The organism is Paenibacillus senegalimassiliensis (genome assembly GCF_001486585.1).
GTDB lineage: Bacteria > Bacillota > Bacilli > Paenibacillales > Paenibacillaceae > Fontibacillus > Fontibacillus senegalimassiliensis.
On sequence record NZ_LN909043.1, the window covers coordinates 115,344 to 230,686 of the forward strand.

General features: G+C 49.1%; 112 protein-coding genes, 2 riboswitches and 1 other annotated feature (2 of these 115 cut by a window edge). Of the genes, 81 read left to right on the forward strand and 31 right to left on the reverse strand.

Annotated elements, in window-relative coordinates:
• The 3 genes in view from BN3279_RS04250 to BN3279_RS04260 are tightly spaced (at most 57 nt apart) and all read right to left on the reverse strand, a layout consistent with a single transcriptional unit that may run on beyond the window.
• Window positions 1–283 carry the start of a YitT family protein gene (locus BN3279_RS04250; protein ID WP_059049399.1) on the reverse strand. The gene continues 560 nt to the left of window position 1, outside the view, so 283 of the gene's 843 nt are visible here — the first part of the coding sequence; it begins with the start codon at window positions 281–283; the stop codon falls past the left edge of the window.
• Between the two features lie 57 nt (window positions 284–340).
• The gene (locus tag BN3279_RS04255) at window positions 341–832 is read right to left on the reverse strand and encodes a cation:proton antiporter regulatory subunit (protein ID WP_059049400.1); all 492 of its coding nucleotides are present in this window, start codon (window positions 830–832) and stop codon (window positions 341–343) included.
• Window positions 833–883: 51 nt separating this feature from the next.
• Entirely contained in the window at window positions 884–1,252 is a 369-nt protein-coding gene (locus BN3279_RS04260; protein WP_059049401.1) for a hypothetical protein, read from the reverse strand.
• Window positions 1,253–1,509: 257 nt separating this feature from the next.
• On the opposite strand from BN3279_RS04260, the gene BN3279_RS04265 reads away from it, so the two are divergent.
• The 12 genes from BN3279_RS04265 (at window position 1,510) to BN3279_RS04320 (ending at window position 12,436) form a co-directional block, all read left to right on the forward strand.
• The gene (locus BN3279_RS04265; protein WP_059049402.1) at window positions 1,510–1,806 is read left to right on the forward strand and encodes a hypothetical protein; all 297 of its coding nucleotides are present in this window, start codon (window positions 1,510–1,512) and stop codon (window positions 1,804–1,806) included.
• A 59-nt stretch (window positions 1,807–1,865) separates the two neighbouring features.
• Window positions 1,866–2,540, forward strand: coding sequence for a PspA/IM30 family protein (locus tag BN3279_RS04270; RefSeq protein ID WP_059049403.1), 675 nt, complete (start codon window positions 1,866–1,868; stop codon window positions 2,538–2,540).
• 5 nt (window positions 2,541–2,545) lie between these two features.
• Complete coding sequence (locus BN3279_RS04275; RefSeq protein ID WP_059049404.1) at window positions 2,546–3,034, forward strand: PspC domain-containing protein; 489 nt, start codon at window positions 2,546–2,548, stop codon at window positions 3,032–3,034.
• Between the two features lie 3 nt (window positions 3,035–3,037).
• The gene (locus BN3279_RS04280) at window positions 3,038–3,739 is read left to right on the forward strand and encodes a PspA/IM30 family protein (protein ID WP_059049405.1); all 702 of its coding nucleotides are present in this window, start codon (window positions 3,038–3,040) and stop codon (window positions 3,737–3,739) included.
• A 114-nt stretch (window positions 3,740–3,853) separates the two neighbouring features.
• Window positions 3,854–4,504, forward strand: a complete 651-nt coding sequence (gene liaF / locus BN3279_RS04285) for a cell wall-active antibiotics response protein LiaF (RefSeq protein ID WP_059049406.1) — start codon at window positions 3,854–3,856, stop codon at window positions 4,502–4,504.
• Between the two features lie 20 nt (window positions 4,505–4,524).
• The gene (locus BN3279_RS04290; RefSeq protein WP_059049407.1) at window positions 4,525–5,598 is read left to right on the forward strand and encodes a sensor histidine kinase; all 1,074 of its coding nucleotides are present in this window, start codon (window positions 4,525–4,527) and stop codon (window positions 5,596–5,598) included.
• The gene (locus BN3279_RS04295) at window positions 5,582–6,235 is read left to right on the forward strand and encodes a response regulator (RefSeq protein WP_059049408.1); all 654 of its coding nucleotides are present in this window, start codon (window positions 5,582–5,584) and stop codon (window positions 6,233–6,235) included. Before BN3279_RS04290 ends, BN3279_RS04295 begins: the two co-directional genes overlap by 17 nt.
• A gap of 109 nt (window positions 6,236–6,344) precedes the next feature.
• Entirely contained in the window at window positions 6,345–7,157 is an 813-nt protein-coding gene (locus tag BN3279_RS04300; protein ID WP_059049409.1) for a YwmB family TATA-box binding protein, read from the forward strand.
• A gap of 66 nt (window positions 7,158–7,223) precedes the next feature.
• Complete coding sequence (locus BN3279_RS04305; protein WP_059049410.1) at window positions 7,224–8,000, forward strand: spermidine synthase; 777 nt, start codon at window positions 7,224–7,226, stop codon at window positions 7,998–8,000.
• Window positions 8,001–8,190: 190 nt separating this feature from the next.
• Window positions 8,191–9,741: a glucose-6-phosphate dehydrogenase gene (gene zwf / locus BN3279_RS04310; protein ID WP_059049411.1), complete on the forward strand. Its 1,551-nt coding sequence runs from the start codon at window positions 8,191–8,193 to the stop codon at window positions 9,739–9,741.
• A 517-nt stretch (window positions 9,742–10,258) separates the two neighbouring features.
• On the forward strand, window positions 10,259–10,774 hold the full coding sequence (gene msrA / locus BN3279_RS04315; protein ID WP_059049674.1) for a peptide-methionine (S)-S-oxide reductase MsrA: 516 nt from the start codon (window positions 10,259–10,261) through the stop codon (window positions 10,772–10,774).
• A gap of 78 nt (window positions 10,775–10,852) precedes the next feature.
• On the forward strand, window positions 10,853–12,436 hold the full coding sequence (locus BN3279_RS04320) for a peptide chain release factor 3 (protein WP_059049412.1): 1,584 nt from the start codon (window positions 10,853–10,855) through the stop codon (window positions 12,434–12,436).
• Between the two features lie 90 nt (window positions 12,437–12,526).
• Here the strand turns inward: BN3279_RS04320 and sspI are convergent, their stop codons facing one another.
• Window positions 12,527–12,763: a small acid-soluble spore protein SspI gene (gene sspI / locus BN3279_RS04325; protein WP_059049413.1), complete on the reverse strand. Its 237-nt coding sequence runs from the start codon at window positions 12,761–12,763 to the stop codon at window positions 12,527–12,529.
• A 127-nt stretch (window positions 12,764–12,890) separates the two neighbouring features.
• Between sspI and BN3279_RS04330 the strand changes: the two genes are divergently transcribed.
• The 8 genes from BN3279_RS04330 to BN3279_RS04370 all read left to right on the forward strand — a co-directional run bounded on the left by BN3279_RS04330 (window position 12,891) and on the right by BN3279_RS04370 (window position 22,843).
• Complete coding sequence (locus BN3279_RS04330) at window positions 12,891–13,565, forward strand: potassium channel family protein (protein ID WP_059049414.1); 675 nt, start codon at window positions 12,891–12,893, stop codon at window positions 13,563–13,565.
• Between the two features lie 37 nt (window positions 13,566–13,602).
• The gene (locus BN3279_RS04335) at window positions 13,603–14,394 is read left to right on the forward strand and encodes a TrmH family RNA methyltransferase (protein WP_059049415.1); all 792 of its coding nucleotides are present in this window, start codon (window positions 13,603–13,605) and stop codon (window positions 14,392–14,394) included.
• Between the two features lie 316 nt (window positions 14,395–14,710).
• Entirely contained in the window at window positions 14,711–15,229 is a 519-nt protein-coding gene (locus tag BN3279_RS04340; RefSeq protein WP_148466808.1) for a hypothetical protein, read from the forward strand.
• Between the two features lie 136 nt (window positions 15,230–15,365).
• Entirely contained in the window at window positions 15,366–16,211 is an 846-nt protein-coding gene (locus BN3279_RS04345) for a hypothetical protein (RefSeq protein ID WP_059049417.1), read from the forward strand.
• A gap of 1,465 nt (window positions 16,212–17,676) precedes the next feature.
• Window positions 17,677–18,150 carry a hypothetical protein gene (locus BN3279_RS04360; RefSeq protein WP_059049420.1) on the forward strand — a complete coding sequence of 158 codons (474 nt, stop codon included), beginning with the start codon at window positions 17,677–17,679 and terminating at the stop codon, window positions 18,148–18,150.
• 175 nt (window positions 18,151–18,325) lie between these two features.
• Window positions 18,326–19,261, forward strand: a complete 936-nt coding sequence (locus tag BN3279_RS04365; RefSeq protein WP_059049421.1) for an STM4504/CBY_0614 family protein — start codon at window positions 18,326–18,328, stop codon at window positions 19,259–19,261.
• Window positions 19,262–20,332: 1,071 nt separating this feature from the next.
• Window positions 20,333–20,509, forward strand: coding sequence for a hypothetical protein (locus BN3279_RS23935; protein WP_187377737.1), 177 nt, complete (start codon window positions 20,333–20,335; stop codon window positions 20,507–20,509).
• Between the two features lie 126 nt (window positions 20,510–20,635).
• Complete coding sequence (locus tag BN3279_RS04370; protein WP_059049422.1) at window positions 20,636–22,843, forward strand: ATP-dependent helicase; 2,208 nt, start codon at window positions 20,636–20,638, stop codon at window positions 22,841–22,843.
• Window positions 22,844–22,913: 70 nt separating this feature from the next.
• Here BN3279_RS04370 and BN3279_RS04375 read toward each other — a convergent pair whose 3' ends face one another.
• Complete coding sequence (locus tag BN3279_RS04375; RefSeq protein WP_059049423.1) at window positions 22,914–23,549, reverse strand: nitroreductase family protein; 636 nt, start codon at window positions 23,547–23,549, stop codon at window positions 22,914–22,916.
• 17 nt (window positions 23,550–23,566) lie between these two features.
• A complete protein-coding gene (locus tag BN3279_RS04380) occupies window positions 23,567–24,004 on the reverse strand; it encodes a MarR family winged helix-turn-helix transcriptional regulator (RefSeq protein WP_059049424.1) in 438 nt (145 codons plus the stop codon).
• A gap of 165 nt (window positions 24,005–24,169) precedes the next feature.
• Between BN3279_RS04380 and BN3279_RS04385 the strand changes: the two genes are divergently transcribed.
• The gene (locus BN3279_RS04385; protein ID WP_059049425.1) at window positions 24,170–25,468 is read left to right on the forward strand and encodes a hypothetical protein; all 1,299 of its coding nucleotides are present in this window, start codon (window positions 24,170–24,172) and stop codon (window positions 25,466–25,468) included.
• 7 nt (window positions 25,469–25,475) lie between these two features.
• Here BN3279_RS04385 and BN3279_RS04390 read toward each other — a convergent pair whose 3' ends face one another.
• Window positions 25,476–27,095, reverse strand: a complete 1,620-nt coding sequence (locus tag BN3279_RS04390) for a response regulator (RefSeq protein ID WP_232436769.1) — start codon at window positions 27,093–27,095, stop codon at window positions 25,476–25,478.
• Window positions 27,096–27,129: 34 nt separating this feature from the next.
• Entirely contained in the window at window positions 27,130–28,920 is a 1,791-nt protein-coding gene (locus tag BN3279_RS04395; RefSeq protein WP_232436753.1) for a sensor histidine kinase, read from the reverse strand.
• A 260-nt stretch (window positions 28,921–29,180) separates the two neighbouring features.
• Between BN3279_RS04395 and BN3279_RS04400 the strand changes: the two genes are divergently transcribed.
• The 8 genes from BN3279_RS04400 (at window position 29,181) to yunB (ending at window position 40,053) form a co-directional block, all read left to right on the forward strand.
• Window positions 29,181–30,521 carry an ABC transporter substrate-binding protein gene (locus BN3279_RS04400; RefSeq protein WP_059049428.1) on the forward strand — a complete coding sequence of 447 codons (1,341 nt, stop codon included), beginning with the start codon at window positions 29,181–29,183 and terminating at the stop codon, window positions 30,519–30,521.
• Window positions 30,522–30,597: 76 nt separating this feature from the next.
• Entirely contained in the window at window positions 30,598–31,536 is a 939-nt protein-coding gene (locus tag BN3279_RS04405; RefSeq protein WP_059049429.1) for a carbohydrate ABC transporter permease, read from the forward strand.
• A gap of 12 nt (window positions 31,537–31,548) precedes the next feature.
• Entirely contained in the window at window positions 31,549–32,394 is an 846-nt protein-coding gene (locus tag BN3279_RS04410) for a carbohydrate ABC transporter permease (protein WP_059049430.1), read from the forward strand.
• Window positions 32,395–32,396: 2 nt separating this feature from the next.
• Window positions 32,397–34,232, forward strand: coding sequence for a hypothetical protein (locus BN3279_RS04415; RefSeq protein ID WP_059049431.1), 1,836 nt, complete (start codon window positions 32,397–32,399; stop codon window positions 34,230–34,232).
• 96 nt (window positions 34,233–34,328) lie between these two features.
• Entirely contained in the window at window positions 34,329–35,465 is a 1,137-nt protein-coding gene (locus tag BN3279_RS04420; RefSeq protein ID WP_059049432.1) for a glycoside hydrolase family 88 protein, read from the forward strand.
• Window positions 35,466–35,519: 54 nt separating this feature from the next.
• On the forward strand, window positions 35,520–37,388 hold the full coding sequence (locus BN3279_RS04425; protein WP_059049433.1) for a DUF2264 domain-containing protein: 1,869 nt from the start codon (window positions 35,520–35,522) through the stop codon (window positions 37,386–37,388).
• Window positions 37,389–37,435: 47 nt separating this feature from the next.
• Window positions 37,436–39,082, forward strand: coding sequence for a hypothetical protein (locus BN3279_RS04430; protein ID WP_059049434.1), 1,647 nt, complete (start codon window positions 37,436–37,438; stop codon window positions 39,080–39,082).
• A gap of 98 nt (window positions 39,083–39,180) precedes the next feature.
• Window positions 39,181–40,053 (forward strand): sporulation protein YunB, encoded by an 873-nt coding sequence (gene yunB, locus BN3279_RS04435; protein WP_059049435.1) that lies wholly within the window; start codon window positions 39,181–39,183, stop codon window positions 40,051–40,053.
• Between the two features lie 7 nt (window positions 40,054–40,060).
• Here the strand turns inward: yunB and BN3279_RS04440 are convergent, their stop codons facing one another.
• Window positions 40,061–41,113: a M23 family metallopeptidase gene (locus BN3279_RS04440; RefSeq protein ID WP_232436754.1), complete on the reverse strand. Its 1,053-nt coding sequence runs from the start codon at window positions 41,111–41,113 to the stop codon at window positions 40,061–40,063.
• Between the two features lie 164 nt (window positions 41,114–41,277).
• On the opposite strand from BN3279_RS04440, the gene lipA reads away from it, so the two are divergent.
• Both lipA and BN3279_RS04450 read left to right on the forward strand, forming a co-directional pair.
• Window positions 41,278–42,174 carry a lipoyl synthase gene (gene lipA / locus BN3279_RS04445; RefSeq protein ID WP_059049436.1) on the forward strand — a complete coding sequence of 299 codons (897 nt, stop codon included), beginning with the start codon at window positions 41,278–41,280 and terminating at the stop codon, window positions 42,172–42,174.
• Between the two features lie 51 nt (window positions 42,175–42,225).
• Entirely contained in the window at window positions 42,226–42,582 is a 357-nt protein-coding gene (locus BN3279_RS04450; protein ID WP_059049437.1) for a YutD family protein, read from the forward strand.
• A 33-nt stretch (window positions 42,583–42,615) separates the two neighbouring features.
• Here the strand turns inward: BN3279_RS04450 and BN3279_RS04455 are convergent, their stop codons facing one another.
• From BN3279_RS04455 to ylbJ, 3 genes are all read right to left on the reverse strand, one after another.
• The gene (locus BN3279_RS04455) at window positions 42,616–44,064 is read right to left on the reverse strand and encodes a S41 family peptidase (protein WP_059049438.1); all 1,449 of its coding nucleotides are present in this window, start codon (window positions 44,062–44,064) and stop codon (window positions 42,616–42,618) included.
• A gap of 245 nt (window positions 44,065–44,309) precedes the next feature.
• Complete coding sequence (locus BN3279_RS04460; RefSeq protein ID WP_059049439.1) at window positions 44,310–45,113, reverse strand: NAD kinase; 804 nt, start codon at window positions 45,111–45,113, stop codon at window positions 44,310–44,312.
• Between the two features lie 88 nt (window positions 45,114–45,201).
• On the reverse strand, window positions 45,202–46,434 hold the full coding sequence (ylbJ, locus tag BN3279_RS04465; protein WP_059049440.1) for a sporulation integral membrane protein YlbJ: 1,233 nt from the start codon (window positions 46,432–46,434) through the stop codon (window positions 45,202–45,204).
• Window positions 46,435–46,882: 448 nt separating this feature from the next.
• Between ylbJ and BN3279_RS04470 the strand changes: the two genes are divergently transcribed.
• Both BN3279_RS04470 and BN3279_RS04475 read left to right on the forward strand, forming a co-directional pair.
• Window positions 46,883–47,260, forward strand: coding sequence for a globin domain-containing protein (locus BN3279_RS04470; RefSeq protein WP_059049676.1), 378 nt, complete (start codon window positions 46,883–46,885; stop codon window positions 47,258–47,260).
• A 43-nt stretch (window positions 47,261–47,303) separates the two neighbouring features.
• Window positions 47,304–48,002, forward strand: coding sequence for a DUF2225 domain-containing protein (locus tag BN3279_RS04475; RefSeq protein ID WP_059049441.1), 699 nt, complete (start codon window positions 47,304–47,306; stop codon window positions 48,000–48,002).
• Window positions 48,003–48,061: 59 nt separating this feature from the next.
• Here BN3279_RS04475 and BN3279_RS04480 read toward each other — a convergent pair whose 3' ends face one another.
• Both BN3279_RS04480 and BN3279_RS04485 read right to left on the reverse strand, forming a co-directional pair.
• Window positions 48,062–48,292 carry a hypothetical protein gene (locus BN3279_RS04480; protein WP_059049442.1) on the reverse strand — a complete coding sequence of 77 codons (231 nt, stop codon included), beginning with the start codon at window positions 48,290–48,292 and terminating at the stop codon, window positions 48,062–48,064.
• Window positions 48,289–48,495 (reverse strand): YycC family protein, encoded by a 207-nt coding sequence (locus BN3279_RS04485; protein ID WP_059049677.1) that lies wholly within the window; start codon window positions 48,493–48,495, stop codon window positions 48,289–48,291. Before BN3279_RS04485 ends, BN3279_RS04480 begins: the two co-directional genes overlap by 4 nt.
• 96 nt (window positions 48,496–48,591) lie before the next feature.
• On the opposite strand from BN3279_RS04485, the gene BN3279_RS04490 reads away from it, so the two are divergent.
• Together BN3279_RS04490 and BN3279_RS04495 are read left to right on the forward strand one after the other, a co-directional pair.
• The gene (locus BN3279_RS04490; RefSeq protein WP_059049443.1) at window positions 48,592–50,397 is read left to right on the forward strand and encodes a M3 family oligoendopeptidase; all 1,806 of its coding nucleotides are present in this window, start codon (window positions 48,592–48,594) and stop codon (window positions 50,395–50,397) included.
• 210 nt (window positions 50,398–50,607) lie between these two features.
• Window positions 50,608–51,018: a hypothetical protein gene (locus tag BN3279_RS04495; RefSeq protein ID WP_059049444.1), complete on the forward strand. Its 411-nt coding sequence runs from the start codon at window positions 50,608–50,610 to the stop codon at window positions 51,016–51,018.
• A gap of 102 nt (window positions 51,019–51,120) precedes the next feature.
• On the opposite strand, the gene BN3279_RS04500 is transcribed toward BN3279_RS04495, so the two are convergent.
• Entirely contained in the window at window positions 51,121–51,339 is a 219-nt protein-coding gene (locus BN3279_RS04500) for an alpha/beta-type small acid-soluble spore protein (protein WP_059049445.1), read from the reverse strand.
• A gap of 106 nt (window positions 51,340–51,445) precedes the next feature.
• Complete coding sequence (locus tag BN3279_RS04505; RefSeq protein WP_059049446.1) at window positions 51,446–52,426, reverse strand: aldose 1-epimerase; 981 nt, start codon at window positions 52,424–52,426, stop codon at window positions 51,446–51,448.
• Window positions 52,427–52,852: 426 nt separating this feature from the next.
• Window positions 52,853–53,117: a binding site (T-box leader), on the forward strand.
• 79 nt (window positions 53,118–53,196) lie between these two features.
• Between BN3279_RS04505 and trpS the strand changes: the two genes are divergently transcribed.
• The 3 genes from trpS to BN3279_RS04525 all read left to right on the forward strand — a co-directional run bounded on the left by trpS (window position 53,197) and on the right by BN3279_RS04525 (window position 55,908).
• The gene (gene trpS, locus BN3279_RS04515; protein WP_059049448.1) at window positions 53,197–54,180 is read left to right on the forward strand and encodes a tryptophan--tRNA ligase; all 984 of its coding nucleotides are present in this window, start codon (window positions 53,197–53,199) and stop codon (window positions 54,178–54,180) included.
• A gap of 176 nt (window positions 54,181–54,356) precedes the next feature.
• A complete protein-coding gene (cyoE, locus tag BN3279_RS04520; RefSeq protein WP_059049449.1) occupies window positions 54,357–55,295 on the forward strand; it encodes a heme o synthase in 939 nt (312 codons plus the stop codon).
• Window positions 55,296–55,308: 13 nt separating this feature from the next.
• Entirely contained in the window at window positions 55,309–55,908 is a 600-nt protein-coding gene (locus BN3279_RS04525) for an SCO family protein (protein ID WP_059049450.1), read from the forward strand.
• A gap of 25 nt (window positions 55,909–55,933) precedes the next feature.
• On the opposite strand, the gene BN3279_RS04530 is transcribed toward BN3279_RS04525, so the two are convergent.
• Window positions 55,934–56,278 (reverse strand): toprim domain-containing protein, encoded by a 345-nt coding sequence (locus tag BN3279_RS04530; RefSeq protein WP_059049451.1) that lies wholly within the window; start codon window positions 56,276–56,278, stop codon window positions 55,934–55,936.
• A 184-nt stretch (window positions 56,279–56,462) separates the two neighbouring features.
• On the opposite strand from BN3279_RS04530, the gene BN3279_RS04535 reads away from it, so the two are divergent.
• From BN3279_RS04535 to nrdF, 4 genes are all read left to right on the forward strand, one after another.
• Window positions 56,463–57,278: an undecaprenyl-diphosphate phosphatase gene (locus tag BN3279_RS04535; RefSeq protein ID WP_059049452.1), complete on the forward strand. Its 816-nt coding sequence runs from the start codon at window positions 56,463–56,465 to the stop codon at window positions 57,276–57,278.
• A gap of 331 nt (window positions 57,279–57,609) precedes the next feature.
• Window positions 57,610–57,969: a class Ib ribonucleoside-diphosphate reductase assembly flavoprotein NrdI gene (nrdI, locus tag BN3279_RS04540; RefSeq protein WP_059049453.1), complete on the forward strand. Its 360-nt coding sequence runs from the start codon at window positions 57,610–57,612 to the stop codon at window positions 57,967–57,969.
• Window positions 57,956–60,040, forward strand: a complete 2,085-nt coding sequence (gene nrdE, locus BN3279_RS04545) for a class 1b ribonucleoside-diphosphate reductase subunit alpha (RefSeq protein WP_059049454.1) — start codon at window positions 57,956–57,958, stop codon at window positions 60,038–60,040. Before nrdI ends, nrdE begins: the two co-directional genes overlap by 14 nt.
• A 37-nt stretch (window positions 60,041–60,077) precedes the next feature.
• A complete protein-coding gene (gene nrdF / locus BN3279_RS04550; RefSeq protein WP_059049678.1) occupies window positions 60,078–61,037 on the forward strand; it encodes a class 1b ribonucleoside-diphosphate reductase subunit beta in 960 nt (319 codons plus the stop codon).
• Between the two features lie 72 nt (window positions 61,038–61,109).
• Here nrdF and BN3279_RS04555 read toward each other — a convergent pair whose 3' ends face one another.
• Window positions 61,110–63,194 (reverse strand): serine hydrolase domain-containing protein, encoded by a 2,085-nt coding sequence (locus tag BN3279_RS04555; RefSeq protein ID WP_392396833.1) that lies wholly within the window; start codon window positions 63,192–63,194, stop codon window positions 61,110–61,112.
• A 407-nt stretch (window positions 63,195–63,601) separates the two neighbouring features.
• Window positions 63,602–64,780 carry an MFS transporter gene (locus BN3279_RS04560; RefSeq protein ID WP_059049455.1) on the reverse strand — a complete coding sequence of 393 codons (1,179 nt, stop codon included), beginning with the start codon at window positions 64,778–64,780 and terminating at the stop codon, window positions 63,602–63,604.
• Between the two features lie 184 nt (window positions 64,781–64,964).
• Here BN3279_RS04560 and BN3279_RS04565 point away from each other — a divergent pair, with 184 nt between their 5' ends.
• The 3 genes from BN3279_RS04565 (at window position 64,965) to BN3279_RS04575 (ending at window position 68,752) form a co-directional block, all read left to right on the forward strand.
• Window positions 64,965–65,405, forward strand: coding sequence for a hypothetical protein (locus tag BN3279_RS04565; protein WP_059049680.1), 441 nt, complete (start codon window positions 64,965–64,967; stop codon window positions 65,403–65,405).
• A gap of 27 nt (window positions 65,406–65,432) precedes the next feature.
• The gene (locus BN3279_RS04570) at window positions 65,433–66,581 is read left to right on the forward strand and encodes a transglutaminase domain-containing protein (RefSeq protein WP_059049681.1); all 1,149 of its coding nucleotides are present in this window, start codon (window positions 65,433–65,435) and stop codon (window positions 66,579–66,581) included.
• 140 nt (window positions 66,582–66,721) lie between these two features.
• Complete coding sequence (locus tag BN3279_RS04575) at window positions 66,722–68,752, forward strand: peptidoglycan D,D-transpeptidase FtsI family protein (protein WP_082672935.1); 2,031 nt, start codon at window positions 66,722–66,724, stop codon at window positions 68,750–68,752.
• A 98-nt stretch (window positions 68,753–68,850) separates the two neighbouring features.
• Here the strand turns inward: BN3279_RS04575 and BN3279_RS04580 are convergent, their stop codons facing one another.
• A complete protein-coding gene (locus BN3279_RS04580) occupies window positions 68,851–69,813 on the reverse strand; it encodes an SDR family NAD(P)-dependent oxidoreductase (RefSeq protein WP_198343566.1) in 963 nt (320 codons plus the stop codon).
• Between the two features lie 120 nt (window positions 69,814–69,933).
• Between BN3279_RS04580 and BN3279_RS04585 the strand changes: the two genes are divergently transcribed.
• From BN3279_RS04585 to BN3279_RS04620, 8 genes are all read left to right on the forward strand, one after another.
• Window positions 69,934–70,509, forward strand: a complete 576-nt coding sequence (locus BN3279_RS04585) for a TetR/AcrR family transcriptional regulator (protein ID WP_059049458.1) — start codon at window positions 69,934–69,936, stop codon at window positions 70,507–70,509.
• A gap of 160 nt (window positions 70,510–70,669) precedes the next feature.
• Window positions 70,670–71,644 (forward strand): metal ABC transporter solute-binding protein, Zn/Mn family, encoded by a 975-nt coding sequence (locus BN3279_RS04590; RefSeq protein ID WP_059049459.1) that lies wholly within the window; start codon window positions 70,670–70,672, stop codon window positions 71,642–71,644.
• A gap of 33 nt (window positions 71,645–71,677) precedes the next feature.
• Window positions 71,678–72,436 carry a metal ABC transporter ATP-binding protein gene (locus tag BN3279_RS04595; RefSeq protein WP_059049460.1) on the forward strand — a complete coding sequence of 253 codons (759 nt, stop codon included), beginning with the start codon at window positions 71,678–71,680 and terminating at the stop codon, window positions 72,434–72,436.
• A 4-nt stretch (window positions 72,437–72,440) separates the two neighbouring features.
• Complete coding sequence (locus BN3279_RS04600; protein ID WP_059049461.1) at window positions 72,441–73,391, forward strand: metal ABC transporter permease; 951 nt, start codon at window positions 72,441–72,443, stop codon at window positions 73,389–73,391.
• 1 nt (window position 73,392) lies between these two features.
• Window positions 73,393–74,274, forward strand: coding sequence for a metal ABC transporter permease (locus BN3279_RS04605; RefSeq protein ID WP_059049462.1), 882 nt, complete (start codon window positions 73,393–73,395; stop codon window positions 74,272–74,274).
• A gap of 210 nt (window positions 74,275–74,484) precedes the next feature.
• Window positions 74,485–75,228 (forward strand): Cof-type HAD-IIB family hydrolase, encoded by a 744-nt coding sequence (locus BN3279_RS04610; protein ID WP_082672936.1) that lies wholly within the window; start codon window positions 74,485–74,487, stop codon window positions 75,226–75,228.
• Between the two features lie 9 nt (window positions 75,229–75,237).
• Window positions 75,238–75,723 (forward strand): DUF456 domain-containing protein, encoded by a 486-nt coding sequence (locus BN3279_RS04615; RefSeq protein WP_059049683.1) that lies wholly within the window; start codon window positions 75,238–75,240, stop codon window positions 75,721–75,723.
• A gap of 122 nt (window positions 75,724–75,845) precedes the next feature.
• The gene (locus BN3279_RS04620; protein WP_059049463.1) at window positions 75,846–77,468 is read left to right on the forward strand and encodes a putative polysaccharide biosynthesis protein; all 1,623 of its coding nucleotides are present in this window, start codon (window positions 75,846–75,848) and stop codon (window positions 77,466–77,468) included.
• A gap of 61 nt (window positions 77,469–77,529) precedes the next feature.
• Here BN3279_RS04620 and BN3279_RS04625 read toward each other — a convergent pair whose 3' ends face one another.
• Window positions 77,530–78,081, reverse strand: coding sequence for a TetR/AcrR family transcriptional regulator (locus tag BN3279_RS04625; RefSeq protein WP_059049464.1), 552 nt, complete (start codon window positions 78,079–78,081; stop codon window positions 77,530–77,532).
• A gap of 171 nt (window positions 78,082–78,252) precedes the next feature.
• On the opposite strand from BN3279_RS04625, the gene BN3279_RS04630 reads away from it, so the two are divergent.
• Complete coding sequence (locus tag BN3279_RS04630; protein WP_059049465.1) at window positions 78,253–79,119, forward strand: ketopantoate reductase family protein; 867 nt, start codon at window positions 78,253–78,255, stop codon at window positions 79,117–79,119.
• 45 nt (window positions 79,120–79,164) lie between these two features.
• Here BN3279_RS04630 and BN3279_RS04635 read toward each other — a convergent pair whose 3' ends face one another.
• Window positions 79,165–80,598: a DUF2515 family protein gene (locus BN3279_RS04635; protein ID WP_059049466.1), complete on the reverse strand. Its 1,434-nt coding sequence runs from the start codon at window positions 80,596–80,598 to the stop codon at window positions 79,165–79,167.
• A 141-nt stretch (window positions 80,599–80,739) separates the two neighbouring features.
• Between BN3279_RS04635 and BN3279_RS04640 the strand changes: the two genes are divergently transcribed.
• The 8 genes from BN3279_RS04640 (at window position 80,740) to BN3279_RS04675 (ending at window position 88,795) form a co-directional block, all read left to right on the forward strand.
• A complete protein-coding gene (locus BN3279_RS04640; RefSeq protein ID WP_059049467.1) occupies window positions 80,740–81,105 on the forward strand; it encodes a thioredoxin family protein in 366 nt (121 codons plus the stop codon).
• Between the two features lie 164 nt (window positions 81,106–81,269).
• Window positions 81,270–82,244 carry a COX15/CtaA family protein gene (locus BN3279_RS04645; RefSeq protein WP_059049468.1) on the forward strand — a complete coding sequence of 325 codons (975 nt, stop codon included), beginning with the start codon at window positions 81,270–81,272 and terminating at the stop codon, window positions 82,242–82,244.
• A 160-nt stretch (window positions 82,245–82,404) separates the two neighbouring features.
• Complete coding sequence (locus tag BN3279_RS04650; RefSeq protein ID WP_059049469.1) at window positions 82,405–84,171, forward strand: UbiD family decarboxylase; 1,767 nt, start codon at window positions 82,405–82,407, stop codon at window positions 84,169–84,171.
• A 14-nt stretch (window positions 84,172–84,185) separates the two neighbouring features.
• Window positions 84,186–84,902, forward strand: a complete 717-nt coding sequence (locus BN3279_RS04655; protein WP_059049470.1) for a Cthe_2314 family HEPN domain-containing protein — start codon at window positions 84,186–84,188, stop codon at window positions 84,900–84,902.
• A 101-nt stretch (window positions 84,903–85,003) separates the two neighbouring features.
• A riboswitch (SAM riboswitch) is annotated at window positions 85,004–85,162 on the forward strand.
• 96 nt (window positions 85,163–85,258) lie between these two features.
• Window positions 85,259–86,278, forward strand: a complete 1,020-nt coding sequence (locus BN3279_RS04660) for a methionine ABC transporter ATP-binding protein (RefSeq protein ID WP_059049471.1) — start codon at window positions 85,259–85,261, stop codon at window positions 86,276–86,278.
• The gene (locus BN3279_RS04665; protein WP_059049472.1) at window positions 86,275–86,943 is read left to right on the forward strand and encodes a methionine ABC transporter permease; all 669 of its coding nucleotides are present in this window, start codon (window positions 86,275–86,277) and stop codon (window positions 86,941–86,943) included. The genes BN3279_RS04660 and BN3279_RS04665 overlap by 4 nt, the downstream gene beginning before the upstream one ends.
• A gap of 57 nt (window positions 86,944–87,000) precedes the next feature.
• Window positions 87,001–87,882, forward strand: coding sequence for a MetQ/NlpA family ABC transporter substrate-binding protein (locus BN3279_RS04670; protein WP_059049473.1), 882 nt, complete (start codon window positions 87,001–87,003; stop codon window positions 87,880–87,882).
• A gap of 139 nt (window positions 87,883–88,021) precedes the next feature.
• Window positions 88,022–88,795, forward strand: a complete 774-nt coding sequence (locus BN3279_RS04675; protein WP_059049474.1) for an SDR family oxidoreductase — start codon at window positions 88,022–88,024, stop codon at window positions 88,793–88,795.
• Between the two features lie 138 nt (window positions 88,796–88,933).
• On the opposite strand, the gene BN3279_RS04680 is transcribed toward BN3279_RS04675, so the two are convergent.
• Entirely contained in the window at window positions 88,934–89,179 is a 246-nt protein-coding gene (locus BN3279_RS04680) for a NifU family protein (RefSeq protein ID WP_018754084.1), read from the reverse strand.
• Window positions 89,180–89,255: 76 nt separating this feature from the next.
• Here BN3279_RS04680 and BN3279_RS04685 point away from each other — a divergent pair, with 76 nt between their 5' ends.
• Window positions 89,256–89,489, forward strand: coding sequence for a DUF1450 domain-containing protein (locus BN3279_RS04685; RefSeq protein ID WP_059049475.1), 234 nt, complete (start codon window positions 89,256–89,258; stop codon window positions 89,487–89,489).
• Between the two features lie 12 nt (window positions 89,490–89,501).
• Here the strand turns inward: BN3279_RS04685 and mqnE are convergent, their stop codons facing one another.
• Window positions 89,502–90,608, reverse strand: coding sequence for an aminofutalosine synthase MqnE (mqnE, locus tag BN3279_RS04690; protein WP_059049476.1), 1,107 nt, complete (start codon window positions 90,606–90,608; stop codon window positions 89,502–89,504).
• A 194-nt stretch (window positions 90,609–90,802) separates the two neighbouring features.
• Here mqnE and BN3279_RS04695 point away from each other — a divergent pair, with 194 nt between their 5' ends.
• On the forward strand, window positions 90,803–91,159 hold the full coding sequence (locus tag BN3279_RS04695) for a HesB/IscA family protein (protein WP_059049477.1): 357 nt from the start codon (window positions 90,803–90,805) through the stop codon (window positions 91,157–91,159).
• A gap of 91 nt (window positions 91,160–91,250) precedes the next feature.
• On the opposite strand, the gene BN3279_RS04700 is transcribed toward BN3279_RS04695, so the two are convergent.
• Complete coding sequence (locus BN3279_RS04700) at window positions 91,251–92,453, reverse strand: AI-2E family transporter (protein ID WP_059049478.1); 1,203 nt, start codon at window positions 92,451–92,453, stop codon at window positions 91,251–91,253.
• A gap of 179 nt (window positions 92,454–92,632) precedes the next feature.
• On the reverse strand, window positions 92,633–92,905 hold the full coding sequence (locus tag BN3279_RS04705; protein WP_059049479.1) for a hypothetical protein: 273 nt from the start codon (window positions 92,903–92,905) through the stop codon (window positions 92,633–92,635).
• Between the two features lie 143 nt (window positions 92,906–93,048).
• Between BN3279_RS04705 and BN3279_RS04710 the strand changes: the two genes are divergently transcribed.
• Both BN3279_RS04710 and sda read left to right on the forward strand, forming a co-directional pair.
• Window positions 93,049–93,711, forward strand: a complete 663-nt coding sequence (locus tag BN3279_RS04710; RefSeq protein ID WP_059049480.1) for a YheC/YheD family protein — start codon at window positions 93,049–93,051, stop codon at window positions 93,709–93,711.
• 248 nt (window positions 93,712–93,959) lie between these two features.
• Window positions 93,960–94,103: a sporulation histidine kinase inhibitor Sda gene (gene sda / locus BN3279_RS04715; protein ID WP_082672937.1), complete on the forward strand. Its 144-nt coding sequence runs from the start codon at window positions 93,960–93,962 to the stop codon at window positions 94,101–94,103.
• Between the two features lie 379 nt (window positions 94,104–94,482).
• Here the strand turns inward: sda and BN3279_RS04720 are convergent, their stop codons facing one another.
• Window positions 94,483–95,484 carry an NAD(P)/FAD-dependent oxidoreductase gene (locus tag BN3279_RS04720; protein ID WP_059049481.1) on the reverse strand — a complete coding sequence of 334 codons (1,002 nt, stop codon included), beginning with the start codon at window positions 95,482–95,484 and terminating at the stop codon, window positions 94,483–94,485.
• A 382-nt stretch (window positions 95,485–95,866) separates the two neighbouring features.
• Here BN3279_RS04720 and BN3279_RS04725 point away from each other — a divergent pair, with 382 nt between their 5' ends.
• On the forward strand, window positions 95,867–97,060 hold the full coding sequence (locus BN3279_RS04725; RefSeq protein WP_059049482.1) for an NAD(P)/FAD-dependent oxidoreductase: 1,194 nt from the start codon (window positions 95,867–95,869) through the stop codon (window positions 97,058–97,060).
• Window position 97,061: 1 nt separating this feature from the next.
• Window positions 97,062–97,310 (forward strand): hypothetical protein, encoded by a 249-nt coding sequence (locus BN3279_RS04730; RefSeq protein ID WP_059049483.1) that lies wholly within the window; start codon window positions 97,062–97,064, stop codon window positions 97,308–97,310.
• Between the two features lie 69 nt (window positions 97,311–97,379).
• Here BN3279_RS04730 and hemQ read toward each other — a convergent pair whose 3' ends face one another.
• Window positions 97,380–98,126: a hydrogen peroxide-dependent heme synthase gene (gene hemQ, locus BN3279_RS04735; protein ID WP_059049484.1), complete on the reverse strand. Its 747-nt coding sequence runs from the start codon at window positions 98,124–98,126 to the stop codon at window positions 97,380–97,382.
• A gap of 231 nt (window positions 98,127–98,357) precedes the next feature.
• On the opposite strand from hemQ, the gene BN3279_RS04740 reads away from it, so the two are divergent.
• The 3 genes from BN3279_RS04740 to dnaI all read left to right on the forward strand — a co-directional run bounded on the left by BN3279_RS04740 (window position 98,358) and on the right by dnaI (window position 101,756).
• A complete protein-coding gene (locus BN3279_RS04740) occupies window positions 98,358–98,651 on the forward strand; it encodes a YuiB family protein (RefSeq protein ID WP_059049685.1) in 294 nt (97 codons plus the stop codon).
• Between the two features lie 241 nt (window positions 98,652–98,892).
• A complete protein-coding gene (locus BN3279_RS04745; protein ID WP_059049485.1) occupies window positions 98,893–100,422 on the forward strand; it encodes a DnaD domain protein in 1,530 nt (509 codons plus the stop codon).
• A 380-nt stretch (window positions 100,423–100,802) separates the two neighbouring features.
• The gene (dnaI, locus tag BN3279_RS04750; RefSeq protein ID WP_059049486.1) at window positions 100,803–101,756 is read left to right on the forward strand and encodes a primosomal protein DnaI; all 954 of its coding nucleotides are present in this window, start codon (window positions 100,803–100,805) and stop codon (window positions 101,754–101,756) included.
• 94 nt (window positions 101,757–101,850) lie between these two features.
• Here the strand turns inward: dnaI and BN3279_RS23555 are convergent, their stop codons facing one another.
• Window positions 101,851–102,006 (reverse strand): YqzM family protein, encoded by a 156-nt coding sequence (locus BN3279_RS23555; RefSeq protein ID WP_089153427.1) that lies wholly within the window; start codon window positions 102,004–102,006, stop codon window positions 101,851–101,853.
• A gap of 288 nt (window positions 102,007–102,294) precedes the next feature.
• Between BN3279_RS23555 and trxA the strand changes: the two genes are divergently transcribed.
• Both trxA and uvrC read left to right on the forward strand, forming a co-directional pair.
• Entirely contained in the window at window positions 102,295–102,612 is a 318-nt protein-coding gene (gene trxA / locus BN3279_RS04755; protein WP_059049487.1) for a thioredoxin, read from the forward strand.
• A 103-nt stretch (window positions 102,613–102,715) separates the two neighbouring features.
• Complete coding sequence (gene uvrC, locus BN3279_RS04760) at window positions 102,716–104,626, forward strand: excinuclease ABC subunit UvrC (RefSeq protein WP_059049488.1); 1,911 nt, start codon at window positions 102,716–102,718, stop codon at window positions 104,624–104,626.
• Here uvrC and BN3279_RS04765 read toward each other — a convergent pair.
• Window positions 104,583–106,319 carry a CPBP family intramembrane glutamic endopeptidase gene (locus BN3279_RS04765; RefSeq protein ID WP_059049686.1) on the reverse strand — a complete coding sequence of 579 codons (1,737 nt, stop codon included), beginning with the start codon at window positions 106,317–106,319 and terminating at the stop codon, window positions 104,583–104,585. The genes uvrC and BN3279_RS04765 overlap by 44 nt on opposite strands.
• 476 nt (window positions 106,320–106,795) lie before the next feature.
• A riboswitch (cyclic di-AMP (ydaO/yuaA leader) is annotated at window positions 106,796–106,954 on the forward strand.
• Between the two features lie 111 nt (window positions 106,955–107,065).
• Between BN3279_RS04765 and BN3279_RS04770 the strand changes: the two genes are divergently transcribed.
• Entirely contained in the window at window positions 107,066–108,400 is a 1,335-nt protein-coding gene (locus BN3279_RS04770; RefSeq protein WP_059049687.1) for a TrkH family potassium uptake protein, read from the forward strand.
• Window positions 108,401–108,416: 16 nt separating this feature from the next.
• The gene (locus BN3279_RS04775; RefSeq protein WP_059049489.1) at window positions 108,417–109,085 is read left to right on the forward strand and encodes a potassium channel family protein; all 669 of its coding nucleotides are present in this window, start codon (window positions 108,417–108,419) and stop codon (window positions 109,083–109,085) included.
• Between the two features lie 79 nt (window positions 109,086–109,164).
• Here BN3279_RS04775 and BN3279_RS04780 read toward each other — a convergent pair whose 3' ends face one another.
• Entirely contained in the window at window positions 109,165–110,076 is a 912-nt protein-coding gene (locus tag BN3279_RS04780) for a LysR family transcriptional regulator (protein ID WP_059049490.1), read from the reverse strand.
• Between the two features lie 218 nt (window positions 110,077–110,294).
• Between BN3279_RS04780 and BN3279_RS04785 the strand changes: the two genes are divergently transcribed.
• From BN3279_RS04785 to BN3279_RS04805, 6 genes are all read left to right on the forward strand, one after another.
• Window positions 110,295–110,966, forward strand: a complete 672-nt coding sequence (locus BN3279_RS04785; RefSeq protein ID WP_059049491.1) for a succinate dehydrogenase cytochrome b558 subunit — start codon at window positions 110,295–110,297, stop codon at window positions 110,964–110,966.
• 127 nt (window positions 110,967–111,093) lie between these two features.
• The gene (sdhA, locus tag BN3279_RS04790) at window positions 111,094–112,839 is read left to right on the forward strand and encodes a succinate dehydrogenase flavoprotein subunit (protein WP_059049492.1); all 1,746 of its coding nucleotides are present in this window, start codon (window positions 111,094–111,096) and stop codon (window positions 112,837–112,839) included.
• Between the two features lie 12 nt (window positions 112,840–112,851).
• Window positions 112,852–113,637: a succinate dehydrogenase iron-sulfur subunit gene (sdhB, locus tag BN3279_RS04795; RefSeq protein WP_187377738.1), complete on the forward strand. Its 786-nt coding sequence runs from the start codon at window positions 112,852–112,854 to the stop codon at window positions 113,635–113,637.
• 177 nt (window positions 113,638–113,814) lie between these two features.
• Window positions 113,815–114,183: a RidA family protein gene (locus tag BN3279_RS04800; protein WP_059049493.1), complete on the forward strand. Its 369-nt coding sequence runs from the start codon at window positions 113,815–113,817 to the stop codon at window positions 114,181–114,183.
• Window positions 114,184–114,345: 162 nt separating this feature from the next.
• Window positions 114,346–114,495 carry a 50S ribosomal protein L33 gene (gene rpmG / locus BN3279_RS23340; protein WP_082672940.1) on the forward strand — a complete coding sequence of 50 codons (150 nt, stop codon included), beginning with the start codon at window positions 114,346–114,348 and terminating at the stop codon, window positions 114,493–114,495.
• Between the two features lie 12 nt (window positions 114,496–114,507).
• Window positions 114,508–115,343: the 5' portion of a GTP-binding protein gene (locus BN3279_RS04805; RefSeq protein ID WP_059049494.1), read on the forward strand. The gene runs 364 nt beyond the window's last position; only the first 836 of its 1,200 coding nucleotides appear in the window; it begins with the start codon at window positions 114,508–114,510; its stop codon lies off the right edge, out of view.

The following is a 115,343-nucleotide window of genomic DNA, read 5'->3' on the forward strand; positions in this document are numbered from 1 at the left end:
TGCCGAAGGATAAATGGATATTCTTGCGTCCGAGCAACAGAATGGGCAGGTTCAGCAGGAACAGGAACAACCCTAGTCGCATTTCAGTCTTCAAGGCAAGCAGCGCCGATAATCCTGTCATGCCTCCTACGATAATGCCATGAGGCATTAAGAATAGTTCCACTCCCACCGAGGCAAGCAATGCTCCAACAATCACGCCTAAACTGCGAGTAAGCATGGGAAGGAATAACACAGAACCTCGTGCCCAATCTACTCGAGTGTGGCTTCCATAAGGGTGCTTCAAAAAGGCCCCTCCTTTTTAGGGAACGGCCGGAATGGTTAAGGGCAGGGATAATTCCGGTCAGTCCCCATTCAATAATATTTGTCTGACCTGCAGTTGATGTAGGCGTTCGCCTAACACGACAACTGTAGCGTCAGCCGTCAACATCAATTCTGGTCCAGGATTAATATGCTTGGTATGACTTCTCTCGATCACGGCGATGATGGTGGCTCTGGAACGCTGACGAATCTGTAATTCACCAATGGTTTTGCCGATGGCTTTAAATTTCGGTTCAAGTTTGTACCATTCGATAATCAAGTCGCCCAAAGCAACTTCAATGTTCTCCAGGGCGGTTGGTTTATAGGTAGCACCGCCGATAATCGCCGATACATATTTGGCTTCGTCTTCGTTCAAAGTCACCATAGACAGATTTTCGTCAGGGTTGTCTTGCTCGGAATGGTACAGCTCACGCCGGCCATCATTATGAATAATAATGGTCAGGTTCTCACCGCTCCGGGTGCCCACTACGAATTTTTTACCGATTCCCGGCAAATCTGTTTCTTTGAGATTCATCGTCTTCAGTCCTCCAGTATATTGGTTCCTTATGTTTCTCGTTCATTCAGGTTAAGCATTCATTGAAGCTAAGAACATACTCATAAATTTAATCGGTAAGAGCAATAGCCGTTTTAAGATCAGGCAAAATAAAGGCCAAAAGCGTACCCAGGACGCAACAAGTACAAGGGAGACCAGTACAGGCGCCGCATCGGAAGGATACAGCATTTTCTCAGGCGTTAGCTTGCCTTTACCCTGAGGCGTTGCAGAGTTCAACCGTAGCGGAACTTGGTGAGGGGCAGGTTCACCTGCTTCGTAAGCTTCTCTCTCCGGCGTTTCGGCAGATGTAGAAATCGGAGAGAGGGCGGGCAGGAACAACACCATGAACAACGTCAATGCCACCATTGTCGCCAGCTTGCCGGATCGATAAGCAACTCTCATCGTTATCCCCCTCGAAGTGTAGCTACCTGCCTTAAGGATAGCACACCCCCTGGTTTTTCACAAAGAAATGAGGATGAAATGCTTCATATATATATGCAGGATTAATGCTGCACTTTAAGATGCGGCAAACCTTAGGACTGAGAGGTACCTCGACTTAGGTCTAGGTTGAAAAACCGTCCCCGGTCCGTTTTGGAAACTCCGTAACTTACCTAAAATAAAGACATAAGGTTGATTCAATGAGAGGCGGTGATAAATCAATGAGAACCAATCGACCCAATGTATTCGCTTTTGTACTTATTGCCCTGGGTGCTTTGATATTACTGGGCAAACTGACCCCCTTCCTGGGGAGCCTGTTCGGACTGTTAATCGCGGTCGTAATGATCGGTCTCGGCTATTACGGGATTCGCCGGGGCAACGCCTTCTTCGGCTGGCTTGTCTTGATCCTGGGGGCGATCATGCTGATGTCCAAGCTGGCTTGGCTGATTGTTCCACTGCTGGGTATCGGATTAATTGTATATGGTATTTCCACCCTGCGAGGGAGACGGAGTTACTAAACGTTGTATAGATAATGTTAACTTGAATGAGGACCGAAAGGTTAGAAGGGAAGGTTGTCATGAGTGTATTTCGTCGGGTACGAGACATAACAGTAGCAACATTGAATGAGAAGTTGGAACAGTCCCAGGATCCGGTACGCTTGATTGATCAGTTCCTGATCGAGACGCGGCAGGAGATCACGGAGGCGGAGAAGCTTCATCATCAATATGCCGGGCATGCCAAGCAAATGAAGCAGCAGGTAGATCATGCCAGAGCGATGTGCGATAAGCGCGAAGAGCAAGCTCTGCTGGCCCTTAAGGCAGAAGAGGAACATTTGGCTAAGCTGGCCTTGCAAGAGAAGATGTTATATGAGGAGAAGATCGAGCAATATTCCGAACTTTACACTCAAAGCCTCGAATCCTTGCAGGAGCTGGAAGCCCAGTTAAATGAGCTTAAGACCGAATATCAGGCTGTATATAGCAAACGTCAGTATTATTACGCGAGAATGGAGACGCTTCGTCTGCAGCAACGCATGAACCAACGGATGAATGGTGCTGGTATGCAAGATGTGCCGAAAATGTTCAACCGTCTGGAGGATCGGGTCTCCGATATGGAATGGGAAGCCCGGAGCTTGCGCGAATTGCGTAGATCGGGTCAGGATTTTATGAACCAGGCCGGCTCTGTCATCCAATCCTCGCTGGAGCAAGAGCTTTCTCGCTTGAAGCAAAAGCTGGATAGCAAAAAAGGAGAGTGAGCCGGATGGGAAAGAGACTGTACCGTTCCAGAAGAGACCGCTGGATTAGCGGACTGATGGGCGGACTGGGCGAATACTTCGGCTTTAACTCGGGCATTTTGCGACTACTCTTGGTCATTAGCTTCTTCTTCACCGGTGGGACGACACTGTTCATCTACTTTATCGCCGCACTGGTTGTTTCGAAGGAACCGTACTACCCCCAAGATCCTTATTCAGGAGGATGGGCAGGAGGCGGTTACCAGAACTATGGACCGCAGAACAGAAATTACAATGATGCCCGGTTTAGCGGACAGTCGCCATATGGAAATAACGCAGGAAATTCTTTTGGAACGCCGCCCCCGCAATATAGCTCCGGTGCCCCGAAAACAGGCTTCGGTGCTGGAGAAGCGTCCAATCTGGATTCCATGATGCAAGATATCGAGAAGAAAGCCATGAAGAAAGAACTGGAAGAGCTGCGTAAGAAGCTTTCCAACTACGAGAAGGGAGAAGTGTAAACTATGGGAGTATTTCAAAGAATAAAGGATATTACGAAGGCGTCGGTTAACGATTTGTTGGATAAGGTAGAAGATCCGATTGTGATGTTGAATCAATATTTGCGCGATATGGAGGCGGAAATTCGTGACGCCGAGGTTACGGTAGCCAAGCAAATGGCTAACGAACGCCGGATGAAGCAACGGTTGGATGAAGCTGCACGTATCTCCGGACAGCGGGAAGCACAAGCGGAAGTTGCTCTCCGCAACGGTCAAGAAGAAGTAGCTCGCAAAATGTTGGAGGAAAAAATTCATTACGATCAAAAGCAAACTGAGTTTGCCGAGCTTCATGCAGGTGCAGAAGCTCAAGCTGCTGAACTCAAGCAACAATTGCATGAGATGAAGGATGAGTTCTACAAGCTGCGCAACAAGCGTAATGAACTGGTGAGCCGTGCACAGATGGCTAAAGCCAGAAAGCAAATGTCCCAAATCAGCAGCTTGCATACGATTGAGAGTGGCAACGCTTCGCTGGGATTCCACCGTATGGAAGAGAAGATCATGCAATTGGAAGCGGAGGCCGAAGTATCTGGCATCGTTTACCGTGACAATTCCTCTTCGACATACATCAGTCCGGCGGAGGCCGAGAAGCAATTGAAGGTAGATGCGCAGCTTGAGGCGTTGAAATCTAAATTGGCTCCTTCCTCCCCGCAGAAGGAAGATAAGGAATAACTACACGTCCACAGGGCATTGTGGTATTCTAAATACTGGCGAAGCCATACGGCAGGGTGTCAGTCCCCTGCCGGTATGGCTTTTCCGACTTTTGAGCCTGGAAGGAGGTGCGGCATGGATAAACGGAAAAAGTTCCTGGCCATCGGGTTGATTGGACTTGGCGTACTGTTGATTTTCGGGAATTGGTTGAGCTTCTTTACCATCGTCGCCCTCGCATTTATCGCTTATGGCATCTACAAAATACGGTTAGGTGAATCGGTCAAGCAGGGATACATTTTCCTCGCGATCGGTAGCGGTATGATTCTGTTGGATCATTTTATGCTCGTCGTGGCGGTTCTGATGATTTCATTAGGATTTTATTATGCTAAAATACGCAAAACCCAGCCGCAAGGCAATTATTTGCAGAAGCAGAACATTACGGCCAGCATCCATTGGGATCGTGACCCGTGGACACTAAGAAATACAAGCATGTGGCATATTCTCGGCGAGTTGGATATCGACTTGTCTCTGGCAATAGTCGAAGGCCAGCAGAATGTGTTGATGTTCCAAGGGATCGTCGGTGATGTCGATCTGGTTATTCCTGAGGATTATGGGGTGGAGATTGAGGCCTTCGTCTTGTTCGGGCAGATTGATTTCAGTCAGAAGAAAGATACGGGCATGATGAACCGGCTATATTGGAAGTCGCCCAACTATGAGCTGCGTGACCAAAAAGTGAAAATTATTGTTTCCTATCTTGTAGGCGATGTTGATATACGTTTAACTTAAAGACAGGAGGAGCGTCCCGCATGAAGTTAAAAAAACCAAGCAATATGGTATCCCGCAGCATGCGAGGAGGTTTTCTCCTGTCAGTTGTGATTATGGCAGCTACCTTCTACGTGCTGTATACATATGGTTACTTCCGGCCGCAACCTTCGTGGAGAACGGCGGTTGGGGCAGGGATTACGCTCTTGTCCTTGTTGCTGATTATCGGTACAGCATATGGATTGATTCAGGGCTACCGACCCAAACGCCAGATCGATGGATTAAGAGATGCCCTCTTGCAATGGGAGAAGGGCAATCAGACCGGCGCTGTGCCGAAGCTTGGGGAAGATGAACTCGGGCGACTAGCCGAACAACTGGAGCGGATTGGCAAGCGGTGGGAGGAGCAGGTATCCTCCTTGCAGCGGCTCTCTACACACAATGCTCAGTTGGCGGAGCAGGCCCGTGTCTCGGCGATTGTAGAAGAGCGGCAGCGGCTGGCTCGCGAGTTGCATGATGCGGTATCGCAGCAGCTATTTGCCATCTCGATGACAGCAACGGCCGTGGGTCGTACACTGGATAAGGATTTTGACAAGGCGCAGCGCCAAGTAGAACTAATAGAAGAAATGGCTTCTGTGGCCCAATCTGAGATGCGTGCTCTATTGCTGCATTTGCGACCGGTCTACCTTGAAGGCAAGGAATTGTCCCAAGGCCTGCACGACTTGGTGCGTGAACTCAAGACCAAGGTGCCAATGGATTTGGCATTGGACATTGACGAGGACCTGAGTCTGGGCAAGGGCATCGAGAACCACTTGTTCCGCATCATTCAGGAGGCGATGTCCAACACGCTTCGCCATGCCAAGGCGGATAAGATGGAAATTCGCATTCACCGCCGGGGCGATGCGGTCAAGGTGACGCTGCGAGATAACGGAATCGGGTTTGAGCTTGACGACAAGAAGCAAGCCTCCTATGGCTTGTCCACGATGCAGGAGAGAATACATGAAATCGGCGGCTCCATTCAACTGATTACGGCCCCTGGTAAAGGGACCCGAATCGATATTACGGTACCATTAATCAATGAGGAGATCGGAGGGGAGATCAGTTATGGAGATGGAAGATAAGGATATCAAGGTACTGCTTGTAGATGATCATGAAATGGTGAGGATCGGCTTGGCTGCCGTACTTGGTACGGAGGATGGCATTGAGGTGGTTGGAGAAGCGAGCAGCGGGGAAGAAGGGATTCGGTTAGCGCAGGAGTATCGGCCAGATGTTGTCCTGATGGACTTGGTCATGGACGGAATGGACGGGATTGAAGCTACCCGGCAACTGCTGCAACTGCATCCGGAGTGCAAGGTCATTGTGCTAACCAGTTATCTGGATGATGAGAAGATGTATCCCGTTATTGAAGCCGGTGCCTTCAGCTACTTGCTCAAAACATCCCGTGCGTCCGAAATTGCCGAGGCCATTCGTGCGGCGAGCCGGGGACAATCTGTGCTTGAATCCCAGGTAGCATCCAAAATGATGAATCGATTCCGCCAGCCCAAGAAAGAGGCGCCTGCACATGAGGAATTGACGGAACGCGAAATGGATGTGTTACGGCTATTGGCCCAGGGCAAGTCCAATCAGGATATTGCGGATGACTTGATTATTGGCATCAAGACGGTTAAATTCCATGTGACAAATATTTTGGCGAAGCTGGGCGTGGAAGATCGTACCCAGGCAGCCATTTACGCTTATAAAAATGGTTTGGCGGAGTAATTTGCGTCAATCCTTTTTTTGTCAGGAGAAATGCAGGGATTTGCCCGGGTGGGTGGCGAATCATCTCTTCAAAGAGATTTTATCACCGACACCGGAGGTGCGGATATAAATGCCTAATCGCAAGTTGTGGAAGGGTATTCTATGGTTCATCATTGGCCTGCTGCTACTGGCGGGTTTACAGCGAATCGCTCAGAATGACGAGGCAATGCCAACCGCTGATCAGGTTGCGGAAGCCCAGAAACAACTAACGATACTGCATGAGATGGGGCGTAGTACATCGGAGCAATCTTTCAAAATGACGGTCAAATGGCAAGGAGTCTGGCCAACACTGCTGTCTCCCGAGGAAGCGGCGGGTGCACTCTCAAGCCGGCTGGGCTTGCCTGCTCCGAAGCAAGTGCTAGAGATGGCACATGAAGCATATCAAGCAGCCGATTCTATAGAGGGAGTCCCGGCTCATTTAACTGTGACAGTCCGGGCCAGCGGAGGATACTATATTCTTCTAAGACTGGAGAGTACGGGAGGCAGTGCTGAAGGGTTGAACCGCTTGGAGACTGTGCAAAGCCTGAGCGGAGAGTCTTTGGCCGACGAAGGAGTGGAAGTTCAGTGGAATGCTGCAGTCCAGGGCATAACCTGGCCTGGAGCAAATGGCTCGGAGGAGGGTAGAACCCAAAACCCTGAGCAAACGCTGGATCAATTGGAGAAGAGGATTCAGGAGCAGAAGACGCTTCGTATGAAGCTGAAGCCTGTTGAGGAATTCGCCGAGGAATTGACGGTGAGTCGGACCTATTCCGTAAAGGGGTGGGCCATTACAGCAATGAGCGGTGAACAGCCGGTGAACCTGCAAATGGCGGTGCACCTGAACAGCGGGACGGGCCTGAACGAAATATCCTTCGGTTCGCCGCTGCTCACGGTGGAGTATTAACAGCGTGATGCCCAAACAGGCGTTGCTTGGTTCATCACGCTTTTTAACCTAATAGGGGGAACAGGTTTGAAGAAGATATTACTCCGCGCTCAGAGTCCATATGCGGAAATAACAGTCTATGACACCCATGAGCTTTATGGGGAAGAGGGTCGGTTTCGCGTGCTTGAATTCGCTAGCCAGGCGGTGCAGGGCGCAATGGACTTAAACTGTCCGGAACGGATCATACTAGAATATCCACGTGCGATGCTTCATTTATTCAAGCAACAAGTGATGGAAGGCGGCCAAGTGTTTATGATTGGTCAAGGAATTGGTACGCTATCCTGGCATTTAGGGCCTAATGTGGATGTGAAGATTGCCGAAATTGATGAGCGGGTTGTGAAGATTGGGACGGCTTATTTTGACTATAACGGTCCTGAGGTTATGATCGGCGATGGCAGACTTCTGTTAGAGCGGGAGGCAGCGGGGACATATGATGCTCTCATGGTGGATGCTTTCACCGAGAAGGGAACACCTCGGCATTTGATCTCCAAGGAATTTTTCCAGTTGGCAGTAGACAAGCTTGGCCCGGAAGGGCTGCTTCTGATGAATGCTTTTGGCCGGGGCAGGGGTGACAGGCTGATTGAGGCGATCGTCTCCACATTGAAGACCGTGATGAATTACGTACAGGTATTCTCCTTGCCGGCTGAGCATTCTACGGATATGAGCAACCTGATTATTGCGGCCAGCCATCATCCGATTTGCTATGATCTGCGTGAGATGGCGGGATTTGTAGAGGCCCAAACAGCGGAAGGTTATGTGATCTGGGATGAGGTCGATGCAACCTGGATGTCCGATAATTCCTAATCTACAGGAGAAGGGCCATATTGTGATAGCGCATTTCGAAAAAAGGAACTTCAGTCTGTAATGAATTTAATAGCATCCCTGAAGCGAATATGCTAAAATGGCATCACGTCCCGTGATGCCATGTAAATGCATGTCCTTGATCGGGAATTGAATAAAAATACACTATATTACATAGAAAGAATGAGGAGCCATGGCTGAAAATATAACTCAGGAAGCTGTTCAAACCCCAGGGGCGGTATTTTTCATATTTGGAGCAACCGGCGATTTGGCGCGCCGCAAGCTGTTCCCTGCTATTTATTCATTGTATCGGGAAGGTAAGCTGGCTGAGGATTTTGCCGTAATCGGCGTAGCACGTCGACCACGCTCGGAGGAAGAATTCCGCGAGGATTTGTACCGCTCCATCAATGAATTCTGCCGCTATAAGATTGAGGATACGGACCATTGGAATCGTTTTGCCGGGCACTTCTCTTACAAGTCACTGGACATTAACGATATTGACGGTTATTGCGAATTGCGCGAACTGACAGAATCTGTGGAGGCACGTTTCTCCATTCCAGGAAATCGTTTGTTCTACTTGGCGCTGGCTCCCGAATTGTTCGGTAGTGTATCGTTTAATCTCCAGAAGGGTGGCATGTTAAGCAGCGAGGGCTGGCATCGGCTGGTTATCGAGAAGCCATTTGGCTATGACCTGCAATCGGCCCACAAGCTGAACGAAGAGCTTAGCCAGGTCTTCAAGGAAGAGGAAATTTACCGAATTGACCATTACCTTGGTAAGGAAATGGTGCAAAATATCGAAGTGATTCGCTTCGCTAATGCCTTCTTCGAACCGTTGTGGAACAATAAGCATATTGCCAACATTCAGATTACGCTGAGTGAAACGGTAGGCGTAGAAGAACGCGGTGGCTATTATGACCATGCAGGGGCCTTGAGGGACATGGGGCAAAATCATATGCTGCAAATGCTGACGATGATTGCGATGGAGCCGCCTAGCCGATTGGTTGCGGAGGATATCCGCGATGAGAAGGTGAAGGTACTGCGTTCGCTGCGTTCATACGCATCCGAGGAAGAGGTACAAGCTCATGTCGTGCGTGGTCAGTACGCCGCAGGAGAGAGCAATGGCAAGGAGTTGCCAGGTTATCGCGAGGAAGATAAGGTTGATTCGGGCTCCAATACGGAAACATATTTTGCGGCAAAGGTATTTGTCGATAACTTCCGCTGGGCCGGGGTACCATTCTATATCCGCACGGGCAAGAGACTGCCGGTCAAAACAACCGAAGTGGTTGTAGAGTTCAAGCAGATGCCAACTAACGTGTATTTGGGGCAAAAGCATACGCTGGAGCCAAACTTGCTGGTCATCCGCGTTAACCCGATGGAGGGCATTTACATCAAGATTAATGCCAAGAAGCCGGGCTCGGAATCGAAGATTGAGCCGCTGGCTATGGAATTCTGCCAAAGCTGCCTCATCGGCATCAACTCGCCAGAAGCTTATGAACGGTTGATTCATGATGCGGCGCAGGGCGATTCGACTTACTTCACTCGTTGGGACGAAGTGGCGACGGCCTGGGCGTTTGTGGACCGGATTGCGTCGGCTTGGGCACAGAAGCCGTCTGATATTCTGACTTACCCGGCAGGCTCCTGGGGGCCAACGGCGGCCGACGATCTGCTGGCACAAGATGGCTTCCACTGGTGGCCGGTCAACGGTCAGGAGGAAGACAACGTCATCTGGATTCGCCAAGGGTAACGGTGAGTAGCAGCATGGCCGCATGGCAATGGGCAGCGTGGCCGGGAACACCGAGGCCGTAAGTACCAAGCGGAGGACCAGGGCCCCGATATGTGAATGATCAGGTGCGCACTTATGAACACTAGTGGGAAATCCTCCTGCTAATTTGCGGAAATTTGTTGTTTTTTCATATTTAGCAGGAAAACCTCCCTATAAATCAGTGTTTTTTGTCCATTTCTGGTGATTTGGGCAAAAATATATGGAGGAATTCCTGCTAATTGTTTATGATGGCGAAAGAACCCGGTATTAGTTGGATGATTTCCGGCTAATTTGCGGCTAATCGGCTAATCTAGGTGAACTACACTTAGGCTGACTATTGCTCCGAGGGATACTCGGATTTTTTTGCTTTGTGCAAACTGGCGAGCTTGTCGTTCCCCAAAAGGTAGCTGTTTGACTTAGAACTGTTACCTGCCGAATGCTTTACTTAGATTTGTTGTTTTAGTCAGATATAGAAAGGAAAGTGATATAGATGGGACATATGCAGAAGGCGACTTTTGCGGGCGGATGTTTCTGGTGCATGGTGACGCCTTTTGAGGAATTGCCGGGCATCGGGGGCATCGTATCGGGATATAGCGGGGGTACGAAGGACAACCCTACTTATGAAGATGTGAAGACAGGGACGACGGGGCACTATGAGGTGGTGCAGATTACGTTTGATCCGGAAATTTTTCCATATGAAAAATTACTTGAGCTGTATTGGCCACAGATTGATCCGACGGATGCAGAAGGGCAGTTTCAGGATCGAGGGCCGCAATACAGAACGGCGATCTTCTATCACAATGAACGGCAACGGGAGCTTGCACTGGTATCCAGGCAGGAGTTAGAGAACAGTGGGCGGTTCGACAAGCCGGTGGTTACGGAAATTTTGCCAGCGGTGACCTTTTATGAGGCAGAGGAATACCACCAGGATTATCACAAGAAGAACCCGAAACACTACAAGGAAGACCGGGAGCAGTCAGGACGGGATGAGTTTATCCGCGAAAACTGGAAGTGACGAATTGGCGCTGCGTAGAACAGGTCAAAATATGTTACAATAGAGGCTGTGACTTTGTGAATCGAGAGGAACGTGAGCATGAGTAAAGGATTGGACCAAGTGCTGCAGCAGGAAGTCGACAAACGCCGCACGTTTGCTATCATTTCCCACCCGGATGCCGGGAAAACGACGTTGACCGAGAAGCTGCTGCTGTTCGGTGGCGCGATTCGTCTGGCCGGTTCGGTCAAGGCGCGGAAAGCGAGCAAGCACGCGACCAGTGACTGGATGGAGATTGAGAAGCAACGGGGGATTTCCGTGACTTCTTCCGTCATGCAGTTTGATTATAATGGACATCGGGTAAACATTCTGGATACCCCGGGTCACCAGGATTTCAGTGAGGATACCTACCGTACGCTGACAGCAGCCGATAGTGCCGTCATGCTGATTGACGTGGCCAAGGGCGTGGAAGCACAGACGATCAAGCTGTTTCAGGTGTGTGCCAAGCGTGGTATTCCTATTTTCACCTTCATTAATAAGTTAGACCGGGAAGGGCGTTCTCCCTTTGACCTGATGGAGGAGATTGAGCAGGTGCTGGGCATTCGCTCTGTACCCATGAACTGGCCAATCGGTATGGGCCGCGAGCTGTCGGGCGTCTATGACCGGATGAAGAACCAGGTGGAGTTATTTCAAGGCGATGATCATGACAAGATTCAGGTCCAGAAGGTAGATAACTACCAGGACCCGGTTATTCGTGAGATGGCTGGGGAATATCTCCATGATCAACTTTGTCAGGATTTGGAGTTGCTGGATGTTGCGGGTGATCCGTTTGATCTGGAGAAGGTGAAGCGCGGGGAGTTAACCCCGGTGTTCTTCGGCAGTGCGGTGAACAATTTCGGCGTGCAGACGTTCCTGGACAATTTCTTGGAGCTTGCACCCAAGCCTGAACCACGCCACAGCATTCAAGGTACGGTTGAACCAACGAACGAGAAGTTCACGGGCTATGTGTTCAAAATTCAGGCCAATATGAACCCGGCGCATCGGGATCGGATTGCTTTCCTGCGTATCGTATCAGGCAAGTTCGAGCGGGGGATGTTGGTCAAGCATGTGCGAGCTGGCAAAGATATCAAGCTGGCTCAGCCGCAGCAATTTTTGGCACAGGATCGCGATATCGTTACAGAAGCTTACCCGGGCGATATTATCGGGCTGTTTGACCCGGGCATTTTCCGTATTGGGGATTCGCTCAGCCAAGGCGGGGAAGTGGTGTTTGACGAACTGCCAACCTTCTCCCCGGAGATCTTCGCCAAGGTGACGGTCAAAAATGCGTTGAAGCATAAGCAATATCAAAAAGGGATTGATCAACTGACCGAAGAGGGCACGATTCAGGTGTTCACAACGGTGGGGTTTGAAGATACGCTTCTGGGCGTGGTAGGTCAACTCCAATTCGAGGTATTTGAGTACCGGATGAAGGGCGAGTACGGGGTGGATGTACAGTTGCAGCGGATGCCGTTCCAGTTCGCCCGTTGGATTGTGGCCGAGAAGGTTGATCCTTCCAAGTTCCGCGTCAACTCAACGCTGGTGAAGGACAAGAAAGGCAATTACGTGGCTTTGTTCGAGAATGAATATGCCATGCGGACGGCGATGGAGAAAAATCCGGACGCCAAATTTCTGGAGATGGCACCGTAATATTATCACCGCCTTGCATAAGCAAAAGGCAATAAGCCTCCCTGTAGCCCATTTAAGGTTACGGGGAGGCTTTGCCTTTGCGGGCTTGTTCTATTTCAATGGTTTGAGATCGATACGATCCATTTGTTGCTTCAGGACGGACAGGAGCTCGTTCTGCTTGGAGGCATCGAGATGCTTCCAAATCACCTCAAATACAACCCCAAGCCCCGGGAGCGCGGCCTCTTGTGCATCGATGGATCCTTCGATCATATCGCGCAAGCCTTGCTCATCCTGACCGTGTACCTTATGCATGATCGCTTGACGCAAATCGAGTGTAATGGATGGCACGTAAATTCCCTCCTTGAAATGTGACTTGCCCAATTGTAATGTACCCTTTCTCTCCCCGGAAAATTCAAGTTTCTCAGCGATTGTGATATACTAAACCGGATGAAATTTGCTATCGGGTGGTGAAATCATGGCGCGTGCAGCAAAAAAACAGTTTGCTGTCATCGGCATGGGCCGGTTTGGATTAAGCGTGGCAACCGCGCTTAGCAATATGGGCTTTGATGTACTTGCAATTGATTCGGACGAGCATCGCACGCAGGAGGTCGTCAATTTGGTGACACATGCGGTCTCGGCAGATTCGACGGATGAAGATGCGCTTCGCGCCCTGGGTATTCGTAATTTTGACGTGGTGGTCGTAGCGATCGGCGAGGATATTCAAGCGAGTATTTTGACGACATTAATCTTGAAAGATTTGGGTGGGCCTTTGATCGTTGTGAAGGCGCAAAGCGAGCTGCATGGCAAGGTATTGCAAAAGATTGGAGCGGACAAGGTCGTGTTCCCGGAACGGGATATGGGGCTGCGGGTGGCGCATCATTTGACCTCGCCGAACATTCTGGATTACATTGAATTGTCCGAAGAATACAGCATCGTGGAGATGAGTGTGCCACGGGCAATGGTTGGCAAGAATCTCAAAGAGCTTGATATCCGGGCGCGTTATGGCTGTAATGTCATGGCGATCAAACGTGATACCAAGATGAATATTTCTCCCGCAGCCACGGATCGTCTGACAGAGGAAGACGTGCTGGTTATCGTCGGGGAGAAAAATGATTTAACCAAGCTGGAACTGGCTTATGCCAAGGGCTAAGCCAAAATTCCAAATGAGATAGAAGGATGGGCCGGGTATGGATATATTGTCTCCACAGAACCCTCGCGTCAAGGAATGGGCAGGGCTGCTTGAGAAGAAGAACCGGGACAAGCAGGGAAAATATGTGATCGAGGGCATTCACCTCGTTCAAGAAGCATTGCGGGCGCAGGCGGACATCGAATGCGTCTGCTATGACGTGGAGCGCGGCATTCCGCAGGAGCTGCGCGAGGTGGCCTCGGCGGGGCTGGACATCCAGTGGACTGGTGTCTCGGCCGCCGTGATTGCGAAGTGCAGCGATACGAAGTCGCCGCAGCCGGTGTTCGCGGTCCTGCGCAAAGACCGCAGGACGGCAGAAGCGCTCCTGGGCAAGGAGCGCAGCCTGGTGGTTGTGCTCGACGGCGTGCAGGACCCCGGCAACGTCGGCACAATTATCCGCAGCGCCGATGCGGTCGGTGCGGATGGGGTGATCGTCGGCGCAGGCTGCGCCGACGTGTACGGGCCCAAGGTGCTGCGCGCCACCATGGGCTCGGGGTTCCACTTGCCGGTGGTCCACGGCAACTTGGCGGAATTGCTCCCGCATGCGAAGCAGCGGGGCATCCGGCTGGCGGGCACCAGCCTGCAGGCGGCAGCGAACTGCTACGCCTATGACTTTACACAGCCGGTGTGGCTGCTGTTCGGCAGCGAAGGCAGCGGTCTGAGCCCGGAGGTGCGGGACCTGATGGACGACGGCCTCATTATTCCGATGCGCGGCCAAGCCGAATCGCTGAACGTGGCAATGGCTGCATCGGTATTGCTGTATGAGGCGATGCGGCAGCGGTATTTTAACTAACTAATAATTCCTGATTAATTTCAAATTAACTGTCCCTAAACCACCAAAGACTAGAACCTGGTTACCGCTTTTCGCGACCAGCCCCTCCAGTCTTTTTTTCATCCCTAAAACCATCAAAGCAGGAGTTTCCCAATCATAAACTCAGGCTAATTAAGGATTTTGGGGATTGAAAGCAGTTGGTTCAAGATTTTACTCAAGCATTCCCCAGCCAGTATATATGCCGATTCTTGCTTTTCTCAGGAATTTTTATCCTTTCAAGGACATGAATTATTAGTCGTTTTCGTTCACAATTGAGCCAGTTTCCTTCCATTTTAATGTGAGTAAAAAAGCTATCTCCTTATTTTTATTTCATGCTGATATAATAGCAATAAAAAATCAAGCTGATTCAGCAGAGGGAATAGGAGGAAAGGTAATGGATGGCTTACAAAAGATCCGTGACACAATAACTGGCTATGAGAGATTGCTCAAAATCATTGAGGATAATACAGACAAAGATAATATCTGTAGATTGACGAAAAAAGAAATAACTAAGTTATATGGATTGTCATATACAGGAACATGCAAGAAGTTAGGATTTCTGCTGAGATATGGACTCTTAAAGGTAATCAACGGAGGATTTTTACGAACTGAAAAGAACGTAGTTCAAGATACGCCACTGTCACTGTTGCCGAAGATTTTTGTGTTAATGGCTAACAAACCTGAAGTGTATGACAGTTTCAAGCAACAAGCAGAGCTGTTATCTGTTTCGATGGAGGATGTCCAAACGGCATGGGGATTTTATTCGTACTTCTTCGGATCGAAGTATCCGCACGAAGAACTAATACAATTAAAATAAATCAATTCTTACACTCAGTTGAGTCATAATTGAGGGGATAGAGAGGGTTTCCTACCTTGTGCATAATTTTTTGATGGTAGTCAGAAGACATGCAATAAAGGTGCATCACAAGTGATTTAAATAGGAGGAAAATAACATGGAGAGCAATATACAAACTCATTTTAAAGCAGTTATTTCAGGTGTCAAAGTTTCCACAGACTTCAATTTGACGGATACACCTCATAGCAATTACATTAGCGATGTGATTTGTAAGGTGGGTGATGGGGAAACCGTTAATGTTACTGGTACTATCAGTGGTGAGGATAAGAATGAGAATTATCTAATTGCGGAAGATTTAAAGGAATATCTCCTTAGACTTTTTTCGTTGTTTGGGGTGAGTTGTCGGATTAAAAATTTTGAAATAGATACGCCAACGGATTTTTTGACAGGTCAAATTGAAGTTAATCCCCCTAAACCAATAGTGGATGGTAACATGATAAATGCACAAGCGGCTAAAGTGGTTTCCCAGTATTTTAATCCACAAAGGGCAGCGTTGTATCATAATCTTATTGAATCTAACAATAGCATTGATATGCTTCATCGCTTTCGTTCACTTTTCTCTATTTTTGATAGATTAAGTCCTAAAAATGCATCAGATCATATTAATTATAGTGCTTTAAAAAGTGATTTTGCGATTGAAATTATGAATCGCTACCAAGGAATATATCTCGACAGATACATTGACATTGTAAATGAATTTTGCAATGCCAACTTTGAAGATACGCGAGCTAACAAAAACTATTCATCTTTATTGAGGGATTCAAAAGAACGTCTGGGTAATACTGGTTATATTAATGAAGAAGTTGCCTTCAACCTGTTAAAATGCATTCAAATTATGCGTAACAAGGTTATCCATGGTGACTTTTCTGGACTAAATCGAAAGATCATCTCGGGCGGATATGAATTACTGCTTCCAATGGTACAGAAAATGCTATGTGCGTAATTTTTGTTTGTTATGATTAGAAAAGTGGACTTCGGAGAACATCTCTTGCCTCAGCAAAGCCTTATGTACTTTCAGGATTTAATCGAAGACCGATCTCGCTGCTCACCATTTTGTCTAAATGCCACCACCACTGGTCGATTGGCTCCTCAGAAATCGATAAATCTTAAACCTCAGCAATATGCTCAGACATCTTTTTCGCAGATTAAGCTCGTCAAAAACTTGTTCTAAACCACTTCTCTGATGAAGCATTTCAACCGACTCAAAAGCAATAACATCAAAATTACTGATTACCATCTCATAGATCTCAATATTTTTTAGATGCTCTGACATATCCAGTCCCTCTCGGTATTTGGAAATGATTGTAGTACTAACAGTGCTCTATTGAACTAGACAATACTATACCGTTTACATGGTAACGTGTTCCCAATTTTGGTTGACAACCGTTAAGTTTAGCTGTACTACGATGCTCAAAAAATATCAAACGAGGTGCAATGCGATGTGGATATTATAAAATGTCATAAATCAATAGCTTGTATCTCTGAGGGTTAGTTAAAACAGGCTGCCCTTTTGTTAATGTCGTGATGAATTGCGAGGGGGCTACCGACAAATTTATACTTAATCACCCTGAGGGCGTAGTTACTTGATTCAAAATATGAGGTATAATAGAGACAATTGAATAACCCAAATCGGAAGCACCGATCTTACCTTAAGGGGATCTGTGCTTTTTTATTTGTTTGAAGGGAGTTAAAGGGCAGAGATCAGACTAAACAGATTGTTGATTTTAGGAGGGGATTGAAATATGGAACCAGAGAAACTATTTCTAGCAGTTCGGCTAATGGTCGGAGGAGGTTTATTGTTTTTAAACCGAAGTATCTACCAAATGTATGGTCACGATCTACTAAACAAACCGTTTATGCAAATTGTTTTCTTTCTCATGTTTGTCGCGACGATGCATATGTTTCAAAAATTGTCGATTTTTCAACTTATTTTGGAGCTGTTAATTGATCTTTGTCGCATATTTAGGAGGAGTAGAAGTAGGGACTAAAGTATATATAGCACGGTTCATCGTCAGCGGCGGCAACTTAATTAATCCTGCATAGAAAGCGGCAAAATTATTAAGTCAATCAAGTTGCTAAGTGAATAGTATTCAAATAACATTCATGCCGTCATTGGCGGAGATGATAGGCTAAAGTATAAATGCATTAATGAACATCTTATCTGTTGGACAAATCAGTGTAAGGCTAATATGGAGATCGAATCCGATGGAGTTACTCTCGTTTTTATATTAATACAAAGTAAACCGAATTATATGATCAGATAAAATGAAACTGGTAAAGTAGTAAGGTTTAGGAATAATTATTAATTTCACTCTCTATATAATTATGATCAAGCCTATTACGGAGACTATGATGTAGGGATAACCATCAAATCAGCATTCCTTACAGGAATATAATGGAGGGTTTAGATGGACGGACACATGACAGGTCAAAAGAGTGAACAAGAAACAGGCGGTTCTGATAAATTCGCACTTTTGATTAAGCATTATCGAAAGTTGCACAATTTTTCGCTGAAAGATTTTGAAAATGGCCGCAGTGGATCAGTTAGTGCGGGCTGTATCCATCAACTCGAAAGCGGCGAAAGAGATAGCCCGAGCATTAAAAAATTGTTCATTGGCAAAAGCATTGCGAATCCCAAGTACAGTTTTGGTTACAACTTGCTTTATGGATTAGATGTAGAGAAGAGATCATTTTCTTTTTCGGAGGTGTTGATCCAGAATAGCTATTTTTTAGGGTGTGGGATGCTTAGTTCTAAAGCTAAACAGTCGCTTATGCGCAATGATGAGTGTATTGATCATGCCGAATGGTCGTCGACATCTAAAATGATAAAGATGTATCAGCTATCGGAGATGATTGACGATTTTAAACAAGCGGTAAGGTGAACAGGGAGAATTAAGGGAGCGAGGAATTAGCTCCTTTTTTCGTGCAATTTTTTGTTTAGTCGATGGAGTTTGCATTAAGACTCTATTGTATTGGATGAGTAGTAATAAAATGCGCGAAATAGGAAGATATTGTTTTAGCAGTTTGATATAATCATAATGACGGAGGTGAGCTAATTTGATTTTTGATCTCTTTTCCAAAAGAGGAAAGAAGCTTGATAAAGAGATTTTTATATACGACAATCTCCCCGCAGAATTTCGAATTCAGGTTATACATATTTGGTCCGATTCTATTGGCAGGTGGTACTATGAAACCGACTATATGGGTCAAGTTTACACAAGTCCATCTAATAATATCTGGCTTCAAATTCATAAGCAATTGTGCAAAGAGTACGGAATCTTTTCTCTTAGCAAGCATGGCGATAATCCCTATGCTAAATGCCAACATTTTATCCAAAATACTACTACAGAGCAAGTGTTGGATATTATCGAAATGAGCTTTTTGTGGATCGACAAGGTAGTGCGAACTTGGGATCAATCAGTATTGAAAAAAGCTGAAATAATGCAAAAAGCTGAGGATGCTATTGAGGAGCTTAATGGGCGTTTCCGCGAACATGCCATTGGCTATCAGTATATTGAAGGGCAAATTGTCAGAGTTGATTCGGAGTATATATACGAAGAAGCTGTCCAGCCAGCAATTAGTATGTTGTCTGAAGAAGGCTTTGAGGGGGCATCTCAGGAGTTCATGTCTGCTCATGAACACTTTCGTAAGGGACGACATAAAGAAGCAATTTCAGATGCTCTGAAGGCTTTCGAGAGCGTCATGAAAACGATTTGCAAGCGCAAAGGATGGGAAGTTCGAGAAAGTGCAACAGCGAAACCTCTGATAAATACACTATTTCAAAATGGATTGCTATCGATAAGTCTCCAAACACAATTTAGTTCTTTAAGGGATACACTGGAAAGCGGATTACCCACCATTCGTAACAAAAACAGCGGTCATGGGCAGGGTGAAAGTATAGTCCATTTGCCTCCTCACTTGGTTGCATATGCTTTACATCTCTCGGCTACAAACATTTTGTTCCTAATTGAATCCTACAAGGCTTTAGATTAAAAGCAAAAGAATTCAATACAACAAAAGAAAGGTGGGGGAGCAGTTTGTTCCCTTGCTTTTTATCCTGTAGCAATAGATTTTACATTCAAAAAGCATAGACTTACTCTAAACGGTTTGGAAATGTAATAAAGTGGTTTACTCCAGACCTTTTCCTCTTTTTATATTGAAGAAAGCAGATGATTTTGATCTAAAACAGTTTACAGATCTTGAGTTTTATTACGTTGGTATTTCTGTAAAAGACGATTTTAACAAGCGCATCATGGAAGACTTAAAATATTGACTAATGCTCAGGCAAAAAATATGGTTCTCGGCTTACTGACGGGCTCACAATTTTTTGTTTGATATCGACAAGATAAATATAAACATTCAATACAGAGGATGATTTGAAACAAGATATTAATTACGTAACCGATGCAGAAGCAGTGATTGCTGATGCTGAAAAGCATTTATTAAATTACTCAAAACGGAATACAACGAAGTAACATATCAAAATTTCTCTCAGATCAACGATGGGTTAAATAACGAGGGACTCACAAGATTTGGTTACAGTATACAAGAAAACATAACTTTCTATACTAATAGTATAGAATTTAAATGGAATTTCGACTTGAGAGCTATTAGTGACTTTATTTTAATTGAAGGAAATTAGGCTAAAGTAGTTAAAGTTTCTGATAACCAAAACTGATAGTTAACTATTTAAGCGATTGGTGTTACTCAATATGAATAGCTTTTATATTAACAAATAAAAAAAAATTGCCCACTTCCCAATTAACCGTCCCTAACTAAAATTAACTGTCCTCAAACCACCAAATACTTGAACCTGGTTGCCGTTAACCCCTCCAGTCTTTTTCTCATCACCAAAACCATCAAAGCAGGGATTTCCCAAGCAAATCCCGAATAGGTAATCAAGTATAAACTCAAGCTAATCAAGGGTTTTGGGGATTGAAAGCAGTTGATTCAAGATTTTACTCAAACATTTACCAGGTTATTTCCCAGCCAGTATATATGCCAGTCCTTGCTTTTTTCAGGCATCTATCTATCTTTCAGGGGACATTGAATTACTAGTCGTTTTTGTTTAGAATTGATCCAGTTTCCTTCCAGTTTTCAGGGCTTTTTCTCAGCATTTTTGGGACAGGAATTTTTATCTCAGAATTGGCGGTGAGACTTTGTGGGGTAAGGGATTGGGAGCTGGTGGTTTGGGGACAGTTGTTTTTAGTTTTTTTACGGCATTACAAAGGGCTTATTTAAGTTTTCTCTAAGAAGGTTTTTTTCCAAGGCTACCTACAATGGTAGGGTCACTAAATGGCTCGGATCACTATACGACCGATACTTGGTTTATTAAGAAGCTATAGCGTTCTGGAGCGTGTATAATAGATGAAGGTACAAGATAATTACTTGGAACGAAAGCGGCTCGAGACGGGGCTGGTGCTTAATGAGGCGCAAAGGCAAGCCGTGGAGCATACCGAAGGCCCTTTACTCCTGCTAGCTTCGCCTGGCTCGGGTAAGACGACCACGATCATGATGCGCATTGGCTATCTGATTGAAATGAAGGGCGTTCAGCCTTCAAGGATCAAGGCAGTGACCTTTAGCCGGGCGGCAGCCACGGACATGAAGGAGCGGTTCCAGCGGCTTTTCCCCAGTATACAGCCCGTGGACTTCTCCACCATACATAGCCTTGCCTTTGAGGTGATGAGAGATTATTTCCGCCGCACAGGGACGGCTTATCGTATTATTGAGGGAGAAGTCCCTTCAGAAGGGGCATCAAGGCCGGAGGATGAAGCGGCATGGATGCTCCATAAGAAGATTTTGTTAAGGAACCTGTTCAAATCGTTGACTGGCGAGAATATCACGGATGACCAGATGGACGAATTGACGACCTACATTAGCTATATTAAGAATAAAATGATTCCCCCGGAGAAATGGGCTACGGTTAAAACTACGGTTCCGCAAGCAGAGCGAGTTCTACAGGAATATGAGCGAGTGAAGAGAACAAGCCATTTGGGGCGTTTAATTGATTATGACGATATGCTGGGGATTGGACATGAAGCTCTGGAAGCTGATCCGCAGCTTCTACGTAAATATCAGGACCGCTACGATTATGTATTAACAGACGAAAGTCAGGATACCTCCTTGGTTCAGCATGCCATCCTGGAGAAGCTGGTCCAGCGGCACAGCAACCTTTGCGTGGTAGCCGATGATGACCAGAGCTTGTATAGCTGGCGAGGGGCTGAGCCGGCTTATCTTTTGAATTTTAAACAAGTCTACCCTTCGGCTCTCACTTTGTTTATGGAGCATAACTATCGTTCCTCGAAGGAGATCGTCGAGACGGCCAATCAATTCATTCAGCGCAATCCTAACCGTTATGCCAAGCAGATGTTTACTCATAATCCGCCAGAGCAGCCGATTCAGTTCAAGAGCTTGGTGGATTATAAGGAGCAGGCCAAATATTTGGTGCGACAAATGCAGCAACTGGACAACCTGGGCGAAGCAGCAGTGCTGTACCGCAACAATTCCTCGGCCATTAGTTTAATGAACGAGTTTGATCGGGCGGGGATTCCCTTTTATATGAAGGATGCGGACAATCGTTTCTTCTCCCATTGGGTAGTAGAAGACGTCTTGAACTTTATGCGCATGACCTTCACAGATAGACGAGCAGACATTTTGGAGAAAATTCATTTAAAATTGGGCGGGTACATTAGCAAACAGCAGATGGCGGCGTTGAAGGAAATTCACAATGAGGAATCTGTCTTCGATAATTTAATCACCCATGTGCCGTTGCAGGATTACCAAATCAAGCCGTTGCGAGATGGGAAGGAGACCTTCCAGCAAATGAGGGGCATGCCACCGCTTCAGGCGATCCGTGTTATTCGAACTCGGCTGGGTTATGAGAAGGCTCTGGAGAAGAGCTGCGAACGTATGGGATTCCGCAAGGAACACCTGCTGGGCATTCTCAATACGTTGGAGGATATTGCAGCCGGACTTCAAACCATGGAGGACTTTGCTAACCGGCTTCAGTATTTGAAAGCCTTGGTGAAGACAGCCCGTTCCAGGAGAGGGCAATCTGTAGTCACCTTCTCCACAATGCATAGCTCAAAGGGGCTGGAGTTTGACCGGGTGTATATGGTCGATCTTGTGAATGGCGTGATCCCTTCCAAGGAGGACTCGGCAAGTGCTGAGCTTATGGAAGAGGCAACCCGATTATTCTATGTAGGCATGACCCGAGCCAGGAGTTATCTGGAGCTCATTAGTTATCGGTCACGGGATGGAGAGGAAGCCGGGGAATCGACCTTTGTCACTGCGGTAAAAAATATTGTTCACCCAGATACGCACCAGAGAGAGCAAGGAGATAAGCAGGTTCAACAGGCGACGGTTCTGACGATGTCAGCACCCATGAACCCTAACGCTATTCGCTCCCAGGCACAGCTTGTGGAAGGTAAATGGGTCCAGCACAATACTTATGGCCTTGGCACGATTATACAAGTGAATGAAGAACGCGTGCATATACGGTTTGAATCGGGCGAAAAAGCGTTGTCCACATCTATATGCTTGGATAAAGGGCTCTTGGAGCCGCCTTCTTCATAACAATAAAAACCCAGCCAACTTCAACCGTTGGCTGGGTTTCGTATTACTTATATCGATACGCAAATCTGTGTTATTTCCACTGGGCAACAGCTTCAATTGGCAGTCTAACGGAGTTGTAGCCTGCATCAGCGGCTTTACCGATGGATAACAGCATGACAGGGAGGTAACGCTCTTTATCCAAGCCAAGACTCTCAGCAATGTTCTGTTTGTCGTATCCCCCGATCGGGTTCGTATCATACCCATGGGCGCGGGCTACCAGCATAAGCTGCATGGATACCAGACCGCCGTCAATCAGAACCATATGTTTGTTCACGTCAGAGCTTATACTTGCATAGTAGCTTTTCAGCGCAGGAAGCTGTCTTTCAAACACTTCTTGCGGCATATAGCCAAGCTCCACCGCCTTACCGTAAATAGTTTCGGCATTGTCAATGCTCTTCAAGTCGCCGAAGACAGCAATGACTGCGGACGAGGTCGCAACTTGCTGTTGGTTAAAGCTGACTAATGGAGCCAAAGCAGCTTTGGCTTCCGGACTTTCGATAACAACGAAACGCCAAGGTTGCATATTACCGGACGAAGGAGCGGTAGTGGCTTCCTTCAATATCTCTGTCATTTCCTCTTTGCTGATTTTCACTTCCGTATCGTAAGAACGTATAGAACGGCGTCCGGTCATAATTTCATAAAAATCGTTGTTTTTGATATGGCTCATGGTTTCTCTCTCCTTTTTCATTTAGGTTGCAAGCGGTCCAAATTATGAGATAAACGGGTTAGCAGTTCAGATATGTGCTGCAGATCGTCAGGCTGGAAGTCTTGGAACAGTCGCTGAATAAACTGTGACTTCTCCTGGCAATAAGCTTCCATCTGCTCTCTACCCTTAGGAGTTAATGCGACTAAGGTTACTCGGTTATCCGCAGGATTTGTCCTGCGAGTTACTGCCCCGGAGGTCTCTAGTTGCTTTAAATGTCGGGTAATGGCTGCCCCATCAATGTCCAACACTTTCTGTAGCGCAGCTTGGCTTAGTTCCTCACCTTGAAATAAAGCATCAAGCATTAGCAACCGAGAAGGACTGATCCCGGCACAACGTTCAAACTTGGGGCTGAGCTTCTTGGTGATCTGTTGGAACTGCTCAAAGACGTTAAGGGTTTGTAGTTCATCAGGGGCCAAGAGATATCACCTTCTTGTCTGGAGTTTGGAGGTAATCCATAATTCCTAATTAGTTGACGGGTCAATAATAGACCCGTCAACTAATATAACGGATTTCTTGGCAAATGACAAGTGCTGCGTAATAATAGGTAATATATCCAGTTTGAGTTATAGGAGATGAATGAGATGACTGAGCGTATTCCGTGTCAGACCGAGGGGTGCAAGGCGACTATACTGCCGGCAACAGCGGCCAAGACCGGGGGCATTTGCATGCCTTGCCATCAGGAGAAGGAACGTCAGGCATACCAGGAGTATATTGAGCAGAACCGCCGGGACGTGAACTTGTTCGCAGATATGACTGATCCGGTGGAGATTTTGCAGACGATGTACGAACCCAAGGAGCATGATCCATTAATTCGATATATTCCGTATTCCAAAACGGCGGAGCAAATCTATCTCTCGTTACAGGAGAACGAACTGAGCAGAATGGTACGCTACGGCGTGGAGAGGTTGGATTCCGAAGATGAAGACACCGGCATCGATATTTTGCTATCCCTGGTTTGTTATCGGGGAGTAAGACTGGAGGACGAGGTGCTGGAGCTTGTATCCCGCTTGGAGTATTTCCCGGGGGTGTTGTTCAAGGGGGCTTCCAGCCGGATACGTGATCATTTACTGGAGGGAATTGCCCATGATCAAGACCGTAGGCAGGCCTTGCTACTGGCATTGGTCTGGATTGATGATGAAGCCGTAGTGGAGCAATTCAGGGAATGGCGGCTTCATCCACCGACCTGGACCGAAGAATTGCATATTCCTCCCGAGGAGTTTGCTCTGGAGGCTGGCTGGGAGCTGACGAATGAGGGGGAACGGCGTTGGTTATTTCTGGAGGATAGTTACCCGATCGTACGAGCGGAGCCAGAGGGGGCTGAAGAGACCAGGCATTCAACATCTGAAGAGGAGCTCTTAACTCATAGTAAACACACCTGTCCCTGGTGTCATGGCCCTTTGACCACGCTGATGAAGATTAGCGCGCATCATCCTGCCATGCAGCATCTGTCCTATTCTGGGGAGACAATAACGATTGCGACTTGTGTGGACTGCTCCTGCTATGGGGTAGTGTATATGGAGCTTGATGAACAGGGGAATGCGCAGTGGAGCTCCTATAATCAGCGACCGGATTATTTGCCGGATCGTCAGCCGGGAGAATCACGCAGCGAAGACGGGTTTCCGGCGTTTCGGCTCGCCACCACTCCTCGTCATGGCTGGCATGCGGCCAGTTGGATGCTGGAGCCCGCTGCCTCTCAGCTTGGAGGGCATCCAACCTGGATTCAGGATACCGAGTACCCGCTATGTCCTTGCTGCCACAAGCGTATGATCAACTTGGGGCAAATCGATTGGGCAGAGGTCGAGTATTATGGAGAGGGCAATTACTATATGTTCCTTTGTCCCCAAGACCGCATAACTGCTACGAACTTTCAGCAGACCTAGAATGCCCTCAGTTGCTCTCCAGTCTCTGCATATATTCTCGGGGAGAGACGCCTTCGATCTTCTTGAACACTTTGCTGAAGTAAAAGGCGCTCTCATACCCCAGCTTCTGCGATATTTCGTAAATTCTCCCCTCCCCGCGCTGCATCATTTCTTTGGCTGCGGTTATTTTGGCTTCCGTCACGTATTCTACAAAGTTGACCTTGGCTGTTTTCGAGAACAAGTGGCTCAAATAGTTGGGGCTAAAGTTAAACATGTCGGCCACCTGATTCAGTGACAGCTTGCGATCCAGGTTGGTATGAATATAGTCCTGTACATTCCGCACCACCTGCTGCTTGTAGCTATGGCGCTTGGAGGAAAGGAGAGCGCAGCAGCCGTCCCGGAACTGGACCAGCCAATGAATCACACCCTGAATTGTATGCTTCTGATAGATGGCCCGGTAGCCTTCGGGCTCATTTGCAAAGATTTGCTCCAGCATATTATCACCATCAGCCAGCAAAGAGGTTGCCATATATAGTAAATTGCATGCGGCATCCGTTATGGCAATACTCCATTCGTCCTGCTGTTCCAGACTGATGATGAGCCCGGAGATTAAGGTATGCAAAGCCTGCGTATCCATTTCCTCAAAGGCACGGCGTATCTCTGAGCGGGAGAACAAATCCTCCAATGCGGAAGTTTCGCCCTCGGACCTGCCGCTTTCCTCATATAGATTGAAGCCTTGAACGTTAGCGGCCTCCCGCAGCGCTTTTCTAGCGGCCAGATAGCTCTCACGCAGGAGGTAGGGGTCAGTTATGGCACCACCAATTCCACCCACGATATTTACATTGAAGTAATTGCCCAGAAGGGTTGCCATATCCTGAAGCTGCCGGATAACCTTCTGCTGCCACGCCTTATCCTCGGTATTGAAGATCGGGAGGGTAATAGCGAAGTGACGCAGGTCCAAGCTGATGATGTAGCTTTCACCCGTCGCAGATAAGGTGTCCTTGGCCATTTGTACTGTGCTGGAGCATAGAGCTACCAACTTGTCGCCTCGGGGGGGTACACTCTCCGGGCCCTGAATACGGCACACACAGACCACATAGGCCGGGGCATCCAGCTTGAGCTCAAGGTCCTCCCGTTGCAGTCGATATTGGTCCTGGCTTTCAAATAAATGATTAAATAAACGGATAAAGAACTTATCACGTAAGCCTTGCAGATTACTGCGATAGACAAGTTGAGGGTGCAGCTCAGCCTGCGCAAGATCATCCAGCGTAGCCATGGCTTTATGAATGGATTCCTCCAGCATGGTCTGCGTCAATTCAAGCTTGATTAGATAATTAATCGCTTGCACCTCAAGAGCATGACGCGCATATTCGAATTCCTCATAGCTCGTCAGGAAGATGAACAAGGGGAGACGGCCATGTTTTTCTCGGATAGAGCTGGCCACTTGCAAACCGGTTTTGATCGGCATTTTGATATCAATAATGACAATATCCGGGCGAAGAGTATCAATCATCTCTTCTGCTTGAGCTCCGTTATGAGCGGTTCCCACGATCTCGATTCCATATTGTTCCCACTTCAGCATCGATTGGAGGCCGATGCAGACCAGTGCTTCATCATCTGCAATCAATAGTCTTGCCAAGCTGCTCACCTCACTTTTATTTAGTTGGAGATGAAGAGTAGACTTAGGGGCGCTGCTCTTCACGATTTGGAATCAATAGCTTCATCCTAGTGTATGCGCCTGGGGAGCTCTCAATGGATAGGCCATATCGATGTCCGAAGGTGAGCATCAGTCGTTCATTGACGCTGTGGATGCCTACACTTTGCTGGAGCGGATTAGCCTCAGGTGGTTGTGGTGAGAGAATGCCAGTAATTTGGTCATCGGTTAAGCCTACTCCGTTATCCTCGATGGTTATAGCCACTTCCCGAATCCCTTCCCGTTCAATCCGTATGATGATATGACCTTGGCCCTTAGGTTCAATACCATGGAAAATGGCGTTCTCCAGTAGCGGTTGCAAGGTAAATCGCGGGATGAGACAGGACAATATCTCCTCGTCTTCGAGATGCTGTTCCATGGTAATATGACTGCCATATCGGTATTTCTGGATTAGAAAGTAGTCATCCAGCAAGCTTAATTCATCCCTTAGCGCCACAAGCCTTCGCGGGTCTTTGGCGATGCTCCGCAGGAGCCGTGACAAGGAGGTTGTCATCTCTGCAATCCCGGTGGCGTTCTGAATAGTAGCCATCCATTTGATGGAATTCAGCGTGTTGTACAGAAAATGGGGATTAATCTGATTTTGCAGCATCCGGTACTCCAGATCCTGACGTTGCTTCTCATCTGCCAGCCGCGTCTCCAGCAAAGCTACAATATCCTGAGACAGCCGATTAATACCTCGCCCAATATCTCCCAGCTCGCTGTTCCATTCAATATTGCGGTCAACTAGAAAATTGCCTTGGGCAATCTTATCGATGCGCTTCTTCAATTTCTCCACCGGCAGGCTGATCGTTCGGGTCAGATAATAAGTAATGATGGCGCTCAGCACGATAACCAGCAGAACAACTCCCACCACAAGCATCAACCAGATATTAAACTGAGGAACAAATTCCTTCTCGGATAAGGTCTGTGAGAGCGTAATCCCCTCTCGAATCGGATAAGATACCGCCATTTGCCGCTTGTCTTCGCCAGTTTCGAGCAAGGAGACATGGGTCAGGGCTCCGGTAGCCCCTTCATTTCTATATTCGGATATGCGGTAGTCGGTAGGAGCGGGCACAATTTGCCCTCCATGGATAACATATTGCCGTTCACCTAACGTAAGCAGAAGCTGCGAGTTGGCAGGCAAGGCATAGCCCTTCAGCTTATCGGTAATGACCGATGTATTCGCTAGTAAATATACGGTACCAATGCGGGCAGACCCTTCTCCATAAATAGGCAGTACAAAAGGCAGCGTGCTCGTATTTGATAGAGGGTCCTTCATCACCTGCTCCCACTGCTCGTTAGCCGTTGCCGTTAGTCCGGGAAGTGTACGCAGATTATGAATAGTCAGCGGAAGGGAGGTGCTTCCCAAGTTATCTACCTGAAAAAATTTATCCAGGTGGTCCGTGACGATCAGTCGCCGTACATAATTATTGGCACGGTTGGCGCGAAAATCTTCCTGCATAGAGGAGAAGACCTCTACCGCATCCATAGAACTGGGCTCGGGTGCTGCAAAATATTTGGCCAACAGGGTGTTGGTGGATGAATTTGTACTGGAGGTCATAGCCAATAAGGACAGGTTAAGCAGGTCTTGTTCGATAATATGGGATACCAATTGCAGGTTAAATTCGGTAGCTTGAATGGCAGTTTTGCGCTGAAAATAGGTAATCAACTCGTAACTGACATAAGACATCAGGGTCGTCACGAGCAGGGCAAAGGCGGTCATGAGCAGGATAATACGGCTTTTGATTGATGATTTTCTGATGGGTGCCACCTCTTCCACAATGTAGAAGCGCTTTCATTAATTATATACCAAGCTGGCAGGGAGTTTGGCAATGACGAAGGGGAAGTTCAGGTCCAGAAACCAACAATATTGCATGAAAAACACACAATATTGCAGGTTATCTAAATTGAAAGCGCAAACAAAACAAAAAAGTGAAGGTTTCGTGCTGATAAATGTATGCCCTTTCATTTTGATATCTATTACGATAAAAATAGATTAGCGAATCAAGAAACTGGATGTTACAGGAAAGGGGTTAAGCAATGAAAAGAAATAAAATCATCGGTATGGCTTTGGCCTTGGTACTGGCCTTGGGAACATTAGCGGGATGCGGTGGGACGAATGGGGGCAGCGCGAATTCAGGTGGCTCTACTCCGGCGGAGAACAACACGGCAGGGGCGGACGGCAATTCGCAGGCTCCCATTACCTTGAAGTGGGCTTTGTGGGATTGGGAAGCAACGGCTTATAATCAGCCGCTGATTGATGCTTATCGGGAAGCCAATCCTCATGTCACCATCGAGTATGTAGATTTGGGTTCCACTGACTACATGACCATGCTAAGCACCCAGCTATCCGGCGGGGCGGATCTGGATATTCTCACGATTAAGGATATCCCGGGTTATGCCAACCTGGTGAAGCAAAATCACCTGGAGCCCTTAAAGAACTTCATTCAGGAGCAGAGCATTGATGCTTCAAAGTATGGCGGGACGGTGGAGCAAATTCTGGTAGGCGACGAGTTGTATGCGCTTCCTTTCCGCAGCGATTTCTGGCTGATTTACTATAACAAGGATTTATTTGATAAGGCAGGCGTGACTTACCCCACCAATGATATGACTTTGGAGCAATACGATGAGTTGGCCCGGAAGATGACCTCGGGCAGTGGGGCCGAGAAGGTCTATGGAGCCCATTATCATACGTGGCGTAGTGCGGTTCAGTTGTTTGGCATTCTTGACGGCAAGCAGACCATTCTTGACGGAAAATACGAATTCCTGAAGCCGACTTACGAAAGAATTCTTAAGCAGCAGGAAGACGGAATCGTCATGGATTACGCTACACTGAAGACCTCCAGTACGCATTATTCCGGTGTCTTCTATAATAGCTCGGTCGCTATGATGAACATGGGCAGTTGGTTCATTGCTACGCAGATTGAGAAGGTCAAGAGTGGAGAATCCCAGGCTACCAATTGGGGCATTGTGAAGTATCCGCATCCCGAAGGCGTTGAGCCAGGGACCACCCTGGGGACGATTACTTCGCTGGCTGTGAACCAAAAATCAAAGAACAAGGAGCAAGCGCTGGATTTCCTGAAATTTGTTACTGGTGAGGAAGGGGCAGCGGTGATCGCTTCGACGGGCACCATTCCGGCGATCAAAACGGATGAAGTAATCAATTCCATCTCTTCCATCGATGGCTTCCCGGCGGATGATAATAGCAAAGAGGCGCTGATTACGGCGAAAACTTATCTGGAAATGCCAATGCATGAGAAAAGTGCTGACATCGAAGTTATTCTGAACGAGGTGCATGACGGTATCATGACCAAGAACACTGACATTGACAAGGGCTTGGAGGATATGGGGAAACGCGTACAGCAGATTCTGAACAATTAGGCCAGCAAGGGCTACAAAGGGCGGGCTTACCCCGCCCTTTTGTTTGTGACCGCTTGGGAGGCTGGGAGGGGAACACATGCAAAACGAAATAAGAATAGGTACGGATCAAGTACACAAGGCGGGGAAGTCCCGAACGCTAAAGGATCACCTTATTGCTTATAGCTTCATTGCGCCAAACTTTATCGGATTTGCTCTATTCACGTTAGTTCCTATGATTTTTGCCTTCGTACTTGCTTTCGTCAAATGGGATGGTGCAAACCCGATGGAATTCACCGGACTGCATAATTTCATCAGGCTTGCCCAGGACACGACCTTTCATAAGGCCTTATGGAATACCGTGGTTTACACTATTGGGGTAGTTCCGCTGACAATGGCTTGCGCGCTGGGATTAGCTATTTTATTGAATCAGAAGGTATTCGGGCGCAACACCATGAGGACCATCTTTTTCTTCCCGTATGTGGCTTCGCTGGTCGCGGTCGCTGCGGTATGGAATTTCATTTTCAGTCCAACGATGGGGCCCGTTAATAATATTCTGCATGCGATAACCGGAGTTCCGCTGGAGGAGCTTCCGCGTTGGGCGGCAGATAAGGACTGGGCGATGTTTACGGTTGTATTGTTTACGGTCTGGAAGAACATGGGCTACTATATGGTCATTTATTTGGCAGGTCTGCAAGGGGTTAACCCCGAGTTATACGAGGCGGCTGAGCTTGATGGGGCTAATGCCTGGAAGAGATTCCGCAACGTCACCATTCCACAACTCGCGCCAACCACCTTCTTTGTTCTGATGATTCTGGTCATTAACTCCTTTAAGGTCTATGACATCTTCATCAACTTGTTCGCCGGGGCGGACAATCAATTAAATGATGCCACAAGAGTGTTGGTTTACCAAATTTACAATACCGCGTTCCGCTCACTGGATTACGGCTATGCCAGTGCTATGGCCATCGTGCTGTTCCTGCTGGTGCTGGGCGTGACGATCGTTCAATTCCGGGGCGAGAAGAAGTATGGACAATAGGAGGAAGCAGACATGGTAGAATCATCATCAAAAAAAATGGTCAAAACCGGTATGCTGGTGCTGGCTTACATTTTATTAGCCGCAGTCGTCTTGTGCATGCTCGTTCCTTATATCTGGATGCTGTCCTCCTCGCTCAAGCTGAATAAGGATGTCTTTACGTTTCCGATGCAATGGATTCCTCAGCAACCTCGCTGGGAGAACTACGTGGATATTTGGACAAAAATTCCGCTTGGCACGTTCATCTACAACACGGCCAAGCTGTCGGTAATAGTCACCGTGCTACAGCTATTAACCTCCAGCTTTGCAGCCTATGCCTTCTCCAAGCTGCAATTCAAGGGGAAGAACATTCTGTTTCTCGGCTACATCGCCACGATTGCCATTCCATGGCAGGCCTATATGGTGCCGCAGTTTATTATGATGCGTTCTCTAGGGCTCAACAACACGCATATGGCGATAATTCTGCTGCAAGCCTTCTCGGCATTTGGGGTATTCCTGATGCGCCAGTTCTATCAAGGCATTCCTAATGAATTGTGTGAGGCGGCTCGCATCGACGGACTTAGTGAATATGGCATTTGGGGCAAAATCATGCTGCCGCTGTCCAAACCAGCGTTGTCCACGCTCACCATCTTCACCTTTGTAACCACCTGGAATGATTTCCTTGGGCCGATGATTTATTTGACCAAGACGGAGCTTAAGACGATTCAAATCGGGCTACGTATGTTCATCTCGCAGTATTCGGCAGAGTACGGCTTGATTATGGCGGCAAGTGTGATATCCATCATTCCCGTGCTGATCGTGTTCCTTCTGCTGCAAAAATACTTCGTTCAGGGCGTTGCCTCTTCAGGCATTAAAGGCTGAGGATGAAGCTACTGAACCGTATTGTGCAGGGAATGCCAGCGGCCGGACTCGAGTTGTATTATCCCTTTGGTGACGGGGAGAGCTTCTGGCGTAAGGCAAGGAACGGAGCGGCTTATTCGGCAGACAGGGCTGAACTTCATGCTGAGGCCAAGCGGTTGCTGGATGCTCCAGCGTCGCCATTAACCTATTCATTGTTTGCCGAATTTCATGGCAGTGGCCAGCGCTTGAACTATGAGCGGGTGTACTTTGAGAAGCGCAGGCGGCTAAATACCTTTGCTCTCTTGGCATTACTGGAGCCGGAGGCAGAGCATTACAGGCAAGCGTTGCTGGAGGCCGTGTGGGACATATGCAGTGAACTGACCTGGTGTCTGCCAGCGCATGTGGGTGAAGATGAGTCTCTGAATGCGGCCATCGATTTATTCTCTGCGGAGACGGGCTTTGCAATGGCCGAGCTTCGTATGCTGCTGGGTGAACGAATCCCTCCTTTGCTGCGAACAATGATGGCTGAGCAGGTGGAGCGGCGGTTGTTTACCCCATTTCTGGAGAAGGGTCCTTATTACTGGGAGGAAGCTGAGCATAATTGGTCCGCCGTATGCGCGGGCTCTATCGGCTCCGCGGCGCTGCTGCTGCTGAACGAAGGGGAGGAACTTGAACGGCTGGAGGCAATTTTGCAAAGGACGCAGCACATCATGAGCTTCTACTTGCGTGGTTTTGGCGAGGATGGGGCCTGCCTTGAAGGCTTGGATTACTGGAATTATGGATTTGGGTATTTTGTCTACTATGCTGATTTATTAAGTGGTAGAAGTGGTGGGGCGCTGGATTGGTTCAGTGATAAGAAGGTCCGCGACATTGCCAGGTTTCCACAAACCTGTTGGCTGGGCGGCAATGCTGTGGTCAACTTCTCGGATGCGCTGCCCTATACCAATGTTCATATCGGCTTGTCCAGCTATCTTGCCGGGAAAGTCCCCGGCGTGGAGAAACCTCAACTTGACAGGCGTGCAGACTTTCGGGCAGATCCTTGCAGCCGCTGGGCCGCGGCGTTGCGCAACTTGCTATGGCGTGACTGCGCAGACAGCGACGCGACGCAGGCAATCCTGGGGGATGTGGTACTGGAGAATGCAGGTTGGCTAGTCTCCAGGAGCCTATCGGAGCATGGCCTGTTTGGCTTTGCGGCCAAGGGCGGGCATAATGATGAGCCCCATAATCATAATGATTTGGGGCATTTCATGGTAACGGGGGAAGGTGTCTTTTATTTATGTGACCTGGGCTGCGGTGAGTATACGAAGGATTACTTCGGCGAGGGTCGTTATGACTATGCTTGCAATGGATCACAGGGACACTCCGTTCCAATCATTAATGGGCAATACCAGCTTCCCGGCCTTGCCCATGATGCGACCGTCTTGGAGGCCACCTGCACCGCTACCGTTAGCAGTATGACAGTAGAATTGTCCAAGGCGTATGGGGCCCATGGCTTGCAATCGCTGATGAGAAGCTGGTCCTGGCATAAATCGCCTTGGCCCAAGTTGACGCTAAGGGATGTGTACCGCTTTACAGAAGTGCCCGAGCGGTTGACAGAGCGGTTCGTTACCTGGCTTCGGCCGGAGCAGGCTGGAGAACCCGGAGTTCTGCACCTGATTTCTGATGATGCGCCGGGAATAGGATTGGAAGTGCATTTTGATCCTCAAAGACTTGAATTCGAAATGACAGAGCAGGTCTATCGCAATCATGACGGGGTAGATACCGCTTGGTATGCGCTAGACTTTCATGTGGTTCAACCCCAATTGGCATTAGAGCTAGAGTTTGAGTTCAAATTTGTAGCTGGATTGGCAGCTACATGAGTTGAACTAAATAATATAGGCATAACAAGCAAGAGGGGAAATGATTCTGAAGAAGTGAAATACGCAGCGCAACAGATAAAGGAGGAATGAAAGCATATGGCGGATATACCGGTATGGATCAATGAGGCCTGGAGCAAATCATTAAACAAGACTCTTGGCAATGTAAGGCGAATTGGGGCGGGCTTCCCCCATGCGGGGAACAACGGACGTTACCATCTGGCAGAACCCAAATGGTGGACGGCCGGATTTTGGCCCGGGTTGCTGTGGCTGCTCTATAACGAGAGCGGTAATGAAGAATTCAGGCAGATCGCCGAGCAATGTGAAGCTAAGCTGGACGAGGTGCTGGATGCTTATGTGGGGCTGGATCATGATATTGGCTTCATGTGGACGCTGACAAGCGTGGCTAACCATAAGCTGAACGGTGGGGAGGCATCGCGGGTCAGAGCGCTTAAGGCGGCCAATTATTTGGCGGCCCGTTTCAATTTGAAGGGGCGATATATCCGCGCCTGGAATCCGTGGAAGGAAGGGGAGCGCAATGAGGGAATTGCCATCATTGACTGTTGCATGAATATGCCGCTTCTCTTCTGGGCGTCAGCAGCGAGCGGGGACCCACGCTACGCTCATATTGCCGAAGCCCATTTGGATACGGTCGTAGAGCATTTCGTGCGCGAGGATGGCTCTGTCTATCACATTGTACAGTTCGATCCGCAGACTGGTGAGCGGATTGGTGGCTTGGGCGGGCAGGGTTACGCAGCCGAATCAGCCTGGTCCAGGGGAGCGGCTTGGGCGATCTATGGCCTGGCTTTGGCTTATCATCATACCGGCAAGCCGTCCTATCTGTCTTCCGCGCAGCGGGTGGCTCATTTCTTCTTGAGCCGTCTGCCCGAAGATCACGTCCCGGCTTGGGATTTCCGCGCTCCTGTGGAGCTTCGCGAGTTGCGGGACACGTCTGCTGGCTCTTGCGCAGCCAGCGGTCTGCTTTTTCTGGCTGAGAAGCTGGGACTGGAAAGTGCTGATGGTGCGGTATATCATGCCGCAGGAGAACGAATATTGAGAGCGCTCTTTGAACAGTACGGGGCGTGGAATAATCCCGATGAGGAAGGGCTGTTGCTGCATGGCACCAGTAATTATCCGGAAGGGACCAATGTAGATGTACCGCTTATTTACGGGGATTACTTCTTTGTCGAGGGATTGGTACGCTTGAAGAAGGGTGGCCCGTTTTATTGGGAATAGAGCGCTTCGTTGTTGATTGGCTGGGACATAACAAGAGAGAGGGGGATATGGCTTATGACAGGTACAGATAAGCTGAATATGAATGCCATCGCTGGCAATCCACTCATCCATAAGCAGGACCTTAGCCTGGCGCTAAGACAACTCGTCAACCCGCTCAAGCCACTTTATGAGCAGGGAGGAAGTCGGTTGCCGATTAAGGGCAGCTTGGCTGGATACGGCGAGAGCATAGCTGGGCTGGAGGGGTTTTCTCGCATTTTATGGGGGGTTGTCCCGGACTTGGCTGGGGGAGGAACAGATGATTTATGGGGAAATTGCCTAAGGGGCATACTGACCGGCACCGATCCCGAGCATCCGCACTATTGGGGCGATGCTGAGGATTACGATCAGCGTCTGGTGGAGATGGCGGTGCTGGGTATGGCACTGGCCATGATTCCTGAGCGAATATGGGGGCCTTTAAATGAACGGGAGCGGGGGAATCTGCATCGCTGGCTGAATATGATTAACGCCCATCCTTGCTATGATTGCAACTGGCTGTTCTTTCACGTCATGGTTAATTTGGGGTTCTATAAGACGGGGCAGCCTTACGATAAGGTACAGATGGAGAGGAATTTGCAGCGAATCGAGGAATTTTATCTGGGCCGGGGCTGGTACAGTGACGGAATAGGGGGACATAGCGATTATTACGTTCCTTTTGCGATTCATTATTATGCGTTGGTCTACTCCAAATTGATGGAGCGTGAGGACCCAGAGCGCTGTGCCAGATTTAGGAACCGGGCTCAGGAGTTTGCGATGGACTTCCTGCAATGGTTCTCTCCGAACGGAGCTGCTCTGCCTTATGGACGAAGCCTGGCATATCGATTCGCCCAATCCGCATTCTGGAGTGCCTTCGCCTATGCCGAGGCTTGGACAGAGCTGTTCACTCCCGGTGTGGTGAAGGGGCTGGTTCTCCGTAATTTGCGTTGGTGGTTCAAGCAGCCGATTCTGGATGAGAGCGGAATTCTGACCGTAGGATACGCCTATCCTAACCTGATTATGGCGGAGAACTACAATTCTCCCGGATCGCCTTACTGGGCGCTGAAGACCTTCCTGGTATTGGCCCTGGATGAGCAGGGACGTTTCTGGAGAGAGCCGGAGCAGGGCTTGCCTGATCTGCCGTGCCTGTCCGTTCAGCCGGAGCCGCATCTTGTACTCTGTCGACAGACCGCTACGGGACATGTGGCTGCCTTTAACACCGGTCATTTATCTACGAATGAGCATACGCATACCTCTGCGAAATATGAGAAGTTTGTCTATTCCTCGGCATTTGGCTTCAGCGTGCCGCGAGGGGAGTGGGGGCTTGCCCAAGGGGCGATGGATTCTATGCTTGGTCTTAGTGAGCAGGACAATCTATATCGCGTTCGCCGCAGCAATGAGGAGACATGGATTCGCGGCCGTGTTCTCTATGCAAGGTGGCTGCCTTGGTCTAATGTGGTGGTGGAGACTTGGGTAGTTGCCGGGCTTCCTTGGCATGTCCGCATTCATCGAATTATCACGGGACGCTCTCTGGATGTTTCGGAAGGCGGGTTTGCCTTAGGTTTGCTGGAGGATGAAGCGGCTGCGGTTCAGACTTGCAGCGGAAGGCTGGATGCGACTAATCGGTCCGGTAGTTCCGCAATTGTTAATCTCACGGGGTATGGAGAGGCGTTGGCGGTTTATCCGAATGCCAATACCAATCTGCTTCACCCACGAACGGTGATTCCTTCGTTGCCAGTTGCATTGGACCCGGGATGCCATCTGCTAGCGGCGGCAGTATGGGGACAACCGGGAAGCGGCCGGATTACGGGGCTTGAAGCAGCTTTGAAAGAATTGGGGATTGCGGTCGGTCAGGATGAAATTACGATAGCTGGAGAAGCGGGTGAGCCGATAAAGATTGCTATACCCTAAAATATAGTCAACAAGTCGCCGAAGAATGGGTATGAGGAGGAGTGGCTATGCAAACATGCCGGGAGCGCATGGAACGTATTATACTGCAAAAGGCGGAGGAGGCGTGGAGCCGTCCGCTACTCGCTAGCGGCCTGTGGCATCACGGGGATATTCGTGACAATGTGTACGATGCGGCCTATATTCAGGCAGCGGCCCTGAATGAGAAGCTGCCCGTATCCTTCCCGCGAGAGCAAGCACTAAGCCTGGCAAGATCAGTATGGCTACAGGTGCTTTCTCTGCAGGATGATCAGCCAGAGAGTCCGACCTATGGCCATTGGCCTCTGAGTTTGGGCGATCATCCACAGGAAGCGGAGAAGAACACGCTGCCCGCAGAACTTATGAGCAGCCTGCTGGTGTACTGGAGTATGCGTTACGGAGCGGAGATGGACGATGCCTTAGGCGAGGCGTTCAGGCAAACGCTGGAGCATTTGTACCACTCTGATTTCTATCGTCAACCGCTCCGGCTATACAACCACCATGAGGTAAAATATATCGCGGCCAAGTTGCTGTTTGGAAGCCTATTCCACGACTCGGAGCTGCTCCTCAGCGGAAGACGGAGCTTACAACTCCTTGTGGAGAGAATTCAGCAAAAGGGTATGGCCGAATACGCAGCCCTCCCTTGGTTCTGGCACTGGATTCAAGCACTGACCTGCGTATATGATTGTGTGCCGGATTCTGATATCCGGGAAGGTACGGCCAGACTGCTAGAGGAGTTGTGGCGTTACCGGGCAAGTCATTACCTGCATGGGGCGTGGGTGGGAGGACGGATGCGCAGCTTACCCGTAGATCTTCCAAGAGATAGTAATGTGGCGTTCGATTACGTGCAATTCGGTGATTTTGCGTTGCCTGAGCCGCTAGCTCGCGTGGAATTTGCGGGTTTTCTGCATTTCGATATTTCGGACGATCTTCGTAGGGCCGCCTTGGCAGGCACGTCCGGTTCCTCCTCTAGGCTAAGCTATGAGATAGCTCCGGCAAACGGGGGTGCCCCGCTTCATCAAATCATCTACCGCACGGAGCATGCGGCTACGGGCGGTATCCTGGAACGTGCTGAAGAGTTCGACAATGAGCAGCACCGCTGGGAGATTACCCTTCCGTTGTCCGAGACAGAAGGGGCCAATCGTCTGTACCTTTTCTCTCCAGGTGGCGGTTATACCGAGGGAGATCCACGTCATGAAAGTAATGCGGGCGAACTGCTGCTCTATGAACATACGGTTCTCGGAATCTATGCACCAGAACAGCCCAAAGGTCAGGAACACCATATTGCTGGGGTGTTGCCAATAGGCGAATGGGTAGTTCAGGGAAATGCCACTTATGGCGAACTGACTCATATATATGCTGCGGTCTTCTTGCCTACAGAACTGGAGGTTGCGGAAAAATCACACTATCAGGCGCTGAGTAGCTTCGGCGATGAGACAGGTTATGGCTACGTGGTGGAAATACTGGAGAAGTCCGCTGCGGCAGAGCGTGGCATGTACAGCTTGCCTGATTTTATCGCTGCCAGGTCGAAGCAACAACCAGAGTGGCATCTGGAGCCAGATGCAGGTAGCTGGGGTGTAAGCTACGTAAATATGGATGGCGCTGAATTGAGCTTGACGCTGGACCATCTTGGACGAATTCGCAGATTGCAAAATGGCCTTAGGATAGGACCAGTCTAAAAAGACTGGAACCTGCGTCTCCTTCTTTTTTTACCCTGTCCCGCATAGGTTGTATGGTAGGTGATCCTCTGTTTTTGACGGTAATAGGGGGGCTGGACATGCGAATACGACGCGGGTGGCGAAGCCGGAGGAGACGGCCGGGAAGCCGGCGGAAGATGTGGATCATACTGCTCGTCGTGGTCATATTTGCAACATTTCAATTTATGGGTTATGTAGAGCGAAGAATGACCGGACCGATTATTCACCTGGCCCAAATCAGGGTGAAGCAAATTGCTACGGAGTCAATCAACGATGCGATCACTGCCCAGGTGGCCAATCAGCAGCAGGTGGAGGAGTTAATTGACTGGAAGACAGATAACACGGGGAAAATCACGGGCTTCATGTTAAATTACTCTGCGCATATGAAGGTGACCTCGGAGACGATTCAGACGGTTCGCCATACGTTGGACGAAGTATCGCGGTTATCGGAATCGATTCCGCTTGGTCAGGCGCTGGGGAGTCCCATTCTCGCCTCCTTCGGACCCGGTATTCCTATCAAGATTGAGCCCAAGGGCGATGTCAAGGTCGATCTGAACACCAGGCGTCAGGATGCTGGAATCAATATGATTCTGGTCGAGGTATTCTTACGGGTCAAGACGGAACTGGCCGTCGTAGTTCCCTTCAACATAGAATCCCAGGCGGTAGAAACGGAGATTCCAGTGTCTTACCTGCTCGTGGTTGGAGATGTTCCGATGTACTATTACGATAGCAAGGGCAACCCGGTGGGAGATACACGGCCTGATGCTCCTAACATTGCCTTGCCGGCCCCGGAGAACAACAAATCATCCGGCAGTGCGGAGGACGGAACGGTCTTGCCTGGTTCTGCGCAGGATTCTACCGAATCAGGTACAGCCGAAGATCAGACTGACATGCAGAGCAAGGAAGAAGGGCAAGGCGGGAAGGCCAATACGAATAGCGGCGGGCATGAATAGAGGGCGTCTACTTCTTGGACGCCCTCTTCTTGTTGGCTGAACGGTCAAGCTGCTCCCATCTCTTCAGCAGCGGATAAGGGTCGAAGGCCCATTCACTGTGTCCGGTATCGCGGTAAATGCCGTAGTGCAGGTGCGGCGGGAATTTCCCCGAGGTGCCGGGAGGTCCGTAGCCACTGTTGCCAACCCAGCCAAGGGTTTGTCCAGGTTCAACAAAATGTCCTACTTCAATCCCTTTTTCATATCCTTGCAGATGGGCAAAGTAATGATAACGGTTGTTGATGTCACGGATGCCAAGCCGCCAGCCGCCGTAAGGATTCCAACCCTTGGTCTCCACGATGCCGTAGCAAACGCTGCGGACGGTGACACCCATAGGGGCAAATAGGTCCGTGCCCTCATGAATACGGAGTCCACCCCACCCTCGCCGAGCTCCCCAAGTATCTCGGTAGGTATAGGTACTACGGATCGGAAGGGGAAAAGACCCGGCCGCCAAGTCCAGCGTGCGGAAGTTCTTATACATTTTGGCAAATTGATGGACCCGCTCCACGGCGAGGTTGTTCTGGTAATAGCGCCAGAGTCCGATGCGGAGGTCCTCTTCATGATAACCGAAGCCCAGCAAATAGGCCGCCATCGTGAACAGGGAGTCGCGGTCGTCCTTGGGATCGGCAATGCCATCTGCGGTTGCGTCCTTTCCCATGCCGCCGAACAAGCCAATCGTAGCCGGATTACGGTCCTCGGGGTCCGGGTTAAGCGGCCCGACCCAGGTCCCTTCCTTGAAGCGTATGCCCGTCAAGCGGGACTCCTGCTGTTTGCGGGGAGTAATCGTCCGCTCATATTGATCGATGGCAGCGATCCAATACCAAGGAATCCGGGTTAGTATTTCAATCTCCTCATAAAGCCCCATGCGCTGCTCGAAAATGTTGGGCTCGGCAGCAGCAACCCCGGTCTCCTCCTTGGCATTCACAGGGCATGTCCCCAAACCGCTTACACAGGAGGCTATCAACAGACTGAGGGTAATCAGGTATTGAAGCCACGAAGTGCGGGTAATCAGATAAGACCTCAAGATGTAAATCCCTCCTTCAGAACTATACAGTCCAACCTGCAAGACCTCCTTAGGTTGAGGCAAAGTCTGTGTTTTTATTCCATATCCAGAGTATGTTTCCCAGTTCATTCATGGTATAATAGTACAATGTGATTTGACTTCAAAGAGAAGGAAGGTCTTGCATCTTGGCAAAGAAAATCCAGGAGCCCAAGCCGGATTGGATTCGGATCAAGCTGACGACCGGAGACAATTATCAGGATATTAAGCAAATGATGCGCTCCAAAACTTTACATACGGTTTGTGAAGAAGCGCGTTGCCCGAACATATATGAATGCTGGGCGAACCGCACAGCTACATTTATGATCCTGGGGGATATCTGCACGCGAGCTTGTCGGTTCTGCGCGGTGAACACCGGACTGCCGACCGAGCTTGATTTGCAGGAGCCTGAGCGGGTTGCTGAGGCTGCTGAGCAGATGAACTTGCGTCACTGCGTAGTCACCAGCGTAGCCCGTGATGACCTGAAGGATGGCGGTGCCGGTATTTTTGCCGGAACGATCAAAGCCCTTCGCCAGCGTCTTCCCCTTTGCAGTGTGGAGGTCCTGATTCCCGACTTTCAAGGTGATGAGGAGTCTTTGCGCATTGTAATGGATGCCAAACCGGATATTCTTAATCATAATATCGAAACGGTGGAACGCTTATCTGACCGGGTTCGGGCCAAGGCCAAATATCATCGCTCTTTGGAGCTGTTGAAGCGGGCTAAGGAGATGAATCCGGATATCCCTACAAAATCCAGCATTATGCTGGGTGTGGGTGAAGAATGGGAAGAAATTCTGCAAGCGATGGATGATTTGCGAGCGGTAGACTGCGATATTTTGACGATCGGCCAGTATTTGCAGCCTTCGCCACAGCATTTGCATGTTGAGAAGTATTACAAGCCGGAGCAATTCATGGAACTGAAGGAAGAGGGGATGAAGCGGGGATTCAGTCACGTAGAATCCGGTCCGCTGGTGCGTAGCTCCTATCATGCCCATGAGCAGGTGAACTCGGCCAAGAAGAAAGCGAGCGTATCTGCCTCATTGTAACAAGGCACTAATTAGCCATACGGATGATGTATGTAGAAGGAGGAGCGCCCCTTGATTCAAATCGGCGGCAAAACCTACGAACTTATTCAGAACTACAAAGAAGCTTGGGACCCTGAGGCGTTCAAGCAGCGTTATAGCGAGGTACTGGACCGTTACGATTATATTATCGGGGACTGGGGTTATGAGAAGCTGCGCTTGAAGGGATTTCTACGGGACAACCATCCCAAAGCCAATCGTGATACCGCGTATTCCGGAATCACGGATTATATCAACGAATATTGCAATTTCGGCTGTGCTTACTTTGTACTTCAGAAGGTCAAGGACAATCACAAGGAACGGGATAACAAAGACAAGGATTCAGGTAACAATTTCAAAGGACAACCGCAAATGGAAACGGCCTCCGAATAATTCGGAAGGCCGTTTTTTTATATATGATTTTTTTTAACGATTAGATAAGTTCAGAGTACCTTGGTTATAGCTCCAACGAATATGAGGGTACTTCTTGACGAATTCATGCAATTCCAGATAAGATTCGCCCTCTACGAGCTTCACGGCCTGTGCGGCTACGGTAAATCCTGCTGCTGTGCCAGCACTATCGGTGATCGTCAGCTTCTGATTACTGGTCACCCAGGTTGGCGTGCCTTTGACCAATGCTGCAAGCAGGCGGGAAGGTGCATACACCTTATCGCCGTCCTTCAGGACGTCAACATATCCAGGGAACGGCGCCCCGTTGATGCTTAAAGATGCTGGACCACCACTGATGTCGATGCGCCGTACCCCAGCCTCATATAGTCCGGTTACAAGCTGGGCCGCTGCATTATACTCAACCTCGATATCCGGCTCGAGGCCAACGTAATTGAAGTCCTCCAGATGCGGCGTGAAATAGGCCTGCACGGTGAGCTTCAAGGAACTGCCATTGGATAAGGTGAACACATTTTGAATACGAGCCTTACCGTAGGTTTGTTCTCCGACGACCGTGGCGATGTCATTATCACGAAGCGCGCCGGTCAAAATTTCGGAAGCGCTGGCTGTTAACTCATTCGTTAATATTACCACCGGCATGCCAATAGATTGTCCATCTTCTATGACAACCGCTTCTAGTTCATCGCTCTGATCGGCAATATACATCAGGACCTGGTCATCCATGAAATGCTTGGCGATGTTGGCTGCCGAATCTACATAACCGCCGAGATTATCCCGAAGATCCAGCACCAGAGCACCGATGCCTTCCTTACGTTGCCGTGCCAGCTCTTCAGCGAACTCTTCATCGGCTGTATCCGAGAAAGAAGAGATGGCGATATAGCCTACCTTGCTGTAAGGCACAACCGTTCCCGTAACAGACGGGAGGGTGAAGTGAGCACGCGTAATCGGGTATACCAGAGATTGTCCACCGCGGTCGACCGTAATTTTCACCTCGGTATGTTCTTCCCCTTGTATTCTCAAGATATCCTCGCTGCTGGTGACGGGAAGGCCATCTACCTTCACGATGATGTCTCCCGGCAAGATGCCAGCCTTGGCTGCTGGAGAATTCTTCAGCACATCGGTAACGAACAGCTTGTCCTCCGTGTAACGAAGAGTGGCTCCAATCCCTACAAACTCTTGGTTCACTCCGTCCTCAAAGCTTTGCAGTTCTTCTTCTGTAAAATAGTCGCTATAGGGATCTTCCAGGGTATAAACCATGCCACGAATGGCGTTGTCCAGTAACTCCTGGCGTTCTACACCTTCAATATTGTAGGTCTCCAGGTAATAAAGCACCTCTTGCAGCGCGTCCAGGTCCGAGGCTTCGGTGGCTGCGTCTGCTTCTGCGGCCCAGGCGGCTTGCGGCAATCCCAGGAGCATGAAGGATAAGAGAGGGATCAGGGCATATCTGCGAATATAATGGGGGATCATGATCATCTTCCTCTGCAAATTATTTAAAGAATTTCACTTCTAGAGGTTGTTCAAAAAGTCACCTTCCCAGGACGAAGATGTTCAAGGAGTGAACTCGGCATCGAATCTTGAATTCACCCGGGCCTTCCGTTGCTCACGTACCCACTACGTAAGCTCCGCTACTCAGTCCCTAGCTTCATCCAACCTTCTTGGTCCTGTAAACCCGACTTTTTGAACACGCACTTCCAAGCTGAGAGTTCAAAAAGCTAGTCAAGAAATGCGTTGCGTACCCGGGTCCAAAAAGGAAACGGCCGGTAGCGGACAAAGCTGATTTTCCGCTCGGCAACCTGACAGCTTACCGAGATCAAATCATCCATCGGCAGGTTAACGTGATCGATGGTCAGCAGCAAATTTTGTTCCTTGCGCGAATAAATGTCGCAGCGATGATGCTTGGGCAATACAAGAGGTGAGCCCAGGGTTCGAAATACCCGGTTGTTGATCGAAGCGATCTCCGTCACCTGTAATGCTTCAATAGAAGGGTGGAGCATGGCTCCGCCCAGACTCTTGTTATAGGCGGTACTTCCCGATGGAGTGGACACGCAGATGCCGTCGCCCCGAAACATTTCAAACATCTGGTCATTAATGTCCACCTGGGCAACTACGGTGCCATCCACGCCTTTCAAAGTAAACTCGTTCAGACATATGTAGGAAGAGTTCCCGGAGCGCTTGCAAATTTCCAAATGAATCAAGGGATATTGGACGACTCGTGGTTCTATCGTTTCCCCCTTCGCCTGGTTGCTCATCATATGGATGAGCTCAGGAATCTCATCGGCTTTCCAGTCGGCATAGAAGCCCAGGTGACCGGTATGTATGCCTACGAAGGCAATCGAGGGAATCTGGTCGATGAATGTATGAAAGGCGTGTAGCATAGTGCCGTCTCCGCCAATCGATACCACGATATCGGGAGATTTCTCATCCAGTTCCAAGCCATTCTCGGCAGCAAGCCGATGAAACAACTCGCTTAATTCAACGGATATTTCATCTCCACGATCAAGTACAAAGTATTTCAAGATGACAAGCTCCTTTAAAGGTCCTTTTGTAAAGATCATAATCAATTCGTGGGCAGAACACAATGTTCATTTTCTGTAGAGCCGGGCTTTACAACGCGCGTTTTGCCCGAATCCAGTGTATGATTTTCACCAGAATTGACAAAATAAACAAGGCAAGCAGAATAAGCAGGAACGTCTGAAATCCTGATGTTATGGCGCTCCAACCATATAGCGATTCGTCCGTCTGAAGCACTCCTTCCGGGAGCCATATCCAGGCCGGGGCGGCATCCATAAGAGGCCCCCATAATAGCAGCAGCAATCCGGCAGCTAGTAAGGCATGAAGTAGACGAGCCAGCAGGAACGGGGCATAACGCAGGTCCGCTTCATTTAAAATGCTGGCAACTTGGGCATGGACAGACAATCCGCCCCAGGACAAAATAAAAGCAGCCGCCGCGGCTTTGTAGATTAGCGGGATGCCTTCCGGGGCAGCCGAAGCTCTGGCGCCGAGCGTAACTTCGAACAAGCCGCCCATTAATGGCTCTGCCAATCCGGAGGGAAGTCCGGCAAGCGGAAGCAGATGCTGCACCGCTATATAGAGGGAATTCATCAATCCCGAAGCGGTCAGCACCTCCAGAATGACGGAGAAAAAAACAACCAGACCTCCTACGACAGCCATGAGTTGTAAGGAGGAGGCGATGGCCTGTCTTAGCAGTTCTCCAAGGCTGCGCCCATCGGCCATCCGAGCTTCGTGCATAGCCTGTAGCGCCAGCTTCAGGCTAGAGCCTTTAGCGGTGGTTGAAGCGGTGGTAACGGAGGACTCGGAGTCCGCAGGTCCGTAGAAGCGCATAATCAATCCAAGCAGCAAAGCACTCCCGTAATGAGCCAGGGCCAGCACGCCAGCCAGCTTGGGATTGCCGAAGAAGCCCACCGAGACGGCACCAATCAGAAAGATAGGATCGGAGGACGTAGTGAACGCCACGAGGCGTTCGCCCTCAACCCGGGACACCAGACCCTGCTCACGCAGCTTGGTAGCCAGCTTGGCGCTAACGGGATATCCGGAGGCAAACCCCATGGCCAGCACGAATCCACCACTGCCCGGGATACGAAATGCCGGCTTCATTAACGGGTCGAGCAGCTTGCCCAGGAAATGAACGATACCGAAGCCGAGCAGCACTTCGGAGATGACAAAAAACGGGAAAAGGGATGGGAACAACACGTCCCACCATATAGCCAGACCCCGCACCCCTGCTTGCCAGGATGCTGTGGGATAAAGAGCCATCAGCATAATCAGCAGCAGGACGGCGAAGAGAAACAGTACAGCAGTTAACCGTTTTGCAACCATAACGACGCCTCCACTTTGCATCATAGTGAGAGTGTATGATTTTTATGGGACAAACAGCACAAAAAAAGCCGAAAATGCAAGCTCTACAGGCTGATATTTTCAAAACGGTATGCTAAAATGATTCTATAAGACCATACCCATAACTTTTGAACCACTACGATACATTCATGGACTTCGCAGGAGCCAAATTTTTGTGGATGGAGTGATAATCATGAGCGTTGTTGCAGGTGTTCTCGTGTGTGCTTTTGTTTATGTTATCCGCGCCTCTCTGGTCCATTCCAATGAAGAGGATTGGCGCAGTTATTGATAGACTTGTCATTTGAGTAAAAGCTCCGCTTCGGTAGGAGCTTTTATTTTTTTTTGTTATAATGAGGAAAGACGTCCATTTTTGACGCATGCTTTTGGACATGAGAAGGAAATTAGACACAGGAAGCGGGCGGTGAGGCAGATGGATTTGAGCAAGAGCATTTACGACAATCTGGGCGGCGAGCAAACGATTCGGCGGCTGGTAGAGGCTTTTTACCCGAGAGTTCAGCGTGATCCATTGCTGGGTCCCTTGTTCCCTGAAGACATCACTCCGGTATTGGAAAAGCAATCTATGTTCCTGACGCAGTTTTTCGGAGGTCCTTCCCTTTATTCTGACGCTTATGGCCATCCGGCCATGCGGGCCAGGCATATGCCGTTTCCGGTGACCCGGGAGCGGGCGGAAGCCTGGTTGGCTTGCATGCGCGGGGCGCTCCAGGAGATTGGAGTTGAAGAGCCGCTGAAGGAATTCATATTGGAGCGGTTATCTGGCCCGGCCTTTCACTTTGTCAATACACCTTGAACGGGAATCATCCGCAAGGGACTACGGAAAGGAAGTAAAACAATTGGAATTGGAACCCCTCTATCAGATTAAAGTCACTTGCAGCCACTGCCAAAATGAGTTCTCCACCTCACGTGTTCGTCCCAGCTTCAAGCGGGCTTCGCGCACTGACACGGATTTCTGTAGCTATTATCAGAAGGAGAATCCGGATTATTACGTTGTACGTATCTGTCCCTCCTGTGGCTTTGCCTCCACGGAAAATTCACTCGAACGTCTGAATGACCGGCAGAAGCTGAAATTCCAAGAGGCGATCGGAAGCCGATTCTCCCAAAGAGACTATGGGGGCAAGCGTGACTGGGATACTGCGCTGGAAACGTACAAGCTGGCTTTGATTTGTGCACAGACCATCGGTGAGAAGGATCGGATTATCGCGAGTTTGCTTCACCACATCGCTTGGCTGTACCGATATCAGAGCAACCGGGAGCAAGAGAAGCGGTTCATGGAATTTGCCCTGGAGGCGTACATTCGCGTATTCGAGAATGAAGGGGTAGGTGGGAATGATGCTCGCTTGATGTACCTGATCGGTGAGCTGCATCGCAGAGTGGAGAATTACAATGATGCGGTCAAGTGGTTCGCCAGGGTCATCAATGATAAGAAAATTATGGATGCGGCGATGATTCGTGCTTCTCGGGAGCAGTGGGCACTGTTACGTGAAGAAATGTTAAACGGCGGACATGAGCTACCAGAGGAAATGCAGTCATAACAAGCTCAGGACCGTTCCGGCAAAGGAACGGTCCTGGTTGTGGTAAACGGTTCTCTGAGTTAACGAAGTACGGTATCGGTTAACAAATAATCATTGTCGCAGTCCAGCACATGAATTTTGTTCCCACAGCAAGGGAAGACGATTAACTTCTTCTTTCCTTGATGAATCGTTTTAAGTTCGCGGGGTTTCAGCGGCAGCAGCACATTGCTGGTGGAGCAGAACGGACACTCATGTACATAGACATCCCCCATCATAACATCATAAGGCCAGGCTTGGTTAAACGGAATCATGAAGGTTCTGCATCATGACCTGAGTTGTCTTTGGATGCGGCGGTATCCGCTTCTGCCGCTGAACTTGCGGCCTCTTCCTTGGCCAACTCGGCAAGTTTCTGTAATAAGATGTGCTGCGGCATATGCATCAAGTGCTCAATGGGCACTTTGAGTTTTGCGGCTAATTTCACGGCGGTATCCGCCGAAATTTGTAATGGCTTCATCATTCTTATCCCCCTGTCAAGCTGATAACTATATCTATAAGCATACACTTTTTTTTCATGAACCATCAATAGGATGACGAAAGGAAGAGATTATTTATGACAACGCCATTTGCAGGACCACTTAAACCCGTATGGGATTTGGAATCAATATTTCCCGGAGGATCGTCTTCTCCGGAGCTTCAGGCTTATCTCAAACAGTTGGAGCAGGACATTGCCAATTATCACAGTCAGGTTGCCGAGTTGGCGGTTCCCACAACGCTCGAGGACACTCGGGCTTTGGATGGTTTGCTTGAGAATATACAGGATGTAGACGCACGTTTATTTGAAGTGTTCAGCTTCATCGGCTGCTTGACGGCACAAGACCAACATGACAAGAAGGCGGTTCAACTTAATGCGAAAGCTACGAGCCTGCAAGCTTCCTTCGAGAATGTATTGACCTTGTTCTGGAATGTCCTGAGCTTAACCGGAGACGAGGTGTGGGAGGCCTGGATGAAGCGGGAAGAGATTGCCCCTGTTTCATTTGCGCTTAGCGAGAAGCGAAGCCTGGCCCGGGAGAAATTAGCTCCGGAGCTGGAAACACTCGTATCCGACCTGTCGGTGGATGGTTATCATGGCTGGGGACAGCATTATGATACGATTGTCACCAACGTAACCGTTCCGTTTGAAGATGCGGACGGCAACGTTGAGCTTCTATCTGTAGGCCAGGCAGCGAATAAGCTGGATAGCCCGGATCGCAGCGTGCGGGAGCGTGCCTTTGCAAGCTGGGAGGAGGCCTGGTCGAAATCGGCGGATTTCTGTGCGGATACGTTGAACCGGCTGGCAGGGTTCCGTCTGAAGCTGTACGAAAGACGCGGCTGGGATAACATCCTTAAGGAGCCGCTGGCTCTTAACCGGATGTCGGACCAGACGCTTACCGCGATGTGGAAGGTCATTGAGGATAGCAAGCCTACGTTCGTAGCTTATCTTGAACGCAAAGCGAAGCTGATGGGGCTCGATAAGTTAAGCTGGAACGATGTGGATGCTCCACTTGGTCAAGTGTCCGGTAAGGTAACCTATGAGCAAGGGGCTTTGGATATTGTTGAGCAGTTCCGGAAGTTTAGTCCGAAGCTGGCCGATTTTGCCGTACAGGCTTTTGACAAACGCTGGATCGAAGCGGAAGATCGTCCCGGCAAGCGCCCAGGGGGCTTCTGTACCTCATTGCCGAAGAGCAAACAGACCCGGATCTTTATGACGTTTGGGGGAACGGTATCCAATGTGTATACACTGGCTCATGAATTGGGCCATGCTTATCACCAAAGCGTGATGGAGGACCTGCCGTTCCTGAATCAGAATTATGCAATGAACGTGGCCGAGACGGCATCGACTTTTGCTGAAATGATTTTGGCGGACGCTTTTGTGAAAGGTGCAGCTACCAAGGAAGAGCAAATCGTCCTTCTGGCCGACAAGATTCAAAATTCAGTTAGCTTCTATATGAATATCCATGCTCGCTTCCTGTTCGAGACGCGGTTCTATGCCAAGCGGAAAGAAGGCGTGTTGGAGGCCAAGGAATTATCAGAATTAATGGAAGAAGCGCAGCGTGAGGCTTATCATAATGTGTTGGACAGCTACCACCCACATTTCTGGGCTTCCAAGCTGCATTTCTATATTACGGATGTACCGTTCTACAACTTCCCGTATACCTTCGGTTACATGTTCAGCACGGGGATCTATGCGATGGCGATGCGCGAAGGAGAAGGCTTTGCCGCCAAGTATGATGCATTGCTGCAGGATACCGGGCGCATGACGGTTGAGGAACTTGCACTTAAGCATCTCGGCGTAGATTTGACTCAGCCAGACTTCTGGCAGGATGCGATGGCTATAAATATCGCCGATGTAGAAGCCTTCCTGGAACTAACCAAATAAGCAAAAAGTAATAAATCCGAGTCTTGAGCAGACTCGGATTTTTGTTATTTTTTGACTGATTTTAATTATATAAAGAGCAATTTGTCCTGATTATTGATAGGAATTAATGACTAATTAACAACTAAATTGTTGAACATTGTATGTTTGTGGCCTATAATGTGACATAAGACCTAGAAAATAGGAGAATGCACTTGAGGGAGGGAGAAGATTATGATCAAAACCGATGAGATTTCACTGGTCAGACAGGTAGACATGGTGTTTAAGGAGTTAGGGGAGGAACTGGCCGGGTTAAGCTCAGGAACTGTATTTCTGCAAATTCGCAATAACACGGTCGGGAAATTTGGAATCCGTCATAACCCGATTGCGGGAAGGGACGGGCAACTTACTGAGGAAGAACAAGGGCTGAATGAGACTCAGTTGAATTCTTTTCGGATGATGGCGATCGAGGCGCTGAAATACAAGCGTTATTGGACCCATGGCGAGATTAGCTACGAATTTGCTTTGCGAAAAGGCATGGTTGTTGTCGACGCTGTGATGGAATCCAACTACAATATGGCCAACTTGCTGGTCCAACGTTATTCGCCTAAGGATAAGGCTCATACATACAAGAATATTTCTTAAACATACAGAGTAACAAGCGTCAGTATAAAAGCAACTCACAGTGGAACAGGCGACCTGCCTAGGCAGGTCGCCTGTTTCATATAATCATAATAGGAGATGCAATTACAGGTTCGAACGACCTGAAAGTTGCTGCTCCGCGATTTGGACCAAACGTTTTGTGATGTATCCTCCAAGAGAACCTGTTTCACGGGAAGTGTAGTTCCCGTAGTACCCGTCTTGAGGAATGGTTACGCCCAGTTCCTGTGCTGCTTCAACTTTCAATTGTTGAAGAGCAGCAGTTGCTTGAGGAACCACAAGATTATTGCGGCCTTGACTTGCCATGTTTGTCACCTCCTTTGGCGATTGTGATGTTAGTATGGTTCGCAGAGAGCAAAATATGCGCAAAATACGAAACCAAAGGAGGTGGCAATTATTGCATTTCTTTGAGTCAGGAGATTGGGCCGTCTGGGTATACTATGTCCAGATGAATATTGAGCTTAAGCGATTGCCCGGGCTGAAGCTCGATTAACCCAGTCTCACTTGCAGGCAAATCGATATTGGGGGCATCCGGCAACCAGGTGTAAGGTTCGATGCAATAGAACTGGTCCGCTTCGCCTTTGGAATAAATGACCCAGAACTTAAAATACTCAGGATCAGCAGTGTAACGCAACCCATAGCCATCATCACGGGTCAACAGCGCCTCCACAGGCTTATCCCCGATACGAAGCATGGTATCACAATTGGTTCCCTTCAAATTCATCCCCTGGTTCAAGGCATTCCAGGCACCAAGCGGGACGACCTCACCCGTAGGGATATTCTCTTCGTCGGCGCTAAATTGATCGGATACCGGCAATTTGAGTGTCCAGCGTCCAGGCTCGCCATCAATCATGAACCACGTGTGCAGTCCCAAACCAAAAGGAGCGGGTTGTTTGCCCAGGTGGCTGACCTTATAGGTTTGGGTCAAGGATGAGCCTTGCAGCCGCAAGGTCATTTCCAACTTAAGCGGCTCAGGATATTGCCGAATCCAGTCAGGATCGTCAGAGGTGATGAACTCGGTCGTAATCGCACAACCCTCTTCATCCTCTTCTATATCGCTTACGCACCAGCTCTGCGTACGGTGCAAGCCGTGAATGTGATTGTCGTTGGCCGTGTTCTGATTGAATTGATATTGCTGGCCAGCATACGTGAATTGCCCTCTGCGTATGCGTCCCGGAGGAGCCAGAAGGGGAATGCCGAAGTGGTATGGCTTTTGCAGGTAAAAATCAAGTTCGCTTTCTTCCGGATGACGCAGTACATCGCGTTGTTGGATATTATCCCATATACGAATGACGTTATTGCCAAGGCGGGGTAGCAGCGTGACTTCAAGTTCGCGGCTATGTAAGATATACGTATCGTAACCGTTCCATTGCCCTTTGGTCACTTTTTTCATATCGTTGCTCCTTTTCCCACATAATAATCAGTTCTTTAAGAGGTAGTTCAAAAAGTCGTCTTCAAATGGACGGAGTTGTTCAAGGAGTCAATTCGACATCGAATCTTGAATTCACCCGGGCCTAGCATATGCTTCCGTAGTATGTTTCCTTCAGAAACATTTCGGTTGCTCACGTACCCATGCTTCCGAAGTCGTTTTCTCCGAAAACGTGTAGCTCCGCTACTCATTCCCTAGCTTCATCCAACTCAAGCGTTTTGAAAAAACGCACATCGAAAGCATAAGCTTTGGTCCTGCAAACCCGACTTTTGAACACGCACTTTAAGCTAGACTAATCATAACACTTTTTCCGGTGGACGAAAAATGGATTTGACACGGCCCGGCACAGCAATTTATGATGGTAACAATTAAGGTTGAACTTCCATATAAAGAAATGCGATGATGAGGGCAAGTAAGCGAAATAATCGTCCTGCAGAAAGCCGGTGGTTGATGCGAACCGGAGGAGGATTTTGGCCGAATGGACCTCGGAGTGCCTGGTGGAACGGAAGGGGCGAGTCTCTTCCTAAGTATACCCGGCCGATTGATCCGCGTTATGGATTTGAAGGTTGGAAATGTTCCCAGGCAGCTTATTTTAGGTTGCTGCTTATGGATTTTCTGGCGAATAAGGGTGGTACCACGGTCTCACGTCCCTTTATGGGCGTGGGGCCTTTTTGCATTCGTTTTGCCGGTGGCCTAGGGCCTGACATTATTATTGACTTGAGGAGGATGTCGTTATGAAAACAGTTCTTTCCGGTATTCAACCCAGCGGGCAACTTACGCTTGGCAATTACATTGGGGCCATTAAAAACTTTGTAGCCCTGCAGCATGAACACAAATGCAACTTCATGGTGGTGGATCTTCATGCTATTACCGTTCCCCAGGAACCGGCTGCTCTGGCAGAGCAGTCTGAAGCTGTCGCAGCGCTCTATATTGCCGCAGGAATTGATCCAAATAAGGCCAATGTTTACTTGCAATCACATGTGATGCAGCATGCTCAACTAGGATGGTTGTTGACCACGCTCACTTCCATGGGCGAACTGGAACGAATGACGCAGTTTAAGGACAAATCAGCGGGCAAGGACTCGGTAGGGGCCGGTTTGTTTGTATACCCCGCCTTGATGGCGGCTGATATCTTGCTCTATAACGCTGATTTGGTACCGGTAGGTGAGGATCAGAAGCAGCATTTGGAGTTGACCCGAGATTTGGCCGGACGCTTCAATCACCGGTTTGGGGATTATTTTACTTTGCCAGCGCCTTATATTCCCGAGGTCGGAGCTCGTATTATGTCCTTGGACGATGCCTCTAACAAGATGAGTAAGAGCAACCCGAATCCCGGAAGCTACATTGCTCTGCTGGACACTCCGGACGAAATTCGGAAGAAAATCAGCCGGGCAACCACCGATTCAGGCCGCGAAGTGAAATTCGATCCTGCAAACAAACCGGAAGTTAGCAACCTGATTACGATATATAGCCAGTGTGCCGGCCTGTCCATTGCAGAGGTGGAGCAGCGTTATGAAGGACAAATGTATGGTCAATTCAAGAAGGATTTGGCCGAAGTGGTGGTAGGTGTGATTGAGCCACTTCAGCAGCGCTATCGTGATATTCGCGAGTCCGGTGAACTGCGCAGCATCTTGCGCCAGGGAGCGGAGAGAGCAAGTGAGATGGCAGATAAAACCTTGAAAGAGGTTCAACGTCTGATGGGATTTGTTGCTCTTTAATGTGTAGTCACCGAATTGTCATAAACAACGGGCGGGATTCCGAGTATTTTTAAACATTTACGCGTTTTGATGTGATAAAGTTTATATCAAGAGGATGCAATCGCTAAAATATTTGCGAACTATTTGATATAGGCTAATCCCAACTTAATACGATATGTAGGAGGATTGAATCGCGCGTGGACAAACCATTAAGTGTTCAGACTTCTGCGGAATCCGCTGCGTTGTCTGTTAGACCTACTCCTCCGGGAGAAACGGCGACCTGGAGAGATTTCGTCGCTTTGACGAAGCCAGGCATATTACGCTCTAATTTGATTGCGGCCTTCGCTGGTTTCTGGCTGGCTTCCCGCTGGGAATTGGATATTTTCGGACTCATTGTCATGCTGGTTGGAACAGGACTGGTGATGGCGGCATCATGCGTATTTAATAATTACTTCGATCGGGAAATGGATACCAAGATGGCCCGCACGAAGAACCGGGCGCTTCCGACAGGCAAGCTGGCGCCCAAGACGGTATTATGGTACGCATCCATTTTGGGGGCCGCGGGCCTTGTCGTACTATTTGCTTTCTCCGGGCCGCTTGCCGGCTTGTTTGGCATCATTGGCATGCTGGTATACGTGGTCGTGTACACGCTTTGGCTTAAGAGAACGTCTACCTGGAGTACCTCAATTGGGGCTATTTCGGGAGCTATGCCACCTGTAATCGGGTATGTGGCGGCCTCCGGCCAGATTGATTTGGGAGCGTGGATGTTATTTGCCTTATTATTCTTATGGCAGCCGCCGCATTTTTGGGCGCTAGGCATTCGCCGAACCGAAGAATACCGGGCAGCAGGCTTCCCGTTGCTTCCTGTCGTCAAGGGGATTCCCCGGACAAAGATACAGATGATTCCGTATCTGGTGTTGCTGTTGCCGATTCCCGTATTACTCTATGCATACAACTACACCGGGATTTGGTTTTTGATCATTGGAGAGCTGCTCTCCGTGCTGTGGCTGCTGATGGCCCTGCAGGGATTCTGGGCCAAGGATAACGATGCGTGGGCCAGAAAGGTGTTCTTGTTCTCGGTTAACCATTTAACGATATGTCTGATTGTAATGATTCTGGATACGGTCAGATTGTGATGGAGGTTGCGGGATGACGGTTCTGGTGAAATACAAATGGAGTTGGATTCTGCTGGCGATTTGTGCGGTGTTGGCTGGTTACCTGCTATGGGACGCGTATGCTAAGCCCAAGCTGCCAGTCATTCGGCCTGTCGCCGATTTCAGCATGGAGAACGTGGATGGTAGCACGGTGACGCTGGAGGATACTAACGGCAAGGTGCGGCTATTTTATTTCTTCTTCTCCAATTGCCCGGACGTCTGTCCGATTACTACCTTCAGGCTCAGTCAAGTTCAGGATATATTGAAGGAAAAGGATTTGTTTGGTCAGGATGCCTCTATCGTTTCGGTCACCTTTGACCCGGAGCGGGATACACTTGACAGCTTGAAAGCCTTCGGTGATAAGTTTAAGGCGGATTATAGTGGTTGGTACTTCCTGCGAGGGGACCAGCAGCAAACGTTCGACTTGGCCATGGACTCATTCAAGATATTGATTGATCAGGACCAGGAGGGCAATTTTGTGCATATGGACCTGATCGGGCTGGTTGATCGCAAAGGGCAGCTTCGTGCCATTTACCGACCGGAAGCAACGCCACAGGAAATTGCCGATGGAGTTATGGGTTTAGTGCGGGAATAACTGAATAGCAGGTGGTTGGACCTGACTAGAAGGCCGGCGGAGGGTATAGAATATACTCCTCTAGCCCGGCCTTTTCCAGTTGGGCAATAATATATTCTTCCGGCGTTCCTTCTACCCCGGCATATCCTCGGCGGGTATAAATTTGCTGGGCCTCAGGAAAGGAGTCGCGGAGCACCCCGCGGATTCGCTTGCCGGAGGGATCGTTATCAAGAAATAGATACACCTCATCGTCTGCTACCTGTTTGCGCAACTTGTCCAGCTTCTCGTTGTTAAGAGTGCCAAAGGTGCAGTGAATACGGACCTCCTCGGTCAACAAACGCCGAACCTTGCTGCGGTCATTTTTCCCTTCTACAATAATGCTGATATTCAAGATAGAGTCACCTCAAAATAGTTTAGTCATGGAGCCATGGGGCTATGCCCTTAGTTTATACTGCCGTCAGGTGGCGATGCAAAGCAGGGGGCTTTTTACATCCTCCCTCATTGCGCTATAATCTATAGAAGTACAGTGGGAAAGATTTGCTGGGACAAAAAAGACAGAAGAAAGTGGGTAGCTTGTGGAAGACTTGATATTGTGGCTTAAATATTTGATTTTAGGCGCTGTCCAGGGTGCGACAGAGCCCATCCCGGTATCATCCAGCGGCCATGTCATCATTGCCAAGAAGCTGCTGGGCATCGTAAACGAAGGCCTTTCATTCGAAATTTTGACGAATACAGCTTCGCTACTGGCGATCATGTTCATTTACCGACAGGATATTGCCAGATTGTTCGTAAACGGCCTGGGTTATCTCAGAACACGAAAGCCTGAGTACAAAGCGGACTTTATGTTTATCATTTACATTATCATTGGTACTCTTCCAGCCGTCATCGTTGGCATGTTGTTCAAGGATCAAATCGAAACCGTATTCTCTTCAGTTCACACGGTAGCGATTGCTTTGTTGGTCACAGGAGCAGCGTTATGGATCATTCGTAACCTTAGGGGGAGAAAGCGGGACGGCGATTTATCAGCCAAGGATGCGTTGCTGGTGGGCCTTGGGCAAGCCGTTGCCCTGATTCCAGGCATCAGCCGTTCGGGGGCCACGATCATTTCCTCCATTGCGGTGGGAATGAAGCAGGACACTGCCTTGAGATTTTCGTTCATGCTGTACATTCCGGTCAGCCTGGGTGGATTGGTGTTGGGGATTTCCGATATTGCCAGCGATTCAGCCAGCTCGGCGTTATTTGTGCCGTACCTTATCGCTTTCTTAACCACAATGGTCGTTACTTATTTTGCCATGAAGTGGTTTATGAACATTATGGCTAAAGGGAATTTGAAATATTTTGCTTATTACTGTTTTGTGGTGGGGATCTTGTTGCTCGTCTTCCAACTGTAGTGTTTGTTGGCAAATTGTATTGACAAAAAGCGCCTCTTGTTGCAGAGGGGCTTTTTTGTATGCGAAGAATTTCATCTCAAAATTAAAGAAAAATTTTTAAAAAAATAATTATCAACAAGCTTAAGCAGCAGCAGAGGCTTGTCTGATGCGAGGTTGGCGAATTTTCCACATTATCCACAAGTGGGACAAGCTGTATTTAGGTGTTTTTCAGGATTGACAATACTATATATAGGTATTAAATTAATTAAATACAACAATATGTTGTTTCTGACGAGTTGAAATCATCAAATATAGTTATAGAAAAGATGATAGGAAAAGTGAGGGAGTAACGATGCTGATTGCGTACGATTCCAAGACGGGCAACGTGAAACGGTTCATTCAGAAGCTGGGTTGTCCTGCGGTGCAAATCAATGAGGACATGACGCTGGAAGAGCCGTTTGTACTGATTACATATACGACCGGGTTTGGACAGGTACCTACAAAGGTGTCGGCTTTTCTGGAGAATAATTATAAGCGACTGCTTGGCGTAGCTGCCAGCGGTAACCGTAATTGGGGTGAGAAGTTTGCGAAGAGCGCGGATTTGATCTCGGAGCGCTATCAGGTGCCTATCGTGGCCAAATTCGAACTTTCTGGAACCAAGCGGGATGCGGAAAATTTTATGCAGGAGGTGAGCCGGGTTGCGGCATATTGAACTTAACAACTTATTGATGCAACGGGACGCAGACGGGTTCTTCCAGTTGGATAAGGACCGGGAAGCTGTTGCCGAATTTATGGAGGAAGTAGCGCGTAAGAGCATGACCTTCCTGACTGCCACCGATAAGGTGCGTTACATGATTGACAACGACTACTATGAGAACGTGCTAGGCCAATATACGGCTGAAGAAGTCGAGCATGTATACAGCATCACCCACAGCTATAACTTCGAATTCCCTTCTTATATGGCAGCATCGAAATTTTATAACGACTATGCATTGAAAACGAATGACAAATCGATGTTCCTCGAACATTATCCCGATCGGGTAGCTATTGTGGCGCTTTATCTGGGACGAGGAAATGCAGATACAGCCAGCTTGCTGGCACGCTCTATGATGGAGCAACGGCTTCAACCGGCAACCCCGACGTTCCTCAATGCAGGTAAAAGCCGCCGCGGCGAGATGGTCTCCTGCTTCCTGCTGGAGATGGATGATTCCCTGAATTCGATCAACTACGTGCTGAATACATGCATGCAGTTGTCCAAGATTGGCGGCGGGGTAGCGGTCAACCTGTCAAAGCTGCGTGGACGTGGCGAAGCTATCAAAGGCGTTGAGGGTGCAGCCAAAGGCATTATGCCGGTCTTGAAGCTGATGGAGGATGCTTTCTCTTACGCGGATCAAATGGGGCAACGTAAGGGTTCTGGTGCCGGGTATTACAATATCTTTGGCTGGGACGTTGCTGAATTCCTGGATAGTAAAAAAATTAACGCCGATGAGCGGATTCGCCTTAAGACGCTCTCCATCGGCCTGATTGTGCCAAATCGTTTCTACGAACTAGCCAAGGCTAACGAGCCGCTTCATGTGTTTGGCCCTTATAGTGTATATAAAGCTTATGGTACGCATCTGGATGACATGGATCTTGATGTAATGTATGACACGCTGCTTGCCGACAGTAGGGTTAAGAAAAGAAAGCTGATGAGCGCGCGGGACATGCTGACCAAGATTGCCATGACTCAGTTGGAGTCCGGTTATCCATATATTATGAACAAGAGCAATGCGAACAATCAGCACGCCTTGAAGCGGGTAGGTCAAGTGAAGATGTCCAACCTGTGCACAGAAATCTTCCAATTGCAAGAAACATCAGAGATTCTGGATTATGGCAAGGAAGACATGATTCGTCGCGATATTAGCTGTAACCTGGCATCCTTGAATATTGTGAACGTAATGGAACGGCAGAAAATTCGCGAGTCTGTGCATGAGGGTATGGTTGCTTTGACGGCCGTCAGCGATATGACGAGTGTATCCAATGCTCCGGGTGTAGCCAAGGCGAACCGGGAAATGCATTCCGTAGGACTTGGTGTTATGAACCTGCATGGCTACCTGGCGAAGAACAAGATTCCTTATGAGAGTGAAACGGCTCGGGACTTTGCCCGCACCTTCTTCATGATGATGAACTACTACTCCCTGGAGAAGAGCATGGAGATTGCCACGCAAACGGGTGAAATCTTCGCAGGCTTCGAGGAATCGGAATATGCGACAGGCGAATACTTCGATCGTTATCTGAACACGGACTATCGTCCACTTACCGAACGGGCAGCCGGGCTGTTCGCCGGAATGGAAATTCCATCGCCGCAAGATTGGGCGAAGCTGAAAGAAAACGTGATGAAGCATGGACTGTACCATGCCTATCGATTGGCTATTGCGCCAACGGCTAGCATCTCGTACATTCAAAATGCAACCTCGAGCGTTATGCCTGTGGTAGAGCAAATTGAAACCCGGACTTATGCAAATTCGACTACTTATTATCCTATGCCTTATCTAAGTGCAGAGAATATTTTCTTCTATAAATCAGCGTATCAAATGGATCAACTCAAGGTCATTGACCTGATTGCGGAAATTGCCCCGCATATTGACCAAGGTATTTCGACGATTCTGCATGTGAACAGCAATGTGACGACTCGCCAACTGGCGCGTTACTATCTGTATGCAGCGCACAAAGGCCTTAAGTCATTGTACTATACGCGTACGAAGAATTTATCCGTTGAGGAATGCCTGACCTGCTCGGTGTAAATAAAAAAGGAAGACTTGAAAGGGATGAATGACGGAGATGTGTGCGATACAAGCAGTCAACTGGAATCGTCCCGACGATGATTTCACGATGATGTTCTGGAATCAGAATATCATGCAATTCTGGACAGATGATGAAATTCCTTTGTCGGATGACAAGATGTCTTGGATGACCTTGAATCCTGAAGAGAAGGATGCCTATATGAAAGTGCTGGGCGGCTTGACCTTGCTCGATACGATTCAAGGTGGCGTAGGTATGCCACAAATTATGGAGCATGTGGACGGCTTGCAGCGTAAGGCGGTACTCGGCTTCATGGGCATGATGGAGCAAATTCATGCCAAGTCGTACAGTAGTATCTTCACGACGCTGGCCTCCAATGAGGAGATTGATGAGATCTTCCGTTGGGTGGAGCAGAATCCTATGCTGCAAACAAAGGCGGAGACCATTCGCCAATACTACACTAACATTAATTCTCCACGTGAGTTATATCTGGCTATGGCGGCTTCTGTGCTGCTGGAAAGCTATCTGTTCTACAGTGGCTTCTTCTACCCGCTCTACTTGGCGGGACAAGGTAAAATGACCTCCAGCGGAGAAATTATCGACCTGATCCTGCGGGATGAAAGCATCCATGGCGTATATGTTGGTGTGCTAGCGCAAGAAGTCTTCGCGCAACTGGATGAGGACGAGCAGAAGGATGTTCAGGAGACGCTCGAAGGGCTGTTGCATTACTTGCATGCCAATGAAGAGCGTTATACTGAGCAAATCTATGCGCAAATCGGACTGGTTGATGAAGTGAAGGCATTCCTTCGCTACAATGCCAACAAGGCGTTCATGAACCTGGGTCTGGAGCCTCCGTTTGAGGATGAGGAGATCAATCCAATCGTACTGAACGGAATCCGTACGGAAACGAAGCAGCATGACTTCTTCTCCAAGAAGGGTAATGGCTATGTGAAGGCGCTGAACGTAGAGCCATTGATTGACGAGGATTTCAACTTCTAAAAGTAAACATAAATAGAACAGGGTGCAATCGCATGTCGCGATTGCACCCTGTTTCTGTTCTGACAACTGAAGTTACGGTGTAGTCAGGGAGACAGTGAATACGGCTCCTGGGTCACCGATGAAGGCAATACTTCCTTCCTCCGGCAGCGTTACTTCACCGCTACCATGAACAACCGAGAAGCTAACGCATAGGCCGCTTTCGTCATACACGGCATAGGCTGCTTCGTTAGGAAGGTTAACGGTCATTGTTTTACCTGCAGCTTCAGCAGGGATGGTGTACCAGCGCACCGTCTCGTCGGACTTAAGGGTAGCCAAAGACTGATGCCCGGCATAAAGTGGCTTCAACGCATCCTCGCTAATATAAGAAGAGCCTGCGGCCTCCAAATATTCGGTTCCGTTCTTGTTAAGGAAACGGTATTCCGCCGTATCCCGACTACCTACTGCTGGAATCTGATGTTGGCTCTTCGCCGTGTCTGGTCCCAGAATCGGCTTGTCTATCCAATAGCCGGGCAAGGCGTCAGGGAGAAGATCAACACCCAGGATGGGTTCCATCACAAAGTAAATAATGGAGCTATATTTCTCGGATACGAGATAATAAGTTTTTCCTTCACGTTGCTCCCAGGCTTTAGCTGTTTCAGGAGAGATCTCCTGCTCCTCGAGCTTCTCGGCCGAGTAAAGATTCACCGCCAGTTGGCCCAGTTCCGGAACGGTCGCATACTGTCTCTCCCAGAGATAGGTACGTCCGTTATCTTCCTCAACGAAACTCAATTTGGCTGCTCCGTCCGCACTGACAAAGTCGCCATTTCCGACATGAATCAGCTTCTGTTCAGGTGCTTCAGGTGCTGCTGGTTGAGTGATGGACAAGGCTCCTTCTGCTACTTTGAGATAATACAATTGATTGGAGCTTCCATAGTAGCCTGTGTAAGCTTCCAGTTCCTTCGGCAAATCAGCTTGTACCGGAGTGCCGAAGCTCTTGGCGGGCTTCCATTCTTTAATCGTTCCCTTCTCCTTCAAGGCATGGAGAAGCATTTCGTTTGCGAGCAGTTGGTTTGTGCTGCTGGAGCCTCCTGAGGATAGAACCGCAGCCGCCATATTATGCTCTGGCAGTACGATCAGGGAGGCATGATACATCAGGGTATCTCCTCCTTTGACCAGAGCTTTGATGCCATAATCATTAAAAGGGAAGGCCTTCACGCTATCCCAGCCTAATCCGAAGTTCAGGACGCTATCGGCTTCAGGCGCCCATATTCCCTTCCGGTATTCAGATTCTCCCATGGCTTTCAGCGATGGCTCGGAGAGAATGCCTGCTTCCCCGGTAAATACGGAGGCGAAGGTGACGAGGTCCTCGGCTGTGGAATAAATGCCTCCAGTCCCGATGGCATTAACCGTTTCGTTTGGAAGTTGCTCTGGATAGGTAGGTAAATAGAGCGCCGCCAATTCCTCCGGCTCAAGACCGTCTTGTGGGGTTTGCGTATGGTTCAGCTTCAGCGGCTCTGTGAAATGCTGATGAACAAAAGAGGTGAAATCTGTACCACTTACCCGTTCTACTAAAATTTCGGCCAAAGTAAATCCATCATTACAATAGACTGAGAATGCGCCAGGATCGGCCTTGAGGGACTGGCCGGAGAGTTGCTCCAGCAAAGTATCGTGGGCATAAGTATCATTATCCTCGAACAAGAAGGCATTGGTCAGGCTGGAGCCTTGCAGTCCGGAAGAATGATTTAGCAGCATTCTAGGGGTAATCTGCTTGTAGCGGTCATCTTTCATTTTGAACTCCGCTATGTACTGCGTAAGCGGGGTATCGAGAGAAATCTTGCCCTGTTCCACGAGCTTCATTACAGCGGCAGTAGTAAACATTTTACTGGTTGAGCCAATGCCGTAAGTGGTATCTTTGGTCAACGGCACTTGACCTTCAATGTCATTTATACCGGATTGGCCTGAAACAATGATCTCTCCGTTGTCGATCAAGGCATATTGAATACTGGTCGTACCGTAAGTATCTGTTAAAAGTGCTGCTTTCTCGGCGGCAATTGCGGAAAGCTCGGTCGGTTGCGCTCCATCAGGAATCGCCTCTGCACCTGCAGCCAATGCTCCGCTAGGTAAAATTAATGAAATCATAAGCAGAAAAGCCGGGAAAATCGTCCGTTTATTCCTCAAACCTAAGACCTCCTTAAAATGGGTTGTATAAAGTAGTACGAATTTGGGAACTAGTGGTTCCGCTAATACGGCATATAAATAAAGGAAAAACACAAACCGGCCTGCCGATAGTGGCAGACCGAGTTGAGTTGAATCATCATATTGCTGGTTTAGAACAGAGGAGTGCGGAGAATGATGACGAGCAAAATGTACAAAACCAGGATTGCTCCTGTTGATGTCCATGCACCATAGCCAGGAACTACAGGGCCTGGTCCACAATTATCAATAGCACCCATTCGTGTTCACCCCACTTTCTGATTGGTCGGTGATTACACGATCATCTTATGTAGGGCGTCGTCCCGTGCCCTGTGCGGCTGCCTAAGCCAAGCAAAATTGTCATGTTGATGGTGGCAGTCAAGGGTGGGGGCCTACTGTGCTTTTGATGGACCGGCCCCAGTTCCCAGGGCCGGTGGGATTAGATTGCCGCGTTTCTTTGGCGGCATAATTAACGTGGCCAGCATGAGCAGGAAGAAAGCTAGAAAGTACGGTGAATGCTTGCCATGCAGGGCGCCTGCGGCAATGGGGCCGATAAAGGAGCCCAGTGACATGGCGATGGATTGCAGGGAGAATACTGTCCCCAATCTTTTACCCCCACTCAAATCAATAAAGAGGGAGGCCATCGCCGGAAATACGATGCCCTTGGACATTCCCAGCACAAATAAGGCAACGGGGAGGGCTATGAAATCCAGCGATGCCAAGGCGAAAAAGGACAGCGCAATGCCCAGAATACCGAAGCTGGCCCGCTTATAAGGTGAATATTTGTTCAAGAACAGCATCGACAACGTAACTAAGGCACCTAGGCTAATGATAGAGAAATAAAGGCCGGTGTGCATGATTCCTGCCGTTCCGCCTGCCTGCAAGGGAAGCTCAAAGAACAAGATACCTTGAGAGCAGGAGACTACAAGCGGCAGCAAATAGTAGCGTAGAGGAATGACCTTGATCTTGAGCGGAACCTGGGCCGAAGGAGCAAGCTTGGCCTTACTGCTGCCAGCATTTGTTCTGGCGGGCTCCTTAATAGTGAAAATAGCGATAATTCCTGTCGAAATCAGCAGCCACCCCAGAAGCTGAAAGGTCAGGGTGAACCCGGATTGAGCAACCAGAAAAGCGCCGGCTGCCGGGGATACTACAGAAGCTAAAGTGTGCATGACCCCGTGTCCAGCCATCAGCTTGCCTTGCTGCACGGCATTTCGGGATAGTGAAGCAAGCAAGGCCAGGCAGGCTGGGGACAAGAAAGCCAGTACAAAACCGCTGATGGAACGGAGCACTAGCAGTTGCCAAGGTTCGGTGACATGCGCCTGCATGAGCAGAATGATCCCGGCAGTAAGCAGGCTGAAAATCATGTAGCCCTTGCTGCCGTGTCGGTCAACGCCTTGCCCGGCAATCAGGTTGCCCGGCAAATGAGTTAACGCATAAATACCCATCATCCAGCCGATGAAGGTGGGGGCCGCCCCGAGAGATAACGCGAACGGGGTCAGAATCGGATACTGGGCATGCAGGTCAAAGAAAGCGAGAAACATAAAAAAATAAAGCCAGAAGGCGGTCTTCAAGAGACGTTTCTCTCCTTTCAGGTATGAACTGGTATGCTCTACTTGTACGCCCGGGGGGACGAACTTATACCCTTTTCCCAAAAAGCTTGGGCAAATTTGCATGTAATCCGGTTAAGCTGACATGAAGCTGGGCCATCATGTATAATGTAATAATAAAATTGGGGTCTAGGAGTGTTTGGAAATGATGGATATTCAAGTATGGACCGAGTTTTTGCAGGAGAACTGGCTGGTTATCGTAGTGGCGCTGGTGATTCTATTTCTGGTTATTAACTTTGTGAAGACGGTTGTGAAGTGGGCGCTGGTGCTGATTATTGCGGCCTTTATCATCGTGTATAGCGGAATCTCATTGAAGGATATAGGCGAAGCGGTTACGACGGTGAAGGAGCAGGCGGTCAGCATTAGCAAGAGCGAGGCGCTAAACATGATGAAGAATGAAGCGAAGGATGCCAAGCTGACGCAAAATGCAGATGGTACGTTTACGATCACTACACCAAATTTGGAGGTCACCGGCAAGATGGGTGACGACAAAGCCAAGGTGTCGTTCCATGGGGTATCCTTAGGGGAATGGACGGTCAATGATACGTTGGAGGCGTTCATTCAGGAGGCCGTGCGGAATTCGCAATAAGGCAGAGGTTTGGACACGGAGGTTAATATGACAGCAGCATTGCAAAACATAAGCGAATACAATTTCATCTCGGTAGTTCTGCTTCTGGTGCTGCTGGGTTCGGTGCTTCAAGGGCTGATGCGGGGAGCTTCGCGGTCGGCGGACCGTTTATTCTCGCTGGTCGGTGGCGGCATGCTGTCACTGATTGGTATTGCGGCTGCAATTCCATTGACATTGTGGATGTCTCCCAAGATTCAGGCCTGGTTGACGGAGCTCCCTCTTCCGAGTCGAGAACTGGCTAAATGGGAGCAAGTGCTCCACACGATTATTATGGCTGTAAGGGATTTTCCATTACTGCGTTTTGCCCTGGTATACCTCTTCATGTACTGGCTTGTTCGTACATTAGCGGGGGTGTTTGCCGGTTTCATTCATGGCGGCAATACCTTATTCGGCTGGCTGTCACCTGGAAGAGAGCGGCGGGCCTCGTTGCTCAGCCGTTTAACCGGGGCTTCAATCGGAGCGGTGATTGGTGCGGCGCGTTGCCTGGTGCTGATTGCTATCTTGTTTATTGTGGTGACACTATTTCCGGGTAGTCCGTTTAGTCGTTATATAGAGGCTTCACCTGTGTACCAGCAGGGAGCCAGAACAGTGATTGAGCCGCTTACCGGTAACTTAATCAAGGAGAAGCTCCCCGTGTTCACCCGTGGAGTGGAAGCTGAGCTTCGCGGTATTTTGCAGCAGAAGTATGAGGTTATAGATGCCAGTATTCCTCACAATATCGAGCTAGCTGCAGCGGAAATCACCGCAGATGCGAATTCGGATGAGCAAAAGGCCCGTCTGTTATATGACTGGGTTGGCTCTCGTGTCTCTTATGATTACGATAAGGTAAAGGATTATGAAGAAAAGGGGATCTGGCATGAACAGACGCCGCAGATGACCTTCGACACGAAGCTTGGGGTATGTATTGACTACTCCCGGCTGTATGCTGTAATGGCCAGGTCACAAGGCTTAGAGGTCAAGGTGGTGACCGGACTTGGTTATGATGGGCAGGGCGGCTATGGCCCGCATGCCTGGAACGAGGTGTATCTGTCAGAGCAGGATACCTGGATTCCCTTGGACTCAACCTGGGCCGGGAGTGGAGATTGGTTTAATCCGCCAGCCTTTAGCGAGACACATATTGTAGAACAACGAATCTAAGAGGTAGCACTTTAAGTAAATAGATTAAACTTTTTCCGAAGTAAGGCGTAACTACACTGCGCCTTACTTCGTTATGTTACTATAAGGATAAGTAAGTTTGGACAAGAATGAGTTAAGTGATGAAAGTAGGGGGAACACAGGTGAAAAGCGCCTATGGAGAAGATCCGCGCGAGCAGGAAATTGCGATGCAGCGCCATTTTAATATAAGGCTGAACATTTTTTTCTTTAGCGCATTTGCCATTTTTACTGTAATTATTGTACGACTGGCCATTTTGCAGTTCGTAGAGGGCCCAACCCTTTCCCAGCAGGAGAGCAGCTTGCGCGTCAAGGATGTGCCGCTGGCCCCTACCCGGGGAACCATCTATGCGGCAGGCGGGGAGAAGCTGGCTTACTCTACGCCGGTACAATCTTTATATATCACGCTGCAAAAGGATTACAGCAACACGGAGCGTGGGCTGAAGAATCGTCCGGAAGCGCTGGAAATCGCTGATAAACTAAAGGAAGTATTCGATAAGTATGGCAAGGCGGATACCGCGATGACCAAAGAGGAAATTATTGAAGCGATGGATCTGGAGTACCGGAAGCAAAACGGATTTTCACCACGTCGTATCAAGATTGATTTAACCTCGGGAGAGATAGCTTATTTCCTCGAACGAAAAAGTGATTTTCCGGGAATAGATATCGTGGAGGAAAGTATCCGCCATTATGATAAGGACACGGTAGCGGTTCAAACAGTTGGATACATCCGTAAATACTCTAACGCTTCAACGAACATTGATTTTTACAAACAAATTAGGGCCCAGACGGAGACACCCCCAGATATGCAGTATACAGAAACTGAGGATGTAGGCTACGATGGCCTGGAACTGCAATATCAAACGGAGCTTCGTGGTAAAAATGGTTATAAGAGCGTACCGATTGATCCACGCAACATGGCTACGGGAATTGCGGAGATTACTCCTCCCGTTAAGGGATATGACCTGCACACCAATATTAATAAAAACGTTCAAATGATTGCAGAGCAAGCCATCCTTGATCAGATTGATTGGGTGCATACCAATCGAGTATCAGGGAAAGTTCATCCCTATGCTAAAACGGGTTATGCTGTAGCGATGGAGGTGGATACAGGTAATGTCGTGGCGATGGCCAGTATGCCTGACTACGATACGAATGTTTGGCAGTCGGGAGGTATTTCGTCAGAGAATTGGCAACAGATTTCCTCCAACTATCAGAACGGGACGATTACGCCGATTTCTGCGGGGCGTTCGGGGCATGAATTTGATTCCACGGTGTTACTGGGTTCCACGATTAAGCCTTTATCAGTATTAATTGGACTTAATGAAGGTTTATTTACTCCAAGTACAAACTACTCTGATAATGGGGCAGCCTATTTCGGCAGAAACGATTCGGCGAGAGTCAGAAACTCTGGCGGCCATGCTTATGGACGACTTAATCCCACTGAAGCAATCAAGAACTCCTCCAATGCATTTATGGTAGATATGGTTGGGGAAAAACTCTACTACAAATACAGAAATGAAGGAATTGAAGTTTGGGATAACTATATGAAGCAATTTGGGCTTGGTGCTTCGACGGAGGTTGACTTACCAAATGAATATTTGGGATTCCTTGAGTATAAACAGGAATCTGAGACGGTGCTGTCACGTTTGGCCTATGCTTCATTTGGCCAGCAAGGGAAATATACAGCAATGCAATTGGCACAATACACGGTTATGCTGGCTAACAAGGGAAAGAGAATGGAGCCGCATGTTGTAAATAAAATTACCGATGCTCAGGGAAATATCATCAAGCAATTTGAGCCTACGGTGTTGAACGAAGTTGATTTTAAGGATGCCCATTGGGCGGCAGTTATTGATGGGATGAGAACAAATGTCAGTGCATTTAATGGCTTTCCGTATGACTTCGCCCGGAAAACGGGGACCTCAGAGCAGGATTATAGAGGTAGATTGCTTGAGAACGGTGTGTTTATCGCTTTTGCTCCGCGAGAAAATCCGAAGCTGGCTGTAGCGGTGGTTATTCCGGAAGGTGGGTTCGGGGCTTACAGTGCCGCCCCCGTGGCCCGGAAAATTTTTGATGCGTACGACCAGGAATATGGGCTGGATGGAGTACCGAAGAAGTCCAACAACCAACAATCGCCCGAAACAAACGAATGATAAAAAACACCTTCAAGAAAGTGCAGTAATGTCGTAAGCAGACAATCTTGAAGGTGTTTTTTCTTTTGAATTTATCTCTTTATACATTCAGAGCAAATTTAATCAGTAAGTAAAATGGATTCGCTAGCCTTCAGTTTTGTCAGCTCGACGCTGACATTCCATAAGTTTTTTCTATTCACCAGGTTATAGGACATAACGGAAGATGGAATTTCTTTGACTCCTTCGTAATATTTCCCCGTCGAATCCTCGAATTGGGGACTTGTAACCAAGGCCGCTAATCTTCTACCAGATTTCGCAGTTGTGTTTACTTGGGGATGGACAAGGATTAACATACCAAGAATATATCTGGAAACAAATCGCAGAAAAGGACTCCAGCTTCGGGCAAGCCCAGTTTCAGGCATTAAACCTGGGTCGAATGCATTCACCGTAATCTGCTTATTTGTAAGCAGATTAATTCGGTCGGCTAGCTCGTAAGTGCAGTAAATATTGCATAGCTTAGAGGTTGTATATAAGCGCCGTCCTGTGAAGGATACATCTTTGGCAGCAACCTCCTTACTCGAATAGGCTAGTAACATGGCATCCTCGTAGACCGGCTCTGGCATTCCTGATTTTTTTAGCGGGTCGTGGGTTCCGCTGCTTACAAAGACGATTCTCCCATGGTCCACCATTTTATCCACTAATAAATTGATAAGCAGAAAATGACCGAGATGATTGACGGCAAAGGTTTCTTCAAAACCATCCTTTGATACATGTGCTTTATCGACAAATTGAACGCCAGCATTACATACAAGCGCATATAGCGGAGGTAGGGGGGAGGTTGAGAATTTTTTGGCGAAGGTTCTAACAGATTCTAAAGACGAGAGGTCAAGCTCCATTGCGGTAATGTTGGTATGGCCGGTTTCCTTCTTCATCGCGAATGCAGCTTCCTCTCCTTTTTTCGTATTGCGGCAAGCCAGTACAATATGAGCGTTCTTCTCGGTTTGGGCAAGCGTTTTGGCGCATTCATATCCCAAGCCTGTATTTCCACCTGTTATAACAATAGTTTTCATCGATAATTGCACAAGATCACTCCTCATTGGTGAAATGTTGACAATGTCAACTTATGTGTAGAGTATATCCCCTTTTGTTGACAATGTCAACGTGATATGATTAGGCTATTACTTTCAGAATGAGAGGATTCTATGAGAAACAATGATACCAAGCAAAGACTGCTGGAAGTTACTCGACAAATGATTGATAAGCATGGTGTAGATGCTGTAAATATGCGTGACTTAGGAAAAGAAATTAATCTATCCAGGAGCGCAATTTACAGGCATTTCAGAGATAAAGAGGATTTGCTCGCGGCAATTGTAGCGGAAAATTTTGAGAGCTTGAACCAATCCATTATTGATCTAATTACAGAAATCAAAGATGTCAGAGAGTTGGTTTACTCCATTCTGCAAACCTATTATCGTTACGGTATCCAAAATCAGGCACACTATCATCTTATGTTCAGTAAGCAATACGATAAAAAAAGTCATACGGAGCTTTACTTGCTGGCATCTCAATCCTTTCGGGCCATTGAACAGCATTTGAGCAAAACAGACAATCAAACCTACAAGACAAAGAAATCCTCAAAGGAATCAACAGCATTAATGTTTGCTTTCATTCACGGCTTGGTCGACTTAAATGCTTCCGGACATTTTGAGGCAGAAAAGGGAATGGATGATGCAGACAGATTGATTCAATCCTTTGTGGATTTGATATTCTATTTCTAATTTTGAGAAAAAGCAAAATTCCACTTGCTTTTTTTTTTGTCTTCCCTTAAAATTTGCCCTAGGGAAACATTTTTACATTAAGCTAAAAAAAAAAGTTAAAGTAAACAAGTGTTTACTTGTACAACTTAAAAAACAATGTATACGGAGAGGAGTTCATGTAATGAACGAGATGCAAGTGAAGAAAAGCCCGTTTCATCGGGCAAAAATGACTTTGGGGATTTTGGCCCTCATTATATTGGGCGCTTGCTCCAAGGTGGAAGGGCAAGCCGATTCGGTGCAACGGCCTGCGGACGGAGAGCCCATTCAGGTCGTGGCTACGATTGGAATGATTACGGATGTAGTGAAGCAGGTAGGCGGTGAGGAAGTGGAAGCAAACGGTCTAATGGGCCCTGGCGTGGACCCTCACTTATATAAAGCTTCGCAAGGCGATATTGAGAAGCTGGATAAAGCCGATATTATTTTCTACGGCGGGTTGCATCTAGAAGGTAAAATGACAGAAATTTTTGAAAAGATAGAAAATCGCAAGCCAACAGTTCCGGTATCCAAGGATATTGATCCTGAATTGCTGAGATCCGGTGCTGATGCAGGGGGTTCACAATATGACCCGCATATCTGGTTCAATGTGCGCCACTGGATTTCGGCTACGGAGACCATCCGGGATACGCTGGTCGCCTATGACCCGGATCACGCTGAGACCTATCAACAAAATGCTGAGGCGTATATTACTCAACTGGAAGAGCTGGATGCGGAAGTAAAACGGCAAATTGCCGAGATTCCGGACCAAGACCGGGTCTTGGTAACAGCTCATGATGCGTTTGGTTACTTCGGGGATGCTTATGGCATTGAGGTCATGGGATTGCAGGGCATCAGCACGGCGGCGGAATATGGCTCCAAGGATGTCAGCAAGCTGCGGGATTTTCTGGTCGAGAATAAGATCAAGGCTGTATTTGTAGAGTCGAGTATCCCGACCAAATCCATGGAGGCGGTTATTGCCGGGGCCAAGGAGATGGGTCATACCGTCAAGATCGGTGGCGAGCTTTATTCGGATTCCATGGGAGAGCCAGGATCGGATGCAGATACGTATATTAAAATGGTCGAACATAACGTAAGCACCATCGTGGAGGCGCTGAAATAAAATAAGAAAGCACGATAGAAAAGGGGAAGTAAAATGAAAGGTTATCCGCTGGAAGTCAGTCATTTGACCGTAGCATATCAGAAAAAACCGGTACTTAGATCGGTATCCTTTCAAATACCGGAAGGCAAATTAATTGGAGTTCTCGGTCCCAACGGGGCCGGGAAGTCCACGCTGCTCAAGGCGGTACTTGGCCTCATTCCAGCCTTGGACGGCGAAGTTCGTATTTACGATCGTCCTTATCGCGAGCAACGCAAGATTATCGGCTATGTGCCGCAGCGGGAATCCGTGGATTGGGATTTCCCAACAAACGCGCTGGATGTCGTCATGATGGGCCGGTATGGACATCTCGGCTGGTTCCGTCGGCCTGGTACCAAGGAGCGCCAGATTGCAATGGAATGCTTGGCGAAGGTAGGCATGGCAGACTTTGCTGGTCGTCAGATCAGCCAACTGTCAGGCGGGCAGCAGCAACGGGTATTTCTGGCACGGGCGCTGGCACAGAACGCGCAATTGTATTTTATGGATGAGCCGTTCTCCGGGGTGGATGCAACAACGGAGAAGGCGATCATCAATCTGCTGCATGAGCTTAAGGAACAGGGGAAGACCGTATTGGTTGTCCATCATGACCTGTCAACGGTCAAGGAGTATTTTGATCATGTATTGCTGCTAAATGGGGAATTGGTCGCCGCAGGTCCTACGGAAGAGACCTTTACCCCAGCTAATTTGCACAGTACGTACGGGGGCCGAATTGCCATGCTGGCTGATTTTGCCACTGTGCCGTCAGGGACGGTGTGATGCCATGTTAGCGGATCTGATACGTTGGTTCACCGATCCAAACATGCAGTGGATATTAGCCGGATCTTTGCTGCTTGGCTTAGGTAGTGGAGTGATTGGCTCCTTCACCTTCTTGCGCAAGCAAAGCTTGCTCGGGGACGCGCTGGCACATGCAGCTTTGCCCGGGATATGTATCGCATTTATGCTGAGCGGGGTCAAATCGGTGGGGCTGTTCATGCTGGGGGCTATCATCGCAGGCATGTTGGCTACCTTCGGTATTTCAGCCATTACTCGTTATTCGCGGATTAAGCAGGATGCGGCGCTTGGTATTGTATTGTCCGTATTTTTCGGAATCGGGATTGTCCTGCTGACCAAGATTCAGCATAGCGGCAACGGGAACCAAAGCGGGCTGGATAAATACATGTTCGGTCAAGCGGCTTCCATGATGTTATCGGACGTTTATATGATGGGTGCGGTGTCCGTACTTCTGATTGTCGTCTGTGCGCTGTTGTTCAAGGAGTTCAAGCTGGTCAGCTTTGACCCTGGTTTTGCCCGGGGGATGGGGTTGAAGGTAGCATTTCTGGAGCAACTGTTGCTGCTGATGACCGTTATTGCGGTCGTCGTTGGTATTCAGGCTGTAGGTGTTGTGCTTGTAGCAGCCTTGTTGATTACCCCTGCTGTGGCCGCAAGATACTGGACGGATGCCTTAGGTCTGATGGTCGTATTGGCAGGAGTGTTTGGCGCTTTGTCAGGCGTGACAGGGACGCTAATCAGTTCCACTTTATCTAATTTGCCGACTGGCCCGGTAACGGTGCTGGCCGCCACGGCATTGTTTTTTGTTTCTGCGGTATTTGCCCCCAATCGGGGACTTCTGGCCAAGTGGCTCCGGCATTTACGTAGTCGCAGTGAGGTGCAGAAGTATGCGGGTCGCGCCGTTGTTCATCAAAGTCAGACGGTAGAAAGGGGGACGGAATGATATGACGGATTTTTGGATTATTCTCACCGGAACCCTGGTGGCTGCTACTTGTGGGATATTGGGCTGCTTTCTCGTCCTGCGCAAAATGGCGATGGTTGGCGATGCCATCAGTCACTCTGTATTGCCCGGGATCGCGATTGCATTCCTGATCAGTAGCTCCCGAGATTCCATGCTAATGCTGTTTGGGGCAGCGGTACTTGGCTTGATTACCGTATTTCTGATTCAACTGCTGCAAAATAGCGGCCTGCAATCGGATGCGTCCATCGGTATTGTGTTCACCGCACTGTTCGCTATCGGTGTTATTATCATTAGCCGGAATGCGGCCCATATTGATTTGGATCTTGATTGTGTCTTGTTCGGCGAAATTGCATACGTGCAATGGGATACATGGGTGTGGAACGGTTACGACATGGGACCTGTAGCCGTATGGATGCTCGGCGGTACGCTATTGATTGTTCTTGCCGCTATCGGGTTGTTCTATAAGCAGTTCAAGCTATGTGCCTTTGACCCGGCGCTCGCCGCTGCTGTGGGTATCCCGGTGGCATTGTTCCATTATATGTTGATGGGGCTGGTCTCGCTGTCCACCGTAGCTTCATTCGAAAGTGTTGGCGCCATCCTGGTCGTAGGCATGTTGATTATTCCGGCCGCTACGGCTTACTTGCTGACGGATCGTCTTAGCATGATGATCGTTTATAGTGTACTGATCGGTGCTATTAGTGCAACAGGCGGCTACTATGCGGCGAAATGGCTGGATGCTTCCATCGCTGGAGCCATGGTCACGGTAGCGGGGATCTTGTTCGTGTTAGCGTTCATCCTGTCTCCATCCCATGGGTTGGTGGCTCGGTTGGGCAAACGCAGACGGATGAATTCCGCGGCTGCTTAATCTGAAATAGATCAGGTTGAGCGAAAGACTCTATTCTGAATTCATGGGACCATTTTGGTCTTATGGAGCAGGGTAGAGTCTTTTTTCATGAACGGATGATTATGCTGGAAGGCTTACCCAAAGCCTGATAAGCTTTGTTGGCTTCTTGGGAATATGGTAAAATGACGGTAGCTTACAGAGACAAGAACATGGGGATGGGGGAGTTGTCTTTTGAAATACAAACTGCTGGCACTCGATATGGATGGGACGTTGCTTAATGATCTTCATGAGATTACACCGGAAACAGAGTATTGGATTCGCAAGGCCGCTGCGGCCGGGGTTCATGTCTGCCTATCTACGGGGCGCAGCTATGATGAGGCAATTCCTTACGGAGACCAGTTGAATTTGGGAACGCCGATGATTACGGTCAACGGCAGCGAGATATGGAAATCACCGCATGAATTGCATCGACGGATACTTCTGGAACGCCCGCTGATTGCAAGGTTATATGAAATTTCCCGGGAAAAGCAAGTGTGGTTCTGGGCAAATTCGGTAGAGGGCAGCTTTAATGAAGGAAGCTGGCTACCGGAGCTTCTGGAACGCAACCACTGGTTGAAATTCGGTTATTTTACAGAAGATGATGCTGCACGGATGGCTATTTTGCAGGAATTAGAAGAGATGGATAGCTTCCAAATTACCAACTCTTCACCGCATAATTTGGAGATAAATCCGAAGGGGATCAGCAAGGCCAGCGGGATTCAAACGGTGTGCGAGCTGCTTGGCTTGCAGATGTCCGAGGTTGTGGCTATCGGCGACAGCCTGAACGATTTGGCAGCCATAGAAGCCGCCGGACTTGGCGTAGCTATGGGAAATGCCCAGGAACTCGTCAAGGAGAAGGCCGATCTCGTTACCGCTACTAATAATGAAGATGGAATTGCCTGGATTATTCGAGATTATGTTCTGACGGAGGAGTGACTTCACTTGCTGACCGTAATAGGCTGGATTATCGTGATTGCTTTATTTGCCGTAGGCCTGGCAGGCGCTGTATATCCTGTCTTGCCGGGTGCGCTTGCCATCTACTTTGCTTTTTTTGTCTATGGCTGGTTTTTCTCCTTCGATTCATTTGGTCCCTTCTTCTGGATTGTGCAAACGCTGATTGTGGTCGTTCTATTCGTAGCCGACTACGCGGTGGGGGCTTGGGGAGTGAAGAAGTTTGGCGGCAGCAAGCTGTCCGTCTGGCTTAGCACCATCGGTATTATTGTGGGTCCCTTTGTCATCCCGGCCTTTGGTCTGGTGTTGGGGCCGCTCATTGGCGCTATGATTGGCGAGCTAATCAAGGGAGAGTCCTTGTCCAGATCGTTTAAGGTCGGGATAGGCTCTGTAGTTGGCTTGTTTAGCAGTATGGTGGTCAAAATTATTTTGCAGATTGTAATGATCATTGTGTTCGTCATTTGGATTGTTGTTTTTTAATATAGAAGCGTGATGAACCCAATGCACATGGGAGCCTACCTTTCAGGATGTTTTGTCCATTTTTTTGCTATTTCTAGTGAGCAATATTAGTTATCAGGTTTGTGGGGAAAGAAGGAATCGAGTTGTCGAAGAAAGAGTCGTTTGTTAGAGGTACGTTAATTTTAGCTGGAGCAGCGCTCATTGCCAGAGTTTTGGGCTTGTTCCAGCGCGTTCCGTTAGAGCACATTCTCGGGGAGATCGGGAATGCCTCCTACTCCCAGGCTAATGCGGCATACTTTATGCTGTTAACGTTGGCCACGGCGGGGATACCAAGTACACTAAGCAAAATGGTGTCAGAGAGGCACGCCTTAAATCGGCCAGAGGAAGCACGGCGCATTTATCAGGCAGCACTTCTTTTTGCCGCGTTCGCCGGGGTAGTTATGTTTATCCTGCTCTATATCCTGGCCCCTTATTATGCCATTGCCTCCAAGGTTCCGGAGTCCGTCACGGCGATTCGAGCCTTGGCTCCGGCGTTGCTGTTGTTCCCACTGATTGCGATGATTCGCGGTTATTTGCAAGGGCGCAACATCATGATTGCTGGCGGGGTGTCTCAGGTCATTGAGCAAATTGTCCGTGTAGCCACCGGTATATTGTTAGCGTTCCTGCTGTTTCACTGGGGATATTCCGGTCAGACGATTGCGGCGGGGGCTACCTTTGGCGCCGTATTGGGTGGGGTCGCTGCACTTATGGTCATGCTGTATTATAGTATGAAAATGTCGCGTCAGGACCGTAATGAAGCCAGTCATGCTGCAATAAATGGTGTGTCTCGGACGCCCCTCAAGCGGATTTATGGGGAGATTTTCAAGCTATCGATTCCGATAGTGTTAACCGCCTTGGCTGTTCCGGCCGTAAACTTTATTGATAATTCAATATTAAATCCGCTCTTAAGTGGGCAAATGAGCTTGAGTAAGTCCACTTACCTGTTAGGTATTTTGGGGAACCGGGCACAAATGATCGCTGGCATTCCGCCAATCCTGGCAATCGCACTAAGTCAATCGCTGGTGCCGATTATTTCCGCCGCTTATGCGCGGAAGGATGAGGAGCATTTGCAGCGGCAGGTCACCTTGGCTATGCGGGTAGCGGTGCTCAGCGGTATGCCGATTATTCTGGCATTGGGTACGGCGGCTTACTCCGTAAACGGTTTGCTGTTCAGTACGCGAGATGGTAGCAGTATTGTAGCACTGTTAACGTTCATGACGATTTTCCAAATCACGATGATGACCAGTAACTCCATCCTGCTAGGGGTAGGCAAGGCTAATCTATCGATGGTCCACGTTGGCATCGGGGTGGCGGTCAAGTTGGCGTCTAGTGTCGTGTTGGCTCAATTTATGGGGATATACGGAATTATTACTGCGACAGGGTTATGCTTCCTGGTGATTACGCTGCTTAATGTGCGTGCAATCAAGCGTATTGTGCCGTTCTCGTTGATGGGTAAGCGTTGGGCGGGGTTCCTGCTGACCGTCGTTGCCTTGTCTGGGGTAGGTTACGGTCTGAACCAATTGGGTATTCAAATGGTGGATCTGATGCCAGCCCGTATTGCCTTCTTCCTCACCTGTGCGATTGTAGGTGTAGCTGTAGTAGCGATGTATCCTGTGCTACTGATCCTGCTTCGCGTCGTCCGCAGGGACGAGCTGGCCAGTTACCCTGCACCGCTGCGTAAGGTGTTGTCACCGTTGATGCGGTTGCAGCGGGTACCCGGAAAGTAAGGAACATGGAGTAGAAGCACAATTGATTATTGTGGCTTCTGCTCTTTTTTTTGTAAACAGATTAGTTGTCTCCAGTAACAGAGGAAATTCCTGAAGTAAATAGCCGATCTATCAAACGAAATAATTCGTCCGGGGACAGATCTTTGTGTCTGCGTTGCCAGAGGAGCAGCAGTGAAAAAGAAGTAGAGATATGGAACTCCAACAAATACGGTGTTATTGAACTGTTTTCCGGTAAACAATAATTTGGCCCTTCTTCTGCAAAAAATTCCCCTTTCAGCTTTTCTAGAAAACGGATATTACCGTAATTCCCCAATAAAGTATTTAGGTGCATTTCTTTTTCCTCGAATAGCAGCAGTATATCCTGTGGCTTGATGTCCACTTGCTCCGTGTTATTTAATTTACTACGAAAATAATCCAATATATCGTTTTCCACGTAGCCAAGCAAATCGTAAACATCGGTAAAATACTGATAAAAGGTACTGCGATTGTATCCCGACTTGTTTGCAATTTCCTGGACTGTGATTTTCTCTATGGGCTTTTGACCATAAAGTTCGCAAAAAATGCTGATGAACGTTTGTCTTGTTTTCTCGGTAACTTCCGGTTGTTTTCTCATCTCTCGCTCCTTTGTGAACCATCCCATCATCCGACAAATGAGAACCATTTGATGGTTGTTGAATGTAAAACAAAATCGTATGATTCATCATACAACACATTGTCTTATAGTCAAAGGCACAAGGAGGATAACAATGAAACATTTAACGAGCCTTGGGAAGAGGGTTGCTAGATGAGGATATTAGTCTATGGTGCGGGGGTTCTTGGCAGCCTCTATGCCGCCCGTCTGTATGAGGGGGGACGCGATGTCTCGTTGCTGGCCCGGGGGAAGCGCCTGGCTGTTCTGCGTCGTCACGGCGTACAACTTGCCGAAGCAAATAGCCCGGTCATCAGGCAAGTAGCGGTTCCGGTGGTAGAGCACCCTGACGGAGATTACGACCTGATTATCGTTTTCGTCCGTACCCATCAGGTAGACGCGGTGCTGGAGTCCATCGCGAATCTCAAAAGTGATGTGCTGTTCATGCTCAACTGGGCAGCCGGAGCCACACCGCTGGGAGCGAAGATTGGGCGGGAGCGAGTGCTGCTTGGTTACCCAACGTCTGCGGGTACCTTGGATGGCGATGTGGTCCGCTACCGTTCGACCAGCTTCATAACCAGCTTGGTCCCCATGCCTATCGGTGAGCCGGATGGCAGCAGCAGTCCGCGACTGAAACGAATCGCAGGGGAGTTCCGTGCTGCGGGAATTAACGTTAAGGTCGAGCCTCGGATGGACGCCTGGCTCAAGACCCATGCGGCGTTTGAGGTGCCGCTCTTGCAGGCGGTGAACGCAGCAGGGGGCCCACTGGCCTTGGCTGACGACCGGGAAGCTATCCGCAGCATGATTCGCTTCATGCGAGACAACCTGTCCATGATGTCGAACCCGCCAGTGCCTCGCGGGTTCGCTGCCTTGAAGAATCTGCCAGAGGGGATGCTTGCTGTCATGCTGCGACGCTTCTTGCGGAGTTCGGTCACTGAGCAGCTCAATAGCCCCTCGCCTGCGGCGATAGCCGAGCTTGAGCGGCTGGGCGAACAGGTATTGGCCCATGTGAGGGTCCTGTAACATCAGGAGCTATGCTTCCTTGACCGGAACCGGGCTATCCATGGGCTAACGCTCGTCCACCGCATCGTGCACCAATGCGGTCTTGAGCAGGCCGTTCCTGTGCTTGCAGCTGATGTCGCACAGGAACGGCCTTTTGGGTGCGCTGATGCCGTCCAGCGCACGAAGGTCCTTGAGCCAATCCTCTCTGGAGATTGGCTCATAGGGGGTATCGCCCCAAACGCTTAGCAGTTTGGGGCTGTAGAGACGCTCGCCTGGCGGCAGCGTCTCCATGTCCAGAAGCGCTGACGCCTGCGTGGGCGTCGTCAGCGCTTCTTCCAGATTGGCCGTGAACAAGTCCGGCCAATAATCCGCCCGCGAGCCGCTATGCGGCACGCTCGCGGCAAACCGCTCCGCGCCGCTGCGCACGGCGCGGTAGCCCATCAGCATCGCGTACAGGCTCTTGCCTAGCGCGATGCGAGCAGCTAGGCTGCCGAAGTCCGAGACGGTGCGGCCGGCGAGGCGCCGCACCTTCCAATCGGCAGCCGGCCCGTCCAGGGGCGCGTTCGTACACGCCGCGCCCTCTTCTTCTGCGTCACGCGCTGCTCCCGAGGCTGCATCCGCAGCCAATGGGGCCTCGCTAGACGCAGCCCGCTCCTCCACCAGTAACGCTGAACTGGCGTCCATGCCTTCCGCTGGTTCCAGCAATGGGAACACGATCTGATTCAAGCCCATCAGGCTGAAGAGATGAAAGCCCGCCGTTCCGGTCACATACTTCTGGAAATAGGGATGCTGAATGACCCGCTTCTCGATATAATTCTGCTCGTTAATAATCAGACCAACGGTAAGCAGGGCACTGCCGCGATCAATCCAGAAGCGTTCCCAGAAGGGGCTCATAAATCGGGAGACATGGAAATAGGGCAGCAAGTGAAAGAGGCTGGCTCCACGCTCCCGACTCTTCCGGTATAAAAGAAGCTGGGGATAGGCATCCTGAAAAATCAAGGCATTGCCCCGCTCCAGGAAGCGGTAATTCAACCGCTTGGCTTCCGGTTCCATTGCTTCTTCGAGTCTGCTGCCCTGCAAATCGGTCATATTGTATCCGGCATTCCGTGATACCATGTGGGCGAGGAATGCCCAATGCAGCTCTGGACAAGCCTCGTAACAAGCCAGGTAAGCCGCCGTTCGGGTGATGTTGCTAATTCCTGCCTGACGAGTCTCATCCGCAATGCTTTCGGCAAGCTGAAGGTCTTCTGCACTGAGCGCTTCAGCCGAGGGACGGGGAGTAAGGCCGCGGCGTAGCAGATCCTCGATCTCCGCAATGACGGTGCGGGCGGCTGATTCGCTCCAGCCCAAAGACGCAGGCGCTTCCCGCAACTGGGATGAGCCCGAGAAGGCGGCCGTCTGGCTAGTAATCATAAGCCGGATAGCGTCGGGCCACCGATGCATGAACCTGGTGATTCGATGGGCTGGCGACGTTTCGTCTGTACGGGATGACCGATCCATGGCAACATACTCCTTTCCTGACCTGCTTCATAATTAGAAGGTGACTTTTTGAACAACCTCATAATAGTATGGCCTAAATATTTGACTTCCACCCCTGCATTTGGTTGACTGTAGATACGAGAGAAGAAAGGGTGAATAGACATGGAAAAAGTGGCATCTTCTGAACAATTTCAAGCTAGCATAGAAGCTTCAAGTCTGACCGTTGCTGTGTTCAAAGCAGACTGGTGTGGGGACTGCAAGTTCATTGATCCCTTCATGCCCGAGGTGGAGCAGGCGTATGAAGGTCGGTTAACGCTAATCGAGGTTGATGTTGAACAGGTGGGCGAGGTCAGCCAGGAGCAGAATATCCTGGGTATTCCCAGCTTCGTTGCTTATGCCAACGGGAAGGAACTGGTCCGCTTCGTCAATAAATTGCGCAAATCCCGGGAGGAAATCGAAAGCTTCCTGAATCGGGCTCTGGAGGTATATCAAACCTTAGAGCAAAACGCAACAAGCAAACAGGAGTAGTCCAGCGCCATAATATTAATCACGCCGCCGCGAGGAAAGAACATTGCGGCGGCGTTTATTTTTGAACATTTTATGGATATCTGCCTATGAAAGTGGTTACTTGATCGGTTATAATGAAAGGGGTTTATTGGATTTTCCATCGAATCATAAAAGGTGTGAACCATTTGGATACGAAACGTTTGAAGTGGCTTAGCTATGCATCTTGTCTGGTCATGCTGCTGGCAACCTTCGGGGGCAGCGTTGTTACCAAGACAGAATCCGGACTTGGCTGCGGGAACGAATGGCCTCTTTGCCATGGGGAATTTGTGCCTGCCCATACAGTAGCATCGGTAATCGAATATTCTCACCGTGCCGTAAGCGGAGCGGCAGGCTTGCTAACGCTGGCAACCTTTATTGCCTTCTGGCGCTACCGTAAGAACCGCAAAGACTTGCAAGCGTTCTCTCTGCTCGCCTTAATCTTCGTGATGGTACAGGCTTTTATGGGAGCCATGGCTGTCATGTACCCAACTTCTTCGGCCGTCATGGCCCTTCATTTTGGATTCTCGCTGATCGCCTTTGCGAGCTCAGTCATGCTGGTACTCGGTATTCGGGAGGAAGAACGGGGACGAGCCGCAGGAAGAGAAGCGGGTGCTAAGGCTGCGCGGGTTAGTCGAACCTTCCGCAATCTGACCTGGATAGCTACTGGATACACCTACATCGTGGTATACATAGGGGCATATGTCAGCCATACCGATTCAGCAGGGGGCTGCAGCGGTTGGCCACTATGCAATGGCCAGCTTATCCCTGAGCTTAGCGGGGGCGTAGGCATTGCGTTCGCCCACCGGGTTGCTGCGGCAATCCTTATGGTCGTGATTGCGGCTGTTGGCCATGTGGCCTTCCGCAAGCATCCCGATTTGCCAGAAATCCGCATGCTGGGACTCGCGGCAACGCTATTGATGATTGTTCAGGTCTTCACCGGTGCCTTTATCGTTTATACATTAACTAATTATCACGTTTATTTGTTTGCTTCTCTGGCTCATATCATCGTGCTTGCCGCCTTGTTCGGCGTACTCAGCTATTTGAGCGTCCGCACCTGGCAGCTAAGCCGGGGCGAGAAGGACCGGCTGAATTCAAGATTCGATGTCGAAACCACTCCTTGAGTAACTTCGTTCTGGAAAGACGACTTTCTAAAAAGTAAGGTTCGCCAAGTAGTTGCCGGATAAGGTATACTCTTGTCTATAGCAAACGAAACGTGACGACCGGGACAGGGGACCGAGCCGGTGGGCCCTTGTCCCGGTCTTTATAGGAGGATAATTAGGAATGAGCTACAAAAATTTGCGTCAATGGATAGATGCACTGCAGAAGGAAAACGAGCTTGCCATAATCGATGTGCCTGTCGATCCGCATCTGGAATTGGCTGAAATTCACCGGCGTGTCATTGATGATGGCGGACCGGCGCTTCTGTTCACTAATGTGAAGGGTACGCCGTTCCCGGTAGCCACTAATCTGTTCGGTACCATTCGTCGCGTGGAGATGGCCTTTGGACCACGGCCCGAAATGCTCGCCAACCAGCTTGTTGATGCTGTACATAAATTGTTGCCCCCTACGCCCAAAGCGATTTGGAACGAGCGTGGGCTTATCCGTGATGTACTGAAAGTGGGAATGAAGAACGTCACGAAGAGCGAAGCTCCCATCCTGGGAGTATGCCGTACGGAATCGCCGCTCAAGGATTTGCCGAAGGTAACGAGTTGGCAGGAGGATGGCGGCCCGTTTATCACGTTGCCGTTAGTTTATACAGAGAACCCACTCCAACCCAAGGAGAACAATCTGGGCATGTACCGGATTCAGTTATATGATGATCAGACGACCGGAATCCACTGGCAAATTCAGAAGGGTGGCGGCTTCCATTACCATGAGGCCGAGAAGCGTGGGGAACCACTGACCGTTTCTGTGTTCCTGGGAGGGCCGCCGGCGATGGTGGCTTCGGCTATTTCGCCAGTACCAGAGCATCTGTCTGAACTGTTGGTCGCTTCATTTATTCTTGGCGAGAAGTTGCCGATGATCGAAAATCCGCTGGGCGGACACCGTATCCCTGCAGAATCGGAATTCGCCATTTCCGGGCTGGTTCCCCCGTTTGAGCGCCGTTTGGAAGGGCCGTTCGGGGATCACTTTGGTTATTACTCGTTGCAGCATGAATTCCCGGTTCTTCATGTCAATCATATGTGGCACCGCAAGGATGCCATCTATCCGGCAACCATTGTGGGCAAGCCGCGGCAGGAGGATTATTATTTAGGGGATTTCCTGCAAAAGCTTCTGTCACCTGCCTTTCCAATGGTTATGCCGAATGTCCGCTCTTTATGGACCTACGCCGAGGCTGGCTTCCATGCGTTAAGCTCTGCTGTGGTTCGTGAGAGTTATTCCCGGGAAGCCTTGGTATCGGCTTTCCGTATTCTGGGTGAAGGTCAGCTATCGCTGACCAAATTCCTGATGCTGACGGACAAGCTAGTAGATCTGGCAGATTTCCGTCTGTTGCTCAAGACTATTCTGGAACGTTTTGACCCGGCTACCGATTTGTTCATTATTAACAATACATCCCATGACACGCTGGATTACACAGGGCATAAGCTAAATCATGGCAGTAAGGCTATTCTGATGGGAGTGGGCGACCCGATACGGGATCTGCCGCGCACTTATGAGGAAGGCGACATTGCAGAGATCAACAGCATCCAAGTTTTTCATGACGGATGCCTTGTCGTTTCCGGTGCATCCTATGAAGATGAGCCTGAGCTCGCGGAGCGGGTGCTTGGCCGTTTGCGCGAACGCGGAACAGCCTGGCCGTTCGTTGTCCTGGTGGATGACGCCAAGACAGCGGCTTACGATCAAACGGCATTTTTGTGGACGGTATTTACCCGGTTTAATCCGGCTAATGATATCTATGCTGCTGCCGAGGTGCGCCAGCATCATCTGTCCTACAGCCTGCCACTTGTGATTGATGCCCGTATGAAGCCAGGTTATCCGGATGAACTGTTCCCAAGAGAGGATATCGTATCCTTGGTCGACCAGCGCTGGAAATCCTATTTTCTGTGAAACGGAGGTAAACTATGCTTCGCAGCTTGCTTGGTGAACCACCTAGACAAAATGACGGCATATTTGCAAGTTCGATGGATGCTATGGGGCAAACGATTCAACTGCTCCAGCGTGAAATTAAAGACCATCAAGATCCGTCGCATGACTACCGCAAGCTTGAAATATGGACGCGTGGACTGATTTTTTCCTTGGAAGAATTGGAGGAGTGCCTGTTCGCCGCGACCTTCTTCCGCCAGAAAGTTCGCAAGGACTCGGTGGAGGATATGGACTCGCAGGAGCGGGCTGACTATGCGAGGTACGTTTACTTTTACAAGGATGGCTTCATTCGTGTGTTCTCTGCGCTGGACAAGCTCGGTACGGTGTTGAACGAATTGTTCGATCTCAAGACCTCCAAGGTGAAGACCCATTTCTCCTACTTTACGGTGCTGCGCCAGTTTGCTTACTTCAAGGTTCATCCCGATTTGGGCGGCAAGCTGAACGCAATCAAGGAGGAATACCGGGAAACGTTGAACATTTTGCGCAGACGGCGGAATACGGAAGTCCACTATATGAATTCGGAAATGAAGGATGATTTGTGGCAGCGGCATCAAGCCCTCTTTGGCAAGTTGGAGCTGGAGGATCTTGATCAACATATCCGTGATTTGGAACGGGGTTACCAAATGGTCTGTGAGACCTATTTAACCGTATTTGGCTATGTTCAGCAGCGCTGGAAGAAAATTGTGGAGAGCTGATTGCAGGCTGGTGCATTTTTTCTTTGACAAAACCTGCAAAACTCATTATACTCATCAATAGTTTCATTCTATGTCATGAATGTAATTTGATAATTTCATATTTCTTATCGAGAGAGGCGGAGGGACAAGGCCCGATGAAGCCCAGCAACCGATTCGTTCATGGCACGGTGTAAGATACCGTAAGGCCCCGGGAACGGATGTCATGGTGCTAAATCCTTCAAGACCAAGCGGTTTGCACGGTTGGTGTTGGCAGATGAGAAGGCATTGTCTTTACGTAAAGAGAGCCCTTTGATTCTGTAGGGCTCTTTATTTTATATTGGGGTGTACAAAATAACATAAACAGGGGGTGAATATAAGTGATCCAACTTAAGGATGTGACCAAGGTATATGGAGGCAAAAAAACCTTCACCGTGGCGTTATCGGGCTTGAATCTAAGTGTGAAAAAGGGTGAAATCTTTGGAGTGATTGGCCATTCCGGAGCAGGCAAGAGCACTTTGATTCGATGTATCAACTTGCTGGAACGTCCTACGGAAGGCGAGGTTTGGGTTGGCGATGTGGAGCTGACGAAGCTGGGCAAGCGCGATTTGCAGGAACGGCGGCGTAAGATTGGCATGATCTTTCAACACTTTAACCTGTTGGCCTCAGCTACCGTTTACGATAATATCGCTTTCCCGCTAACGCTGATCGGAACGCCGAAGGCGTCCATAGCTAAGAAGGTAGACAGCTTGCTGGCCCTGGTTGGCTTGGAAGAACACAAGAGCAAATACCCGGCCCAGCTATCCGGTGGGCAGAAGCAGCGGGTAGGTATCGCCCGGGCGCTCGCTAGTGACCCTGACGTGCTGCTATGTGATGAAGCTACCTCGGCACTGGACCCGCAAACAACGGACTCTATTCTCAAGTTGTTGCTTGATATTAATAAGCGGTTCCAACTGACGATTTTGTTGATTACACACGAAATGCATGTGATCCAAAGCATCTGCGACCGGGTCGCGGTCATTCATCAAGGTGGAATCGTGGAGGAAGGTCCGGTGACAGAAGTATTTCTGAAGCCGCGGCATGAGGTAACACAGGAATTTTTGCACCGCGAGAACGCGGGTCAAGAGAGCTTGAAGCTTGCGGCAGCGGCCTCGTCGGCAGCGAGAGGCAAGCTGGTGAAGATCACTTTCCTGGGGGCCCAGACTTATGAATCCGTGTTGTCCCAGGTTGTCAGGGAGACCGGCGTAAATTTTGCTATTTTACAAGGTACCATCTCCACCATCAAGGATACGCCTTACGGCCAACTGACTGTTTCGTTTGAAGGTGACAGGCAGGATGTAGAGCAGACACTGCGGCTGCTGCGGGAACGGGATCTTGACGTGGAGGTGCTTCAATCATGAAGGAGTTAGACTTCAGTACCATTGATTGGTCGGAAATGGGTACAGCAACGGTGGATACGTTGCAGATGATGGGTTACGCTACATTGTTTACTTTTGTCCTGGGATTGCCATTAGGCGTCATGTTGTTTGTCTTTTCACGTTCTCAATCCTCGGTATTAGGATGGGTTTACAGGATTATTTCGTTGGTGGTGAACATACTTCGTTCCGTACCTTTTATTATTTTGATTGTCGCTTTGATTCCGGTAACCCGGGCTATTATGGGGGTATCAAGCGGCGTGGAGGGCACCATTCCACCGCTCGTTATCGGGGCAGCTCCATTCTTTGCCCGATTGGTGGAGACGGCGCTGCGTGAGGTGGACCGCGGGGTTATCGAGGCTTGCCAGGCTATGGGCGCTTCGTCTCTGCAGTTGATTCGCAAGGTGCTCTTGCCCGAAGCGTTACCAGGCCTACTGGCCGGGATGACAATTACGGTGGTCACACTGGTCTCCTATACGGCGATGTCCGGTATGGTTGGCGGGGGCGGCTTGGGTGATTTGGCCATTCGCTACGGTTATTACCGTTACAAAAGCGAGGTCATGCTCGTTTCGGTTATCTTTATGATTATTTTGGTGCAGTTGCTACAAATGCTGGGCGACCGGCTGGTTATTCATTTTACGCGGAAATAAGGAAACAATAATATATAACCATATCCTTATTCAAAACAAATCAAGGGGGAATCTGCTATGAAAAAATGGACTTTATCCGTACTGACACTGGCTTTGGTATTGGTGTTGGCGGCTTGCGGCAGCAACAATGCAGGGAACAATACAGCGGGGAATACACCGGAAGGAAATACTTCCGCAGCAGAAGGAAATGCAGCGAACAGCGGTAACGAAACAACTTCCGAGCCGGTGAAGCTGGTCGTAGGTGCTACTGTGCCTCATGCTGATATTCTTAAATTCATCGCTCCAAAGCTGAAGGAAGAAGGCGTGGAGCTCGAAGTGAAGGAATTTACCGATTATGTACAACCTAACGTACAAGTATTTGAGAAAGAACTCGATGCCAACTACTTCCAACATCAACCGTACCTGGACGAACAAAACACGCAAAACAACTTTGATCTTGTGTCGGTTGTAGGGGTTCACGTGGAACCGTTTGGCGCTTACTCCAAAAAATACACTTCGGCCGATGAGCTTCCTGACGGAGCGAAGGTAGCTATTCCTAATGATCCATCTAATGGTGGTCGTGCCTTGCTGCTGTTGCAAAATCAAGGTTTGATCAAGCTGAAAGACGATGCTGGAATTACAGCAACTCAAAAGGATATTGCTGAAAATCCGAAGAACTTGAAGATCATTGAAGCTGATGCAGCTATGCTGCCTCGTCAATTGGAAGAAGTAGACCTGGCTCTGATCAACACGAACTATGCGCTTGAAGCTGACTTGAATCCGACGAAGGATGCTTTGTTCATTGAAGACAAAGAATCCCCATACACGAACTTGTTGGTAGCTCGTCCGGATAACAAGGATTCCGAGGCCATTCAGAAGCTGGCTAAGGCGCTTACTTCGGATGAAGTTAGAACATTCATCAATGATACCTATGAAGGTGCTTTGGTACCGGTATTTTAATAATACGCCAGGATGATTTATTCTATGGTCATACTCTCCCGCTGCGAATTTTTGCAGCGGGATTTTTTTGCTCTCGTTTGTGGGAACACGCTGAATCTTTTATACTTAAAGGGAGTTTACTCTGGGAGGAGGAGGAACGTTGAGTAGAAAAATAGCCCTGATTACCGGGAGCGCCAAAGGCCTCGGCAAAAGGACGGCATTGACGTTGGCGGAGCAAGGTTTTGATATTGCGCTGAATTACGTACATAGCGAATCGGAAGCGTTCTCCCTCCGTTCCGATATCCAGCAGCGGGGCGTGCGTTGTATTGCCGTGCAAGCTGATGTGTCACGGCGTGAGCAAATTGCTTATTTAGCCGGGCAGGTAGAGGAACAACTGGGGACAATTGATATCCTGGTCAACAATGCGGGTCCTTTTATCCGGGAGCGCAAACCCTTCGCCGATTATAGCCAGGACGAGGTGCTGGAGATGATTGAGGGGAATTTGGTGGGGAGCCTGCTGTTGGATCGTCTGGTGCTTCCCGGCATGCGTGAGAAGCACTGGGGGCGAATCATTCATTTCGGATTTGGACATGCGGCGGAATCGCGTGCTTGGCCACACCGTGCGGTATATGCTGCGGCCAAGACAGGGCTGGTGTCCTTCACGAAGACGTTGGCCGTCGAGGAGGCCCCATACGGAATCACCGTTAATATGGTATGTCCCGGCGACATTCGCGGGAGGAACAAGGAGATCATTATTGAGGAAGCTCGTGAGCTTCAGGACGGGCAGACGCCGCTAGGCAGGCCCGGCAGTGGCGAGGATGTAGCACGGGTCATTGCTTTCCTGTGTCATGAGGATTCTGATTTTGTCACCGGCAACATTATGGATGTGTCCGGTGGCTTGGACCCAGTACGTCCATGGATTAAGCCGACCTGATGGGATATGGCAGGCAAACTCAGAAGTGGAACAAAATAAACAGCAAAAAACCCGACCTTCCGGCAAATCGCCGAAGGGTCGGGTTTACTTCTCATACTCCATTGAAGAGCAGAATAGTTATCACTTAGGTTGAGGAGATTAGAATACTTGAACGACCTCTTCAACGCCTTCTACTTCTTCAAACAGAGCGCGCTCGATCCCTGCCTTGAGGGTAATCGTGGAGCTTGGGCAGCTACCGCAGGCTCCCATCAGTCGCAACTTGACAATGCCATCCTCCACGTCGACCAGTTCTACGTCGCCGCCGTCACGTTGCAGGAATGGGCGCAGTTTGTCCAAGACTTCCAGCACTTCATCATATAATTTATCTTGTACATGCTCACTCATTGTTTTCAACTCCTTTCTCGTCTTATTATATTACATAATGTCTAAAATTTAAATCCTTCTTCAAGGAGGCCTGTAGGTGAAGCACTTACTTGAATATTGTACCCGAAATGTTAGCCTGGGGACTCATGAGGCCATTCGCATGGTTCAGGAGCAATACGATTGCGAAGTTCATGAATATGGCTGCCTGACCCACTGCGGAACCTGCTACGCCTTTCCTTACGTCATTGTGAATGGCGAGCAGGTGGAGGCGGAGGACGCCGGGCAATTGGCCGCGCGGATTCTTCAAAAAATTAGCGAATCCGCGGTGTAAGCCAAACAAGAGCTATTCGTATACGCGAACTTCGTTATAGAAGGTATCCCGTTCGACCGGGATACGTCCGGCTCCTTTAACAAGCCAGATCAGTTCTTTCAGGGTCATGCCTTCCGGAGTTTGTGCCCCGGCAGCATGGCTGATTTGCTCCTTCAAAATTGTACCATGCACATCTGATGCGCCAAAGGCCAACGCTACCTGGGTGAGCTGTACTCCAATATTAATGAAGTAAGCCTTAATATGCGGAATATTATCCAGCATCAGCCGGCTAATCGCAATCGTCTTCAAATCCTCGTAGGCCGAGTTCCGCCGCATAATACTGGCGTTCTTGTTACGTGGTTGCATCGACAGCGGAATGAATACCTGGAATCCGCCCGTCTCATCCTGCAATTCACGGATCTGCATCATATGGCGAATGCGGTCCTCGTAGGACTCGACGGAGCTATAGAGCATCGTGGTTGGCGTCTTCATGCCGAGCTGATGGGCTGTCCGGTGGACATCGAGATATTGCTCGACATTGGCTTTGTCGACCTTCATTTTCTCGCGGTATTGATCGGATAAAATTTCCGCGCCGCCGCCTGTTAGCGACTCCAGACCCGCTTCTTGCAGGCGCAGGAGCACTTCCTTCGTGCTTAATCCGCTCAAGCGAGTATAGAATTCAATTTCGGCTGCCGTATAGGCTTTGATAGTGACCTCAGGGAAATTTTCCTTAAGGACTTTGAGCGAATCCACATAATATTGGAACGGCACATGATTGTTATGTCCGCCCACGATATGAAATTCGCGAACTCCCGGGGTAATGTGCTGCTTCACGTAAGCTACCATTTCCTCCCCGGACAGGGTATAAGAGCCTTCTTCGCCTTCATCCTTGCGGAAGCTGCAAAAAGCGCAGCGGGATTCGCAAACATTCGTGAAGTAGAGACTCATGTTCTCAATAAAATAAACCTTTTTGCCATTTTTGCGCAAATTGACCTCACCGGCAAGCTGGCCAATGCTCAAGATATCATCGCTTTCATATAAATAGACCCCATCTTCGAGGGAGAGACGTTCTCCGTTGCGGACTTTATCCGCAATTTCGGCCATTCTCTTGTCGGTATTCGGGGTAACCAGCGTGAACATAGCGTTCCCTCCGTTTCCAAGTGCAATTAATGCCTAGTACAATTACTGTATGAATTACCTTCCTATTATAAACCCCGTATCCCAAGGGGGCAACAATGATAGCTGGAGGAAATCATTTCTGCAACAAGAAATATCACATCTGTTGAGCGTATGAAGGAGAAGGAGTATAATTTGCTTAAAGGAGTGTGAAGGTCATGATTACAATTACGGACAGCGCAATGGCGCGGATTAAAAATATGCTTGCTGAAGAAGAAACGCCGGGGATGTTCCTGCGAGTGGGAGTGAACCCTGGCGGCTGTAGCGGATTTTCCTATGGCATGGGCTTGGATGACGAGGAAAGTGCCGAGGATGTTTACATGGACATTCATGGATTGAAGGTGGTCGTGGATAAGGAGAGCGTTCGTTACTTGAACGGCCTGGAGATCGATTTCAAGGAATCCGGCATGAGCGGAGGCTTTACCATCCAGAACCCCAACGCCATCGCTACCTGTGGCTGCGGTCAGTCGTTCCGCATGAAGGACGAGGAAGGCCAACCGCAAGAGTGCGATTGAGTGAGCAGACCTGAATAGCCATGATGAAGGCCCTCGCGGGAAACCCCGCGAGGGCCTGTTTTATGGTGCAGCTATCCGTGGAGAACTAGTTCTACTCCTCGGGCCCAGGTTGCGGCTCCTCAGTAATGATCTCACCAGCAGGGGAGGGCACATCCGCTGTGATTGGATCATACAGACGTGAGCGCCGCTCAAACCATTGGAATAGATGGGAGAAGATGACCTTGAGTACGGCATATCCTGGAACGGCTAAGATGATGCCAAGCACCCCGAACAAATTCCCTGCGGTAAGAATGACGAAGATGATCGTAATCGGGTGAATGCTTAGTGATTTACCCATGATTTGTGGTGAAATAAATTTACCTTCAATTAATTGTACCACCGTCCAGACGATAATCAGCTTGACGAGCATGATCGGCGAAGTCACGATGGCAATAATTAATGCCGGTGTAATAGCGATGGCCGGACCAAGATACGGCACGATGCTGGTGAAGGATGCGATAATGGCCAGGGTCAGCGAGTAGTCCAGACCGATAATCACAAAGCCGATATACATTAACACGCCAATGCAGAAGCTGACGATAATTTGCCCACGGATGTAGGAACTGATCTGTCCATTGACCTCTGTCATAACATGATGTGTTTGACTGCGAAGGCGAATTGGTACATAACGAAGGATAAATTGCGGCAGCTTCTTCCCGTCTTTGAGCAGATAAAACAGAATGAAAGGCACGGTGATGATGGCCAGTACGACGTTCTTCACAGCGCCAAGGAAGCCCCCGATGCCGGACCAGGCATTATTCAGCAGATCGCTGCCTTGCTCAGTCAGCGAACGGGTCAAATCATTGAAGTTAAAACCGGATGTTTCCTGGATTTGATGAAAGAGGTTGCTGCCAATGAGCAGGGCGAACTGCTCCTGCGCTTCCGTCATATATCCGGGGAAGTTCTCGACAAGACTCATGATCTGCTCCTGCACGAGCGGGACAACCGTCATGACAAGAAGCGTAATCAGTCCGGCAATAAGCAGGTATAGGCCCGTAATAGTATAAGCGCGGCGAACCCGCTTTTTCTCCAGCCAATCGACCAGCGGGTTAAGCAGATAGTAGATAGCCCCCGTCAAGATGATAGGCAGCAGAATGGTTTTGACCAGCACGGTAATCGGTGTGAACACGAACGAAATTTTGGAGAATACCAAAATATTCAGGCTAATCAGCAATACGATAAGCAGAAATAAGACAAAGCGGTTGTTCAGGAAAAACTTCTTGAAGCGTTGACTCCACAGTGGTGTACTTCCCATGCGATATGACCCTCCTGGTTCTTTCTTTGCAATGAGGCAAATTGGTCTATGTAAATAATACGAATAAATTGAATTAGGTTTCCACTTTTTTAGAGAAAAAGACTCATGCCGTCACCAGGAAGGCTGTGGCTTGAGTCGAGCATTCTCTATAAGCGGCGGGTGATTACATGAGCGCTGGTTTACAGAAACTGCCGATCCACCATAAGGAAGACCATAACCGCTGCGACTAGCGAGAAGACGATGCAGCCAGCCCCCAGGCCCTTGCGGGAGGACTTGACCATTTTGAGCCCCGTAAGGAATAAAGCTACGGTAATCCCCGCAAGCACTAGCGACATGGCGATCATGGCGAACCAATAAAGCACCTCAAAGAGCGAAGCCTCAAATGAAGATCCCCCTGTATTCAATACCCGTTCCTCCCCTTCTCTGGCCGGATATAGACCATTGTTCCCCATTAATATACGTTAATTCTTCCCATTTGCAAAGAAAAGCCCTTGGATAATCGCGGGGAAAAGGGGCTTAAGCCTTGGACAATCATCCAAGAATCTATAACTTCCTACGAGTAAAATACCTTATATCGTAGAAAGGGGATAGTGTCATGGCGGGAAGACAGTTAGCCAACAAATGGCTGAAGACAGAGGCGCTTCTAAGCAATGGGGAAGTGGCCACCCACATACCGCAGACCCGATTGTACGGCGCCGAGGCTTTGAAGAGAATGTTGCATCAGTTCGGCATGGTTGTCATTAAGCCGCTCTGCGGGGGAGGCGGCTATGGCGTAATTAAGGTAACGTATTCGGGCGGTGTGTACGCGTTCACCTATGCTTCGCGGAGATATTGCTTCTCCAGCTTCAATGCCATGTTTCGTGCATTAAATCGGGCCAAGGTCAAACGCAAATACATGATTCAGCAAGGGATTCATTTGGCTCGCATTTATGGACGGCCCATTGATTACAGAGTGAAGGTTGTGAAGGAGAACGGAGCCTGGGGCTATCGTTCGATGGTAGGGCGTCTGGCTCGTCCCGGGTTGTTCGTAACCAACTTGTGCAAGGGCGGGTCTATGCTGAGCGCTCGCGAGGGACTGAGCCGTTCCTTGGGACGTAAGGTTTCTGTCCGTAAACGCAGAGAAATGCGTACGCTGACGAATACATGTATAACCATCCTGGAGAGTCGTTTCCCTGGCGTCGGGGAGCTTGGATTTGATTACGGGGTGGATCGTAGCGGGAAGATCTGGATTTTTGAAGTGAATACAAGACCGCAATAAGATGTAGGTAGCACAGAAATTCTCCAAAATTCCTTTGTTTAGGAGAAAATTTTCCGTCAAAATATGCGAACTGGTGTCCTGTGAATAACTTTTGTCCACATTATCCCATCATATTTTTCAACGCTTTTCGATAATTACTAACATGTTGTTCACAGGATTTCCACAGGCGTTTGTGGATAACAGGAACGCTTGTTCTACTAAACTTTTCCTGTTATGATGAGGGAAATACTAGAAAGGGCGTGTTACCAATGGCGTTGTTGACCGATGATTTGCTTCTCGAATCCTACTATAAAGCGAACCAGTTGCAGTTGGATCAGGAGTTTATCGCATTGCTATTGGCTGAAATCCGTAGACGAGAGTTGGACCTTTCCCAATCTACCATGCTTCACTAGACTGTGGACAACTTGTCCCGTTTGATAGAGATGAATAGAGTTATCCCCAGGTATTCAAGGCGCTTGCCAGGCGTTCACATGATATATATAAGCTTCATGACAATGCGGACACTGTACGACATGTTCGCAGCCGGATGGACTGCGCTCGGAAATGACTGAGGTGTATTGATCAGCGGAGCCGTAAGGACTGTAAGGTCCGGTATAGTCTTCCTTTTTCCCAGTATTCTCAAGTACGTATCCGCAATCAGGACAGGTCGCATGAAATGTGGCCAAGCCGTTGCAGAGCGGGCATATATATGGCAAAGGGTATCTTCTCCTTTACGGTATAATGAAATCCGTAAGGTTAAGATACCCTTTTCTTTGTTAAATCATGTAAAAGCTATAGCTTGAGATTACTGCTGTGTCCTGGGGACAGCTTGGCCTCCGGATCGATGTAGACCTTGGCATTGTTAACGGCGGTTGGCGCCTCGCCAAAGCCGACAGCAATCAGATCCAGTTTGCCGGAATACGTCGTAATATCGCCAGCAGCGAAGATGCCGGGAATCGAGCTCTCCATACGGGAATCGACAACGATGGAATTGCCCTGAATATCAAGGCCCCATTCAGCGATAGGTCCCAGAGAAGAGACAAAGCCAAAGTTTACGATAACGTCATCGACCAGAAGCTCCTGCGTCTCCTTTGTCTTCACATGAGCCAACGTTACGCGTTCAATCCGGTCTTCTCCGTGCAACTCGGCAATTTCCGTTGGAGTGATGACTTGTACCTTGGAAGACATCAGTCTTTCCACGCTATGCTCATGGGCCCGGAACTTATCGCGGCGATGAATTAATGTAACTTGTTCCGCAATCGGCTCGAGCATGAGCGCCCAGTCTACGGCGGAATCGCCGCCGCCGCTGATCAGGACCTTCTTGCCGCTGAAACGGCTCAAATCGCTGACGAAGTAATGCAAGTTGGTCTTCTCGAAGCCAGCCGCATTGTCTAGGTCCAGTCTGCGCGGCTCGAAGGCTCCGACGCCGGCCGTGATAATCAAGGCGCGCGCGTGGTGAACGTCTTTATCCGTAGTTACGATAAAGTGGCGTTCGTCTTTCTTCTCGATTTGCACCACGCGTTCCTCAAGACGAATATCAGGATCGAACAGCTTGAGCTGCTCGTTCAGGTTGTCGATGAGCTGTTGACCTGTAACCTTCGGGAACCCGGCCACATCGTAAATATATTTCTCAGGATAGAGGGCAGCAACTTGCCCCCCAAGCTGAGGCATACTCTCAATCAGTTTGACGGAAGCTTTTCTCATTCCGCCATAAAATGCGGCAAACATGCCTGCCGGTCCGCCTCCGATAATAAGGAGATCGGTGAATTCGCCGGCATTGTTTTGGGATGACACGGGCCAAACACCTCCAGATATTTTTCTGCACCTTCACAGGTTTTTATAATGTCAATTCTACTTTATTATAAACGTCATATCCTTTCTTGCAAAGACAGGTTGAAAACTGCCCTGAATCTGTAAAAGAAAACGTAGAAAGTCCTATGGTTACGGGTAAAATAAGACTTGATCTTTTATGTAAAAGCCGATATCATTCAAATGTATGCATTCATATTTGTGACGAAAAAAGTACATTTGTGAAATAGGATTCCCGATTTTGGCGAATAATAGTATAGGTTAAGAATCGTGCCGAAGACTGTAATTTTATGTGTTAATTTTCACATTGAAGTTTTTGGTTTAATTTCAAATATAGAGCGCCCCAACTTGGAAGGAGAACAAAATCATGAGTACCATACCCAAAATTGTAATTCTTGGTGCGGGTTATGGTGGTATTCTTACCGCCCAGCGACTGCAAAAAGAACTGAATTACAATGAGGCTGACGTCACCCTGGTGAATCGTCATGACTATCATTATTTTACGACACATCTGCATATGCCTGCGGCCGGGACCGATTCGATCGAGCATACGCGGGTAGCTATATCCAAACTGATCGACGAGTTCAAGATTGATTTGGTGAAATCGAACGTACAGGAGATCCGCCTGGCTGATAAGAAGGTCGTCCTTCAGGACGGAACTCTTTCATATGATTATTTAATTATTGCCCTGGGTGGAGAACCTGAATCGTTTGGCATTCCGGGATTGACTGAATACGCCATGACGATTCGCAGCATCAACTCGGTGCGGATGATTCGCCAGCACATCGAATATCAATTTGCCCTTTACAAGGCGGACGAGAGCCGCACGGATCGTCTGAACTTTGTTGTTGGCGGAGCAGGCTTCAGCGGTATTGAATTCGTAGCTGAGCTCGCTGATCGCATTCCGCAATTATGCAAGGAATACGATGTAGATCCCAATTACGTGAATGTATACAATGTGGAAGCTGCACCAACCGCTCTGCCTGGTTTTGACCCTGAGCTGGTAGAGTATGCCATGGATGTGCTTAAGAAGAAGGGCGTACAGTTCAAGATTGGCGTAGCGATCAAGGAGTGCACACCGGACGGAGTGGTTCTGGCTACCGGCGAAGAGATTAAATCTCAGACTGTCGTTTGGACAGGCGGCATTCGTGGCAATCGTCTGGTTGAAGCAGCAGGCTTCGAGACGGCCCGTGGACGCGTCAAAATTGATGACTACTTGCGGGCACCAAGCCATGACAATGTGTTTATTATTGGGGACAACTCCCTGATGTTCAATCCGGAAGGACGTCCTTATCCACCTACCGCACAAATTGCCATGCAACAGGGCGTGACCTGCGCACAAAACGTGGTGGCCTCCATCCGTGGCAAGGAGCTTAAGAAGTTTGTGTTCAGCAATAAAGGCACCGTGGCTTCTTTGGGTAAGGGTGAGGCTGTTGCCAGCGCCTTCGGCAAAAAATATAAAGGCTGGGGAGCCGCTCAATTGAAGAAGCTGGTCGACCTGCGTTATCTGTTCACCATCGGGGGAATTCCGTTAGTGCTGAAGAAGGGAAGATTCTTCTAACATGCGCCATTGCAGTGTTCAAGTGCGGGGCTTGTTAACGCGGGAGGAACTGGATCGTTACAATGCGCTGATGGAGGTAGGCTCCTATCTTGAGTCGGAGCAGCGCCATGACTTGGCGTATACGGTCCAGAGAGAAGTCGATGTCTTGATTCTTCCAGCGATCGAGCGGCTGAAGGAGAAGAGTCGCGAACGGGACCGGGCTACCGCCGAGTATCTGGAATCGCTGCGCTCTGATACGGAAGAAGAATAGGGATAAATAACAAAGCATAAATAAGGCGTGCCGCCATGGAGAGAGCGGCACGCCTTTATTTATTATGAATTACAATTTCAGCATATCGTCAAGCAATTCGGCATTGAGCAGGTTGCCCACAAAGAATTGGCCGAATTCGCCGTACCTTGCACTGACCTCGTCGAAGCGCATCTCGTAGACGAGCTTCTTGAATTGCAGAGCATCGTCCGCGAACAGGGTTACGCCCCATTCCCAATCGTCGAGGCCTACAGAACCGGTGATGATCTGCTTGACCTTGCCGGCGTAGCCACGCCCGATCATGCCATGGCTGCGCATCAGGGCACGCCGTTCGTCCATCGATAGCATGTACCAGTTGTCAGCAAGCTCGCGCTTCTTGTTCATCGGGTAGAAGCAGATGTGTTTGGACTTGGGCAGCACAGGCTGCAAGCGAGCCAGCACTTCCGGATTGGCCTTCGGATCACCGTCACCGGAACCCAGATAGTTGCTAAGCTCAACTACACTGACATAAGAGTAGGTTTTGATGGTGTAATCGGCAAAGGAGGTTTTGTTGAAGGCATTTTCCACAGCGTTAAGCTCCTCCAGTGTTTCCCGCAAATGCATAAATACGATGTCGGCCTTCTGGCCAACAACGGAATACACGGCATAGCTTCCGATCTTGTCCAGCTCAAGGCTGGCCCATTCCTGTAAAAATGTATGTAGCTCCTCCAAGGCTCCGGCACGTTCCTCATCGTCCGCTGCCTTCCAGGCCGCCCAGTTTATGGTGCGGAAATCATGAAGCGCATACCAACCTTCCAAGGTCAAGGTTGCTTCGTTCATATCTATACTCACTCCTCGATGAATTTATAATCCTGCCGCAAGCTTGCGGTTGCGCTTTCTCCATTGTAGCGCAAGGGATGTAAAGGGGGCAAATGAGTTTTCCCATTTTTCCTCCAAAGTTCATTGCTTCGCTACATTTTTTCTAGTAAACTAACTACTAGCTTGAGTTTCTGTGATTTATTTTATAGTTCGGGTGTTTTATCAATGGATATGCAGAAGGGTGGGGGAGCGATGGGCTGGCTCATCGTGCTGGTGCTGATGGTGTTGTTCTTCGTCATGATGTTTGGCATCGGATTTATTCTCAATATGCTGATGAAGACAACCTGGTTTCCCGCATATGTATTCATTATCATCATATTGCCAATCGTTGTGTATACGCTATGGGATCATGACAAAGGCTTTGGGGCTTATTTGGCCTCGTTCGGGCTGGTTGATTATTTGACGGCATTCGCAGGACTTTGCGGTGCGTTGCTCAGTGGCTGGACTATTCAGAAGCTGCGGCAGGGCGGATACAAGATGTTCTAGGGCGAAATGTAATGTGGGGTTGTCCCAAGGCGGAGAGGGATCTGCCAAGCGGGGCAACCCTATTTTTGATGGCAGGATGACTGACCACGAAAGGGGCCGTTCGCTGGCGTAAAATTTGCTATTTACGTGAAGCATGGGTGAAAACGCCGATTTTTGCCACAAGAGGACGACTCAGGCAAGTCTCTTTTATGTTAAAATAAAACTAGTCTATCTATAGACATAGGGAAGGAGAGTTGGGGCCGTGCGGATAAGCAATATATTGCATTTTACCGAGAATCACCGTTACTGCGTATACCGTGATTTTGGTCTCAGTCCCGTAGATGGCAAGATGCTTGGCCTCCTCTATCAGCCGATGGTAGGGGCGTTCGCCGTTTCATTCTATCGCTTGCTGGCGGAGCAGGTGCCACAGGAGCAGGTTGGATATTCCGGGATGGAGCAGCAACGCAAGCTGTTTCTGACCTTAGGTCTGGACCCTAGTGAAAAGGGAAGAAAATTTCTAATAGAACAGGCATCGCTGCTAGAGGCGGTAGGCTTGCTTCAGACAAGCCGCCTATATGCTCCGGATGGCGATGATTACATGTATGAATATGAACTGCAGCCGCCACTTTCGCCGGCAGAGTTCTTTCGGACGCAGCATCTAACGCTGCTGCTGCGCGACAAGATTGGCAAGTTTGCGGTGCTGGCGCTGCGTGAGCAGTTGTTCAGCAAAGAGCCGGAGGCTTGGGCCGGAGCTAGCTATAATAAGGAGAATCTTAGCATTCCCTTCTATGATATATTCGAGCTCAACACGCATTCGATTGATTATGAGCTGGAGCAGGCGATTGCCGAGACATCGATTGCCAGACAGCCTGGCATGCGTCTTGCTCCCGAGGAAGAAGAGATTAATTATGCCGACATCATTCTCCGCTTTCCGCGGGAATCGGGGAACAGGGCTTTCGTGGAGGGACTGCGCTTCGACCATGAAGGTATGGGCGTTATTAATTATGTAGCTCATAAATATGATTTGACCGCACAGGATTTATGCCGTCTGCTTGATGAGGACGGGGTGTTCGATCCGGCAGGGGGGCTCCAACTGGATCAGCTACAACATCGTGCCAATCTGCAATTCCGGCAAGGGAAGCGGCGGATGGAGGAGCGCGAAGTGGTGTATGGGAAGATCGCTTCACTGCGTGCGGAAGAAGATCAGCCGACATCAACAGCCGGGGCTATGCCGGAAGAGGTAGCTGTGCAAATGGAATTTTACGTAGAGGTACCCCCGCAGTTTCGGAGCAAGTGCGACATTCACCAGTACAATATGATGCTTCGCAACGAACCGTACACCCGGCTGTTGAAGACGTTTTTTCCTGGGACAGTGCCTGATAATATGCTCGATATTTTCGAGAAAGTTGATCTTAATTACAAGTTGCCTGGCGAGGTTATTAACGTATTAATTCATTATTTGATGTCGCTGCTGACCTCTGGCGGAGAACAACGGATTAACCGTAATTTTGTGGATGCGATTGCGGCAAATATGCTGCTGAAGCAGGTTAATACGTACGAGCAGGCGGTACAGTATATTCGTGATCAGGCCAAGGTGAAGGAAAAGGCGGCCGGGAATGCTACCGCAGGCAACCCGCGGCCACGAACCTATGGCGGGCGATCGGCCAAGGCGAAGCCGGAAATTCCCATCGTACAGCAGACGGTAGAGGATGGGGCGGTTTCCGAGGAAGAATTTGCTGAACTGGTCAGAATGGCGGAACGCCGCAAGGCCAACAAGCAGAAGAAAATATAGTGAAATTTTGTGCTCAATCTAAAAATTAGCGGTTGATCGTTAGCAAGACTTATGAGGCGAATTGCACGTATCTCTGGAATTTGCTGAATACCACTGGTTCACAGATTCTATTGGGGATTCCGCTTCTGTTATAGGGAAAAACTCCCGTTAAATGGCTCGAATTCGCCCGAAATCGTGATTTATATGGATTTTCTCATGTTAATCATTAAAAAATGGTCGATTTTTGGGAAAAGCCCAAAATTAACATGAGAATTTCCTGTTATATATGATATTTGGGGAAATACAGACGAATTAGCATGAGGTTTTCCCGTTAGAGGTATATTCATTTTTGTTTTGATTCAAATCTAGTGATAAAAAGACGGATAAGAAGGTGAACTGCCATGGAGTCACTCGGAGAGTTACTGACGCAGATGAGAAATCCGCAGCTTAAGCAACGTCAGGAGGAGCTTGCTGCCCGGCTACTGAATGATCCGCTGGTGATGGAGTTGCAAAGCCAGCACCCGGAGCTGGAGCCAGCGACGTTGACGCGCGGAATGGCCAAGCTGTATCAATATGTGAAGGACAGTAACAACTGTGCCAATTGCCCCGGTCTGGACCGCTGCCCAAATGATTTCTCCGGTCACTTCACCAAGGTTACCGTGGAGCAGTTAGGAGAAACCTCCCAACTGGTGGACCGTCAAGTGCCATGCTCCAAGCAACTGCGACATGAGCGGGAGCTTGCGGTCAAGAAGCGGATTCATAGCTTCTATGTGGATGAGCGCGCATTGGAGCAAGGCTATGATGATGTGGAGATCATGGCGAAGGATTCGACCAGAGCACCTGCGGTCAATCAAGTGTTCGGTTACATTGATGGGACGAAGGAGCAGGGGCTGACGGCGAAGGGGTTATATCTGGAAGGGTCGTTTGGCACAGGCAAGACGTTTCTCATGTGTTATATGCTGCATGAATTAGCGAAGGATGGGTATTCCGGAGCCATCGTGTACATGCCGGAATTCGTAGAAGAGCTAAAATCAATGATGCAGGATAGTGAGAAGTTGCGTGAGACGGTAGAGACGATGAAGCAGGTTGATCTGCTAATCTTTGACGATATCGGGGCAGAGAATCTGAATCCCTGGGTGCGTGATCACATTTTGGGCTCGATTCTGAATTACCGCATGAACCGCAAGCCTACCTTCTATACCTCTAACTATTCCCTGAATGCCCTGGAGAAGCATCTAAGCTTCACGAGCAAGGACGGGGAAGAGCGTCATAAAGGACAGCGGTTGATGGACCGCATTGCTCCGTTCGTGGATGTGGTGCAGGTAAAGGGTGCGAACAAACGTGGACAAGGCTGAGTGGCGTGAACAACCAAGAAGCCCCGTACCCCTCACTGGTGAGGGATACGGGGCTTCTTAAGTCATTTTTTGTGCATGGATAATTCTGAGCAGACTAGCTGCCGATAAATTTGATGATGACCATGCCGAAGAAAATGATGCTCATCAGCGTAAACATGCCGAAGAAACCGTTCATCAAATTAAACAAATCGTTGCGTGGTTCTTCGTTGATATGTTGACGCGGGTCGTTCGCCTGCACCTTGGCATCCATGGCGATAGGCCTCCTCAGAGAAAAAAGTTGTATATTCTGAAAAACATCAATGAATTATGTCATAGACAAAGCTGATAATGGTTAATATTAGTATAACCAAAGCCCCTTCTATTTGTAAAGAAGGCTTGCTTACGCACTTTCTTTTTTTTAGTGAGTTGTGGTATAATGGCTTCGGCAGTCCCTTTGCGGTCTGCTCGTATTTACTATCTGGTTAAATAAATGAGCTGTTCGTGGTTTCTGCAGGTATTGACCTCAGACCATGAGCACAAACATAAGGAGGAATTGGTTATGGCCATCGTAAATGTAACCGATCAGTCTTTTAATAATGAGATTGAAGGGCAAGCTCCCGTTCTTGTTGACTTCTGGGCTCCATGGTGCGGTCCTTGTAAAATGATTGCTCCGATTCTGGAAGAGCTGTCAGGCGAAGTAGGAGATGCGGTGAAGATCGCTAAGTTGAATGTTGACGATAACCCGGAAACGGCTTCCCGTTTCGGCGTTATGAGCATTCCTACATTGATTCTGTTCAAGGATGGTCAACCGGTCGATAAGATCGTTGGCTTGAATTCGAAGGACACGCTGAAGAACCTGCTTGCTAAACATCAGTAAGCTAGGCTATCAGGCACGTTGATTGGTGCCTTGGATGACGCCTCCGGACCAACCGGAGGCGTTATTTTTATCGTCATAAGCCAAGGAGAGAGGAGGGGAAGCTATGGATTCCTTTACAAGCGAGGCGCTGGACCAGGAAAAGGCGATGGAAGCAATTCGTCATAAGCTGGCGTTGCTGCCTGACTTACCGGGTTGTTATTTAATGAAGAACAAGGATGGCTTGATCATATATGTAGGTAAAGCCAAGGTTCTGAAGAACCGGGTCCGTTCTTACTTTACGGGCAGCCATAATGGTAAGACGCAACGGCTTGTCTCCGAAATCCGCGATTTTGAATATATCGTAACCGGCAGCAATATGGAGGCGCTCATTCTGGAGTGCAACCTGATCAAGAAACATCATCCGCGGTTTAATGTACTATTGAAGGATGATAAAACCTTTCCTTACATTAAAATTACGAATGAACGACACCCCCGGCTGGAAGTAACGCGGCGGGTGCTTAAAGATAAAGCAAAATATTTCGGTCCTTACCCTAACGCTTATGCCGCCCAGCAGACCAAGAAGCTACTGGATCGTATGTATCCACTCCGTAAATGCAATGTGATGCCCAAGGAGGTCTGCCTGTATTATCATATCGGGCAATGTTTGGCTCCCTGTGTACAGGAGGTATCGCAGGATACTTATGATGCCATGACCCAGGAGATCGTGTCATTCCTGAGCGGCGGCCATGAAGAGATCAAGCGGGAGTTGCAGCGCAAGATGCATGAGGCGGCCGAGGAATTGCAATTTGAGCGAGCCAAGGAGCTACGCGACCAGATCATTAATATCGATGCTCTTATGGAGAAGCAGAAGATTACCATGAACGATGCCAAGGACCGGGATGTATTTGGTTATGCCGTGGACAAGGGCTGGATGTGTGTGCAGATCTTGTACATGCGCCAAGGGAAAATGATCGAGCGCCACGCGTCGGTGTTCCCGTTCTACGGCGATGCTTACGGAGACTTCCTGTCTTATGTCACGCAGTATTACAGCGAGAACCCGGCGCTGCCGCAAGAAATTTTGCTGCCGGAGATGAAGGAGTCTGTGGCTACGGAGGACGCTGAACCCTTGCAAGCCGAGGGTGCTCACGGCGAGAACTTCACGCTGGACTCGACTTCCGGAGCTGCTGCCTTGCAGCAGTGGCTTGGCGTGAAGACGCTGGTTCCGCAGCGCGGACTTAAGCGGCAAATGATTACGATGGCGACAGAGAATGCCCGTGTGTCGCTTGACGAGAAATTCCGCCTCATCGAACGCGACGAAGAGCGGACCTCCAAAGCTGCCGAGAACTTGGGGAAAGCCATCGGCTTGGAGAAGGTCACGCGAATCGAAGCGTTTGATAACTCCAACATCCAAGGGACCAACCCGGTATCAGCGATGGTAGTCTTCATCGATGGCAAGCCAGCCAAGAAGGAATATCGGAAATACAAGGTCAAGACCGTAGAAGGGCCCGATGATTATGAAACGATGCGCGAGGTGATTCGTCGTCGCTACGAGCGGGTGCTCAAGGAGGAGTTGCCCCGTCCGGATCTGATCGTGGTCGATGGCGGCAAGGGGCAAATCTCAGCGGCCAGCGACGTGCTGGAGAACGAACTGGGCCTTTACATTCCCGTGTGTGGACTGGTCAAGGATGCGAAGCACAAAACAGCACAGCTCATGGCTTACGATCCACCAGAGCCGGTGTACCTGCCCCGCGACAGTCAGGAGTTCTACCTTCTGCAACGCATACAGGATGAGGTGCATCGCTTCGCCATTACCTTCCACCGCGAGCAACGTGCCAAGTCCATGGTCACTTCCCAACTGGACGCCATTCCTGGCATCGGAGAGAAGCGGCGTAAGGCGCTATTAAAGCATTTTGGTTCACTCAAAAAAATAAAAGAGGCCTCCGTCGAAGACTTCCGGCCTCTTTCTATAGGGGATAAGCTGGCTCGTGAAATTATAAATGCCCTTCGGGACGAGGAGCCACCGGAGGAGTCGTGAAGAACGGCTCCTCTTTTTGTTGCGCCGGCGGTTCCTTACGCTCCCGACCTGGCGGGTTGAAGACATAAATGACATAGGCTACTATTGCTGGCAGAGCGATGTAGAATACGCCAGCGGCGATATTCAGCGCTCCTCCCATAAACATCAAGCTCAGCGCCATCAGAATGCTGTCGAAGATGACGTGGGAGAACACGGCGGCAGCAAAGCCGTAGCGCAGGAAGACAAAGCTGAACAGCAGCCCGATGATGGTCAGTTCAATCGGTCTTGAGTAGATAGGATAGATCGGATACAAGGTATGCCCCAGCGCCCAAATTAACGTGGACAGCAAGCAGGCTACAAAGGTGCTGCGGAACATTTTCTTCAGCATAGGAATCCCGAATAATCGGTAAACCGCTTCTTCTCCGATTCCGGCCACCCAGGCCAAGAGTGGGAACAAGAGCGGATACACCATATTGTAAGGCGACTGCGTTGAATCGCTTGTAGACCAGGTGCCGATACTCTGCTCAAGGACGAGGAAGATAATTGACTGTACACCTAACAAAATCAAGGCCCAGGCATAGCCATCAGTCATGGAGGTCAGCACATGACGGCCATAACCTGCTTCTCTGGCACGAGGCCACGGATTGATTCCTTGCTGGCGCCATAATCCATTTCCGCCTACCAGTGAGAAATAGATGGCTATGGACATGAACAGGGTTGACACACTTTGGAAGACCAGCAGGAAGATCAGCATAAACGGCTCGGTGCTTTCCTTCTCAAAAATAGGCAGCATGTTGAAAGTGCCCACCATGGAGAGCACAAAATAAAGTGAAGTCAGAAAAATACCACGTTTGAATGATGTGTGTCGTCTCGTGAGGGCGCTATACACGATAGCAAGCACACCCAGGACAAAGCTCAAGAAGGCATAGCCGGCAAAAGTAAGCCAAGTGGCGAGCGTCGTCTGCTGCTTCACATAATTCAAATGGTCGGCCGGAGCGACGAAATAGCTTTCCAGTGAAGAGACGAAGCCATATTCATAATGGATTTGAATCTGCGCATGGGAGTCCCCCACGGTATATCCATTCAAATCATACAGCAGGCCTACGTCACCTTCGCCGGAAGCGAGTGTTAAATCAGCGTTAGCGAAGCCGAAGGCATCCAGGTAGGGCTGGGCCATTTCTTCCTTCTCGGCCAGTGTTAAATCGCCTTCCCAAGATAACATGGTCTCGGTAGTCTCCGTCCCCAAATCCAGCATCGTCTGCTTGTTCGTATTGTTGGCGGACATAATTTCTTCAAAGGCAACGACTTGCCCGGAATTCATATGTACATCGACGGTCAAGGCATTCAGCAGATCATCAGGCTGCTTGAAGAGAACGCGGAATACATCGTAAGGAAATTGCTGCTCGTAGCTCTTCAAATAGGTGGACAGCAACTCCGATTTTGTCAAATAACCCAGCAAATCAGAACGTGATTCGTAGGTAACCAGTGCCTTATCTTTTGACTGTTCAGACAAGTCCAATTGCAGAACGGATTGCACGAAATTGGCCGCCTGCTCCTTGGCTTGCTGCTTGCTGATGATCTCTTTGGATTGCTCCATCTGCAGCAACTCCGAATCATTCGTCGGAAGCAACTGGATGACGATAAATACGACTAGCCCTAGCGCAGCGAGCAACCAAAGCGTACGGGTCTTCAGTTTGCGACCGGCAGGTTTCATGGAGAAATTCACTTGCACAACTCCTTTTTGGTGTAATAAGAGGTATGATTTAGCCCCAAGTTCGTCACAGTAAAGATAACACAGTTGAAGTGGCCTTCGCCAGAATAGCAGGTAAAAAATAAGAAAAGCGGCAATAAACCCGGCAACCCTTCGCATGGCTCAGATTCAGGGGTCCGTGGATTCAGGGTTCACTCCTTTTCGCGGTTTTCCCGTCTATTTAGACGAAATGAAGCTTTGTCCTGGCAGCAAATAAGGATTATAATCCATTTGATGAAAATGGAAAGGTAGTTCAAAAAGTCGTTTTCCCAGGACGAAGATGTACGAGAAATAGATTCGACATCGAATCTTGAATTCACCCGGGACTTCCGTTGCTCACGTAGATCTGTCTACGCTCCGCTACTCAGTCCCTAGCTTCATCCAACCTTCTCGGTCCTGTAAACCCGATTTTTTGAACGCCTATTGAAAGCAAATAATTGAAAATAAAATGGCCGAATTTCAATGGAAAACGGGGGAACCGGTTTTTTGGGGTGAATTTTGCTAAATCTTACGAGCCGAGGCTTGGGGAGGAAGCGAATAGGGCAACTGTGCATGTCCGAATCCGTCAGCTAACCTCGTAGGCCTTTGCAGCAGGAACCAAACACCGAAAGGCATTGGATTTCCAGTGCTTTTTTATTTTTGCGTTCTCTTCAAGAGGTTGAAAATCAGACCTTTTGAACATATTTAATGACAACGATGAGGTGAGCCTGGTGGGATTGCATAAATTGAATTTATCTCCGCCCCAAATTTTGGTGACGGGGTTTGCCCTGATTATTATGCTGGGTGCCCTGTTGCTTATGCTACCCATTTCCAGCGTCTCCAAGGCAAGCTTACCATTTATTGATGCCTTGTTTACAGCCACCTCGGCCACCTGTGTAACCGGTCTGGTGGTGGTGGATACGGGCACTTATTTTTCCCCGTTTGGCCAAATGGTCATATTGATACTTATTCAGGTGGGCGGTTTGGGTTTTATGAGTGTAGCGACGATGTTCTCTCTGGTATTCAAGCGGAAAATATCGCTGCGGGATCGTCTACTGCTTCAGGAAGCAATGAACCAGAATTCGATGGAAGGGATCGTTCGACTGATTCGCAAGGTCCTGTTCTTTTCCTTGATTATTGAGTCGATTGCAGCGGTGCTCTTCACTCTGAGATTGGCTCTGGATATGCCTTTTGGCCGGGCGTTGTACTTCGGTATATTTCATGCTATCGCTTTGTTTAATAATGCGGGCTTTCATTTGTTCGGAGGCAGTCAAAGCTTGATGTCGTATGTATCTGATCCGCTGATTAACCTGGTCTCCATCTTCCTGATTATATCGGGGGGACTTGGTTTTGTCGTTCTATCTGACCTGTTCGACATTCGCCACCGCCGCAAGCTGTCGCTTCATTCCAAGGTTGTGCTGTCGATGACGGCGGCCTTGATTGTATCCGGAGCCTTGATCATCTTCGTCTTCGAGTTCACCAATACGGGGACGCTGAAGCCGCTGGATTGGGGTGGCAAGCTTTGGAGTGCCTTGTTCCAGTCGGTGGCGCCGCGGACGGCCGGAGCTCATACGCTGGACATCGAAGCCCTCCGTCAGGCTACGCAATTCTTCATTATAATATTGATGTTTATCGGGGCTTCTCCGGGGTCTACCGGGGGCGGCATTAAGACTACCACCTTCACGATTCTGGCCGGTGCGGTGCTGTCGATGATTCGTGGACGTACAGACCTGGTTCTGTTCCGCTACAGAATGGTACAGGAACGGATTTTCAAGGCGGTGACATTGACTATGATGTCGTTGTTCTTCATTATTACTGTGGCCATTGTGCTGTCTGCCACTGAAGAAGCTGGATTTCTGGCGATTTTGTTCGAGGCTACCTCCGCCTTTGGTACGGTAGGTTTATCCATGGGGGTGACGGAGCAGTTGACGACCATCGGCAAGGTAATCCTTAGTTTTACGATGTTTGCGGGACGTCTCGGACCGTTGACGCTTGCTTATGCACTGGGACCGAAGAAGGGGAAAGAACCCTATCGTCATCCCGAAGGCAAAATGATTATAGGATAAGGGGATATTACCTTTCATGAGAACACAGCAGTTTGTAGTAATCGGGCTGGGGCGCTTTGGCTCAAATTTGGCGCTGGAGTTGGTAGACCTAGGTTATGAGGTCATGGGCATCGACCGCAACGAGGAACTAGTCCAGGAACTTGGCGATCAGTTGACCCATGCCGTCGCCGCTGATGCCACTGACGAGGAGATGCTCAAATCGTTAGGAGTGCGCAATTTTGACTGCGGTATTGTGGCCATCGGCAATGACATCCAAATGAGCATTCTGGCCGCGATTCTGCTCAAGGAGCTTGGGGTCAAGACCGTGGTAGCCAAAGCCATCTCGATGCTTCACGGGCGAGCACTGGAGAAGCTGGGCGTAGACCGTATCATTTATCCCGAACGGGATATGGGGATCAGGGTTGCCCACCAACTCGTCACTCCTAATCTGCTGGATTATATTGAATTGTCCAAGGAGTTCAGTATTGTGGAAATGAAGGTTCCAGCCAGTATGCATGGCAAGAGCCTGGGCGAGTTGAATACGCGATCTCAGTTTGCGTGTAGTGTAGTGGCCCTTCACAGGGATGGCAACATCATGGTGGCTCCGACGGCGATGGACCAGTTGTACGAAGGGGATATCATGGTCATTATTGGTGGGAACGAGAAGATGGAGCAGTTTGAGAACATGATAAATGAAGAAGCATAGAGGTAGTTCGACTCTTTGAACACGCACTTCTAGCGAAACAGCCGCTTGCACAGGTGTTAATCTGTGAGCGGCTGTTTTTTTATAATGACAAATCCCGTACCAGGCGATGGCGTACTTGGGCAATCCATTCCTTCATGTCCCGACTAAGCTCTGACTTGTCGTCGTAAACAAGGCAGGTCTCCCGGCGGGTCTGCTCCAATTCGGAGATGGGGATGCTCAGCAGGCCGTTATCGCGCAGCAGAGAGGCGCGGAGGTAAGACTTGGGCAGCAGGGCAGCGGCCTTGCAAATGGGCAGGAGCCTCACGATCGCTTCAAACGAATCAATCTCCATGCGTATGTCCGGAATAATACTGTAGCGTCCGAACAGGTCGTCGATCAGCTTGCGATACCATGTGCCTTTCGAGAAGACGATCATGGGCTGTCCGTTCAAGTCCTCCATGGTGATCCGCTGATCCTGATAGATGGTGGAGAGCTCCTGATCTTTGGGAACGACAAGTTCCAGATGGTCCTGGAACAAAGGCAGACATTTGAGCCCCGTTTCGCTGATCGAAGAGGCGACGACGCCGATATCTACTTTTTTATTACGTACATAAGACACGATTTCATGCGTTTTGCCTGTTACTAGCTTGAGCTCAATATCGGGGAACTTCTCCATTAAGGTCGTGACGAGCGGTGGAAGTGTGGTCTGAATGGTGGTCAAGCTGGCGCCGAGTGTAACCACGCTGCGTTCTACCGTCTTGAAGCGGGAGACTGTTTGCAGGAAGGTCTGGTGGCGTTGTCGCTGCTCCAGTGCGTACAGGTAGGCCTCCTGACCAACGCGGGTCAGTTCAAGCCTTTTACCTTTCCGGTGAAATAGCGCAATCCCCCATTCCTCCTCCAGCTTGACAATCTTCCTTGATAGGGCCGGCTGCGAGATGTTGAGCACCTTAGAGGCCTTATTTAAACTGGATTGCTCCACCACCGTTGTAAATACCAAAAATTCCTCCAGCATGGTGCCCTCCTTTTTTTGCGGCATTACAGGAATCGACAGGATTCCTTATGCTCATTCGTTATAATAATTAATAAGTATATTGCAATTCCATTATAAGATGAAAAGGAGTAACATGAAAAGTGACACAAGTTGTTCACATGTTACTTTTGTTACAAACTATTTTACAAATGCGCAAGCCAAAAAGAGATGCACAACCAAGGAAAGGGGTACACGCACTTATGAAAGGGTTTTATTCCAGAAAACTTCATTCGCTTCTGGGCGTCATTCCGCTGGGCGCTTTCCTGCTGGAGCACATGGTTACCAACTTTGCGGCGGTTGAGGGCGGCAGTGAAGGTTTTAGGGAAGCTGTAGCTTTCCTGAATGGCTTGCCACTAGTATTGCTGCTGGAGATTTTCGGGATTTGGTTGCCACTTCTCTATCATGGCGTTTACGGCATGTACATTGCCTTTCAGGCCAAGCCCAACAATGGGCGGTTCAATACGGAACGTAACCTGCGGTACTTATTGCAGCGGATTACTGGCGTGATCGCCTTTGCCTTTGTCATATGGCATGTGCTCGAGACGCGGGTACAAGTGGCACTGGGTCGCGTATCACATGAGGAGCTTGGCGGCGTGATGCATGATATCGTAAATCAGCCTATCTTCTTCGTGCTGTATTTGATCGGTATTGTATCTGCGGCGTTTCATTTTACGAACGGTTTGTGGTCGTTCCTGGTGAGCTGGGGTGTAACGGTAGGTCCCCGTTCGCAGCGTGTATCTTCTTATATTTGCATGGGCTTGTTCGCCATCGTGTCTGTGATGTTCATCTGGTCGTTGATCGCATTCCGCGATGCGGAATTTCAGGCCGGGGGCACGGCTTTGCTGGAGACCGTCAAGGCACTTATGGCATAGGACGTTTACCCAAAGCAGCAAAGTCCTTGGATAAGAAACAGGACGGTGCCAGGCCAGGGCGTGAAGAACAGCCCGGCTTGACCATCTGTCTATACGGACTACAAAACGTTTAGGAGTTGAAATAGAGATGGCTAAACAAAGCTTGATTGTTGTAGGCGGCGGCCTGGCCGGGCTGATGGCCACGATTAAATCGGCTGAGGCGGGCGTGCCGGTGCAGCTCTTTTCACTTGTGCCGGTGAAGCGTTCCCATTCGGTTTGTGCGCAAGGCGGTATTAATGGCGCCGTGAACACCAAGGGGGAGGGGGATTCTCCTTGGGAGCATTTTGACGATACGGTTTATGGCGGGGACTTTCTGGCCAATCAACCGCCAGTCAAAGCGATGTGCGAAGCTGCTCCCGGCATCATCCATCTGATGGACCGGATGGGCGTGATGTTTAACCGTACACCGGAGGGATTGCTCGACTTCCGTCGTTTTGGGGGCACGAAGCGCCACCGGACAGCCTTTGCCGGAGCTACGACAGGTCAACAACTACTGTATGCCCTGGATGAGCAGGTACGCCGTTATGAGGCAGCCGGGCTGGTGACGAAGTATGAGAATTGGGAGTTTCTATCCGCGGTAATCGATGATGAAGGCGTATGTCGTGGTATTTCCGCACAAAATCTGCGTTCGATGGAGATCGTTACATTCGCCGCAGATGCGGTTATTCTGGCGACCGGTGGTCCGGGCATTATTTTCGGTAAAACAACGAATTCCGTTATTAATACGGGCACGGCTGCCAGCGCAGTGTATCAGCAAGGCGTTACTTATGCTAACGGTGAATTTATCCAAATTCACCCTACGGCCATTCCGGGGGACGACAAGCTGCGGCTGATGTCTGAATCGGCACGGGGCGAGGGCGGACGCATTTGGACATACAAGGACGGCAAACCTTGGTATTTCCTTGAGGAGAAATATCCGGCTTACGGCAACCTGGTACCGCGGGATATCGCAACCCGGGAGATCTTCAGCGTCTGTATTGACATGAAGCTGGGAATCAACGGGGAGAACATGGTGTACCTCGATCTGTCCCATAAAGATCCGAAGGAACTGGACGTCAAGCTTGGGGGCATTATCGAAATCTACGAGAAATTTATGGGCGATGATCCGCGCAAGATTCCGATGAAAATTTTCCCGGCGGTGCATTATTCCATGGGTGGCATGTGGGTCGACTACAATCAGATGACCAGCATCCCCGGCTTGTTTGCGGCGGGAGAATGCGAATATCAATATCATGGAGCGAACCGGCTGGGGGCCAACTCGCTGGTGTCTGCGATTTATGGTGGGATGGTTGCGGGACCAAAGGCAGTCGAATACATTCGCGGCTTGAAGAAGTCGACCGAGGACGTCAATCCGGCGGTGTTTGACAGTCGTCGCAAGGAGCAGGCTGACAAATACGAGGGTTTGCTGGCGATGAATGGAACGGAGAATCCTTACGTGTTGCACAAGGAATTGGGCGACTGGATGACCGCCAACATGACGGTGGTGCGTTATAACGATAAGCTGGAAGCGACCATTGGCAAAATTAAAGAGCTGAAGGAACGCTATGGGAAAATTAACATCAACGACACGTCTCGCTGGAGCAATGCCGGAGCTACATTTACCCGTCAGCTCTGGAACATGATGGAGCTTGCGGAAGCGATGACACTCTCGGCGTTGCTTCGCAATGAAAGTCGTGGAGCTCATTACAAGCCGGACTTTCCGGAGCGAAATGACGAGGAATTCCTCAGAACGACCAAGGCGTCCTGGACGCCGGAGGGTCCGCAAATATCATACGAGGCGGTGGATGTATCCCTGATTCCGCCGCGCATTCGCGATTATTCCAAGGACAAATAGGAGGGAACACTCATGGCGATGGCCGAAGCGGAAGTACCCGGCAACAAAATGACGGTGAAGAAGGTTAAATTCATCATAACGCGTCAGGATGAACCTGAGTCCAAGTCCTATATTGAGGAGTTCGAGCTGGACTATCGTCCTGGCATGAACGTGATCAGTGCATTGATGGAGATTCAGCGCAACCCGGTGAATGGAAAAGGGGAAACGACTGCCCCGGTCTGCTGGGAATCGAATTGCCTGGAGGAGGTTTGTGGGGCTTGCTCCATGGTCATTAACGGCAAGCCTCGTCAGGCTTGTGCGGCCCTGGTGGATCAATTGGAGCAGCCGATCCGGGTAGAGCCCATGCGGACCTTTCCGGTCGTTCGCGACCTGGTGATTGACCGTACCCGAATGTTCAATGCGCTGAAGAAGGTGAAGGCCTGGATTCCCATCGATGGCACGTACGATTTGGGGCCTGGTCCCCGGATGGCGGAGAAGAAGCGGCAATGGGCTTATGAATTGTCCAAGTGCATGACTTGCGGGGTTTGTCTGGAAGCCTGCCCTAACGTTAACGAGAAGACGAACTTCATGGGTCCGGCTGCCATCTCGCAGGTTCGTCTGTTCAATGCTCATCCGACAGGTGAAATGAATGCCGAGGAACGGCTGGATGCGTTGATGGAGGATGGCGGTATTGAAGGCTGTGGCAATTCGCAAAACTGCGTTGTGGCTTGTCCGAAGGGCATTCCATTAACAACCTCCATTGCGGAGATGAACAAGGCTACGACCAAGCATATGTTTAAGCGTTGGTTGGGGGTTTAAACGAAATTGATGGGTAGGACCATAAAAATGACATTCAAAATGACTATTTTGAGTGTCATTTTTTTATCCATTTCAGAGAAAAATTCATCAGATCGACATTTGATATGCAGGAACATACGTTCTATAATTGTGTAGTAATGTTCATTATAACCAATTTCATTAAGGGGTTGAATAACAATGAGCAACATTATTAGGCATGAAATTAACGAAGAATATGCTTTTGCTGGTTTTGTGGAAGCGGGAGATTTTATCTTTCTTAGCTTCTGCGTAGGCAATGTTGGAGGCTCGGTTGAAGAGCAAGTAGAAGGTGCGCTCAATAACATGAGCGAGCGGTTAGCAGAGGTAAATCTATCTCTCGATTCCGTAGTTAAAGTAGATGTACTGCTGAGAGATGTGTGGGATATTCCTGTCATGGAAAAGGTGTTCAAGCAACGATTTAAAGGGAATTATCCCGCGAGGAAAACCATTTTCACGGAATTTGCTCACGTAGGTGGCCCTGATGGCCTTAAAGTTCAAATTGATGCCGTGGCCTATCGAGGGAAGTAGCATATATTGCGGCGGCAAGAAAATAGAGGGACAGCGATTTTGGCTGTCCTTTTTTTGATTTTCCCCTGCTTCCACACTTAACTTTCCAAAGGTTGACACTTGGAAAATGAACGTGTAATATTATTAAATCGTAAAAATTACGAAAAAGGAGATGCTTTACTGATGAGAGTTGTTATTACACTGGCTTGCACGGAAACCGGGGATCGGAATTACACCACGACCAAAAATAAAAAGACCCACCCTGAACGGATGGAACTACGCAAATATTGCCCACGTTTGAGAAAATACACTTTACACCGCGAAACACGCTAGGAGGCTTATCGTATGCTGGCGCAACAAACTAAGAGAATACCGGTCACCGTGCTCAGCGGCTACCTTGGGTCCGGGAAGACGACGCTGCTGAATCATGTCCTGCATAACCGGGATGGACTGCGGGTGGCCGTAATCGTCAACGACATGAGCGAGGTCAACGTCGATGCGAACCTGGTGAAGTCGGGCAATACCTTATCCAGAACCGAAGAGAAGCTGGTGGAGATGTCCAACGGCTGTATCTGTTGCACATTGCGTGATGATTTACTGATTGAGGTGCAGAAGCTGGCGGCGGAGGGCCGGTTTGATTACATTTTAATCGAGTCCTCAGGTATCAGCGAGCCTGTTCCTGTGGCCCAAACCTTCACCTATGCCAACCCGGACCTGGATATTGATTTAACCTCCCTAGCGCGGTTGGATACCATGGTGACCGTTGTAGATGCGAACCGCTTCTGGCATGATTTTGCCTCAGGAGAAAGCCTGCTGGATCGGAGTCAAGCTGTCTCTGATGTGGATTATCGCGATATTGTAGACCTGCTGATTGACCAGATTGAGACTTGCGATGTTCTGCTGCTCAATAAATGCGATCTGGTTGCCGAAGATGAGCTGGTCAAGCTGGAGGCGGTACTCCGAAAGCTTCAGCCCACCGCCAAACTGGTTCGTACGGTCAACGGAGTAATAGATCCGAAGGAAATTTTGAATACGGGGTTGTTTGATTTTGAGAAGACGAGCATGTCCTCGGGCTGGATTTCGGAGCTTGGTAAGGACGAGCATACACCGGAAACGGAGGAATACGGCATCGGTTCATTCGTGTACCGTAGCAGAATTCCCTTCCACCCGCAGCGGTTAAG

What these genes read in the sequence shown, in the direction of transcription:
- BN3279_RS04495 (WP_059049444.1), top strand. Translation starts at nt 50,608, where the DNA reads ATGATCAAAACCGATGAGATTTCACTGGTCAGACAGGTAGACATGGTG.
- BN3279_RS04705 (WP_059049479.1), bottom strand. Translation starts at nt 92,905, where the DNA reads ATGGGGAACAATGGTCTATATCCGGCCAGAGAAGGGGAGGAACGGGTA.
- BN3279_RS04765 (WP_059049686.1), bottom strand. Translation starts at nt 106,319, where the DNA reads ATGAAACCTGCCGGTCGCAAACTGAAGACCCGTACGCTTTGGTTGCTC.
- BN3279_RS04710 (WP_059049480.1), top strand. Translation starts at nt 93,049, where the DNA reads ATGGCGGGAAGACAGTTAGCCAACAAATGGCTGAAGACAGAGGCGCTT.
- BN3279_RS04725 (WP_059049482.1), top strand. Translation starts at nt 95,867, where the DNA reads ATGAGTACCATACCCAAAATTGTAATTCTTGGTGCGGGTTATGGTGGT.
- BN3279_RS04525 (WP_059049450.1), top strand. Translation starts at nt 55,309, where the DNA reads ATGACGGTTCTGGTGAAATACAAATGGAGTTGGATTCTGCTGGCGATT.
- BN3279_RS04370 (WP_059049422.1), top strand. Translation starts at nt 20,636, where the DNA reads ATGAAGGTACAAGATAATTACTTGGAACGAAAGCGGCTCGAGACGGGG.
- BN3279_RS04430 (WP_059049434.1), top strand. Translation starts at nt 37,436, where the DNA reads ATGCAAACATGCCGGGAGCGCATGGAACGTATTATACTGCAAAAGGCG.
- hemQ (WP_059049484.1), bottom strand. Translation starts at nt 98,126, where the DNA reads ATGAACGAAGCAACCTTGACCTTGGAAGGTTGGTATGCGCTTCATGAT.
- trpS (WP_059049448.1), top strand. Translation starts at nt 53,197, where the DNA reads ATGAAAACAGTTCTTTCCGGTATTCAACCCAGCGGGCAACTTACGCTT.
- BN3279_RS04780 (WP_059049490.1), bottom strand. Translation starts at nt 110,076, where the DNA reads ATGCTGGAGGAATTTTTGGTATTTACAACGGTGGTGGAGCAATCCAGT.
- BN3279_RS04585 (WP_059049458.1), top strand. Translation starts at nt 69,934, where the DNA reads ATGAGAAACAATGATACCAAGCAAAGACTGCTGGAAGTTACTCGACAA.
- BN3279_RS04570 (WP_059049681.1), top strand. Translation starts at nt 65,433, where the DNA reads ATGACAGCAGCATTGCAAAACATAAGCGAATACAATTTCATCTCGGTA.
- BN3279_RS04415 (WP_059049431.1), top strand. Translation starts at nt 32,397, where the DNA reads ATGAAGCTACTGAACCGTATTGTGCAGGGAATGCCAGCGGCCGGACTC.
- msrA (WP_059049674.1), top strand. Translation starts at nt 10,259, where the DNA reads ATGCAGAAGGCGACTTTTGCGGGCGGATGTTTCTGGTGCATGGTGACG.
- sda (WP_082672937.1), top strand. Translation starts at nt 93,960, where the DNA reads ATGGCGTTGTTGACCGATGATTTGCTTCTCGAATCCTACTATAAAGCG.
- BN3279_RS23555 (WP_089153427.1), bottom strand. Translation starts at nt 102,006, where the DNA reads ATGGATGCCAAGGTGCAGGCGAACGACCCGCGTCAACATATCAACGAA.
- liaF (WP_059049406.1), top strand. Translation starts at nt 3,854, where the DNA reads ATGGATAAACGGAAAAAGTTCCTGGCCATCGGGTTGATTGGACTTGGC.
- BN3279_RS04345 (WP_059049417.1), top strand. Translation starts at nt 15,366, where the DNA reads ATGGAGAGCAATATACAAACTCATTTTAAAGCAGTTATTTCAGGTGTC.
- BN3279_RS04295 (WP_059049408.1), top strand. Translation starts at nt 5,582, where the DNA reads ATGGAGATGGAAGATAAGGATATCAAGGTACTGCTTGTAGATGATCAT.
- BN3279_RS04700 (WP_059049478.1), bottom strand. Translation starts at nt 92,453, where the DNA reads ATGGGAAGTACACCACTGTGGAGTCAACGCTTCAAGAAGTTTTTCCTG.
- BN3279_RS04470 (WP_059049676.1), top strand. Translation starts at nt 46,883, where the DNA reads ATGGATTTGAGCAAGAGCATTTACGACAATCTGGGCGGCGAGCAAACG.
- BN3279_RS04630 (WP_059049465.1), top strand. Translation starts at nt 78,253, where the DNA reads ATGAGGATATTAGTCTATGGTGCGGGGGTTCTTGGCAGCCTCTATGCC.
- BN3279_RS04800 (WP_059049493.1), top strand. Translation starts at nt 113,815, where the DNA reads ATGAGCAACATTATTAGGCATGAAATTAACGAAGAATATGCTTTTGCT.
- sdhB (WP_187377738.1), top strand. Translation starts at nt 112,852, where the DNA reads ATGGCGATGGCCGAAGCGGAAGTACCCGGCAACAAAATGACGGTGAAG.
- BN3279_RS04650 (WP_059049469.1), top strand. Translation starts at nt 82,405, where the DNA reads ATGAGCTACAAAAATTTGCGTCAATGGATAGATGCACTGCAGAAGGAA.
- BN3279_RS04670 (WP_059049473.1), top strand. Translation starts at nt 87,001, where the DNA reads ATGAAAAAATGGACTTTATCCGTACTGACACTGGCTTTGGTATTGGTG.
- BN3279_RS04420 (WP_059049432.1), top strand. Translation starts at nt 34,329, where the DNA reads ATGGCGGATATACCGGTATGGATCAATGAGGCCTGGAGCAAATCATTA.
- BN3279_RS04260 (WP_059049401.1), bottom strand. Translation starts at nt 1,252, where the DNA reads ATGAGAGTTGCTTATCGATCCGGCAAGCTGGCGACAATGGTGGCATTG.
- nrdI (WP_059049453.1), top strand. Translation starts at nt 57,610, where the DNA reads ATGCTGATTGCGTACGATTCCAAGACGGGCAACGTGAAACGGTTCATT.
- BN3279_RS04405 (WP_059049429.1), top strand. Translation starts at nt 30,598, where the DNA reads ATGCAAAACGAAATAAGAATAGGTACGGATCAAGTACACAAGGCGGGG.
- BN3279_RS04775 (WP_059049489.1), top strand. Translation starts at nt 108,417, where the DNA reads ATGAGAACACAGCAGTTTGTAGTAATCGGGCTGGGGCGCTTTGGCTCA.
- BN3279_RS04655 (WP_059049470.1), top strand. Translation starts at nt 84,186, where the DNA reads ATGCTTCGCAGCTTGCTTGGTGAACCACCTAGACAAAATGACGGCATA.
- BN3279_RS04270 (WP_059049403.1), top strand. Translation starts at nt 1,866, where the DNA reads ATGAGTGTATTTCGTCGGGTACGAGACATAACAGTAGCAACATTGAAT.
- BN3279_RS04665 (WP_059049472.1), top strand. Translation starts at nt 86,275, where the DNA reads ATGAAGGAGTTAGACTTCAGTACCATTGATTGGTCGGAAATGGGTACA.
- nrdF (WP_059049678.1), top strand. Translation starts at nt 60,078, where the DNA reads ATGTGTGCGATACAAGCAGTCAACTGGAATCGTCCCGACGATGATTTC.
- BN3279_RS04275 (WP_059049404.1), top strand. Translation starts at nt 2,546, where the DNA reads ATGGGAAAGAGACTGTACCGTTCCAGAAGAGACCGCTGGATTAGCGGA.
- uvrC (WP_059049488.1), top strand. Translation starts at nt 102,716, where the DNA reads ATGGATTCCTTTACAAGCGAGGCGCTGGACCAGGAAAAGGCGATGGAA.
- BN3279_RS04695 (WP_059049477.1), top strand. Translation starts at nt 90,803, where the DNA reads ATGATTACAATTACGGACAGCGCAATGGCGCGGATTAAAAATATGCTT.
- BN3279_RS04385 (WP_059049425.1), top strand. Translation starts at nt 24,170, where the DNA reads ATGACTGAGCGTATTCCGTGTCAGACCGAGGGGTGCAAGGCGACTATA.
- BN3279_RS04740 (WP_059049685.1), top strand. Translation starts at nt 98,358, where the DNA reads ATGGGCTGGCTCATCGTGCTGGTGCTGATGGTGTTGTTCTTCGTCATG.
- BN3279_RS04375 (WP_059049423.1), bottom strand. Translation starts at nt 23,549, where the DNA reads ATGAGCCATATCAAAAACAACGATTTTTATGAAATTATGACCGGACGC.
- zwf (WP_059049411.1), top strand. Translation starts at nt 8,191, where the DNA reads ATGGCTGAAAATATAACTCAGGAAGCTGTTCAAACCCCAGGGGCGGTA.
- BN3279_RS04300 (WP_059049409.1), top strand. Translation starts at nt 6,345, where the DNA reads ATGCCTAATCGCAAGTTGTGGAAGGGTATTCTATGGTTCATCATTGGC.
- BN3279_RS04290 (WP_059049407.1), top strand. Translation starts at nt 4,525, where the DNA reads ATGAAGTTAAAAAAACCAAGCAATATGGTATCCCGCAGCATGCGAGGA.
- BN3279_RS04330 (WP_059049414.1), top strand. Translation starts at nt 12,891, where the DNA reads ATGGCGCGTGCAGCAAAAAAACAGTTTGCTGTCATCGGCATGGGCCGG.
- BN3279_RS04480 (WP_059049442.1), bottom strand. Translation starts at nt 48,292, where the DNA reads ATGATTCCGTTTAACCAAGCCTGGCCTTATGATGTTATGATGGGGGAT.
- BN3279_RS04360 (WP_059049420.1), top strand. Translation starts at nt 17,677, where the DNA reads ATGGACGGACACATGACAGGTCAAAAGAGTGAACAAGAAACAGGCGGT.
- BN3279_RS04600 (WP_059049461.1), top strand. Translation starts at nt 72,441, where the DNA reads ATGTTAGCGGATCTGATACGTTGGTTCACCGATCCAAACATGCAGTGG.
- BN3279_RS04335 (WP_059049415.1), top strand. Translation starts at nt 13,603, where the DNA reads ATGGATATATTGTCTCCACAGAACCCTCGCGTCAAGGAATGGGCAGGG.
- BN3279_RS04265 (WP_059049402.1), top strand. Translation starts at nt 1,510, where the DNA reads ATGAGAACCAATCGACCCAATGTATTCGCTTTTGTACTTATTGCCCTG.
- BN3279_RS04490 (WP_059049443.1), top strand. Translation starts at nt 48,592, where the DNA reads ATGACAACGCCATTTGCAGGACCACTTAAACCCGTATGGGATTTGGAA.
- BN3279_RS04640 (WP_059049467.1), top strand. Translation starts at nt 80,740, where the DNA reads ATGGAAAAAGTGGCATCTTCTGAACAATTTCAAGCTAGCATAGAAGCT.
- BN3279_RS04730 (WP_059049483.1), top strand. Translation starts at nt 97,062, where the DNA reads ATGCGCCATTGCAGTGTTCAAGTGCGGGGCTTGTTAACGCGGGAGGAA.
- BN3279_RS04485 (WP_059049677.1), bottom strand. Translation starts at nt 48,495, where the DNA reads ATGAAGCCATTACAAATTTCGGCGGATACCGCCGTGAAATTAGCCGCA.
- BN3279_RS04635 (WP_059049466.1), bottom strand. Translation starts at nt 80,598, where the DNA reads ATGGATCGGTCATCCCGTACAGACGAAACGTCGCCAGCCCATCGAATC.
- trxA (WP_059049487.1), top strand. Translation starts at nt 102,295, where the DNA reads ATGGCCATCGTAAATGTAACCGATCAGTCTTTTAATAATGAGATTGAA.
- BN3279_RS04425 (WP_059049433.1), top strand. Translation starts at nt 35,520, where the DNA reads ATGACAGGTACAGATAAGCTGAATATGAATGCCATCGCTGGCAATCCA.
- dnaI (WP_059049486.1), top strand. Translation starts at nt 100,803, where the DNA reads ATGGAGTCACTCGGAGAGTTACTGACGCAGATGAGAAATCCGCAGCTT.
- yunB (WP_059049435.1), top strand. Translation starts at nt 39,181, where the DNA reads ATGCGAATACGACGCGGGTGGCGAAGCCGGAGGAGACGGCCGGGAAGC.
- BN3279_RS04500 (WP_059049445.1), bottom strand. Translation starts at nt 51,339, where the DNA reads ATGGCAAGTCAAGGCCGCAATAATCTTGTGGTTCCTCAAGCAACTGCT.
- BN3279_RS04505 (WP_059049446.1), bottom strand. Translation starts at nt 52,426, where the DNA reads ATGAAAAAAGTGACCAAAGGGCAATGGAACGGTTACGATACGTATATC.
- BN3279_RS04565 (WP_059049680.1), top strand. Translation starts at nt 64,965, where the DNA reads ATGGATATTCAAGTATGGACCGAGTTTTTGCAGGAGAACTGGCTGGTT.
- BN3279_RS04400 (WP_059049428.1), top strand. Translation starts at nt 29,181, where the DNA reads ATGAAAAGAAATAAAATCATCGGTATGGCTTTGGCCTTGGTACTGGCC.
- rpmG (WP_082672940.1), top strand. Translation starts at nt 114,346, where the DNA reads ATGAGAGTTGTTATTACACTGGCTTGCACGGAAACCGGGGATCGGAAT.
- ylbJ (WP_059049440.1), bottom strand. Translation starts at nt 46,434, where the DNA reads ATGGTTGCAAAACGGTTAACTGCTGTACTGTTTCTCTTCGCCGTCCTG.
- BN3279_RS04595 (WP_059049460.1), top strand. Translation starts at nt 71,678, where the DNA reads ATGAAAGGTTATCCGCTGGAAGTCAGTCATTTGACCGTAGCATATCAG.
- BN3279_RS04625 (WP_059049464.1), bottom strand. Translation starts at nt 78,081, where the DNA reads ATGAGAAAACAACCGGAAGTTACCGAGAAAACAAGACAAACGTTCATC.
- BN3279_RS04680 (WP_018754084.1), bottom strand. Translation starts at nt 89,179, where the DNA reads ATGAGTGAGCATGTACAAGATAAATTATATGATGAAGTGCTGGAAGTC.
- mqnE (WP_059049476.1), bottom strand. Translation starts at nt 90,608, where the DNA reads ATGTTCACGCTGGTTACCCCGAATACCGACAAGAGAATGGCCGAAATT.
- BN3279_RS04255 (WP_059049400.1), bottom strand. Translation starts at nt 832, where the DNA reads ATGAATCTCAAAGAAACAGATTTGCCGGGAATCGGTAAAAAATTCGTA.
- BN3279_RS04280 (WP_059049405.1), top strand. Translation starts at nt 3,038, where the DNA reads ATGGGAGTATTTCAAAGAATAAAGGATATTACGAAGGCGTCGGTTAAC.
- BN3279_RS04785 (WP_059049491.1), top strand. Translation starts at nt 110,295, where the DNA reads ATGAAAGGGTTTTATTCCAGAAAACTTCATTCGCTTCTGGGCGTCATT.
- sdhA (WP_059049492.1), top strand. Translation starts at nt 111,094, where the DNA reads ATGGCTAAACAAAGCTTGATTGTTGTAGGCGGCGGCCTGGCCGGGCTG.
- BN3279_RS04455 (WP_059049438.1), bottom strand. Translation starts at nt 44,064, where the DNA reads ATGATCCCCCATTATATTCGCAGATATGCCCTGATCCCTCTCTTATCC.
- BN3279_RS04410 (WP_059049430.1), top strand. Translation starts at nt 31,549, where the DNA reads ATGGTAGAATCATCATCAAAAAAAATGGTCAAAACCGGTATGCTGGTG.
- BN3279_RS04590 (WP_059049459.1), top strand. Translation starts at nt 70,670, where the DNA reads ATGAACGAGATGCAAGTGAAGAAAAGCCCGTTTCATCGGGCAAAAATG.
- BN3279_RS04320 (WP_059049412.1), top strand. Translation starts at nt 10,853, where the DNA reads ATGAGTAAAGGATTGGACCAAGTGCTGCAGCAGGAAGTCGACAAACGC.
- BN3279_RS04605 (WP_059049462.1), top strand. Translation starts at nt 73,393, where the DNA reads ATGACGGATTTTTGGATTATTCTCACCGGAACCCTGGTGGCTGCTACT.